This window comes from Ruegeria sp. CDSB136 (assembly GCF_059610965.1).
The window spans coordinates 56355-150972 of the sequence record NZ_JBXWOP010000015.1 but is presented as its reverse complement, the minus strand read 5'-3'; the positions used below and the strand labels follow the sequence as shown (position 1 = coordinate 150972).

At 59.0% G+C, this 94618-nt stretch carries 104 protein-coding genes, 2 tRNA genes, 1 pseudogene and 1 riboswitch (1 of these 108 running past the window's edge); of the genes and pseudogenes, 60 read left to right on the top strand and 47 right to left on the bottom strand.

Features of this window, described 5'->3' with window-relative positions; all coding sequences use genetic code 11:
* The first annotated feature begins 105 nt into the window (after positions 1–105).
* Positions 106–330: a hypothetical protein gene (locus tag AC2FIR_RS16760; RefSeq protein ID WP_496762779.1), complete on the top strand. Its 225-nt coding sequence runs from the start codon at positions 106–108 to the stop codon at positions 328–330.
* Here AC2FIR_RS16760 and AC2FIR_RS16755 read toward each other — a convergent pair.
* On the bottom strand, positions 311–1156 hold the full coding sequence (locus AC2FIR_RS16755) for a terminase small subunit (protein ID WP_496762777.1): 846 nt from the start codon (positions 1154–1156) through the stop codon (positions 311–313). The two genes, AC2FIR_RS16760 and AC2FIR_RS16755, sit on opposite strands and share 20 nt — an antisense overlap.
* 578 nt (positions 1157–1734) lie before the next feature.
* On the opposite strand from AC2FIR_RS16755, the gene AC2FIR_RS16750 reads away from it, so the two are divergent.
* Both AC2FIR_RS16750 and AC2FIR_RS16745 read left to right on the top strand, forming a co-directional pair.
* A complete protein-coding gene (locus AC2FIR_RS16750; protein ID WP_496762775.1) occupies positions 1735–2046 on the top strand; it encodes a helix-turn-helix domain-containing protein in 312 nt (103 codons plus the stop codon).
* Positions 2043–2186, top strand: coding sequence for a hypothetical protein (locus tag AC2FIR_RS16745; protein ID WP_496762772.1), 144 nt, complete (start codon positions 2043–2045; stop codon positions 2184–2186). The genes AC2FIR_RS16750 and AC2FIR_RS16745 overlap by 4 nt, the downstream gene beginning before the upstream one ends.
* 99 nt (positions 2187–2285) lie before the next feature.
* Here the strand turns inward: AC2FIR_RS16745 and AC2FIR_RS16740 are convergent.
* From AC2FIR_RS16740 to AC2FIR_RS16720, 5 genes are all read right to left on the bottom strand, one after another.
* Positions 2286–2360: transfer RNA gene (locus AC2FIR_RS16740), tRNA-Gly, on the bottom strand.
* Between the two features lie 76 nt (positions 2361–2436).
* Positions 2437–3579, bottom strand: a complete 1143-nt coding sequence (gene nagA, locus AC2FIR_RS16735) for an N-acetylglucosamine-6-phosphate deacetylase (RefSeq protein WP_496745577.1) — start codon at positions 3577–3579, stop codon at positions 2437–2439.
* Complete coding sequence (locus AC2FIR_RS16730) at positions 3576–4604, bottom strand: SIS domain-containing protein (protein ID WP_496745579.1); 1029 nt, start codon at positions 4602–4604, stop codon at positions 3576–3578. The genes nagA and AC2FIR_RS16730 overlap by 4 nt, the downstream gene beginning before the upstream one ends.
* A 21-nt stretch (positions 4605–4625) precedes the next feature.
* Positions 4626–5375: a GntR family transcriptional regulator gene (locus AC2FIR_RS16725; protein ID WP_496762770.1), complete on the bottom strand. Its 750-nt coding sequence runs from the start codon at positions 5373–5375 to the stop codon at positions 4626–4628.
* On the bottom strand, positions 5362–6237 hold the full coding sequence (locus AC2FIR_RS16720; RefSeq protein WP_496745580.1) for a glucosamine kinase nucleotide-binding domain-containing protein: 876 nt from the start codon (positions 6235–6237) through the stop codon (positions 5362–5364). The genes AC2FIR_RS16725 and AC2FIR_RS16720 overlap by 14 nt, the downstream gene beginning before the upstream one ends.
* Before the next feature lie 167 nt (positions 6238–6404).
* Here AC2FIR_RS16720 and AC2FIR_RS16715 point away from each other — a divergent pair, with 167 nt between their 5' ends.
* The 6 genes from AC2FIR_RS16715 to AC2FIR_RS16690 all read left to right on the top strand — a co-directional run bounded on the left by AC2FIR_RS16715 (position 6405) and on the right by AC2FIR_RS16690 (position 12429).
* Entirely contained in the window at positions 6405–7292 is an 888-nt protein-coding gene (locus AC2FIR_RS16715; protein WP_496762768.1) for an N-acetylmuramic acid 6-phosphate etherase, read from the top strand.
* 24 nt (positions 7293–7316) lie between these two features.
* Positions 7317–8570 carry an ABC transporter substrate-binding protein gene (locus AC2FIR_RS16710; protein ID WP_480914582.1) on the top strand — a complete coding sequence of 418 codons (1254 nt, stop codon included), beginning with the start codon at positions 7317–7319 and terminating at the stop codon, positions 8568–8570.
* Positions 8571–8641: 71 nt separating this feature from the next.
* Positions 8642–9556 (top strand): carbohydrate ABC transporter permease, encoded by a 915-nt coding sequence (locus tag AC2FIR_RS16705; protein ID WP_170609749.1) that lies wholly within the window; start codon positions 8642–8644, stop codon positions 9554–9556.
* Positions 9557–9566: 10 nt separating this feature from the next.
* Positions 9567–10406: a carbohydrate ABC transporter permease gene (locus AC2FIR_RS16700; RefSeq protein ID WP_170682055.1), complete on the top strand. Its 840-nt coding sequence runs from the start codon at positions 9567–9569 to the stop codon at positions 10404–10406.
* Entirely contained in the window at positions 10403–11437 is a 1035-nt protein-coding gene (locus AC2FIR_RS16695) for a Gfo/Idh/MocA family protein (protein ID WP_480908659.1), read from the top strand. The genes AC2FIR_RS16700 and AC2FIR_RS16695 overlap by 4 nt, the downstream gene beginning before the upstream one ends.
* A complete protein-coding gene (locus tag AC2FIR_RS16690; protein ID WP_321251970.1) occupies positions 11434–12429 on the top strand; it encodes an ABC transporter ATP-binding protein in 996 nt (331 codons plus the stop codon). Before AC2FIR_RS16695 ends, AC2FIR_RS16690 begins: the two co-directional genes overlap by 4 nt.
* Positions 12430–12578: 149 nt before the next feature.
* On the opposite strand, the gene AC2FIR_RS16685 is transcribed toward AC2FIR_RS16690, so the two are convergent.
* Both AC2FIR_RS16685 and AC2FIR_RS16680 read right to left on the bottom strand, forming a co-directional pair.
* Positions 12579–13160 carry a tetratricopeptide repeat protein gene (locus AC2FIR_RS16685; protein WP_496716694.1) on the bottom strand — a complete coding sequence of 194 codons (582 nt, stop codon included), beginning with the start codon at positions 13158–13160 and terminating at the stop codon, positions 12579–12581.
* A gap of 12 nt (positions 13161–13172) precedes the next feature.
* Positions 13173–13661, bottom strand: coding sequence for an Lrp/AsnC family transcriptional regulator (locus tag AC2FIR_RS16680; protein ID WP_496745586.1), 489 nt, complete (start codon positions 13659–13661; stop codon positions 13173–13175).
* A 102-nt stretch (positions 13662–13763) separates the two neighbouring features.
* Here AC2FIR_RS16680 and putA point away from each other — a divergent pair, with 102 nt between their 5' ends.
* From putA to AC2FIR_RS16665, 3 genes are read left to right on the top strand one after another with little or no spacing between them, the layout of a single operon-like run.
* On the top strand, positions 13764–17165 hold the full coding sequence (putA, locus tag AC2FIR_RS16675) for a bifunctional proline dehydrogenase/L-glutamate gamma-semialdehyde dehydrogenase PutA (RefSeq protein WP_496762766.1): 3402 nt from the start codon (positions 13764–13766) through the stop codon (positions 17163–17165).
* Between the two features lie 42 nt (positions 17166–17207).
* Entirely contained in the window at positions 17208–17951 is a 744-nt protein-coding gene (locus AC2FIR_RS16670) for a rhomboid family intramembrane serine protease (RefSeq protein ID WP_496745590.1), read from the top strand.
* Positions 17948–18319 carry a GFA family protein gene (locus AC2FIR_RS16665; RefSeq protein ID WP_496745592.1) on the top strand — a complete coding sequence of 124 codons (372 nt, stop codon included), beginning with the start codon at positions 17948–17950 and terminating at the stop codon, positions 18317–18319. The genes AC2FIR_RS16670 and AC2FIR_RS16665 overlap by 4 nt, the downstream gene beginning before the upstream one ends.
* Here the strand turns inward: AC2FIR_RS16665 and AC2FIR_RS16660 are convergent.
* Positions 18295–19134: an IclR family transcriptional regulator gene (locus tag AC2FIR_RS16660; RefSeq protein WP_496745593.1), complete on the bottom strand. Its 840-nt coding sequence runs from the start codon at positions 19132–19134 to the stop codon at positions 18295–18297. The two genes, AC2FIR_RS16665 and AC2FIR_RS16660, sit on opposite strands and share 25 nt — an antisense overlap.
* 199 nt (positions 19135–19333) lie before the next feature.
* On the opposite strand from AC2FIR_RS16660, the gene bhcA reads away from it, so the two are divergent.
* From bhcA to bhcD, 4 genes are all read left to right on the top strand, one after another.
* On the top strand, positions 19334–20524 hold the full coding sequence (bhcA, locus tag AC2FIR_RS16655) for an L-aspartate--glyoxylate aminotransferase BhcA (RefSeq protein ID WP_496745595.1): 1191 nt from the start codon (positions 19334–19336) through the stop codon (positions 20522–20524).
* A gap of 9 nt (positions 20525–20533) precedes the next feature.
* Positions 20534–21505 (top strand): beta-hydroxyaspartate dehydratase BhcB, encoded by a 972-nt coding sequence (gene bhcB / locus AC2FIR_RS16650; protein WP_496745597.1) that lies wholly within the window; start codon positions 20534–20536, stop codon positions 21503–21505.
* Between the two features lie 11 nt (positions 21506–21516).
* On the top strand, positions 21517–22680 hold the full coding sequence (gene bhcC / locus AC2FIR_RS16645; protein ID WP_170805253.1) for a 3-hydroxy-D-aspartate aldolase BhcC: 1164 nt from the start codon (positions 21517–21519) through the stop codon (positions 22678–22680).
* Positions 22681–22765: 85 nt separating this feature from the next.
* Positions 22766–23731, top strand: a complete 966-nt coding sequence (gene bhcD / locus AC2FIR_RS16640; RefSeq protein WP_496745600.1) for an iminosuccinate reductase BhcD — start codon at positions 22766–22768, stop codon at positions 23729–23731.
* A gap of 63 nt (positions 23732–23794) precedes the next feature.
* On the opposite strand, the gene AC2FIR_RS16635 is transcribed toward bhcD, so the two are convergent.
* Entirely contained in the window at positions 23795–24580 is a 786-nt protein-coding gene (locus AC2FIR_RS16635; protein WP_170609715.1) for an inositol monophosphatase family protein, read from the bottom strand.
* 108 nt (positions 24581–24688) lie between these two features.
* Positions 24689–25594: a LysR family transcriptional regulator gene (locus AC2FIR_RS16630; protein ID WP_496762763.1), complete on the bottom strand. Its 906-nt coding sequence runs from the start codon at positions 25592–25594 to the stop codon at positions 24689–24691.
* Positions 25595–25688: 94 nt separating this feature from the next.
* Here AC2FIR_RS16630 and metF point away from each other — a divergent pair, with 94 nt between their 5' ends.
* Entirely contained in the window at positions 25689–26555 is an 867-nt protein-coding gene (gene metF, locus AC2FIR_RS16625; protein WP_170609711.1) for a methylenetetrahydrofolate reductase [NAD(P)H], read from the top strand.
* A 215-nt stretch (positions 26556–26770) separates the two neighbouring features.
* Positions 26771–27457, top strand: coding sequence for a J domain-containing protein (locus AC2FIR_RS16620; RefSeq protein ID WP_496745602.1), 687 nt, complete (start codon positions 26771–26773; stop codon positions 27455–27457).
* Positions 27458–27526: 69 nt separating this feature from the next.
* On the opposite strand, the gene AC2FIR_RS16615 is transcribed toward AC2FIR_RS16620, so the two are convergent.
* Complete coding sequence (locus AC2FIR_RS16615) at positions 27527–28045, bottom strand: YHS domain-containing (seleno)protein (protein ID WP_480811927.1); 519 nt, start codon at positions 28043–28045, stop codon at positions 27527–27529.
* Between the two features lie 251 nt (positions 28046–28296).
* Here AC2FIR_RS16615 and yghU point away from each other — a divergent pair, with 251 nt between their 5' ends.
* Complete coding sequence (gene yghU / locus AC2FIR_RS16610) at positions 28297–29175, top strand: glutathione-dependent disulfide-bond oxidoreductase (RefSeq protein ID WP_496745604.1); 879 nt, start codon at positions 28297–28299, stop codon at positions 29173–29175.
* A gap of 43 nt (positions 29176–29218) precedes the next feature.
* On the opposite strand, the gene AC2FIR_RS16605 is transcribed toward yghU, so the two are convergent.
* A complete protein-coding gene (locus AC2FIR_RS16605; RefSeq protein ID WP_496745606.1) occupies positions 29219–30007 on the bottom strand; it encodes an SseB family protein in 789 nt (262 codons plus the stop codon).
* Positions 30000–30587, bottom strand: coding sequence for a uracil-DNA glycosylase family protein (locus tag AC2FIR_RS16600; protein ID WP_170609703.1), 588 nt, complete (start codon positions 30585–30587; stop codon positions 30000–30002). Before AC2FIR_RS16600 ends, AC2FIR_RS16605 begins: the two co-directional genes overlap by 8 nt.
* 225 nt (positions 30588–30812) lie before the next feature.
* Here AC2FIR_RS16600 and AC2FIR_RS16595 point away from each other — a divergent pair, with 225 nt between their 5' ends.
* From AC2FIR_RS16595 to AC2FIR_RS16580, 4 genes are read left to right on the top strand one after another with little or no spacing between them, the layout of a single operon-like run.
* Positions 30813–31472 carry an ABC transporter ATP-binding protein gene (locus AC2FIR_RS16595; RefSeq protein WP_170609701.1) on the top strand — a complete coding sequence of 220 codons (660 nt, stop codon included), beginning with the start codon at positions 30813–30815 and terminating at the stop codon, positions 31470–31472.
* Positions 31450–33033 (top strand): KpsE/RkpR family capsule polysaccharide export protein, encoded by a 1584-nt coding sequence (locus tag AC2FIR_RS16590; protein ID WP_480914612.1) that lies wholly within the window; start codon positions 31450–31452, stop codon positions 33031–33033. Before AC2FIR_RS16595 ends, AC2FIR_RS16590 begins: the two co-directional genes overlap by 23 nt.
* 5 nt (positions 33034–33038) lie before the next feature.
* The gene (gene kdsA / locus AC2FIR_RS16585; protein WP_480908635.1) at positions 33039–33872 is read left to right on the top strand and encodes a 3-deoxy-8-phosphooctulonate synthase; all 834 of its coding nucleotides are present in this window, start codon (positions 33039–33041) and stop codon (positions 33870–33872) included.
* Positions 33873–33887: 15 nt separating this feature from the next.
* The gene (locus tag AC2FIR_RS16580) at positions 33888–35384 is read left to right on the top strand and encodes a phosphomannomutase/phosphoglucomutase (protein ID WP_496745610.1); all 1497 of its coding nucleotides are present in this window, start codon (positions 33888–33890) and stop codon (positions 35382–35384) included.
* A 54-nt stretch (positions 35385–35438) separates the two neighbouring features.
* Here the strand turns inward: AC2FIR_RS16580 and AC2FIR_RS16575 are convergent, their stop codons facing one another.
* Entirely contained in the window at positions 35439–37394 is a 1956-nt protein-coding gene (locus tag AC2FIR_RS16575; protein WP_496745611.1) for an AsmA family protein, read from the bottom strand.
* A 98-nt stretch (positions 37395–37492) separates the two neighbouring features.
* On the opposite strand from AC2FIR_RS16575, the gene rimO reads away from it, so the two are divergent.
* Entirely contained in the window at positions 37493–38881 is a 1389-nt protein-coding gene (gene rimO, locus AC2FIR_RS16570) for a 30S ribosomal protein S12 methylthiotransferase RimO (RefSeq protein WP_496745613.1), read from the top strand.
* Between the two features lie 97 nt (positions 38882–38978).
* Here rimO and AC2FIR_RS16565 read toward each other — a convergent pair whose 3' ends face one another.
* The gene (locus AC2FIR_RS16565) at positions 38979–39167 is read right to left on the bottom strand and encodes a hypothetical protein (protein ID WP_496745615.1); all 189 of its coding nucleotides are present in this window, start codon (positions 39165–39167) and stop codon (positions 38979–38981) included.
* 228 nt (positions 39168–39395) lie between these two features.
* Here AC2FIR_RS16565 and AC2FIR_RS16560 point away from each other — a divergent pair, with 228 nt between their 5' ends.
* A complete protein-coding gene (locus tag AC2FIR_RS16560) occupies positions 39396–39638 on the top strand; it encodes a CDGSH iron-sulfur domain-containing protein (RefSeq protein ID WP_496745616.1) in 243 nt (80 codons plus the stop codon).
* 54 nt (positions 39639–39692) lie between these two features.
* Here AC2FIR_RS16560 and AC2FIR_RS16555 read toward each other — a convergent pair whose 3' ends face one another.
* From AC2FIR_RS16555 to AC2FIR_RS16535, 5 genes are all read right to left on the bottom strand, one after another.
* Positions 39693–39899 carry a DUF6455 family protein gene (locus tag AC2FIR_RS16555; protein ID WP_496745618.1) on the bottom strand — a complete coding sequence of 69 codons (207 nt, stop codon included), beginning with the start codon at positions 39897–39899 and terminating at the stop codon, positions 39693–39695.
* A complete protein-coding gene (locus AC2FIR_RS16550; RefSeq protein ID WP_170682081.1) occupies positions 39899–40168 on the bottom strand; it encodes a DUF6455 family protein in 270 nt (89 codons plus the stop codon). Before AC2FIR_RS16550 ends, AC2FIR_RS16555 begins: the two co-directional genes overlap by 1 nt.
* A gap of 15 nt (positions 40169–40183) precedes the next feature.
* Positions 40184–40435 (bottom strand): DUF6455 family protein, encoded by a 252-nt coding sequence (locus AC2FIR_RS16545; protein ID WP_170609681.1) that lies wholly within the window; start codon positions 40433–40435, stop codon positions 40184–40186.
* 69 nt (positions 40436–40504) lie between these two features.
* A complete protein-coding gene (locus AC2FIR_RS16540) occupies positions 40505–40873 on the bottom strand; it encodes a YigZ family protein (protein WP_496745620.1) in 369 nt (122 codons plus the stop codon).
* On the bottom strand, positions 40870–41577 hold the full coding sequence (locus tag AC2FIR_RS16535) for a M48 family metalloprotease (protein WP_496745622.1): 708 nt from the start codon (positions 41575–41577) through the stop codon (positions 40870–40872). Before AC2FIR_RS16535 ends, AC2FIR_RS16540 begins: the two co-directional genes overlap by 4 nt.
* 120 nt (positions 41578–41697) lie before the next feature.
* On the opposite strand from AC2FIR_RS16535, the gene AC2FIR_RS16530 reads away from it, so the two are divergent.
* A complete protein-coding gene (locus AC2FIR_RS16530; protein WP_170609675.1) occupies positions 41698–41946 on the top strand; it encodes a DUF8831 family protein in 249 nt (82 codons plus the stop codon).
* Here the strand turns inward: AC2FIR_RS16530 and AC2FIR_RS16525 are convergent.
* Complete coding sequence (locus AC2FIR_RS16525; protein ID WP_170609673.1) at positions 41934–42209, bottom strand: DUF167 domain-containing protein; 276 nt, start codon at positions 42207–42209, stop codon at positions 41934–41936. The two genes, AC2FIR_RS16530 and AC2FIR_RS16525, sit on opposite strands and share 13 nt — an antisense overlap.
* A 134-nt stretch (positions 42210–42343) precedes the next feature.
* Here AC2FIR_RS16525 and AC2FIR_RS16520 point away from each other — a divergent pair, with 134 nt between their 5' ends.
* The gene (locus AC2FIR_RS16520; RefSeq protein WP_170609672.1) at positions 42344–42922 is read left to right on the top strand and encodes a nitroreductase family protein; all 579 of its coding nucleotides are present in this window, start codon (positions 42344–42346) and stop codon (positions 42920–42922) included.
* A complete protein-coding gene (locus tag AC2FIR_RS16515; RefSeq protein WP_170609670.1) occupies positions 42919–43617 on the top strand; it encodes an EI24 domain-containing protein in 699 nt (232 codons plus the stop codon). Before AC2FIR_RS16520 ends, AC2FIR_RS16515 begins: the two co-directional genes overlap by 4 nt.
* Positions 43618–43620: 3 nt before the next feature.
* Here the strand turns inward: AC2FIR_RS16515 and AC2FIR_RS16510 are convergent, their stop codons facing one another.
* The 4 genes from AC2FIR_RS16510 to AC2FIR_RS16495 form a co-directional block, all read right to left on the bottom strand.
* A complete protein-coding gene (locus AC2FIR_RS16510; protein ID WP_170609668.1) occupies positions 43621–43896 on the bottom strand; it encodes a DUF1467 family protein in 276 nt (91 codons plus the stop codon).
* A 22-nt stretch (positions 43897–43918) separates the two neighbouring features.
* Positions 43919–44323 carry a methylmalonyl-CoA epimerase gene (mce, locus tag AC2FIR_RS16505; protein ID WP_496745625.1) on the bottom strand — a complete coding sequence of 135 codons (405 nt, stop codon included), beginning with the start codon at positions 44321–44323 and terminating at the stop codon, positions 43919–43921.
* Between the two features lie 96 nt (positions 44324–44419).
* Complete coding sequence (argF, locus tag AC2FIR_RS16500; protein WP_170609664.1) at positions 44420–45346, bottom strand: ornithine carbamoyltransferase; 927 nt, start codon at positions 45344–45346, stop codon at positions 44420–44422.
* Between the two features lie 74 nt (positions 45347–45420).
* Positions 45421–46608, bottom strand: coding sequence for an aspartate aminotransferase family protein (locus AC2FIR_RS16495; RefSeq protein WP_496762760.1), 1188 nt, complete (start codon positions 46606–46608; stop codon positions 45421–45423).
* A gap of 293 nt (positions 46609–46901) precedes the next feature.
* On the opposite strand from AC2FIR_RS16495, the gene AC2FIR_RS16490 reads away from it, so the two are divergent.
* Together AC2FIR_RS16490 and AC2FIR_RS16485 are read left to right on the top strand one after the other, a co-directional pair.
* Positions 46902–47780 (top strand): DMT family transporter, encoded by an 879-nt coding sequence (locus AC2FIR_RS16490; protein ID WP_496745629.1) that lies wholly within the window; start codon positions 46902–46904, stop codon positions 47778–47780.
* 122 nt (positions 47781–47902) lie between these two features.
* Positions 47903–49138 (top strand): MFS transporter, encoded by a 1236-nt coding sequence (locus AC2FIR_RS16485; protein WP_496762758.1) that lies wholly within the window; start codon positions 47903–47905, stop codon positions 49136–49138.
* Here AC2FIR_RS16485 and AC2FIR_RS16480 read toward each other — a convergent pair.
* The gene (locus AC2FIR_RS16480; protein WP_496745768.1) at positions 49135–49938 is read right to left on the bottom strand and encodes an ABC transporter permease; all 804 of its coding nucleotides are present in this window, start codon (positions 49936–49938) and stop codon (positions 49135–49137) included. The two genes, AC2FIR_RS16485 and AC2FIR_RS16480, sit on opposite strands and share 4 nt — an antisense overlap.
* Before the next feature lie 126 nt (positions 49939–50064).
* Here AC2FIR_RS16480 and AC2FIR_RS16475 point away from each other — a divergent pair, with 126 nt between their 5' ends.
* Both AC2FIR_RS16475 and AC2FIR_RS16470 read left to right on the top strand, forming a co-directional pair.
* Complete coding sequence (locus AC2FIR_RS16475; RefSeq protein WP_480914736.1) at positions 50065–50640, top strand: GcrA family cell cycle regulator; 576 nt, start codon at positions 50065–50067, stop codon at positions 50638–50640.
* Positions 50641–50645: 5 nt separating this feature from the next.
* Entirely contained in the window at positions 50646–51290 is a 645-nt protein-coding gene (locus AC2FIR_RS16470; RefSeq protein ID WP_480490312.1) for an NUDIX hydrolase, read from the top strand.
* A 19-nt stretch (positions 51291–51309) separates the two neighbouring features.
* Here AC2FIR_RS16470 and AC2FIR_RS16465 read toward each other — a convergent pair whose 3' ends face one another.
* The 7 genes from AC2FIR_RS16465 to AC2FIR_RS16435 form a co-directional block, all read right to left on the bottom strand.
* Positions 51310–52440 (bottom strand): energy transducer TonB family protein, encoded by a 1131-nt coding sequence (locus AC2FIR_RS16465; protein ID WP_496745633.1) that lies wholly within the window; start codon positions 52438–52440, stop codon positions 51310–51312.
* Entirely contained in the window at positions 52437–52814 is a 378-nt protein-coding gene (locus AC2FIR_RS16460) for an ExbD/TolR family protein (RefSeq protein ID WP_170609652.1), read from the bottom strand. The genes AC2FIR_RS16465 and AC2FIR_RS16460 overlap by 4 nt, the downstream gene beginning before the upstream one ends.
* A 4-nt stretch (positions 52815–52818) precedes the next feature.
* Positions 52819–53184 carry an ExbD/TolR family protein gene (locus AC2FIR_RS16455; RefSeq protein WP_480914640.1) on the bottom strand — a complete coding sequence of 122 codons (366 nt, stop codon included), beginning with the start codon at positions 53182–53184 and terminating at the stop codon, positions 52819–52821.
* Entirely contained in the window at positions 53177–53842 is a 666-nt protein-coding gene (locus tag AC2FIR_RS16450; RefSeq protein ID WP_170609650.1) for a MotA/TolQ/ExbB proton channel family protein, read from the bottom strand. The genes AC2FIR_RS16455 and AC2FIR_RS16450 overlap by 8 nt, the downstream gene beginning before the upstream one ends.
* Positions 53839–54273, bottom strand: a complete 435-nt coding sequence (locus AC2FIR_RS16445; protein WP_170609648.1) for a hypothetical protein — start codon at positions 54271–54273, stop codon at positions 53839–53841. The genes AC2FIR_RS16450 and AC2FIR_RS16445 overlap by 4 nt, the downstream gene beginning before the upstream one ends.
* A 198-nt stretch (positions 54274–54471) precedes the next feature.
* Positions 54472–55050, bottom strand: coding sequence for a PA14 domain-containing protein (locus AC2FIR_RS16440; RefSeq protein WP_480914643.1), 579 nt, complete (start codon positions 55048–55050; stop codon positions 54472–54474).
* 116 nt (positions 55051–55166) lie between these two features.
* On the bottom strand, positions 55167–55619 hold the full coding sequence (locus AC2FIR_RS16435) for an Lrp/AsnC family transcriptional regulator (RefSeq protein WP_496716700.1): 453 nt from the start codon (positions 55617–55619) through the stop codon (positions 55167–55169).
* A 73-nt stretch (positions 55620–55692) separates the two neighbouring features.
* Here AC2FIR_RS16435 and AC2FIR_RS16430 point away from each other — a divergent pair, with 73 nt between their 5' ends.
* Positions 55693–56289 (top strand): LysE family translocator, encoded by a 597-nt coding sequence (locus AC2FIR_RS16430; RefSeq protein ID WP_496745636.1) that lies wholly within the window; start codon positions 55693–55695, stop codon positions 56287–56289.
* Between the two features lies 1 nt (position 56290).
* Here AC2FIR_RS16430 and AC2FIR_RS16425 read toward each other — a convergent pair whose 3' ends face one another.
* Positions 56291–57124: an AraC family transcriptional regulator gene (locus AC2FIR_RS16425; RefSeq protein ID WP_496745638.1), complete on the bottom strand. Its 834-nt coding sequence runs from the start codon at positions 57122–57124 to the stop codon at positions 56291–56293.
* 605 nt (positions 57125–57729) lie between these two features.
* On the opposite strand from AC2FIR_RS16425, the gene AC2FIR_RS16420 reads away from it, so the two are divergent.
* The gene (locus AC2FIR_RS16420; protein ID WP_170609638.1) at positions 57730–58692 is read left to right on the top strand and encodes an acetyl-CoA carboxylase carboxyltransferase subunit alpha; all 963 of its coding nucleotides are present in this window, start codon (positions 57730–57732) and stop codon (positions 58690–58692) included.
* Between the two features lie 4 nt (positions 58693–58696).
* On the opposite strand, the gene AC2FIR_RS16415 is transcribed toward AC2FIR_RS16420, so the two are convergent.
* From AC2FIR_RS16415 to AC2FIR_RS16405, 3 genes are all read right to left on the bottom strand, one after another.
* A complete protein-coding gene (locus tag AC2FIR_RS16415; RefSeq protein ID WP_496762753.1) occupies positions 58697–59827 on the bottom strand; it encodes a lytic murein transglycosylase in 1131 nt (376 codons plus the stop codon).
* A gap of 124 nt (positions 59828–59951) precedes the next feature.
* Entirely contained in the window at positions 59952–60599 is a 648-nt protein-coding gene (locus AC2FIR_RS16410) for a GntR family transcriptional regulator (protein WP_170609635.1), read from the bottom strand.
* A 30-nt stretch (positions 60600–60629) separates the two neighbouring features.
* Entirely contained in the window at positions 60630–61325 is a 696-nt protein-coding gene (locus AC2FIR_RS16405) for a M48 family metallopeptidase (protein WP_170609633.1), read from the bottom strand.
* 100 nt (positions 61326–61425) lie between these two features.
* Here AC2FIR_RS16405 and AC2FIR_RS16400 point away from each other — a divergent pair, with 100 nt between their 5' ends.
* Together AC2FIR_RS16400 and AC2FIR_RS16395 are read left to right on the top strand one after the other, a co-directional pair.
* The gene (locus AC2FIR_RS16400) at positions 61426–61743 is read left to right on the top strand and encodes a TIGR02300 family protein (protein WP_170609631.1); all 318 of its coding nucleotides are present in this window, start codon (positions 61426–61428) and stop codon (positions 61741–61743) included.
* Positions 61744–61889: 146 nt separating this feature from the next.
* Positions 61890–61965, top strand: a tRNA-Ala gene (locus AC2FIR_RS16395).
* 143 nt (positions 61966–62108) lie between these two features.
* Here AC2FIR_RS16395 and AC2FIR_RS16390 read toward each other — a convergent pair.
* A pseudogene (locus AC2FIR_RS16390) lies at positions 62109–62444 on the bottom strand (thermonuclease family protein); the annotation flags it as partial.
* 79 nt (positions 62445–62523) lie between these two features.
* Between AC2FIR_RS16390 and AC2FIR_RS16385 the strand changes: the two are divergent.
* The gene (locus AC2FIR_RS16385) at positions 62524–63870 is read left to right on the top strand and encodes a site-specific integrase (protein ID WP_496762748.1); all 1347 of its coding nucleotides are present in this window, start codon (positions 62524–62526) and stop codon (positions 63868–63870) included.
* A 456-nt stretch (positions 63871–64326) separates the two neighbouring features.
* On the opposite strand, the gene AC2FIR_RS16380 is transcribed toward AC2FIR_RS16385, so the two are convergent.
* Positions 64327–64932 carry a VPLPA-CTERM sorting domain-containing protein gene (locus AC2FIR_RS16380; RefSeq protein ID WP_496762746.1) on the bottom strand — a complete coding sequence of 202 codons (606 nt, stop codon included), beginning with the start codon at positions 64930–64932 and terminating at the stop codon, positions 64327–64329.
* Between the two features lie 194 nt (positions 64933–65126).
* Between AC2FIR_RS16380 and AC2FIR_RS16375 the strand changes: the two genes are divergently transcribed.
* Entirely contained in the window at positions 65127–65264 is a 138-nt protein-coding gene (locus AC2FIR_RS16375) for a hypothetical protein (protein ID WP_496762743.1), read from the top strand.
* On the opposite strand, the gene AC2FIR_RS16370 is transcribed toward AC2FIR_RS16375, so the two are convergent.
* Positions 65261–65935, bottom strand: coding sequence for a hypothetical protein (locus AC2FIR_RS16370; protein ID WP_496762741.1), 675 nt, complete (start codon positions 65933–65935; stop codon positions 65261–65263). The genes AC2FIR_RS16375 and AC2FIR_RS16370 overlap by 4 nt on opposite strands.
* A gap of 12 nt (positions 65936–65947) precedes the next feature.
* On the opposite strand from AC2FIR_RS16370, the gene AC2FIR_RS16365 reads away from it, so the two are divergent.
* Together AC2FIR_RS16365 and AC2FIR_RS16360 are read left to right on the top strand one after the other, a co-directional pair.
* The gene (locus tag AC2FIR_RS16365; protein WP_496762739.1) at positions 65948–66127 is read left to right on the top strand and encodes a hypothetical protein; all 180 of its coding nucleotides are present in this window, start codon (positions 65948–65950) and stop codon (positions 66125–66127) included.
* A gap of 319 nt (positions 66128–66446) precedes the next feature.
* Positions 66447–67085, top strand: coding sequence for a hypothetical protein (locus tag AC2FIR_RS16360; RefSeq protein ID WP_170824534.1), 639 nt, complete (start codon positions 66447–66449; stop codon positions 67083–67085).
* 445 nt (positions 67086–67530) lie between these two features.
* Here AC2FIR_RS16360 and AC2FIR_RS16355 read toward each other — a convergent pair whose 3' ends face one another.
* From AC2FIR_RS16355 to AC2FIR_RS16340, 4 genes are all read right to left on the bottom strand, one after another.
* Complete coding sequence (locus AC2FIR_RS16355) at positions 67531–67932, bottom strand: hypothetical protein (RefSeq protein ID WP_496762734.1); 402 nt, start codon at positions 67930–67932, stop codon at positions 67531–67533.
* A 485-nt stretch (positions 67933–68417) separates the two neighbouring features.
* The gene (locus AC2FIR_RS16350; RefSeq protein WP_496745643.1) at positions 68418–69644 is read right to left on the bottom strand and encodes an HlyD family secretion protein; all 1227 of its coding nucleotides are present in this window, start codon (positions 69642–69644) and stop codon (positions 68418–68420) included.
* The gene (locus AC2FIR_RS16345; RefSeq protein ID WP_170609625.1) at positions 69637–69975 is read right to left on the bottom strand and encodes a hypothetical protein; all 339 of its coding nucleotides are present in this window, start codon (positions 69973–69975) and stop codon (positions 69637–69639) included. Before AC2FIR_RS16345 ends, AC2FIR_RS16350 begins: the two co-directional genes overlap by 8 nt.
* 163 nt (positions 69976–70138) lie before the next feature.
* Positions 70139–71038: a LysR family transcriptional regulator gene (locus AC2FIR_RS16340; protein ID WP_496745645.1), complete on the bottom strand. Its 900-nt coding sequence runs from the start codon at positions 71036–71038 to the stop codon at positions 70139–70141.
* 244 nt (positions 71039–71282) lie between these two features.
* Here AC2FIR_RS16340 and AC2FIR_RS16335 point away from each other — a divergent pair, with 244 nt between their 5' ends.
* Positions 71283–71789, top strand: coding sequence for a YybH family protein (locus AC2FIR_RS16335; protein WP_496745647.1), 507 nt, complete (start codon positions 71283–71285; stop codon positions 71787–71789).
* A 171-nt stretch (positions 71790–71960) separates the two neighbouring features.
* On the opposite strand, the gene AC2FIR_RS16330 is transcribed toward AC2FIR_RS16335, so the two are convergent.
* Positions 71961–72296 (bottom strand): hypothetical protein, encoded by a 336-nt coding sequence (locus AC2FIR_RS16330; RefSeq protein WP_170609619.1) that lies wholly within the window; start codon positions 72294–72296, stop codon positions 71961–71963.
* A gap of 485 nt (positions 72297–72781) precedes the next feature.
* Positions 72782–72989, top strand: a riboswitch (cobalamin riboswitch).
* Between the two features lie 94 nt (positions 72990–73083).
* Here AC2FIR_RS16330 and AC2FIR_RS16325 point away from each other — a divergent pair.
* The 7 genes from AC2FIR_RS16325 to cobJ are packed head-to-tail and all read left to right on the top strand — an operon-like array spanning position 73084 to position 81064.
* Positions 73084–73464 (top strand): DUF1636 family protein, encoded by a 381-nt coding sequence (locus AC2FIR_RS16325; protein ID WP_170609617.1) that lies wholly within the window; start codon positions 73084–73086, stop codon positions 73462–73464.
* Positions 73461–74516 (top strand): cobalamin biosynthesis protein CobW, encoded by a 1056-nt coding sequence (gene cobW / locus AC2FIR_RS16320; RefSeq protein ID WP_170609615.1) that lies wholly within the window; start codon positions 73461–73463, stop codon positions 74514–74516. The genes AC2FIR_RS16325 and cobW overlap by 4 nt, the downstream gene beginning before the upstream one ends.
* 3 nt (positions 74517–74519) lie before the next feature.
* The gene (gene cobN, locus AC2FIR_RS16315; RefSeq protein WP_496745649.1) at positions 74520–77813 is read left to right on the top strand and encodes a cobaltochelatase subunit CobN; all 3294 of its coding nucleotides are present in this window, start codon (positions 74520–74522) and stop codon (positions 77811–77813) included.
* A complete protein-coding gene (gene cobG, locus AC2FIR_RS16310; protein WP_496745651.1) occupies positions 77810–78937 on the top strand; it encodes a precorrin-3B synthase in 1128 nt (375 codons plus the stop codon). The genes cobN and cobG overlap by 4 nt, the downstream gene beginning before the upstream one ends.
* Positions 78937–79566, top strand: a complete 630-nt coding sequence (locus AC2FIR_RS16305; RefSeq protein ID WP_170609609.1) for a precorrin-8X methylmutase — start codon at positions 78937–78939, stop codon at positions 79564–79566. The genes cobG and AC2FIR_RS16305 overlap by 1 nt, the downstream gene beginning before the upstream one ends.
* Positions 79563–80291 (top strand): precorrin-2 C(20)-methyltransferase, encoded by a 729-nt coding sequence (locus tag AC2FIR_RS16300; protein WP_170808268.1) that lies wholly within the window; start codon positions 79563–79565, stop codon positions 80289–80291. The genes AC2FIR_RS16305 and AC2FIR_RS16300 overlap by 4 nt, the downstream gene beginning before the upstream one ends.
* On the top strand, positions 80288–81064 hold the full coding sequence (gene cobJ, locus AC2FIR_RS16295; protein ID WP_496745653.1) for a precorrin-3B C(17)-methyltransferase: 777 nt from the start codon (positions 80288–80290) through the stop codon (positions 81062–81064). Before AC2FIR_RS16300 ends, cobJ begins: the two co-directional genes overlap by 4 nt.
* Here cobJ and AC2FIR_RS16290 read toward each other — a convergent pair.
* Positions 81055–81786: a cobalt-precorrin-6A reductase gene (locus tag AC2FIR_RS16290; protein WP_496745654.1), complete on the bottom strand. Its 732-nt coding sequence runs from the start codon at positions 81784–81786 to the stop codon at positions 81055–81057. The two genes, cobJ and AC2FIR_RS16290, sit on opposite strands and share 10 nt — an antisense overlap.
* Between AC2FIR_RS16290 and cbiE the strand changes: the two genes are divergently transcribed.
* From cbiE to AC2FIR_RS16230, 12 genes are all read left to right on the top strand, one after another.
* Positions 81785–82984, top strand: coding sequence for a precorrin-6y C5,15-methyltransferase (decarboxylating) subunit CbiE (gene cbiE, locus AC2FIR_RS16285; RefSeq protein WP_170816728.1), 1200 nt, complete (start codon positions 81785–81787; stop codon positions 82982–82984). The two genes, AC2FIR_RS16290 and cbiE, sit on opposite strands and share 2 nt — an antisense overlap.
* On the top strand, positions 82981–83349 hold the full coding sequence (locus AC2FIR_RS16280; RefSeq protein ID WP_170808278.1) for a cobalamin biosynthesis protein: 369 nt from the start codon (positions 82981–82983) through the stop codon (positions 83347–83349). Before cbiE ends, AC2FIR_RS16280 begins: the two co-directional genes overlap by 4 nt.
* Positions 83346–84140, top strand: a complete 795-nt coding sequence (cobM, locus tag AC2FIR_RS16275; RefSeq protein WP_170816727.1) for a precorrin-4 C(11)-methyltransferase — start codon at positions 83346–83348, stop codon at positions 84138–84140. Before AC2FIR_RS16280 ends, cobM begins: the two co-directional genes overlap by 4 nt.
* A complete protein-coding gene (locus tag AC2FIR_RS16270; RefSeq protein ID WP_170808264.1) occupies positions 84133–85449 on the top strand; it encodes a cobyrinic acid a,c-diamide synthase CobB in 1317 nt (438 codons plus the stop codon). The genes cobM and AC2FIR_RS16270 overlap by 8 nt, the downstream gene beginning before the upstream one ends.
* On the top strand, positions 85446–86174 hold the full coding sequence (gene cobA / locus AC2FIR_RS16265; protein ID WP_170816726.1) for a uroporphyrinogen-III C-methyltransferase: 729 nt from the start codon (positions 85446–85448) through the stop codon (positions 86172–86174). Before AC2FIR_RS16270 ends, cobA begins: the two co-directional genes overlap by 4 nt.
* Entirely contained in the window at positions 86167–86910 is a 744-nt protein-coding gene (gene cobF, locus AC2FIR_RS16260) for a precorrin-6A synthase (deacetylating) (RefSeq protein WP_170609598.1), read from the top strand. Before cobA ends, cobF begins: the two co-directional genes overlap by 8 nt.
* Positions 86911–87095: 185 nt before the next feature.
* Positions 87096–87560, top strand: coding sequence for a DUF302 domain-containing protein (locus AC2FIR_RS16255; protein ID WP_496745656.1), 465 nt, complete (start codon positions 87096–87098; stop codon positions 87558–87560).
* A gap of 79 nt (positions 87561–87639) precedes the next feature.
* Entirely contained in the window at positions 87640–89259 is a 1620-nt protein-coding gene (locus AC2FIR_RS16250) for a thiamine pyrophosphate-binding protein (RefSeq protein ID WP_496745658.1), read from the top strand.
* The gene (locus AC2FIR_RS16245; RefSeq protein ID WP_496762730.1) at positions 89246–90430 is read left to right on the top strand and encodes a CaiB/BaiF CoA transferase family protein; all 1185 of its coding nucleotides are present in this window, start codon (positions 89246–89248) and stop codon (positions 90428–90430) included. Before AC2FIR_RS16250 ends, AC2FIR_RS16245 begins: the two co-directional genes overlap by 14 nt.
* Positions 90431–90610: 180 nt before the next feature.
* A complete protein-coding gene (locus AC2FIR_RS16240; protein ID WP_480914685.1) occupies positions 90611–91981 on the top strand; it encodes a tetratricopeptide repeat protein in 1371 nt (456 codons plus the stop codon).
* Between the two features lie 32 nt (positions 91982–92013).
* Positions 92014–93231, top strand: coding sequence for an OpgC family protein (locus AC2FIR_RS16235; protein ID WP_496745662.1), 1218 nt, complete (start codon positions 92014–92016; stop codon positions 93229–93231).
* Positions 93228–94618, top strand: partial view of an OpgD/OpgG family glucan biosynthesis protein gene (locus AC2FIR_RS16230; protein ID WP_496745664.1) — the 5' portion only. 109 nt of this gene lie beyond the right edge of the window; only the first 1391 of its 1500 coding nucleotides appear in the window; it begins with the start codon at positions 93228–93230; its stop codon lies off the right edge, out of view. The genes AC2FIR_RS16235 and AC2FIR_RS16230 overlap by 4 nt, the downstream gene beginning before the upstream one ends.

The window sequence follows — 94618 nt, the reverse complement described above, 5'->3', positions numbered from 1 at the left end:
CACGGCATCGAAAATCTGAGTTGCCACGAACTGCGGCAACTACGCGGCTGTGAAAATCGAAAGACCAATTTGGGCTCCCTGCCGTCATAAGACGGTTTCTATCGGATGACGGGTTCTCATGCAGAGCGGTCATTACTCGGTCGATTCCGTCAACTGCGCTATCGTGGTTCAAAGGCGACAGGAGGATACTCCATATCGCATCTGTTCTGGCTCGACCACGAGCGTCTCAACCGCATCAAGAACATTTTTTCGAAGCTACGCGGCGTTTCTGGGCGCTACGACCGCAAGGTTCTCAGCGGTACCATCTATTTCACCAGCAACGGCCTGTGATGGAAAGCGCACCAGCACTTTCGCTGCCGGGATTGACGGGCACTGCGTTGGCGCTGCTCATCATGCGTTGAACGAGGCGGTCGAGCGGGCTGACTTCCTCTGCATCGACCTTGCCTGCGAACATGCCGTAGTGCTTGGCGATGTTCTCAAGCGCCTTGGCACAGTCCTGCATCTTGATTTCAACGCCCTGCTTGGTTTCGTTCACGCCATCGAACAGGAGGCGCGCTGCGGGGCTGAGATTGCGTGTGTCGGCCATGCGGGTGACTTCGATCCCCATGCCGGAACACTCAGGACAGGCCGGGTTTGGCGGATCTGTGAGGCGATAACCGTAGCCACCAGCGTCGTCAGGGATGCGCGGGTCGTCTATTTCGCCAGACATGGCAACGTCACGCTCTTTGTCGTCATGGAACATCGAGAAGATCACGGTTGCCTTGCGCTCGGTGAACTCTCGTTCTGTTTTCCACTGGTACTGGTGATCGATGCCGTAGCAGTAGCGGCAGGGCGCGATGATGTGCTGTGTCAGTTCGTTTGGATCTGCGAGGGCGATTTGCGTCCAGAGGTTCACAATGCCCTCTGCGTCGAGCATGGCCTTGCTCTCGACCTGTTTGCGGCCCTCAGCGATGGCGCGGGCAACCTTAACATTGCTTAACAACCGCGAACCTTGGGCCTCTGCTGATCCTTCTGCATATCCGGCGTCGATTGCAGCCTTTTTCGCGTTCGGATCAGCGATGTAGGCAAGCACAAAGGCCCGCTGACGCGGGTTGAGGTCGAATTGATCGAGCCAGGTTGTGTCTGCCAAGGCTGGATTGTCGGTTGTGCTGCTCATTCTAGGGGCGGTGCCTCTTGCGCCTCAAAATCCCCCGCAGGATAGGTCCAAAATCTGCATTAAGCAACAAATTGTGATCAGAAAATCCCCATCATCAGCATCAAGGTAATTGTTTACTTGTTACTTTAGTGGCTCCTGTTTGGCTCCCGTCATGGCTCCGACTTGGCTCCCAGTGTGAATATTGCACATTTTATCAATAGTTTATCTGGATTCTTCTTGGCTCCTGTGCTGGCTCCTGCGCTGCATCACATTAATTTGTCACAATGTTCACTTTGATGTTGCACTATGCGACATGCTTACTCTATGAATGAGACCAAGGAGAACACGCATGGAAAAGATCTTTGTTAGAGAATGTGTCTAGCCCTGAGCTTGTGATCCACCAATGCAGCAAAGAGTGGAAATAACACTCATCTAACGGACCATCCCCTAACAAAGTTCGTCGAACCTGCAGTTCTCAAGCTATACTACGCAACCACCCGCAAGGCCCAATTGACAGGCTCCGAGGCAGATGCGTTCACAGCGCAGCTAACCCGATAGAGACCCCAATGCGGGCTCCACAATGGCTCCAAAGATCGATCATGAAAATACGCATAAAAGAAATCCGGAAAGCCAAAGGACTTACTCAGGACGAACTTGCAGTGAAGGTTGATTTATCTCGTTCTTATTTGGCGCAATTAGAAAAGGGGACACGTCCACTCACCACCAAGAAGCAGGCTATTATTGCCGAAGCCCTTGATGTGGAGCCAACTGAGCTTGTAGATTTCAGCGCACCCGACAAAGACGACGAGGCGCTTCTCCTCGAGGCATTCCGTGCCCTTTCCCCCGAACAGCGAAAAGCTTGGCTCGAATGGGCGAAAGTAGCTAAGGGGTCCGCCCTGGAGAATGAGTGAATTTTCTATACACCATGCCAAGCGGATCAACCGATCTTGCGCTCCGGGAAAAACGGAAAATTGGCCATTCATCGGGGACTGGCGTCAATATGGTGAAGGTCGCGGATCTGGAAACCCTGATCGAAGGTAAAGCGGCCTAGAACCGCAGGTACTAATGGCCAAGTGTGGGGCAGAATGTGGGGCAGCGAAAGTTGCCCCATTTTTATTTTGTTATTTTGCAGCGGTTTAAGGTGATTTTTTGGAGCGGGCGGCGGGAATCGAACCCGCTTCATCAGCTTGGAAGGCTGAGGTAATAGCCAGTATACGACGCCCGCTCAGCAGGTGGCGGTTTAAGCGATGCATCAGACCGCGTCAAGCGCAGTTCGCCGGGTGAAAATCAAAAAACCTGCCTCAGGCAGAGGGCAGGCTTTTGGACAACCACGCGCAGGATTTCAGGTCAGAAGATATCCGGATCATTGTGTCCGCCTGCAAGGGCGCAGGCGGCAACCCGATTTTCCGTGCAGGTGTTGTAGTCGCGGCCACAAGAGCGTCCTGCAAGGGCACACCGACCTGTTCAACCAGGGTTCTGACAGCGGTCGTCAAATCCAGATCGGCGCCAGCCAAAGTTCCATCGCCAAGGGTCAGCCGCCCATCTGTGCGCGTAATGCGACGCCCCTCCAGTTTGAATTCGGTTTGATCCGTTCCAGCCACAGCCATTGCATCACTGACAAGAAAGATCCGGCCGGGTCCGGTTTTGGCAGCCCAGGCGGTCCGCATCACTTCGGGATGCACGTGGATACCGTCGGCGATCAGACCTGCAGACAAACCCCCATTGGCCAAAGCTGTGCCAACAAGGCCAGGCTCGCGATTGCCCATCTGGCTCATCGCGTTGAACAGATGAGTGACGCAAGATGCCCCAGCTTTGGCATAGCGCTGGCAGGTTTCGAAATCCGCATCGCTATGGCCCAGCGACAACAATGCGCCGACCTGCTTAAGTTCCATGACCTGTTCCAGTGTCACTGCCTCGGGGGCGAGCGTCACTTTCAGGCATGGCAGCAACTCGGCCGCCCTGATCAGCGCATCAAGGTCCGCATCCCCCATGGACCGGATCAAAGAAGCGTCATGCGCCCCTTTTCGGGCAACCGACAGGTGCGGCCCTTCCAGATGAAGGCCGGCAATGCCGGGAACGCCTGCCCGGATCGCCTGAACGGCGGCCTCGATGGCAGCCGCCGTCTTCTCTGCCGTGTCGGTGATCAGCGTCGGCAACAGATGCGACACACCAAGCCGCTTGTGTGCCGCAGCTATCCGGCCAAGAGTTTCGACGGAGGGGTCGTCATTGAACATCACCCCGTCCCCGCCGTTGACCTGAAGGTCGACATATCCGGGGCTCAGGATATCTCCGCCCAGATCAACGATGACCCCTTCACCGGATGCATCCGATTCGCGCCCAAGAATAGTCAGGTTCCCATCGACGAGCCGCACCGGCCGATCGCTCAGCAAATGCGTACCGTCAAATATTTTTCCGTTTCTGAATGTTATCGCGCTGGCGCTCATACCGTCTCGGTCACTTTCTTCAGGTGTCGCGGGGTATCGGGATCAATTCCGCGATTGTCAGCTACGGCTTCCACCATGCCATAAAAGGCCGTGATCGCTGTTATCGGATCTGTCAGCCAGTGATCGGTGCGCACAACCGGCAAGGGTTTGGCCCGTTTGACCTTGTCCGTCGCTGCAAACACGGTCGCTCCTTTTTCAGCCAATGCATCGGCGGCTTCGGCCGCATTTTGCTCGGCGGCGTCGCGGGCGGCAAACACAATTGTTGGGAACCCCTCGTCGACAATGGAGACAGGCCCATGCAGCACCTCGGCGGCCGAGTAGCTTTCGGCGTGGATCTGGCAGGTTTCCTTGATCTTGAGGGCCGCTTCGTTGGAGATCGCCAGCGAGGGTCCGCGGCCAAGAGTAAAAAGCGACCGCCCGTCGATGGCCGCGGCTGCGGCAGACCAGTCACATCGCGCGGCGGCGGCCAGATGATCTGGCAGCGCGTGAATGGCGCGCAACAGCGCACCATCGCCCTTGAACTCGGCCAGCAGCCACAGCCCGGCAACAAGCGATGTCACAAATGTCTTGGTGGCCGCCACGCTCAGCTCGGGGCCCGCGTGAATCGGCAACACCGCGTCCGCCACCTCGGCCAGGCGCGATTCTGTGTTGTTGGTGATCGCCATTGTAAGCGCGCCTGACGCCTTGAGCGATCGGGTCATTCCGACAATATCCGGGCTTTGACCCGACTGGGAGACCGACAGGCACAGCGTTCCGTCTGCTTTCAGATCAACGCCATAAATTGAGCTGACGGAAGGTCCGACCGAGGCCACCGGCAAACCCAGCAGTAGCTCGCTGGCGTATTTCAGATAAGTGCAGACATGATCGGACGAACCGCGCGCCACTGACACCAGAAAACGCGGATCGGCATCGCGCGCCAGTTGGGCCGCCGTCTGAATCTGGGCCGCGCCCTGAGACAGCAGCCGTTCGACCGCGTCGGGGATTTCCAGAATCTCCCGGCGCATTTTTGTGGTTTCTGCGGACATGAGAGTACCGGCCTTTCCGTGTTACAACCGCAATTCGGCTACGAAGTCGTAGGCGTCACCGCGATAGAGGGATCGGGTCAGTTCCGCGACCCGTCCATTTTTCAGAAATGATATGCGTTCTATGTTCAGCCCTGCCGCCCCTTCGGGAACAGCCAGCAAATCCGCTTCGCGCACCGCCAGGTTAAGGGCTGAAATCTTCTGCACCGCACGAACCGGGCGATGCCCCAGATCGTCGAGCACTTCATACAGGGATGTGGTCACCTCGATCGGGTTGGGCAGGATGTCCAGCGGCAAGGCTGCCCGTTCCAACGCCAGCGGTCGGCCATCGGCCTCGCGCAGGCGATAGATACGGGAAATCTGCTCGCCCTCGGACAGGTTCAGGGCGTTCACTTCCTCGGCAGACGGCTCGAACACTCCGCGCTCAAGCCATTTCGAGGTGGTTTGCATGCCCCGGCTGGCCATATCCTCGGTGAAGGATGTCAGATGCGTCAGCGACTGCTCGACACGGGGCAATCGCTGGCGAATGAACGAACCCGAGCCCTGCCTTTGCTCGATGACACCCTCTTGCACCAGCTCCTGAATAGCCTTTCGGATGGTCACGCGCGAAAGATCTGTTATTTCAACCAGTTCCCGCTCGGAAGGCAGCGAAGAGCCCGGCGGCAGCACGCCCGTATCGACACCTTCCTGCAATCTGCGTCGCAGTTGCACATAACGGGGACCGTTGTCGCGGCCCAGCCACGCATCGGGGCGCAGGAAATCAGTGATACTCATGCTGAACCTCCCTCGCCAGTTCTAGCGCCCCTGCCAAAGGCTCTCCCAATGGCGGGCGAATGCAGGATTGCATATCCGGCGGCAGATAATCGGCATAGTGCTTTGCAATACCGCCGGTCAGGCAAATCGTAACGCCGCTTTGCCAGCCCAATTGACCGGCGGTTTCCACGACATAACCCGCCCCTGCCCGCATGATCCGCACGGCGACGACGTCGCCGTTTCCGGCAGCTTTTGTGACCTGGGGCGCGAGTTCGCCGAACTGAAATGGTGTGGCCCTGCCGGCAAACTGCACGATACCGGGCGCCCCCCCAAGATCGGACAACAGGCTTCGCGTCAGGTCGGACCGGGGATGAACGCCATCAAGTGCGCTCAGCGCTCGGGACAATGCTTGCCGGCCGACCCATTGCGCCGATGCCTCGTCACCAAGAACGGGGCCCCAGCCACCTGCGAACCGCATGACGCGGCTCCGCTGCGACGCCAGAAACGAACCGGTTCCGCAATGGACCACGACGCCATCCTGCGCGCCCAGCGCGCCCCGAACCGCAGCAGGCCTGTCGTCTTCGACACGCGCGCAGGCAAACCCCACCGCATCTTTAAGTCTTTGTGCCAAAGCGGCATCTGTCACACCGGCGAGGCCGACAAACGCAGGCAGGCCGATCATCGAACGGGGATCAACGCCAAGCTTTCCCGCCAACGCGTCAAGCCCGGCCCGAATCTGACCCACGGCACCATTAAAATCCGTTGAAACATTCGCAGAGCCAGCTTCAACCTGACAGACACTGCCCGCAATGGCGCAGGCAACGCGGCATCGCGTTCCACCACCATCCACGGCCAAAACAGCATCTGCAAGGGACTCAGTCATGACAATACCATTATAATACCTTTAAGCTTTTTGAAAGACTGAATTAGACCGAAATCAACAAAATATCGCCAATTATCGCACCAAGCGCCGGGAAATCATGAAGAAAATAAAGTGTTGGACAATTGGTATTAAATAGGTATTGTAAACCGATCAACAGGGGGAATCCTTTGACGCTGCCATCAACAGAACAAGTGCACAGCGCTGCCGCCAACCTGGATTCGGGCGACCTTTCCGCCTCGGCATTGCTGCTGGCCGAGGGCCAGATAGCGGCGGCGCAATCCGTACGTGACGCGGCCGACGCGATCGCAAAGGGTGCGCACGCAATGGCAGGGACGATTCAGGCAGGTGGAGTTCTGCATTACACCGCCGCCGGATCTTCCGGCCTGATGGCCGCAGCAGACGCGCAGGAACTGGGCGGAACCTTTTCGATACCGTCCAACCAACTGCGCATTCATATGGCCGGTGGCCTTCCAACCGGGGTGGAAATGCCCGGTGACGCCGAGGATCTGCAGGACGGGCTTGACCAGGCTTTCAGCGCGTTAGGCAAGCGTGACACGGTCATCGCGGTCTCAGCCAGCGGCTCAACCGCCTATACGGTGGCAGCCATCGAGATTGCCCGCGCGCGCGGCGCCTGCGTGATCGGTATTGCCAACAATGCCGGCAGCCCACTTTTGCAGAAGGCCGACATTCCGATCCTGCTGGCAACACCGCCCGAACTGGTTTCGGGTTCGACCCGCATGGGGGCCGGAACCGCGCAGAAGATCGCCCTGAACATGCTGTCCACGCTGATGGCGCTGGAACTGGGTCATGTTCACGACGGCATGATGGTCAACTTGCACGCCGACAATGACAAGCTGCGCGCCCGGGCCACCGGCATCGTTTGCCGCATCGCCCACGTCCACAGCGAAACGGCCAACCGGGCGCTGGCGATTGCAAAAGGCGAGGTAAAACCCGCCATTCTGATCGCGGCGCTTGACCTGACCTTACTCGAAGCAACCGCGCGACTGCGCAATGCAAATGGAAACCTGAGCGCCGCACTGGCGCAGGACACATGACTGCTAACCAACTGGGAGAGAGAAATGACTTATAGAAGTCTGAAACTGGCCTTGCTCGGCTCGACACTGGCCGCGACCGGCGCCATGGCCGAGGATGTGACGCTGACCATCGAAAGCTGGCGCAATGACGACCTGACTTTGTGGCAAGAGCAGATCATTCCGGCGTTCGAGGCCGCAAACCCGGGCATCAAACTGCAATTCACCCCGTCGGCCCCGGCAGAATACAACGCGGTTCTTAACTCGAAGCTCGATGCAGGTTCGGCCGGAGATCTGATCACCTGCCGTCCTTTCGACGCTTCTCTGGCCCTGTACGAAGCTGGTCACCTGACCGATCTGTCCTCGGTCGAAGCGATGAGCAACTTCTCGGACGTGGCCAAGTCCGCGTGGCAGACGGATGACGGCTCGGCCAGCTTCTGCGTTCCGATGGCGTCGGTGATCCATGGTTTCATCTACAACAAGGATGCATTTGCCGAACTGGGTATTGAAGTCCCGACCACAGAAGATGAATTCTTTGCCGCGCTCGACAAGATCAAGGAAGACGGCAGCTACATCCCGATGGCGATGGGCACCAACGACCAGTGGGAAGCCGCCACGATGGGCTATAACAACATCGGTCCGAACTATTGGAAAGGCGAAGAAGGCCGACAAGCCCTGATCGCGGGCGAACAGAAACTGACCGATGAGCCGTGGACGGCCCCTTACGCCACTCTGGCACGTTGGAGCCAGTATCTGGGTGACGGGTATGAGGCGCAGACCTATCCTGACAGCCAGAATATCTTCACGCTGGGCCGCGCTGCGATCTACCCTGCCGGTTCGTGGGAGATTGCCGGTTTCAACTCGCAGGCGGATTTCGAAATGGGCGCGTTCAAGCCCCCGGTCCAAAATGCGGGCGATACCTGCTACATCTCGGACCACACCGATATCGGCATTGGCATGAATGCTGCCACCGAGCATCCCGAAGCGGCAGAAACCTTCCTCGCCTGGGTCGCAAGCCCCGAGTTCGCCGAGATTTTCGGCAACGCCGTGCCCGGCTTCTTCCCGCTGTCCAATACTCCGGTAGAACTGCAGGACCCGCTGGCCAAGGAATTCGTCGGCTGGCGCGACGAGTGTGAATCGACCATCCGCTCGACCTATCAAATCCTGTCGCGCGGCACGCCGAACCTTGAAAACGAAACCTGGGGCGCATCGGTCGCCGCCATCAAAGGCACCAGCACCCCCGAGGAACTGGGCGCAGAACTGCAGGAGGGTCTGTCCTCCTGGTACGCGCCGCACCAGTAAGTCTGGTCTCAACCTTACCCGGGCGGCGATGATCGCCCGGGTATACCCGACACTCCATTGAAAGCAGTCCGATGAACCGCCCCCGCTTCCGCTGGCATATCGTTGTTTTTCTTGCACCCGCCGTGCTGGTTTACACCGCAGTGATGATCTTTCCGCTGTTCAACACGCTGCGTCTGGCGCTTTACACCGAAATCGATCAGAGCCGCGTCTTCGTTGGATTGCAGAATTTCCAAACGCTGTTTTTCGACCCCATATGGTCTGAACAGTTCTGGAACGCATTGGGCAACAATTTCTGGTTCTTCCTGATCCACATGCTGGTGCAGAACCCCATCGGGATCGCGCTGGCTGCCCTGCTCAGCCACCCGCGCCTGCGGTTTGCTGCGCTTTACCGGTCAGCGATTTTCATCCCTACGATCCTGAGCTTCGTGATCGTCGGGTTCGCGTGGAAGCTTATCCTGTCCCCGATCTGGGGCATCGCACCGTCCATGTTGGACGCCATCGGCCTCAAGTCTCTTTACGCACCGTGGCTGGGGAAAGAGGAATACGCGTTGACCACGCTGGCGCTGATCTCGGTCTGGCAATTCGTGGGCATCCCGATGATGCTGATCTATGCCGCCCTACTGACCATTCCGGAAGAAATTCTCGAGGCTGGAGAGATCGATGGCATCACCGGTGCCGCCGCATTCTGGAAAATCAAACTGCCGCTGATCCTGCCGTCGATCGGGATTATCTCGATCCTGACCTTCGTAGGCAATTTCAACGCGTTTGACCTGATCTATGCAGCCCAAGGTGCATTGGCTGGCCCCGATTTTTCGACCGACATTCTGGGCACATTCATGTACCGCACCTTCTTCGGCTTCCAATTGCAATTGGGCGATCCGCATATGGGGTCCGCGATAGCCGGTGCGATGTTCGCCATCATCCTCGTCGGTGTCTGCATCTACCTGTTCGGCATCCAGACCCGGATGCGCCGGTATCAACTGTGAGGGTCAAGCGATGAACAAGGCACGTCATAACCCCCTCAATATGTACGCCATGCACGGCGCGCTGATCCTCTACACGTTGATTGCACTGTTCCCGGTCTTCGTGATCCTGATCAACAGCTTCAAATCCCGCCGCGCCATCTTTCGCGAACCGCTGGCTTTGCCGAATTCGGAAAGCTTTTCGATGATCGGCTATGAGACGGTGATGAAGCAGGGGGATTTCTTCCTTTATTTCCAGAATTCGATGATCGTCACCGTGGCATCGCTGTTCTTCATCCTACTGTTCGGCGCCATGGCGGCCTATGCGCTGTCCGAATACCAGTTCAAGGGCAACCTGGTGATGGGCCTGTACCTGGCGCTTGGGATCATGATCCCGATCCGCATCGGCACCGTCGCTATCCTTGAGATGATGGTGGCAACAGGGCTGGTGAACAGCCTCTGGGCCCTGATCCTTGTCTATACAGCGCAAGGTTTGCCGTTGGCGGTGTTTATCCTGTCCGAGTTCATGCGACAGGTCAGCGATGACCTGAAGAATGCCGGCCGCATCGACGGGCTGTCGGAGTACACGATCTTCTTCCGGCTGGTGCTGCCCCTCGTCCGCCCTGCCATGGCAACCGTGGCCGTGTTCAACATGATCCCGATCTGGAACGACCTCTGGTTCCCGCTGATCCTTGCCCCAGCTGAAGAAACCAAAACGCTGACGCTGGGCAGCCAGGTCTTCATCGGCCAGTTCGTCACCGACTGGAACGCTGTTCTGTCGGCGCTGTCCATGGCGATCCTGCCGGTGCTGATCCTGTACGTCATCTTCTCACGCCAGTTGATCCGCGGCATTACATCCGGAGCTGTCAAATGACCCGTGTTCTGATTGCAGGCCTTGGCAATATGGGGCTGAGCCACGCGCTGGCTCACCACCACCATCCCGACGCCCAGATCGTCGGTTTGGTGAACCGGTCCGGCCGTGTGGATCACCCCGAGCTTGCCGGTTATCCGGCTTATTCGGACTTCGCAGCGGCGCTGGCCGAAATAAAACCGGATCTGGTGGTGGTCGCCACCTACTCGGACAGTCATGCCGACTACGCCTGCGCGGCGATGGAAGCCGGTGCGCATGTGTTCGTTGAAAAGCCTCTTGCCACCAACGTCGCTGACGCGCGGCGCGTGGTTGAAACCGCCACTCGACTGAACCGCAAACTGGTCGTCGGGTATATCCTGCGCCACCACCCTTCATGGATGCGACTGATTGCCGAGGCGCGTGATCTGGGCGGGCCTTATGTGTTTCGCCTGAACCTGAACCAGCAATCTTCGGGCGCAGAATGGGAGACGCACAAGGCGTTGATGCAGACCACCTCGCCCATCGTTGACTGCGGCGTGCACTATGTCGACGTGATGTGCCAGATCACTGACGCGCGCCCTGTCCGCGTGCATGGCATGGGCTTGCGCCTGTCCGATGAGATCGCGCCTGACATGTACAATTACGGTCAGTTTCAGGTGATCTTCGACGATGGATCGGTCGGCTGGTACGAAGCGGGCTGGGGCCCGATGATGTCCGAAACCGCGTTCTTTGTGAAAGATATCGTTTCCCCCAAAGGGTCCGTTTCGATCACGGACGGCAACAAGGGCGCTTCCGCCGATATCGATGGCCATACGAAAGTCGGCGGGCTGCTGGTCCACACGCCGGAGGGAGACCGCACAATCGAAATGCCCGATGAACCCGGCCATCAGGAGCTCTGTGACGCCGAACAGGCCTATATGCTGCGCGCCATTGCCGAAGACATCGACCTGACCCGCCATATGACCGACGCCGTACAGTCGCTCGCCATCTGTCTGGCCGCGGATGAAAGCATCCGGACCGGCCAACCCGTTTCCCTTGAGGAGCCCGCACAATGACCGCTCTGACCCTGACCAATGTAAACAAATCATTTGGCAATGTGCATGTCCTGAAAGACATCACGCTTGAAGTTGAAGAAGGTGAATTTGTCGTCTTCGTCGGCCCATCAGGTTGTGGCAAATCAACCTTGCTGCGTGTGATTGCAGGGCTCGAGGATGCATCCTCGGGCGAAATCAGTATCGGTGGCCATGAGGTCAACCTTGTTCCGCCCTCCAAACGCGGGATCGCGATGGTGTTTCAGAGCTATGCGCTCTACCCTCACCTCAGCGTGCGCGGAAACATGACGCTGGCGCTGAAACAGGAAAAACAGCCCAAAGCGGTGATCGAGGAACGCGTCGCCAATGCCAGCCGGATGCTGAACCTTGAGCCGTATCTGGATCGTTTTCCGTCTGAACTGTCAGGTGGCCAACGGCAACGTGTCGCCATCGGCCGGGCGATCGTCCGCGAACCCAAGCTGTTTCTGTTTGACGAACCGCTTTCGAACCTGGACGCCGCGCTTCGCATGAACACTAGGATCGAGATCGCCAACCTGCATCGCGCTCTGGATGCATCGATGATCTACGTGACCCATGATCAGACCGAGGCCATGACGCTGGCCGACAAGATCGTCGTTCTGCGCGACGGTCGGGTCGAACAGATCGGTAGCCCGATGGAATTGTACAATAACCCGGCCAACCAGTTCGTTGCTGGCTTTCTGGGCTCACCCTCGATGAATTTCCTGCCGGAAGATCTGGTCCATGGCGAAGGGCAGAACACCATCGGCATCCGTCCCGAAGACCTGTTCCTGTCCGACGGTGGTCCCTTGGCCGCGCGCGTGAGCCACGTTGAAAAGTTGGGCGGCGATACGAATGTCATTGCAAAAGTGCATGAGCATTCGGTGACAGCCCGGTTGTTCGGCCAACATGCCATATCGGAAGGGGAAGAACTGCACCTGTCGTTCTCTCCGGATAAAGCCTATCGGTTTGACAGCGACGGAATGCGCCTGCGGTGACGCGCGGTGCCAACAACGTGTTCGGATAACCGCCGATTATAGCAATCGGTGCTATTCGCAACGGCCTTGTCCCATACGCATCGAAGAAGGTTACCGGGGCATTCAGTTTCTCAAGCCGCCCCAAACATTTTTCACAGGATGACCAATTGTCAGATATCCTCGCCCGGGGGTTCCAGCGGTCCGCCCGGCCCGGCCAGATGACGCTCGGCCAGCCACGGATTTAGAACCAGCGCCTCATCAAGCGCTTCACGCGCCTGATCTATTCTGTGTAACCCAAGCAGTGTCAGCGCCCGGCCGCTGATCGCCGCGACATGGTTGGGCGAAAGCTCGATTGCCCGGTCAAGGTCAACCAGGGCCGCCTTGAAATTGGAACGCAGATAATTTGCGAAAGCCCGTTGATTGTAGCCTTCGGCGTAGGATGGGCAATAATCAATCAACCGATCAAATTCCTGTATCGCGCCTGACAGATCGCGACGTTGGATGCGCGCCATGCCGCTGTCCAGCATGGCTTGTGCATCTTCATCGGGCGCATCCCGCCACAACTCCCACATCAGGCCAGAAATCTCACGCGCGGCCTGTTCGCTTGGTGCCTGTTGAACCTGCGAGATCAGCAGGTCGACGTCTTCGACGTGATCGGGCGCTGGCGGACATTCTTCAGCGTTGGCAACCGAAGCGGCCAGTACGGCAATCAGAGGCAGGGCATGAAGTTTCATCTGCCAATGATGGTGCATCCCGGGATTTCGTCAACCGATCCTTTCGATGGCCCCTGACAATCCGGTTTCCTTCACGGCCTCCATCGCAACAAAAGTCGATGTATTCGCCACGTGTGGCAGAGACGAGATCTTTTCCGCCAGAACCGCCCGGTATTCAGACATGGACCCTGTGCGGACTTTGAGAAGGTAGTCAAAGTTCGAGGCGATCATATGCGCCTGCTCGATCTCGGCCACCCGACGCACCGCCGCGTTGAACTCGGCCAATGCCTTTTCTCGCGTGTCGGACATGCGTACCTCGACGAACGCAACATGATCCAGTCCAAGGCGGATAGGATCCAGCAGGGCGCGATAGCCCGTGATGATGCCTTCAGCCTCAAGCCGTTTCAGCCGCGCCTGTGTCGGCGATTTCGACAATCCGATCCGCCGCGCCAAGTCCGCGACGGATACCCGTCCGTCCTCTGCCAGAATCGTCAGAATTGACTGATCGAACGGATCAATATCCAAAAAGTCTTTTTGCATCGCAATCACCCGAAAATACGGTCCATTTACCCAAGTATTTCCCATAATCAGGCGATTGTCCCGAAATTTCGACGGTATACTCATCAAAAGCCCGGAGGAAAGATGTCACACAACCTGCGCTCTGTCATCGACAGCCAAACTTATGCCGATCAGGACACCGTACTGGAACGCCTGACCGAACAGGCAAACCTGACGGTTACCGACCGAAACGCCATATGCGCGGCGGCGGCGCAATTGGTGCGTGATATCCGATCAAGCACATCGCCGGGCATGATGGAGGTGTTTCTGGCCGAATACGGCCTGTCCACGGATGAGGGCATCGCGCTTATGTGTCTGGCCGAAGCTCTGTTGCGCGTCCCGGATGCCGACACGATCGATGCGCTGATCGAAGACAAGATCGCACCGTCGGACTGGGGCAAGCATCTGGGCCACTCCTCGTCCTCGCTGGTTAATGCGTCGACCTGGGCGCTGATGCTGACGGGCAAAGTGCTGGATGAAGACAAGGCCTCGCCCGTGGGTGTGCTGCGCAGTGCAATCAAGCGGCTGGGGGAACCGGTGATCCGAACCGCAGTCGGACGTGCGATGAAAGAAATGGGGCGCCAGTTCGTTCTGGGCGAAACCATTCAGTCGGCCATGTCGCGCGCCAAAGGGATGGAGACGAAGGGCTACACATATTCCTATGACATGCTTGGCGAAGCCGCCCGGACCGAGGCGGATGCGGCGCGTTATCACCTGTCCTATTCCCGCGCGATCACCGCGATTTCCGATGCCTGCACCCATGACGACATCCGTGCCAACCCCGGCATTTCAGTGAAACTGTCCGCTCTGCATCCGCGCTATGAACTGGCGCAGGAACAGCGGGTGATGGATGAACTCGTTCCCCGCTTGCGCGCGCTGGCATTGCTGGCCAAAGCCGCGGGGATGGGTCTGAACGTGGACGCGGAAGAAGCAGACCGCCTGTCCTTGTCGCTGCAAGTGATTGAGGCTGTCATGTCTGAACCCGCATTGGCGGGTTGGGACGGCTTCGGCATCGTTGTTCAGGCCTACGGCCCCCGCGCCGGGCTGGTTCTGGATACGCTTTATGAAATGGCCGAACGTCACGACCGCAAACTGATGGTGCGGCTGGTAAAAGGCGCCTATTGGGATACCGAGATCAAGCGGGCTCAGGTCGAGGGCATGAACGGGTTCCCCGTCTTTACTCGCAAAGCCGCAACCGACGTCTCGTACATTGCCAACGCCCGGAAGCTTCTCGGCATGACGGACAGGATTTATCCGCAGTTTGCCACGCATAATGCCCACACCGTCAGTGCGATTCTGCATATGGCCGACGACCAGCCGTACGAGTTCCAGCGCCTGCACGGCATGGGCGAAACCCTGCACCGGATCGTCAAGGACAAAAGCAACACGTGCTGCCGTATCTACGCCCCGGTTGGCGCGCATCGCGATCTGTTGGCCTATCTGGTGCGGCGGTTGCTGGAGAACGGTGCGAACTCGTCCTTTGTGAACCAGATTGTGGATGAGGACGTCCCCCCGGAAGAAGTTGCAGCCGACCCGTTCGGATCCATTGAACACGCTGTCACGCCGCTGACCACCGGTCCCGATCTGTTCCAGCCCGAGCGAAAAAACTCGGTTGGGTTCGACCTGCATCACACGCCCACGCTGGACAGGATCGACGCCGCAAGGGACAGGTTCCGGGCCCATCACTGGTACGCACGGCCCCTGCTGTCCGACAACGCTGCGCCCGAAATGGATGAGCCGGTCATTAACCCGGCGCAACCGATGGACCGGCCAGGAGCGGTTGCTCCCGCCAGCGCAGACGATGTCGAACTGGCCCTTGCCTCAGCGGCGCCGTGGCAGGCCCCTGCTTCCGAGCGCCGGGAAACCCTGAACAGGGCTGCGGATCTTTATGAACAAAACTTCGGGGAACTGTTTGCCCTGCTGGCGCGGGAAGCCGGTAAGACCCTGCCCGACGCGGTAGCCGAGCTGCGCGAAGCTGTCGATTTCCTGCGCTACTATGCGGCCAACATTCCCGATGCCAAACCGGCCGGAACCTTTACCTGCATCAGTCCGTGGAATTTTCCGCTGGCGATTTTCTCGGGTCAGATTTCGGCGGCGCTGGCGACCGGCAACGCCGTTCTGGCCAAGCCTGCACCGCAAACACCGCTGATCGCCCATCGGGCCGTGCAATTGCTGCACGAGGCCGGTGTGCCCCGCGATACCCTGCAATTGCTGCCGGGTGGGCCGTTGGTTGGCACAGCTCTCACCTCTGACCCGCGGGTATCCGGAGTGGCCTTTACCGGCTCGACTGCGACGGCACTGAAAATCCGCGCCGCCATGGCAGAAAACCTGCGCCCGGGCACGCCGCTGATTGCGGAAACCGGCGGTTTGAATGCGATGATCGTCGACAGCACCGCGCTTCCGGAACAGGCCGTACAATCCATCATTGAAAGCGCGTTTCAGTCCGCTGGCCAGAGGTGCTCGGCCTTGCGCTGTCTCTATGTACAGGAAGATATCGCCGACGACCTTCTGAAAATGCTCAAGGGTGCCATGAATGCCCTGCAATTGGACGATCCGTGGCTGATTTCGACTGACAGCGGCCCGGTGATCGATGAAACCGCGCGGCAGGGTATCGCCGATCATGTGGCCCGCGCCCGCGCCGACGGCCGTGTATTGAAAGAAATGCCCCTTCCGCCCGAAGGCACATTTGTTGCTCCGACCCTGATCGAAGTGTCAGGCATAGCCGCACTGGAGCGCGAGATCTTTGGACCCGTTCTGCACGTCGCCCGCTTTAAAGCCGCCGAAATCGATCAGGTGATCGCGGATATCAACGCGACCGGCTATGGTCTGACATTTGGCCTGCACACCCGGATTGACGACCGTGTTCAACACGTGACCGAGGCCGTGCATGCCGGAAACATCTACGTCAATCGCAACCAGATCGGCGCGATTGTCGGCTCGCAACCATTCGGTGGAGAAGGGCTATCCGGTACCGGCCCCAAGGCGGGCGGGCCAAACTACATGGCGCGATTCTGCGCGCCGGACAGACAGAAGCGCCCGGGTCAATGGGACTCAATCATGACAACGCTGCCCAAACCCGAAGGACAGGCCGCGCCAACTCGGACACGCTCCTTGCCCGGCCCGACCGGCGAATCCAACCGCCTGAGCGAAACACCCCGCGCGCCCCTGCTGTGCATGGGACCCGGTGAAGACGCCACTCAGGCACAGGCGGAGGCTGTAAAGGCCCTTGGCGGCACCGCCATCTGCGCAACCGGCAACCTGGACCTGCACCGGATCGAAAACCTGACCGGGATTTCGGGCGTGTTGTGGTGGGGTGACGAAGAAACCGCCCGGCAAATCGAGCGCCTTCTGGCGCGACGGGACGGTCCGATCCTGCCCCTGATCCCGGGCTTGCCCGACCGCGCCCGCGTGTTGGGAGAGCGCCACGTCTGCGTCGATACAACCGCCGCCGGAGGAAACGCGGCCCTTTTGGGGGGTGCGGCGTAAGCATGTCTTGACGCTGGGCCGGGAAAAGCCCAGCGTCGCCCCATGTTTCCGATCCGAGATCATAACCCTTCGGGGCGCACGCCGTATGTCGTCTATATTCTGATGGCGGCCAATATCCTGATTTTCCTCAGCTATGTCGGCGTTATGGACAACGCGCGACTGATCAACCAGCTTTACTACAACTATGCAGTCATCCCCGCGCGCATCACGGACGGGTTCAGCTTTGAAACCCTGGTGACCTCGATGTTCTTGCACGGCGGCTGGATGCATCTGGCGGGGAACATGCTGTTTCTGTGGATCTTCGGCGACAATCTGGAAGACGAGATGGGCCACCTGCCCTTTCTGCTATTCTATGTACTGTCGGGCATCGGAGCAGGCCTGATTCATGTCCTGACCGCGCCAGACTCCATCGTGCCGACCATCGGAGCCTCTGGCGCCATTGCCGGTGTCATGGGCGGTTACCTCTTGCTGTTCCCCAAAGCGCGGGTCGATGTTCTTCTGATCCTGATCATCTATTTCCGTGTCTTCACCATTCCTGCCTTTATCATGCTGGGCATCTGGCTTGGGATGCAGTTTTTGGGTAGCCTGGCCAGCAATCCTGATGAGGGTGGTGTCGCCTACTGGGCGCATACCGGCGGCTTTGTGGTCGGATTGGTGCTGTGCATTCCGGTTTGGCTGCGCCGGGGCGGACCCGGTTTCTGGAACCGGACCCATGGCCACCCGCCCCACCCCGAACACAAGTACAAGCTGACCCAATCCCGCATTCCGAAAGTGCCTCGCAGATGACCAGAATGACAGCCACCTGCCATTGCGGCGCAGTCGAAATCGAGGCCGAGTTTCCTGGAGGCCTATCCTCGGCCGCCCGTTGTGATTGCTCATTCTGCCTGCGGCGCGGTGCAGCGGCGGTCACTGCGACCACCGAAAGTCTGCGCGTATTAAAGGGTGCTGGGAACCTCAGCCTGTACACCTGGGGCACGCACACGGCCAAGCATCACTTCTGCAAGACCTGCGGCATCTACGTGTATCACCAGCGCCGGTCCGACCCCGCCGAATGCGGCGTCAATCTGGGTTGTATCGAAGGCGGCAATCCCCGCGCGCATGGGCCAATACCTTGGAACGACGGCGTCAATCACCCGTCTGACAGATCGGAGTGATCCGGTGTGCGCCCCCCGCTCAGGAACGTGATTTCAGCAGCGGCCTTTGTCACAAGGTCTGCAAGTTCCGGCGCACGTGTTTCGTCAAACCGCACCGACGGGCCAGAGACAGATATTCCCGCGCAGGGTTCACCCCGGTCATTGTAGATCGCGGCACCGATGCAGGACATGCCCTCATACCGTTCTTCCCTGTCCAGCGACCAGCCACGCCTGCGCGTTTTGGCCAAATCCAGCAACAACTGCGGTTCGGGCACCTGCGTATGCTGGGTGAAGGCGGTCAGTTCCGTGCCGCGCAGGACTTTTTGCAGGGAAGCTTCCTTCATGGCTGCCAGTATGGCTTTGCCAGTTCCTGACGCATACATAGGTGTTCGCGCCCCTGGCGGAAAGAACGCGCGGATCGGGTTCGATGTTTCAACCTGCCCGACAAAGACCACCTCGGCGCCATCCGGTACCGCCAGATTGGCCGTTTCCCCACTGTCCTGCATGAGACGGCGCAAAATGGGGCGGCCGATCTCCAAAACACTGTTGCGCCGCAAAAAGGATGCGCCGGTCCGGTAGGCTTCGATCCCGATCATCCATTCCTGCCGCTCATCGTCAAAAGTCACATAGCCGTGCTTTTGCAGGGTCGTCAGAATCCTGTGTGTCGTAGCCGTGGGCACATCGATTTCACGGGCCAGATCGCTGAGGGCCGCACGTTCGAAACGGGCAACCGCGCTCAGAACGCCCAGCGCCCGGTCCAGCGATTGCATGGTCCCGGCCGAACTTTCCTTGAACAGGGATTTTGGTCTGCCGCGTGGTCGTTTTTGATTTTTCATTTCTGTTTCCTGTTCGCAATTTCGCCTGGCCATAGATTGGAAATTTTCAGGCCATATTCCGGCTTACAAATTTGAGAAACTGAAAAACTCATAATTTCAGGGTATTACATATTTAATTGCAAAAATGAAAATATTTTTCAAGAAAATTGCAAGCTGACGCCTGCGCAGTCACAATTCTGACAAAGCGGAGGACTCAGTCATGTCAAACCAGAATCCGGTCTTCATACCCGGCCCGACCAACATCCCCGATCGTCTGCGTCTGGCCATGCATGTTCAGACACAGGATCACCGTGCGCCGGATTTCGTCGAAACCTTTGCCCCCGTGCTGGAGGACACAAAGAAGGTGTTCGGCACCACCGAAGGCAAGATCATCACATTCCCGGCCAGCGGAACCGGAGGGTGGGAAGCGTCGATAACCAACACGCTCAGCCCCGGCGACAAGGTTCTGGTCGCGCGCTATGGCGTTTTCAGCCACCGCTGGATCGACATGTGCGAACGGCACGGGCTGGACGTGCAGGTCATTGAATGCGCCTGGGGCAGCGGCGCCCCGGCGGATCAGTTCCAATCCGCCCTGGCTGCAGACACGGACCACGAAATCCGAGCGGTACTTGTCACTCACAACGAAACGGCGACCGGTGTGCGCTCGGACATCGCTGCAGTTCGCAATGCTATGGAGGCGGTCGGCCATCCGGCGCTTTTGATGGTCGATTGCGTCAGCTCGCTTGCCTCGATGCCGTTCGAATTTGATCAATGGGGAGTCGATATCGCCGTGTCGGGCTCGCAAAAGGGGTTCATGCTGGCAACCGGAATGGCGATCCTGTGCGCCAGTCCCAAGGCTCTGGAGGCGATGCAATCCGCGAAACTGCCGCGCACCTTTTTTGACTTCCGCGACATGCTTGCGGCCAACGCATCCGGCGGCTTTCCATATACCCCGCCCCTGCAACTGATCTACGGTATGCGGGAAAGCCTGAAAATGTTGTTCGAAGAAGGGCTCGAAAATGTCTACGCCCGCCATTTCCGTCTGGCCGAGGGCGTTCGCCGGGCCGTGGATGCGTGGGGGCTGAAGCTGGTGGCGCAAAGCCCGGATCTGTTTTCGGATACCGTCAGCGCGGTTTATGTTCCGGATGGGTTCGACAGTAACGCCCTGACCGACCACGCCTTCAACGCCTATGGTGTCTCGTTCGGAGTTGGTCTGGGGCAACTGAACGGCAAGGCGTTCCGTATCGGGCATCTGGGATCGCTGACCGACGTTATGGTTCTGTCTGGCCTCGCCACGATCGAGATGGCCATGGCCGATCTGAACTACCCCATCAAACTGGGCAGCGGTGTTGTCGCGGCACAGGATTACTATCGCAGTGGTCCGTCCGGCCATGCTCAGGCTGCAGCGTAGGAGGCGAAGTTGCTGGATCAAGTCACCGCAGCCGATCTGACCATCGCCGACATGCGCGCGGCGCATGAGCGGATCAAACCCCATATCCGCCGCACTCCGGTCATGCGTTCGGAATATCTGGATGACCTCACCGGTGCGCAGTTGTACTTCAAATGCGAGAACTTTCAGGAAGCCGGAGCCTTCAAGGTACGCGGTGCGTGCAACGCCGTCTTCGGGCTGAGCGACGAGAAGGCAACCAACGGCGTCTGCACGCATTCCAGTGGCAACCACGCCCTGTCCCTGTCCTACGCGGCAGGCCGGCGAGGCATTCCGTGCAACGTGGTCATGCCCCGCACTGCACCGCAGGCCAAAAAGGACGCGGTGCGCCGCTATGGCGGTACGATCACCGAATGCGAACCGTCGACTTCGTCCCGCGAAGCAACGTTTGCCGAAGTACAGGCCCGAACCGGTGGCGAGTTCGTGCATCCCTATAACGATCCTCGCGTCATTGCGGGTCAAGCGACATGTTCGGCGGAATTGCTGGAACAGACGGATGGCGTGGATGCCGTCATTGCCCCGATCGGCGGCGGCGGCATGGTGTCGGGGACTTGCCTGACCGTCTCCAACCTGGCCCCGGAAACCGCGATTTACGCGGCTGAACCGGAACAGGCGGATGACGCATATCGCTCGTTCAAAGCCGGTCGGATCATTGCAGATGACGCGCCCAAGACGGTGGCCGACGGCCTGCTGGTGCCCCTTAAAGAAAACACATGGCATTTCGTTTCAAACCACGTGACCGACATTTTCACCGCGACCGAGGATGAGATCGTCGATGCGATGAAACTGACGTGGAAGTACCTGCGCGTGGTGATGGAACCTTCGTCGGCGGTGCCGCTGGCGACCATTCTCAAAAACCCCGAAGTGTTCCGGGGCAAACGCGTCGGGGTGATCATTACCGGCGGAAATGTGGATCTGGACAAGCTTCCCTGGCTGGCAGGGTAAGGAGGATGACAATGAACAAACCTTTGAACATGGACGAACTGGAAGTTGGCTTTGACGTCCCCGCCGCCATTGGCATGGATGAAAGCGAAATCCAGACCCCCTGCCTGATCCTGGACCTTGACGCGCTGGAGCGGAACATCCGCAAGATGGGCGACTATGCCAAGGCACACGGGATGCGCCACCGGGTGCATGGCAAGATGCACAAATCGGTGGACGTTGCCAAACTGCAGGAAGAGCTCGGCGGCGCGGTTGGCGTGTGCTGCCAGAAAGTGTCCGAGGCCGAGGTGTTTGCCCGCGGCGGCATCAAGGACATTCTGGTGTCAAATCAGGTGCGCGACCCGGCCAAGATCGACAGGCTGGCGCGACTGCCAAAATATGACGCCCACGTCATCGTCTGTGTGGATGACATCGACAACGTCGCCGATCTGTCCGCCGCGGCAGTGCGGCACGGAACGGAACTGAGTGTTTTTGTCGAAATCGACTGCGGTGCGGGGCGCTGCGGTGTGACGACAACAGCGGATGTGGTTGCGATTGCGCAAGCCGTTGATGCCGCTGACAACCTTAAGTTTCTGGGCATTCAGGCCTATCAGGGCGCAATGCAGCACATGGACAGTTTTGACGATCGCAAAGCCAAGCTCGATGTTGCAATCGCCATGGTGGCGGATGCGGTGCAGGGGCTGAAGGCCGTCGGACTGGAACCTGAACTGGTTTCGGGCGGTGGCACGGGGTCTTACTACTTCGAATCCAATTCTGGCGTTTACAATGAACTTCAGTGTGGGTCCTACGCCTTCATGGATGCCGACTATGGCCGGATCCTCGACAAGGACGGCAATCGGATCGATCAGGGGGAATGGGAGAACGCGTTCTTCATCCTGACCAGCGTGATGAGCCATGCCAAAGCCGACAAGGCGATCTGCGATGCAGGTCTCAAGGCCCAGTCAGTCGATAGCGGGCTGCCCTTTATCTATGGGCGCGACGATGTGGAATACATCAAATGCTCGGATGAACACGGGGTGATTTCCGATCCCGGCGGAGCGCTGAAGGTGAATGACAAACTGCGGCTGGTGCCTGGCCATTGCGACCCGACGGCCAATGTCCATGACTGGTATGTTGGTGTGCGCGACGGCAAGGTTGAAACGCTGTGGCCGGTTTCTGCCCGTGGCAAGGCCTACTGACCGGTATCCAATCTGACAGACGGGGCAGTTTGCAATCTGCCCCGTTTGCTACGTTCTCCGCCAACATTCAGGAAAGGCGCAAACGATGTATATCGTTCCCGAAAAGGAAATCGGAGCCCTGATGGGCCGAAAGGAAAGCTATGCGGCTGTCGAACAGGTATTTGCCGCGATGGCGTCTGGGGATGCCTACAACTTTCCGGTTGTGCGCGAAGCCATTGGCCATGCGGATGCGCTATACGGGTTCAAAGGCGGATTTGACCGGGCAGGTATGACATTGGGCCTGAAGGCCGGGGGATACTGGCCCAACAATCTGGAAACGCACGGTGTGATCAACCATCAGTCCACCGTTTTCCTGTTCGACCCGGATACCGGACGGGCCAAGGCAATGGTTGGTGGCAATCTGCTGACAGCCCTCAGAACCGCAGCGGCCTCGTCCGTGTCGATCAACCATCTGGCCCGGAAGGATGCCAAGGTGATCGGCATGGTTGGCGCAGGGCATCAGGCTGCCTTTCAACTGCGGGCGGCGCTGGAACAGCGCAAGTTTGAAAAGGTCATCGGCTGGAACATGCATCCCGAAATGCTGCCCAATCTCGCCAAGGTTGCCGAAGACGCGGGATTGCCGTTCGAGGCCGTGGACCTGCCGGGTCTGACCGAAGCGGATGTGATCATCACCATCACGTCGTCCTTCGCGCCTTCACTACTGTCGCAACATGTGTCGGATGGCACGCATGTCGCGTGCATGGGCACCGACACGGTTGGGAAACAGGAAGTGGAAACGGATCTGATCATTCGCGCCAGTGTCTTCACGGACGAAGTCGCGCAGGCGGTGACGCTGGGTGAGTGCCAGCACGCGGTCGCGGCTGGGGCAAAATCCGAAAAAGACATTCGTCAGATCGGCGAGGTCATCAACGGCACGCATCCGGGCCGCACCTCGGCAGAAGAGGTCACGTTATTCGATGGTACAGGTGTGGGACTGCAGGATTTGGCCGTCGCCAGCGCGGTGGTCGATCTTGCGATCGAAAACGGCGTCGCCATCGAAGTCGACTTCTGAAACGAGAAACGCGCCCTGATTGGGGCGCGTCATCGAAAATTTCGCTGTGGCGGGAATGTTCCGTTATCCCCGGATCACCTTGGCGAAACTGTCAAAGATCGGCTCGTTGGCGCAGATGACTTCGCCGTCGGACAGAATTTCGCCCTCAGGGTCCAGCGCCTGAACCAGCCCACCCGCTTCTTTCACGATGATGATGCCTGCGGCCAAATCCCAGGCGTTCAGGCGGCGTTCCCAAAACCCTTCGTACCGGCCAGCCGCGACATAGGCCATGTCCAGCGCAGCGGCACCCCAGCGGCGTACGCCGGCGCACACCGGCATCAGCCGGGCCAAATCCTGCAACGTCGCGGGCAAATCCGACCGCCCGCCAAACGGCAGACCCGTAGAAAACACGGATTCGATCATGCGGTGCCGGCCCGAAACCCGGATACGGTGGTCATTCATCCATGCGCCTTCGCCCTTTTCGGCAAAGAACATCTCGTCCTTGGCCGCATCGTAGATCACACCGGCGACAATCTTGCCCTTGTGTTCCAGCGCGATGGAAATCGCCCAGTGCGGAAGGCCGTGCAGAAAGTTGGTTGTGCCGTCCAGTGGGTCCACAATCCAACGACGGGTCGGATCTTCGCCGTCGATCGAACCGCCCTCTTCGGCCAGCCAGCCATAGGTCGGACGCGCGCCGAGCAGTTCCTCTTTCAGGATCGCCTCGGCTGCAATATCGGCCTTGGAAACAAAGTCTCCGGCACCCTTCATCGACACCTGCAGGTTCTCGACTTCACGAAAATCCTTGACCAAAGAACGCCCCGCCTTGCGCGCGGCCTTGATCATGATGTTGAGATTTGCACTGCCAACCATTGTGTATGGGCTCCTGTCCGGTCAAACCGCGCGTATACTGATGCATTGCGCCGTTGCCAAGAGGGTTGATGCGCATAGCAGCCCCACAGCTCGCGCCGTGGCTTGGACCTATTGCGCCTGAAGCCTGCGTGCCTCGGTCCGGGCCAGATTGACCAGTTCCTGCACAAACGGTTTTTCCAGATCTTCTGACCGGACCGCCGCGTACAATCTGCGCGTGATCCCTTCGCTGGTCAGGGGCCGGGTGACGTAGTCCGAGTTGTACTTGACCTCGCGCACGACCCAGTCCGGCAGAACCGAAATACCGCGGTTTGAGGCCACCAGCAGCAGGATGACGGCAGTCAGCTCCACCTGACGGATCGATGCAGGCTCCACGCGGGCGGGTATCAGCAACTGGCTGAACACGTCCAGCCGCGTGCGTTCGACCGGATATGTGATCAGGGTCTGACCGCGAAAATCCTCGGCCTCGATAAATTCCTTTTGCGCCAACGGATGGGCCGAGGCAGCGACGAAAACCGCGTTGTAGTCGAACAGTTCCACGAACTCGACACCCGGCAGGTCCTCGGGGTCGGAAGAAACAACCAGGTCGACCTCTTCTTTCTGCAAAGCCGGAAGCGCGTCAAAGGCCAGGCCCGGGCGAATGTCCACGTCGACATCTGCCCAGAATTTCCGGAATGATTCCAGCACCGGAAACAGCCATTCGAAACAGGCGTGGCATTCGATTGCGATATGCATGCGCCCGGTTCGCCCGTCCCGAAGCGATGAAAACTCGTGCTGGGCTGCCTCAACCTGCGGCAGGATCTGTTCGGCCAGACGCAACAGGCGTACACCCGCCGCCGAAAGCTTCATCGGTTTCGAGCGGCGCAGGAACAGTTCAACACCGGCCTGATCCTCTAACCCCTTGATCTGATGGCTTAACGCAGACTGGGTAATGTTCAATTGATCTGCAGCCCGCGCCAGTCCACCGCAATCATGGATCGCCTTGATCGTACGAAGGTGTCGGAATTCAATATGCATTACTGTTCGACTCATGTTGTTCTTGAATTATATGAGTTTGTCTCACATAGCGGGACGTGGCACAAGGGATCCAGGTTGTTAAGACGAGGCCACGATGACCAAGCCAGATATCTCATTCGAGTTCTTTCCGCCGCAGACGCTCGAAGCTTCCTTTCGGTTGTGGGACACGGTTCACATTCTAGCACCGCTGGCACCACGATTTGTCTCCGTCACCTATGGTGCAGGCGGCACCACACGCGAACTGACACGCGATGCCGTGGCGACCCTGCACAAGTCGCTGGATCTGCCGGTGGCCGCGCACCTGACCTGCGTCGATGCCTCGCGTCAAGAAACCCTGGAGATCGCCGACACGTTTGCCCGCGCGGGCGTTCAGGACATCGTTGCCCTGCGCGGTGATCCGCCCAAGGGTCAGGATCAGTTCGTTCCGCACCCGGACGGGTTCGCAAGCTCGGTCGAGCTGATTTCCGCACTGGCCGAAACCGAGATGTTCTCGATCCGCGTGGGCGCCTATCCAGATATCCACCCAGAAGCCTCCAACGCGCAGGCGGATATCGATTGGCTCAAGGCAAAACTGGACGCGGGCGCGGAAGAGGCCCTGACGCAATTCTTCTTTGAGGCCGAAACCTATTTCCGGTTCCGCGACGCGTGCGAAAAGGCCGGCATCGACAAACCCATCGTGCCCGGCATCCTGCCCATCGAGAACTGGAAGGGCGCACGGAATTTTGCCCGCCGCTGCGGAACGCGCATTCCGGCCTGGGTCGAAAACGCTTTCGAAAAGGCCGTGCGTGATGATCGCGAAGACCTGCTTGCGACGGCAATGTGCACAGAATTGTGCTCGGACTTGCTGGAGGGCGGCGTGGACAAACTGCATTTCTACACGCTCAACCGCCCCGAGCTGACCCGTGATGTCTGCTTTGCGCTGGGAATTACGCCGAAAACTGAATTGCAGAACGTCGCCTGACCCGGTTGGCACGTTCCATTCTGCCCCTGTTTGGCCACCGCCAGACAGGGGCTTTTTTGCGAAACCTCCTTTATTTCAGACGGGATACCCCTTCCGGGTGCGCCTGACGGACAATCCAAGATGGAATTGCCGCATTGTTCCCGCAACGCCTTAAATTTACCTGAAAATTTGACAAAGCCATGAAGCTGCTCAATGTGGTTTCAGTGTAGTGTTTAATGAGTGATTTGAGTATGGAGCCTGCTGACAAGATCAGGGCGCGCCAGGATGCTTTGGCACATCTCGGCCTGGACCCGTCTGCTAATTCCGATGACATCCGCGAAGCGTGGCGACATATCGCGTTTCATGCCCATCCGGACCACACCGAAGGTGACAGTTCCGGCTTTGCCAATGCCAAGGCGGCCTATGATCTGCTGCGCCGAGAGGGCATGGTTGCAAAAGGGACTGCCGGGTCGGCCGCCCGAAAGCCGCGCCGCCCGAAAATTCGCAAACGGGTCATCGAACTGGATGCAACCGCAATCGACGCCTGCCGGGATATGCTGCGCAACGTCCTTTCGCAATCGAAAGGATCAGATGCTGATCCGGTTTCTTCCGGAAAAGGTGCCCAGTCTGCATTGTCCGACCACATCCCCGAGGCTGTCGGGTGCAATGGTCGGCATCTAACTTATTTTGTGACCTCCTCAGTTTGCGAGGGGGCAAACCGCGTGGCCCTGCCAACAACGGTCCTGGCCGGTTGCCGGCACGCCGAAACCGAGGTTTTGAGTTTTCAGTCGAAAGAGTCAGGCGCAGGTGAGGTTGTGGTTCCTGACGCAATCATGGCCCGCAAGTTTCCCGGTGCCAAAAGTGTCAGGATCCGGTTCGAATCCGATCAGCGCACACGCGACGATTATTGCGTGGCAAGTTGAGCCCTTGCCGCAAAGCCAAAGCCCGGCATCGGTGGGGAGCCGGGCTTTGGTGTTTTAAACAGGTAAGGCTCAGTTTGTTACAGGGCCTTCCGAAGTGAACTTTGGGATTACACTGGTCGAGGCGGCGTCGGGTTCGATACCCGGCCAGTTGCCTTCGGCCAGATTGATGTTGCCGGGCACGTCCTCTTCCCAGAACCCGACCACAACATCGGTGATGTTGAGGTACAGCTTGTCATCCACGATGCGCCACAGGTTCGGATTGCCCGGAACCTTCCCGCCTTTGGAAACGCCATAGGCGCAGTGCCCGTCATATTGCGGAGCGTAATAGGCAGGATTTTCAAGGAACTTGTCGCGGTTTTCTGCGCTTGAAAAGGCCCACGTGGCACCATTGTAATCTGCCGTGAAGTTTGCGTTGCCGCGAACGGCTTCGGGCTGAGACTGCCCGACCGGAACCTGATCCAGGCCGCGATACGCGACAACGTCGTAGCCCGAGACGGCAAATCCGGTTCCGTCAATATACTGATCACCGGCAAAGGCGGGCACGGCCAGGGTCAGCGCGGTGGCAAGGGACAAGGCAAAGCGTTTCATGTCGTAAATCCTATTGGGTCCGGGGTTAGCAGGATCGCCCGTTTTGCGGGTCTGGTCAGAGAATAGGCAATACACGGCCAAAACATAGCCCCGCTCGCGCCGCTGTGAGGTCGGATGAGATTTCGTGACGGGTTTTGTAGCCATTGTTACAAAACAGACCTGTTAACCGGGGTTGGACTCTGCCGATTGCAATATTAGCTGTTGGGATGTCGGACAATTCCTCCCACTTTGCTGAGAAAGGCAAGATAGAGATGAGCGAGCAACCCACCTATGAACCCCCGAAGGTCTGGACATGGGACAGCCAAAGCGGCGGACAATTCGCCAATATCAATCGCCCGATCGCAGGCGCGACTCATGACAAGGACCTTCCGGTCGGTCAGCATCCCCTGCAGCTTTATTCGCTGGCCACGCCCAACGGGGTCAAGGTCACTGTCATGCTGGAAGAACTGCTGGCGCTGGGGCACAAGGGTGCCGAATACAATGCGTGGCTGATCAATATCGGTGAAGGGGATCAGTTCAGTTCAGGATTTGTCGAGGCCAACCCGAACTCGAAGATCCCGGCCCTGTGGGACCGGTCGGGTGACAAGCCGGTGCGCGTGTTCGAAAGTGCCTCGATCCTGTTCCATCTGGCCGAGAAATTCGATGCGTTTCTGCCCAAGGAAGGGCCTGAACGCGCGGAAGTCATGAGCTGGGTGTTCTGGCAGATGGGCAGCGCGCCCTATCTGGGCGGCGGGTTCGGCCATTTCTATGCTTACGCGCCAGAGAAATGGGAATATCCGATCAATCGGTTTGCAATGGAAACCAAGCGGCAACTGGACGTGTTGGACCGGGAACTGGCCAACAAGACCTTTATCGCTGGCGAAGACTATACCATTGCCGATATGGCAATCTGGCCGTGGTACGGGCAACTGGTTCTGGGCCGCCTCTACAGCGCAGCCGAGTTCCTGGACGTTGATTCCTACAAGAACCTGATGCGTTGGGCCAAGGCGGTCGATGCGCGGCCGGCGGTACAGCGAGGCCGCATGGTAAACCGGGCGTTTGGCGAGCCACACACGCAGTTGCACGAGCGTCACGACGCCAGCGATTTCGAAACCCGGACGCAGGACAAACTTGAGCCTGCCGCCGAATAGTCTTGCCCCCGGCCGTCGCGGTAGGGAGCATCCGGCTAGCGAATTACTTCAGAATTGGCGGCCGCTCGGGATCACCACCGGGCGCAGAGCGCCCGACATCACGCTTTTCGGGCTGCGGCAGATCAAACCGCAGCCCGACTTTTTCCAACCTTAACGCAACTTGGTCCCCGGGCGCGAAAAAGCCGACATCCATCGCGCCAGCTTCGATTCCGGAAAATGTCAGCGCTTCGGACGCGGCTTTGGCAAGGGCCGGTTCCGCGCCTTCGACCGCCCCGACAAAACCCAGCAAATGACCAGATGCTCCGCTGGCCGATCTGGTTCCGGCCAAGAAAGCAGCCTGCGCCAACCCCACCGCCGTCGCCAGTTTGGTATCAAGCGCAGTCAGCAGTTCATCCGGTAGACCCGCCGGAGGAAGGAACTCGGCCAGTTGTTCCTGAACCTCTTGCGGGGAATGCTGAAGCGTCTCCGTCAACCATCCCAAAGCCTCTGGCGGGATCAGCATCGAGGACGGGGCGACCTCGAGGTTGAGCCCCAGACCAATTCGCTGCCCTGCCAGCAGCGATGACAGAACCCGCCCGGACAGGGCCACATAAGGAACGGGACGATCTGCAAACCGGGCAAGCCGGTCTTCGCGATCAAACGCCAGCACAAAACGTCCATCCGCCACATCGAAAACCTCGGGCGAGACGTTATCGTCCCGCGCTTCTTCCGTCAGCAGCAGGAACAGTTCAGCGTCTGCCAGCCGTTCAAAGAACTTCAGCCGGGCTGCGTCATCCTGTGGGGCAGCCTCCATCGCGGAATGGGCGGCATCCAAGGCCGTTGTCTCAGTCATTCAGAACCTCTTGCACCCTGGCGCGCAGAACCGGCAGCAGGTCTGCCTCGAACCAGGGGTTCTTTTTCAGCCATGCCGTATTGCGCCAGGACGGATGAGGCAAGGCAAAGACCTGCGGCGCGTGGTCTCGCCAGTTCCGAACCGTCTCTGTCACGGACGTACGCGTGCCCAGATGGTAGGTATGGGCATGGGCACCGACCAGAACGGTCAGCGGAACCGCTCCCAATGCCTGCATGACTCTGTCATGCCAAGTCTCGCCACAGATTGCGGGCGGCGGCAGATCGGCCTTGCGCGCATCATAGCCGGGGAAACAGAAAGCCATCGGAACGATTGAAACACGGGATCGGTCATAAAACACGCTCTCATCAATCCCCAACCAGTCGCGCAATCGGTCGCCCGAAGGGTCTGTGAAGGGACGACCTGAGTCATGCACCCGCGCGCCCGGTGCCTGTCCTGCAACAAGGATCGGCGTTCCGGGACGGAACCAGACTACCGGGCGTGGCTCATGCGCGGTCTGCGTCGCGGCAAAACGCGCTTCGCAGATCCGGCAGGACCGGATTTCCTGGGCAAGAGTGGTCATCTGGTGGCAGCACTTCCTGAGACAGGTTTCCAAACGGGCTTCGCTGAAAGATAGAGACCGCGCGCGCCTGCGCCAACTGCCGTTATATCACAAAAGCCACAGCACCTTGTGGGGCGCATTGATCATTTGTTTCACAATTCGACATAATGTAGCCAACAAGAACTCGTAAACGATGCGTTCTTTCATTGAGGAAAGACCACAACTCCGAAGCGAAACAGGCCAGCAATGCTTGAATTCGAAAATGTCAGCAAGTCCTTCTGGACCGGCACCCGGCGCAAGGTGATCCTTGATCGTGTTTCCTTTCGGATCGAACTTGGCCGCTCGGTTGGGATACTTGCACCCAACGGAACCGGAAAAACCACACTGATCAACATGATGGCCGGTCTGGAAAAACCCGACGAGGGGGTGATCCGCCGCGAATGCAAGGTGTCCTTCCCAATGGGGTTTACCGGAGGGGTTTCCGGCAAGATGTCGGCGCTGGAAAACTCGCGCTATATCGCAAAGATCTACGGCATGGACCCCGACTATATCGAGGCATATTGCCAATGGCTGTGCGGTCTGGGCGAATATTTCAACCAACCGCTTGCGACCTATTCATCCGGCATGCGGGCCCGGTTCACGTTTGCGCTGATGCTGGCGCTGGACTTCGACATGTACCTGATAGATGAGGGCATGCCCGCCACAACCGATGTCGAATTCAACAAGAAAGCGGGCTCGATCCTGAAAGAGAGATTGCGCACCACAACGCTTGTGATTGTGTCGCATTCTCCAACCACTCTGGAAAAATTTGCGCGTCAGGCAGCGGTTCTAGTGGACGGGCAGCTTTACATGTTTGAAACCTTGGAAGAGGCAAAACAGTTATATGACTACCAAACCCAAGGCTAGAAAATACAACTGGCGCCGAAAACGCCAAGGCGAAGGTACACCAGATGCGCGCGCAGATGCGATTTCGCGTATTCGAAGTGCGACTCAACCACCCGAAGCGGCCAACAGTAAACAGCCCGGAACTGAACTGGACGAAATCAAGCGCGAGGGGCTGACCGGGCGCCAGTTGCGCATGGCACGGCGGCTGGCACAGAAGAACGGGCTGGCGGCCACGTCGGATTATGACGCGGTTCGCCTGTTGCGCAAAAAGGGGATCGACCCTTTTCAGGGCAACAACCTGCTGGATCTGGCGGCTGCGGGTAACAAGGACGAGCAGGGCACGGCTCAGGTCGAGGACAAGGTAACGGTCCACCTGCCGCAAACTGTCGGAGATAAATCCCATCCCCTGCCCGGCCCGGAGTGGAGCCCGACCGAACGGCGCAACTATGAGATCAGCCAGATCCAGAAAGAGGTCGCCCGGCGTCGCAAACGGAAATTGTTTACCCTGTTTGCCCGCCTGGCTGCGTTTGTGCTGCTGCCCACATTTGTTGTGGGGTATTATTTTTACCGCGTAGCGACGCCGATGTATGCCAGCGACTCGGCGTTTTCGATCCTGCAGGCAGATGGTGGCGGCGGTTCGATTGGGGGCCTGCTTTCCGGAACGCAGTTTGCGACAGCACAGGACTCGGTCGCGACGCAGGAGTTTCTGGAATCCAAGGATGCCCTGCAACGTCTTGAACGCGATACCGGCTTTGCTGAAATCTTTAAGCAGGACTGGATCGACCCGGTGCAGCGGCTGTCCCCCGACGCCAGCCTGGAAGAGACGTACAAACTGTACAAGCGCATGGTGACAATCGGCTACGACCCCACGGATGGAATCGTCCGGATGGAGGTCGCGGCCCCGGATCCGGATATCGCCGTTGATCTGTCGAACCGGCTGATTTCCTATGCCGAAGATACAATCAACGGCCTGACCGAACTGAAACGCGAAGACCAGATGCGGGACGCTATGAGGGGGTTTGAAACCGCCCAGGAAGAGCGGCGCAAGGCGCAGGAAAAGCTGATCGAACTGCAGCTGGAAGGCGCGGTGCTTGATCCCGAAAACGTTCTGGCGGGACTACGCGGCCGGATCAACGAGATCGAGATCTTGTTGCAGGACAAAGAACTGCAACTGGCCGCCCTTCTGGACAACCTGCGGCCCAACAAGGCCAAGGTCGATGGCGTTACTGCCGATATCGAACGGCTTGAAGTCGTGCTGGAGGAACTGAATGCCGAGATGCTGGATGCCTCGGCAGGCGAAAACTCGCTGGCGCGGCTGAGTGTCAGAATTCAAATGGCACAGGCTGATCTGGCGGCGCGGGACATGATGCTTCAAACAGCCATGCAGCAAGTGGAAACAACGCGCACCGAAGCCAACCGTAAAGTTCGGTACCTGACAGTCTCGGTCAACCCCGTCCCCAGTCAGGAACCCAGCTATCCGCGCAAGTTCGAAAATACGATTTTGGCTTTCCTGTTGTTTGCTGGTATCTACCTGTTGATCTCGCTTACCGCGTCGGTCCTTCGTGAACAGGTATCCTCGTAAGACATATGAAACATGTAAAAATCTCCGACCTGACGGTTGGCAACGATCTTCCACTGACCGTCATCGCCGGCCCCTGCCAGCTTGAAACCGCCGATCACGCCCGGATGATCGCAGGCACCATGAAAGAAGCCTGCGATGCCGCAGGCGCGCAGTACGTTTTCAAGGCCTCCTATGACAAGGCGAACCGCACGTCGTTGTCTGGCAAGCGCGGCATGGGCATCGATGCCGGGCTGAAGGTGCTGGACGACATCCGCAGTTCGATGGGCATCCCGGTACTGACGGATGTCCACACCGAGGCCCAGTGCGCAATCGCGGCCGAGGCGGTGGATATTCTGCAAATCCCTGCCTTCCTGTGCCGACAAACCGATATGTTGCTGGCCGCTGGTGAAACCGGCAAGGCCGTCAATGTCAAAAAGGGTCAGTTCCTGGCGCCGTGGGAGATGGGCAATATCGTCGACAAGATCGAAAGCACCGGCAACCAGAACATTCTGCTGACCGAACGCGGCACATCCTTTGGCTACAATACACTGGTGGCCGACATGCGATCGCTGCCGCAAATGGCCAAAACCGGCTATCCGGTCGTGATGGATGCCACACATTCGGTTCAACAACCCGGCGGCAAGGGCGGCTCGTCCGGCGGGCAAAGGGAATTCGCGCCGGTGATGGCCCGTGCGGCGGTTTCGCTGGGCGTCGGCGCCGTGTTCATCGAAACCCACCAGGACCCGGATACCGCGCCGTCCGACGGCCCCAATATGATTCCGCTGGACCAGATGGGACAGCTGATTGCCACATTGATGCGTTTTGATGCGCTGGCCAAAGAAAACCCGATTCAGATTTAACGATTGAGAAGAATTATGACCAAACCCACGCCTGAGGTGACCCCCAACACCTGGAGCTTTCTGCGCGATGCGATGATCAAACCCACCGGGTTCCGCGAATATGACGCCCGCTGGAAATACCCCGAGGAAATCAACCTGCCCGGCATGACCGCGCTTGGTCTGGGGCTTGGCACGCAGATGCGCAGACGCGGGATCGAACCGGTGATTGCAGTGGGCAACGATTACCGCGACTATTCTCTGGCGATCAAGAACGCGCTGATCCTGGGGCTGATGCAGGCGGGTATTCAGGTCAAGGATATCGGCCCGGCCCTTAGCCCGATGGCCTATTTCGCGCAGTTTCATCTGGACGTGCCTGCCGTGGCGATGGTCACGGCCAGCCACAACCCGAACGGCTGGACCGGCGTCAAGATGGGCTTTGACCGCCCCCTGACCCATGGTCCGGATGAGATGTCCGAGCTGCGCGATATCGTCCTGAATGGCGAAGGTATCCCGCATGAAGGCGGATCTTATGAATTCGTCGATGGCGTGAAAGAGGCGTATATCGATGATCTGGTTGGCGATTTCAGAATGTCCCGCCCGCTGAAAGTTGTGTGTGCCACAGGAAACGGGACGGCATCGGCCTTTGCCCCTGAAATATTCGAGCGGATGGGCGTCGAGGTCGTGCCTAGCCACAACCGGCTGGATTACACCTTCCCGAACTACAACCCCAATCCCGAAGCCATGGAGATGTTGCACGACATGTCCGACACTGTGAAATCCAGCGGCGCCGATCTGGCGCTTGGGTTTGACGGGGATGGCGATCGATGCGGTGTGGTCGATGACGAGGGTGAGGAGATTTTCGCCGACAAGGTCGGCGTCATCATGGCCCGCGATCTGGCCAAGCTTTATCCCAATTCAACCTTCGTGGCCGACGTGAAGTCCACGGGCCTGTTCGCCAGTGATCCAGAGCTTCGGGCGCATGGCGTAAAGGCGGATTACTGGAAGACCGGCCACAGCCACATGAAGCGCCGCGTGAAAGAGATCAACGCCTTGGCCGGGTTCGAGAAATCGGGCCATTACTTTCTGGCTGAACCAATCGGTCGCGGCTACGACTGCGGCATGCGCGTCGCGGTCGAGATCTGCAAACTGATGGACCGCAATCCTGATCAAAGCATGTCTGACCTGCGCAAGGCGCTGCCAAAAACGTGGTCGACGCCGACCATGTCACCCTATGCATCAGACACCGAAAAATACGATATCCTGAAGCGCCTTGTCGACAAACTGGTCGCCAAGGCCGACGCTGGCGAAAGCTTTGCCGGACGTGCGATCAAAGAGGTCGTTACCGTCAACGGTGCCCGTGTCATACTGGACAACGGCAGCTGGGGTCTGGTACGCGCCTCTTCGAACACGCCCAACCTTGTTGTGGTTTGCGAAAGCAGCGAGAGCGAAGGCGAGATGCGCGCCATATTTTCGGATATCGACGCGGTCATCCGTACTGAACCGGGCGTCGGCGATTACGATCAGACCATCTGAAGTAACAACCGGGGCGCGGGTCGCGCCCCGGGTTTTTCTGACCTGGCCGTCATTTCAGTCCGCGCCCAGCAGTTTCAGCAGACCTTTTTTGGCCTCTTCCTCAAGCTTGTTCCTGATGGCATCTTCGATCTGGTCACTGTCCGTAATCGTTGTGTCCAATTCGCCGCCGACTTTTTCAAAGACCTTCTGCTTGGCGTCATCTTCAAGCTTTTTGAGTTCTGCATCAGCCGCGGCCTCGATCACCTTGCTCAGGTCCGGCCGGATCGAGGGGTTGCTCCATGGCCCCTGTATCCGCACCGGCACGGCAATGCCCTGACCCGAATTTGCCCGCAATGCGACCGGGGTGAACAGGTAATCGATGTCCCGGGCACCCAGCCCGACGCGGCCTTTTCCATCCGCCCGGTAGTTATCCAACAGCATCAGCAGATCGTTGTTGGTCAGCGTGCCCTGATCAATGGTGAAAGTGGCCGACAGGCTGTTGAACACCGTTGTGCCGCCCGTGCCCTGCCCCCGCCCCATCAGACGGTCGAGATCGATACCTGCGATTACCCCTTTGCCAACATTGACGCCCCCTTTTCCGCTGAGGGATCGCATGATCTGGTCTTCGGTTTGCCCGACGCCCAGAAACTCGAGCGTTCCCGATCCGGTGCCCGAAAGCCGTTCGATCCCGGCCAGCGTTGAGAGCATCTGCTTCAGGTCAATCCCGTCAGCCCTAAGGTTGCCGCCCACCGACAGCCCGTTCCGGTTGTTGACCACCATTTGCCCGTTCAACTGTCCTGAGAACAAGGTGGCCGGGTGCATTTGAAACACAGCCCGCGCGCGATCAAGGCTCATGGTCAGATCGCTTTGGCCGAATGTCATTCCAGGAACCGCAATCGAGGTGGCCGTCAGGCGGATATTGCCGTTGGCCAAAGCCAGGGCTGATGCATCAATCGGGTCTTTGGACCAACCCGTGGCAGGCGCAGATGCACTGGTTGCTCCACCACCGGTGGAGGCATCGGTGCCAGCAATCTGAGACAGATCCAGGTCACCCGCGCTCAGCCGGGCCGTGATCTGAGGCGGATCGGAAATGACAATGTCCGCCTCGCCAGTCAGGCGGTTGTTGTCCAGAATTGCAGTCATATCCCGCAAGGCGACCCGACCGTCGCTGGTATAGGTCATCTGACCGGATACATTCGCCACGCGCCCCAGCCCCTGCGGCACATAAGTTCCGGCCTGCCCGAAGGCCGCCAGCATTTTCTCGGTGTTTGACGATTGGACCTCAAGCTGGCCGTCCATTTCCCCGGCCAGGTTGACCCGTCCGTCAAACCCGATCTGGCCACCCGGCGCCGCAAGCAGCAACTCCAACGCGGTCACGTCTCCGGACGAAAATGCGGGTAGGTCGGGTATTTTCAGATCGACCTTCACGGTGCCGCCGGGCACCGCCATGCTGGCCTCCATCACCATTGGGGCGGTGATTTCGGGCCAACTGGCCGACAAATCGACATTCGCGAAATCCATCGTTGTGACACCGTTTTCGACGAAAATCAGCCGCACACGGGTCAGTTCCAGAAACTCCAGCGTGACCGCGCCAGCTTCGGCATCCGGCGCAGATCCCCCGGGATCGCCACCCGAAGTGGCAGCCGTCTCAGTGCCAAGTTCCCAGTTTGCGCGCCCATCCGACACTTCCAGTCGAAGAACCGGGTTTTCTGCCACGACCCGTTTGATCCTGATGTCACCGGACAACAACGCCGCTGCGTCGACACCGACCATCAGACGTTCCGCGCTCAGCATTGGTTCTGGCCCGGCCCATGCAGCGTTACCAAACGTGACGGGCCCGGTTTCCATTCCCAGAACCGGCCAGAAGGACAGGTTCACGTCTCCGGACAGGTTCAGGTCGCGACCTGTCTGCGCCCGAACCTGCTCGGCCAGAATTGATCCCAGTTTTTCGCCCGGCATCAGCAGCAACGCGCCAATCACCAGCCCGATTACGGCAACGAATACGAACAGGATCCGCAACAACCACTTCATCTTTCTGCTCTCCGCCTTTTTGGCTTTTCTTTGCTTGGGATCATTCAAATCAAAAGCGGGATTTGCAAGGGGAAGCGTTCCCCACTATATGCCGCGCCATGAGCACGAACCCGCCAAACCTCCGCCCCGACCTGGCGCCTGCCGCCCGGATCATCGATACGCCCCGTCCGAACCAGCCGACCATCGGTATGGTGTCCTTGGGCTGCCCCAAGGCTTTGGTCGATAGCGAGCGTATCCTGACCCGTCTGCGTGCCGAAGGGTACGGCATTTCGCCCGACTATTCAGGGGCCGATGCCGTCATCGTGAACACATGCGGGTTCCTGGACAGCGCCAAGGCAGAATCGCTGGATGCAATCGGCGAAGCGTTGGTGGAAAACGGCAAGGTCATCGTGACGGGCTGTCTAGGCGCGGAACCGGACTACATCCGCGAGCATCACCCGCGGATCATGGCCGTCACCGGCCCACATCAATACGAACAGGTGCTGGATGCCGTGCATTCCGCTGTTCCGCCCGATCCGGACCCGTTCGTCGACCTGCTGCCTGCCTCGGGCGTCAAACTGACACCACGCCACTACAGCTATCTGAAGATTTCGGAAGGCTGTAACCACAAATGCAAATTCTGCATCATCCCTGACATGCGCGGGAAACTGGCAAGCCGCCCCGCCCATGCGGTGCTGCGCGAGGCGGAAAAGCTGGTTGAAAGCGGTGTGCGCGAGTTGCTGGTAATCTCGCAGGACACCTCGGCCTATGGGCTGGATCGCAAATACGACGTCAACCCGTGGAAAGACCGCGATGTACGCAGCCACATCACCGATCTGGCGCGCGAGTTGGGACAGTTGGACGCCTGGGTACGGCTGCATTACGTCTATCCCTACCCGCATGTGCGCGAACTGATCCCGTTGATGGCGGATGCTGGCTGCAATGTTCTGCCCTATCTGGACATCCCCTTTCAGCACGCCCATCCGGATGTTCTGAAACGCATGGCCCGCCCGGCCGCCGCGGCCAAAACACTGGAAGAAATCGCCGCATGGCGCGCGACCTGCCCCGACATCACCCTGCGTTCGACCTTTATCGTGGGTTATCCGGGCGAGACAGATGCCGAATTCCAGACCCTGCTGGACTGGATGGACGAAGCCCAACTGGATCGCGTTGGCTGCTTTCAATACGAAAACGTAGACGGTGCCCGGTCCAACGACCTGCCGGATCACGTTCCTGCCGACGTCAAACAGGACCGTTGGGAGCGGTTCATGGAAAAGGCACAGGCAATTTCAGAGGCCAAGCTGGCGGCCAAGGTTGGTCAGACGATTGAGGTCATCGTCGACGAAATCGACGAAGACGCGGCCACATGCCGCACGAAGGCAGACGCGCCCGAGATCGACGGCAACCTGTTCATTGACGAAAACTTCGAATCCCTGAAACCCGGTGACATCGTTTCTGTCGAGGTCGACGAGGCCGGAGAGTATGATTTGTGGGGAAAACTGGCCTGACCAAAAGACGTCAATCGCCGTGACGACCGGCAATTGGGACATTCAGATCAGGGCGCGGATTTGCAGGCGGCCCTGAACAGGACCGCCTGCGAAAGGCTTATTGGGAAACTGGATTACAGACAGTCTGACCCGCTTCGGTTGTGGCCAGTTCATAACCTGCCGGACAACTCGGAGAACCGAATTTGTCATAGTCAGGCTGGATGTAGACCGGTGCCGGCTCTTCCTGCTGAGAGCAGGCGGTCAGAATAAGGGCAAACGCACCTACGGCTGCGAGTTTCAGTTTCATGTCCGTCAATCCTCTATTACTTTTCTGATATTGCCCGGTTTTTCGGGCCAATCTCAGAATAAGAGTTGGCGGGCGTTCTGGCAACTAAACAGATCACAAATTCGTTATTTCGGGCAGAGTTACGCTGGTAAAGGCGACCACGAGCGCTGAAAATTCCACAACCGCTACCCTTTTCAGGCCTATGTTCTAAACTATTGAAATGACATCAACCAACAACGGAGCAGCCAAATGGCCGACAGCCCGATCATTGCCCAGAAAGGCCCTTATCCGGTCGAAGTGGCCGAAGGAAAAAGCTATTTCTGGTGCGCCTGCGGTACGTCCAAGAAACAACCTTTTTGCGACGGATCTCACAAAGGAACCGGGCTGGAGCCGGTGAAATACACTGCCGAAGCAACGAAGAAGGTGTTCTTCTGCGGCTGTAAGAAGACATCGAAACCGCCATTGTGCGACGGCTCACATTCGCGTCTGTGAAGACTTTCTAAGCGCCTCAAGAGCAGAGGCGTTTGCGCAGAAATCAGGCGCCTTTTACGGTGTGGACTGCTGCGTTGCCAGCCATAACTCACATTTGCTGCTACAATCCGCTGCCCGGCACCGAGTAACGATTTCGGCAAATCCGTGGGGCGACAGTTTCCCTTCGGCCATCGCATCCGAGAACGAAACCCCGATGATCCGTGCGGTCGATCGGGTAAGCCAGAAATGCTTGTCGATATCTCCCAGTCTGTCCGAAGCCATCACTTGCATCCTTTTTGCCGGGCTTTCAGCACCGCAAACTGAGCCTTGTTCATACAGATTTCAGGGGCGTTGGACGCGTCTTCACAACGGTCCAGCCATTCAGGACAGGCACTGGCCCAGTTACAGCCCCGGCATCGCTGCACCATGTTGCTCCAGTCCCGTTGGGTCAGGTGCCCGCCTTTATGCGCTGCGGCGATGTCTACGCCGGTCGCCTGCCCCATGCGCAGGACCAGTCGAAGATGGGTCATGATGTGTCCCAGTGGTGACATGGTACATCCGGCCGCTCAGGGTTTCAGTTTGTTCAGCAACTCCTGATTTCGGCAGTATTCCGGCGTCTGGCTTGTGGCTACCGCTTTGGTCAGGAAGTTCTCGCAATGGCCGGGATTGGGGCAATCGGTGCAGCGCAGAACGGCATCGGAAATCGCGTCGATCGAAACCTGGCCAGCGATGGCCGCTTCTTCCAGATCAACTCCGACTGTCGTGGCCATCTGGTCCAGAAGACCGGCATGGCGTCGCAATGTGTTACGGCTGAGCATCACGCATCCTTTCCCGTTCGCGTTACAAGAAAGGATATCGCACCCGGTCGCGTCAGCCTTTGACTCAGGTCAAGGTGCCGCCGCCTGATGATCCAGATAGGCGCGCGTCGCATCCTGCACGCGCCGAAAGCGGTCGCCCCCCAGTTTTTTCCCGCCGTACCAGCGCGTTACTACGATCAGATGACTGTCCAGACCTGCCCGCTCCATCATTCGCAGGATCACCATTCCAGCCCCGCTTTCGCCGTCATCCGCCTTGAGCGCACCGGTCGGCAATACTGCAGCCCAGGTATTGTGCGTGGCTTTCGCATAGCTCTTGTCAGATTTCAGCTCACTCAAAACCGCATCGATTTCATCCCTGGTTTTAACTGGCGCACCGGATACCGCATATTTCGAACCGCGATCTGTCAGGATCACGCCCATCCGGATAAGCGATGTCATGGGGTCAGCCCCAGTTGCCGGGCGGTTTCCTGAACTATCTGCACACGCTGCGCGTTAGGTGGATGGGTGCCAAGAAACTTGTCACCCGGATCAGGAATGCGATTGAAATACACTGCCCCCACCAAGGGGTTGTATCCCGCCCTATAGGTAATGACGGTGCCCAGTTGATCGGCCTCAAGCTCGAAATCCTTAACATAGGCCTGCACACCGACCTGTGCCCCCAGTTTCTGCCAAGCTTCAACATCAGCGTCATCTCCTCCGTCGAGGCGCGCGAGGTCACCGAAAATCACCGCGCTCTCCTGCGAATTGTTCGACTGCCTGGCAAGGTGACCCAAAACGTGATGCGCGGCCTCGTGCCCCATAACAAACGCCAGTTCGTCGGCGTTCTTTGCTGAATTGATCATGGTCTGTGTGAAAATGATCACCGGTTGCCCGTCATCATCCAATGTCTGAAACGCGTTTTCTGGGGCCCGTGGGTTCAGATCAACCATGATCGTAAAGTCGCAGTTCCGGTTGCCCGACTGTCGCAAGCATTCAGTGCGCGCCGCTTTGCCGACTGCTCGGCTGATTTCGCGGAATTCTGCGGACGAGACCTGAGAACCCGGGCTTTCGCTGTCCCAATCCTCGGCAGGCAAGACACGCAAAGTACCGCCTTCGCAGGCCGCCAGAAGAACAGAAACCAGCAAAAATGTCAGGCGGCGCATCAGTAATCCTTTGGACCGGTCATACCGTATCGCAACCATAGCGTGCCACGCCAGGAACGGCCACGTCTGATTGACAGTCAATGGGTTGCATTACCTGCGTTGGCCCTGCACTTTGCTTTTATGTTTTCGATTGAGCATGAATTCGACTCGACGGTCATTACCCTGGTGGACGAAGGCGAAAAGCCTTTGAACGAAGATGTCGTCATCAACAGTTTCGCAGAATGTGTGACGCTTGAACAATTGGATCCGCGCACGGACCAGGTTCAGAAAATTACCCTGTCACCCGAACAGGTGCGCGACTTGGCGGCGGCGCTAGACCTGCCTGAGGGGGTCTATCAGATACGCGAAACGCCACCTCAGGGATCATAGACAAAGGTTTTGTCACGAGCGGTCTGACCGTGCTTCAGGATCAAGGCAGACGCCGAAATCCCCATGGAGCGTGCCAAAAGATTACGAACCGCCTTGTTTGCCCTTCCGTCTTCAGGTGCGGCGGTGACACGGACACGCAGAGTGGTGCCGTCCACCGCAATGCTGTCACGCGCTGCTTTTGGAGTAACCCTGACCGAAATCTGTTTGCCCGGCACGGCAAGTGCGCTCAGATCCGGTAAATTTCGTAGTTTTGCTTTGGCCATCCTGCTTCCCTGTTCGCAACACCCTTGCATGAACGGGGACAGAGTGAAATTGATCTGACACCAAAACAGCTTGCCCTTGAATCAGAGGCAGTGCCACCCAAGATACAAACTGCCTATGTAAAGGAATTTAACATATGCCTCTCAAGAATCAGGCTGCTCTGGAGTTTCTGCAAATCCGCCGCTCACGTCCGGCCAAAACGCTGATTGCACCGGCCCCGACGCGGGAAGAGCTGATGCCTCTGCTTACGGCCGCGGCTCGCAGTCCGGATCATGGCAAGCTCGAGCCCTGGCGTTTTCTTGTGTTGGAAAAAGGGGCGATGGCCCGTCTTTCGGAGCTGACCGGGGACTGCGGCGCTCGACTGGGGAAATCGCCTGAAGATATTTCCAAGGCCCGCAGCCAGTTCGACATGGGTCATCTGGCCGTCGCTGTGATCGAGGTTCAGAAACCATCGGAAAAAATTCCCGCCATCGAGCAGACCTACTCCGCCGGAGCGGTCTGTCTGGCGCTTTTGAACGCCGCGCTGGCCGCCGGCTGGGGCGCGAACTGGCTGTCAGGCTGGCAAGTCCATGACCGCAAGTTCTGCAAGGACGCTCTGGGCCTGGCCGATCACGAGCGTGTAGCGGGCCTGATTCACATCGCGACAGAAGGAGCGGAACCACCGGAGCGCCCGCGCCCGGATGTGATGGCACTGACGCAATGGGTTGTTGAATGATTATTTTTCAGTCGTTCTTTCTGGCGCTCGGCCAGATCGGAGATCCGAGATTCCGCAAGGTCCTGCTGCTGGGCGTCGGCTTGACTTTCGCATTGCTGGTCGTGGCTTATGCCGGTTTCCTGTGGCTTATCAATGCGCTTGTCGGCGACCAGGCCACTTTACCCTTGCTGGGTGAGGTCACGTGGCTGAACGATCTGCTCAGCGTGTCCTCACTGCTGTTGATGATGGTACTGTCCGTGTTTCTGATGGTGCCCGTCGCCTCGGCCATCACGTCGATGTTTCTGGATGAGGTCGCGCAGGCCGTCGAGGACAGGCACTATCCCAATCTGCCACCGGTTGCAGGAATTCCGGTAGCCGAGGCGTTGAAGGATACAGTGAACTTTTTGGGCGTTCTGATCGCGGCCAACCTGCTGGCGCTGGTTCTATACGTGATCTTCACGCCGCTTGCCCCGTTTATCTTCTGGGCGCTGAACGGATTCCTGTTGGGGCGTGAATACTTCACTCTGGCAGCGATGCGCAGGCTGGGCCGCGATGGCGCGCGCAAGCTGCGCGCCAAGCATTCCGCAACCATCTGGATAGCCGGCACGTTGATGGCAATTCCGCTGTCAGTGCCGCTTGTAAACCTGCTGATCCCCATTATCGGAGCAGCCACGTTCACGCATATCTACCATCAACTGTCAGCCACGGACTTGTAAGGGCTATCCCTGGCGGTCAAGCTGGTTCAGCCAGTCGAAATCCTGCACCGAGATCACGCCGGACACGATGATACCGGCGATGATGGCCCACAGGACGGCCGAAATCCCGGTGGTGATCCACATCTTTTTCTTCATGTGATGCACTTCCGGAGCACCCGCATGGGTGCCCGGAACGATCTCGCCCAGATCGCCCTGCGTTTTGATCCGGATGGGCAACACCACCAGCAAGGTCATGAACCAGATGACCGCAAACAAAACTATCGCTGCCGTGATCGTCATATCAGATCCTCCGAGGCTGTGGTCAGACCTGCTCGAGTTCGACCAGACATCCGTTGAAATCCTTGGGGTGCAGGAACAGAACAGGTTTGCCGTGGGCACCGATCTTGGGCTCTCCCGACCCCAGAACACGGGCACCGGTTTCCTTCAGGTGGTCACGAGCGGCAATGATATCTTCGACCTCGTAACACACATGGTGAATGCCGCCCGCAGGGTTCTTTTCCAGAAACCCGTTGATCGGGCTGTTGTCGCCCAGCGGATAGAGCAGTTCGATCTTGGTGTTCGGCAACTCGATGAAAACGACGGTTACACCGTGGTCCGGCTCATCCTGAGGCGCGCCAACCTTTGCGCCCAGCGCGTTACGGTATTGCGCGGATGCGGCTTCGAGGTCCGGAACGGCGATGGCGACGTGGTTCAAACGTCCGATCATTGTGCTCTCCTGTCGTTTCTGCGTTGCAGCGTTTATGGGCGCAGACGATCAAAAGGGCAAGGCGCGACGGCCCCACCCAGTGATTGCCTTCAGGCGTCAGACACCCAGACACCAGCGCATGACCGCCTTTTGCGCGTGAAGACGGTTTTCGGCCTCATCAAAAATGACCGAGTTCGGGCCATCCATAACCTCGGACGTGGCTTCCTCTTCCCGGTGCGCCGGCAGGCAATGCATGAACAACGCGTCGGGTTTGGCGTGGGCCATCAGTTCGGCATTGACCTGATAGGGGCGCAGCAGGTTGTGACGGCGTTCCTTGGCCGACTGGGAATCGTGCATCGAGACCCAGGTGTCGGCGACCACCAGATCGGCACCTTCAACCGCTTTGTAGGGATCACGTTCGACCACGATCTTCGAGCCCTTCTGACGGGCAAAGCCCATGAACTCTTCTTCCGGATCGAATTGAGCGGGTCCCGTGAACGTCAGATCGAAGCCGAACTGGCCTGCAGCATGCAGGAACGAAGCACACACATTGTTGCCGTCGCCTGTCCAGACCACCTTCTTGCCGGCGATGGGGCCGCGGTGTTCTTCAAACGTCAAGACGTCCGCCATGATCTGGCAGGGATGGGTGCGATCTGTCAGACCGTTAATGACGGGGACATCCGAGTACTCGGCCATTTCGGTCAGGATGGTTTCGTCAAAGGTCCGGATCATGATCATGTCGACGTAGCGCGATAATACACGGGCGGTGTCGGCGATGGTTTCGCCATGGCCCAATTGCATATCCTTGCCGGACAGAACCATGGTCTGCCCGCCCATCTGGCGCACTCCCACATCAAACGACACGCGGGTTCGGGTCGAAGGCTTTTCGAAGATCAGCGCGACCATGCGATCCTTAAGCGGCTGTTCATCGTCATGAGCCGCCTTGGGGCGGCCGAGGCGCGCCTTCTTCATGGCGTCGGCTTGATCGATCATGCTGCGCAGGGCTGCTGCATCGGTTTTGTGGATGTCGAGAAAATGGTTCATTTCATTTCGCTTTTGGCTGTCGGACGCCGGGGGCCAGCCCCCGGACCCCCAGAGTATTTGGGAAAAGATGAAGATCAGGCGGTTGCGAGACTGGCTTCGACCTGTCGGGCGGCTTTTTTCAGGCGGATCATGGCCTGCGCGATATCGTCCTCGGTCAGCGTGAGCGGTGGCAGGAGCCGAATGACGTTGTCGGCGGCAGGGACGGTGATGACCCCGTTGTCATAGCCGGCATTCACCACGTCGATATTTGTCGGCTTGCATTTGAGGCCCAGCATCAGACCGGCGCCGCGCACTTCTTCGAAAACGTCAGGATGATTGGCGATCAGGCTTTCGAGTTTCTGGCGCAGCAGGCCGGCCTTGCGGTTCACGCCTTCGAGGAAAGCCGGTGTGGCGACCTGATCGATCACTGCACAGCCTACCGCGCAACCCAGCGGGTTGCCGCCATAGGTGGACCCATGTGTGCCCGCTGTCATGCCGTTCGCCGCATCCTCGGTTGCCAGCACGGCGCCCAGCGGGAAGCCCCCGCCAATACCCTTGGCAACCAACATGATATCAGGCGTAATACCAGCCCATTCATGAGCAAAGAGCTTTCCGGTACGGCCGACACCGCATTGCACTTCGTCCAGGATCAGCAGGATCCCGTTATCGTCGCAGATCTGGCGCAGCGCCTTGAGTTCCGCATCCGGAACCGGGCGAATGCCCCCTTCGCCCTGAACGGGTTCGATCATGATCGCTGCTGTTTGTTCAGTGATGGCGTTTGTGACACCTTCCAGATCACCGAATGCAACATGCACGAAGCCGGGTAGCAGTGGACCGAAGCCTTTGGTCATCTTCTCGGACCCTGCGGCGGCGATACCTGCCGAAGAACGCCCGTGAAAAGATCCCTCGAAGGTGATGATCTCGATCCGGTCCGGCTGATCTTTGTCATAGAAGTGCTTCCGAGCCATCTTGACGGCCAGTTCACAGGCTTCGGTACCGGAATTGGTGAAGAATACGGTATCCGCGAATGTGTGTTCGACCAGTTTGTCGGCCAGCGCCTGTTGTTGAGGGATCTGGTACAGGTTCGAAACATGCCACAACGCGTGCGCCTGATCCGTCAGAGCCGCAACCAGTGCCGGATGCGCGTGACCCAGCGCGTTCACCGCGATCCCGGCGCCGAGGTCAAGAAAACGTCGGCCGTCCGCCTCGGTCAGCCAGGCACCTTCGCCTTTCACGAATGAAAGCGGTGCGCGATTGTAGGTCGGCAGAACGGACGGGATCATCGGATCATCCTTTTCAGATTGGTTAAGCCCCGTGAGTGATACACGAAGGCCGGTTTCGTCAACTGATTTGGTGGAGATTGCGCTGATTTGAACAGCACAAAGGATCAACTGGGCCGGTTACGCGGTCAGGCGTCGGCGTCGGAGGCGCAGGATATGTGCGTGTTTGATCATGCGGGCCGTATAGCGGGACCTTCGGTTTCTGAAAACCCCGAAATTGAGTGGATCGCATAATTTCACTCTGACACAAGCATTTGGCACTTGTCATTTCGCCCTGCGTCGCGCACCGCTGAACCATGACCCCGGCGCGCCAGAACCCTGCCCTTGCGGCTATTCTCATCTTTGTTGCAAGCGCGCTGATCGCGGGCACAACACTGCTGGCCAAGGCGCTGGGCACCGATACGCTTGGTCTGGCGCTGCATCCGATACAGATCAGCCATGGGCGGTTTCTGTTTGCCTTTGTCGTGATCATCAGCGCGGTCTTCGCGCTGCGTCCGAACCTGCGGCGACCTCATTGGGGGCTGCATGTCGGGCGGACCAGCTTTGGCTGGTTGGGGGTCACGCTGATGTTTGCCTCGGTCGCGTATATTCCAATAGCGGATGCGACTGCGATTTCCTTCCTGAACCCCGTCTTTGCGATGATGCTTGCTATCCCACTTCTGAAAGAGGGGGTCGGTCCCTGGCGCTGGCTGGCGGCAGCGGTGGCCCTGACAGGCGCGCTGATCCTGTTGCGCCCCACGCCGGCCAGTTTTCAGTCCGCAGCGCTTTTGGCGCTGACGGCGGCTGCGGTGATCGGGATGGAGCTGATATTTATCAAGAAACTCTCGGGTCGTGAAATTCCGATCCAGATTCTGCTGGTGAACAACTCTATGGGGCTGGGCATCGCAACGGTCGCGGTAATTGCGGTTTGGCAGCCGCCCACCGCAGCACAATGGGTCGCTCTGGCGGGGATCGGTGGGCTGATGGCCTGTGCGCAAGCCTGTTTTGTCAACGGTATGGCCAGGGCTGACGCCTCATTCGTGGCGCCGATCAGCTACGCGACCCTGATCTTTGCCGCCCTGTACGATTTTGCTGTTTTTGGCGTAATTCCGGATGCGGTCAGCTTGGCAGGCTCGGCCATCATCCTGACCGGCGCCCTGATTCTGGTCTGGCGCGAGGCCCGCGCGCGGCAATAAAAATATCCGGAAACTTCCAACGCTTTGGCCCGAGGGCGACCTCGGTGTCGCAAATCTTCACGACACCTGATCCGAGACCCGCATTCTGGTCGAAGTTGTTTGTTGTTTAGAGAGATTACGCGATGCACGAACGCCGAATCCCGGAATGGGTCCGCCATGCTCCTGCCCCGTCGGTTCGCGAGTTTGGACTGCTTGCGGGTTTTGAGGCGATTGTTCGGGGCATTTTGATTTCGGTCTTTCCGCTGGTGATGTATCGCGCGCTGGGCTACGCGTCTTCGGTTTCCTTTGTGTATTTTCTGGTGGGGATCGTGTCACTGACGGCCGGTCTGATGGTGCCATTCATCATTCGCTTCATTCCGCGGCGCTGGGCGTACACCATCGGCTGCGTGATGTTCATGGTCAGCGCTGTGCTGGCCATCGAGGGCAGCCCGACCGCCGTGGTGACTGCCTTGGCCATAAACACGGTGGCGACAGTTGTGACATTTGTCTGCTTCAACGCTTACGTGCTGGATTACATCAGCAAAATCGAACTTGGACGCTGCGAAACCAGCCGCATGTTTTACAGCGCGCTGGGCTGGACTGGCGGACCGATGGCCGGCGTATTGCTGATGGAACTATGGGCACCAGCGCCTTTCGTGATCAGCGCGGTCGCCTCTTTTGGCATGCTGATCCTGTTCTGGAGCATGCGCCTGGGCAATGGCAAACTGATCACCAAAGCACGCGGACCGGCAACGAATCCACTGGCGTTTCTGCCTCGTTTCTTCTCCCAGCCCCGGCTGGTGGCCGGATATCTGTTTGCGATGATCCGCTCGTGCGGCTGGTGGATCTATGTGGTCTACCTGCCAATCTTTGCCATTCAGAACGGGCTGGGTGAGCAGCTTGGCGGCATTCTGCTGTCGGGAACCAATGCAATGCTGTTTGTCGCCCCATTGATTCTGCGCTGGGTCCAGGCGCGGTCTTTGCGGGCTGCGGTTCGGACGGGTTTTGCCGCCTGTGGGGTCTGTTTCGTCGTCGCCGGGGCGGTGGCGGGATGGCCCACCGCGTCGGTTGCGGCGCTGGTTTTGGGGTCGGTCTGGCTGATCGTGCTGGATATCTGCGCCGGGTTGCCATTTCTGATGGCCGTGAAACCGTCGGAGCGGACCGAGATGTCTGCTATCTATTCCAGCTATCGGGACGTATCGGGCATTCTGACGCCGGGCGTGGCCTCACTGGTACTTCTGGCTACGCCGGTTGCAGGCGTGTTTGCGGCCGGCGGCGTTGCCCTGTTTGGGGCATGGGCGGTAGCTGCACGGTTGCACACTAGGCTGGGACGACCCCGGGTCCCGTTGCAGCCGGGTGCGCTGGCCGAAGCCGCCTAGGCCTTTAGCCGATACCCTGTGCGCAGCATCTGCCAGGTCAGCGCGCCTATCAGGCCCGTTGCGCCTGCGCAGACGGCCATGCCCAGCCACGGCGAACTGTCGGACACGCCGATCATCCCGTAACGCAACCCGTCAATCAGATAAAAGACGGGATTCAGATGGCTCAGGCGGTTTAGCACCGGTGGCAAGGCTTCGACCGAGTAGAAGGTGCCCGACAAAAAGGCCAACGGTGTGACAATGAAATTGGTGATCGCCGCCATCTGGTCGAATTTGTTGGCGAAAATTCCGGCAAGCAGCCCGAGTGCCCCCATGAAAGCGCCGCCAAGCAGCACAAAAAACAGCGCTGTCAGCGGATGTTGCGGCACCAGCCCCAGAACCACTGCCAGCGCGATGGCGACAACGCAGGCTATCAATACGCCACGTGCGATGCCGCCGGCCAGATAGCCCAGCAAAATCTCCAGCGGCGAAAGCGGAGGCATCAGAGTGTCGACAATGTTTCCTTGCACCTTGGCGATCACCATCGATGATGATGTGTTGGCAAAGGCGTTCTGAATGACTGTCATCATCATGATGCCCGGGGCCAGGAAGATCAGGAACGGCACACCCATCACGTCCGGCCTGCCGGGGCCGATAGCGATATTGAAGATCAGCAGGAACAACCCCGCGGTCACCAGCGGGGCCAGCAAAGTCTGCGTCCACACCGCCAGAAAGCGCAGGGTCTCGCGCTGCGCCAGCGTGTAAAGGCCCATCCAGTTCACTACTCCGAAATGGCGCGTATTCTGATCTGCGGGAATTTGCATCATCTGACCTCAACCTGATTCGAAGACAGCTTGTAACTCGGGCTGCAGTGATTAAAATAGGGGGCTGATACGAATTCCCAAGGCGGCCCGAATCCGGGGCCGCTTTCCGCTTTTGAAAGGCAAATGATGTCCTGGACTGACGAGCGTGTAGAACTGCTGAAGAAGATGTGGGGCGAGGGCCAGTCGGCCAGCCAGATCGCCAAGGAACTGGGTGGTGTGACCCGCAACGCCGTGATCGGCAAGGTGCACCGTCTGGGCCTGTCGAACCGGACCACGGGCGCGGCACCGGCCAAGGCTGAACCCAAGGAAAAACCAGCCTCCGAACCAAAGGCGGAAGCCAAGCAAAAACCTGCACCTAAGACTGAACCGGCACGCCCGGCCCCTGCCCCGGCAGCCGAAGCCAAGCCCGCCATTCCGGCCCGTCGTCAGATCATCCCGGCCGGTCAGCCCCTGCCGCCGCAACCGTCGGCCAACGAGATCAGCCCCGAAGCGCTGGCCAAGGTCAACGAGGTCGAAAAGAAGGCCAAAAAGCTGACTTTGATGGAACTGACCGAGAAAACCTGCAAATGGCCGGTCGGCGACCCCGCAACCGAAGATTTCTGGTTCTGCGGTCTGCCGGTTGAACAGGGCAAACCCTATTGCGAGGCGCATGTGGGCGTGGCCTTTCAACCCATGAGCGCCCGCCGCGACCGCCGTCGCTGACCGGGATGCGCCAGGATCCGACCGCGCTGGAGGATACCTGGCTTGCCCGGGCGAAACGTCTGCTGGCGCTGTCCGAGACCGGGCAGCACTTTACCACGGACGGTTTTGATCGCGAACGCTATGACGAGATCGCCGCTTTGGCGCGCGCCATGCTGGCTGATCTTGGCCACGTCCCGCTGTCACGGATCGAAGGGCTGATATCCGACCATACCGGCGGTTACGCAACGCCCAGCATTGATATTCGCGGCGCAATTATTCGCGACGGCCGAATCCTTCTGGTCCGTGAACGCAGCGACGGACGATGGGCAATGCCGGGCGGTTTTGCCGATATCGGCAGTTCCCCGGCGGAAAACATAGAACGTGAAGTCTGGGAAGAGGCCGGACTGCGGGTCCGCGCACGTCAGCTTTACGCGCTGCGACACAAGGCACGCCATCCGTATCCGGCGGACATACGAGATTTCTACAAACTGTTCTTTCTGTGCGAAGAAAGCAGCGTCACAGCACCAGAACCAGGCATGGAAACAAGTGAGGTCGCGTTTTTTGCGCCCCAGGATCTTCCGGAGCTGTCTTTGGTTCGGAATCTGCGGTCAGATATCGAAGCCGCATTTACGGCACTCACGAACGGGTCGACTGTCACCCTGTTCGATTGACATCAACTTCCCGCCGTAATCAGTTGTTCTGGTAGAAGAATGACAGCTTGCGGCTGGTTCCGCTGGGCGGGCGTGGGAACGGCGCGGCGCGCCTGACCTGTTCGCGGGCCGCGCGTTCAACTTCGAGCGAGCCGGAACTGTCCACGATTTCGACCCAGGCCAGCGAACCGTCGGGATCGATCTGGAAAAACACCTGCGCAAAACCTCGGGCCGAAACAAAAACAACCGGTGCGCGATTCAGATGTACCAGAACCTGCCCGGCATAGTTGGTTACATCGGAATTCCCAGGCCCGCGCCCGCCCGAGCGCGATCCCCCGCTGCCCTGCCTGAACCTATCGATGCCTTCGCGGCGATAAACGGTCAAAGGCGAATCGACTACCTGATCAGGAAAACGCAAGTCGCTGAAATCCCTCGATCCCTTCAATACACCTTGCCGTTCCGATGTTGGCCGCCGGTCCGGAACGCGTGGCCTGATTGAGGTGGTCACGGCGAGCTCTGATTCTTCAGCTTCTTCCACTGTTTCCGCCGCATCCGGTATCGGTGACAGGGCGGCGATCTCCGGTTCCACCGCTTCCTGCACGGGTGGAACAATGGCCGTGACCGGCGGGGTGGCAGCCGCTTCGGGTACGACAGGCAGAGCGGCAAGCTGTTCGGGTTCTGCCGCTGCCTCGATTGCATCAGGATCGCCCTGAGGCGCTTCGGCTGCGGCTTCCGCCTCGATGGGATCGGAGTTGGCTTCATCGGCACTGGGTTTGTCGTCACCATCGGCTTCTTCGGCTGTAACTGAAGGCTGGACCGGCTCTGCAATCTCTGGCTGAACGATTTCGGCTTCGCCGGTATCAGGGGACGGCACCGGTTTTGGGTCATTTGAGGCGACCAGCGCCTCGGTGATCGGAACCGGTTCCGTCCGTTCGGGTTCGGGCGGCGTTTCCTCTGGCGGCTCGGGCGTTTCAGCAGGCTCGGGTTCGACGGGCTCCGCCACGGGCTCGACCAGGTCCTCGAAGGCATTGCCCATTGCCACCCTGTCAGGCCGGGTATCCGGTGTCTCAGATCCGGGCAGCGCCGGTGTCGTCAGGGTAAGCCCCATCAAGTGAACCATCACCGATATCGCGATCGCCACGGCGGCAATCAAGGCAGACCCGCGGATCATTCGAGCGCCTGTTCGGTCACGACAAAGACCGATGTTGCCCCCAGACGGCGCAAGGAAGTGGTGATTTCGATCAGGCGCTGACCCTGCGCATTGCGGTCCGGAACGATCCGTACCGGACCTGCATCATGGGTTTGCATATAGGCCTCGGCGCTGGATGGAGCACCGCGAAAACTAAGTGTTCCGTCGCTGTGCAGCACCAGCGCGTCAGGTGGTTCGCGCCCGGCCAGATCGGACGTGTTCACCAGCTCAAGATCCCCGTCCATTGGTGGTGCCAGCGTGCCCGTGATCAGAAAGAAAATCAGCATCAGGAAGATGACATTGATCAGCGCGATGGTGGAATCACGTTTACGGCTGGGGCGGGTACGGCGGATCATGGCCTTACTCCAGCACCAGAACGCTGAGGTCTTCACGGCCGCGCAGCAGAGCCAAAATATCAACTAGATGCTGTGCTGTGGCGTCGTTGTCCATGCTGATCAGAACCTGACCCGCTTCGACCCGGGCCGCCAGTTCCTCGGGCGTGACCGGCGCGCCGTTCAGTACTAGCCGGGTCGCCCCCAATTGCACGAAAGCACGTTCCGACGGCGCATCCGAGGCCGCCCCACCGCTGGTTGCGCTGCTTAGTTCGATCTCGCCAAAGCGGGAAAAGGTCGAGGACAGCATGAAGAACAACAAAAGCAGGAAAATGACGTCAATGAGTGGCGTCATCGACAATGGGCGGCGAACGAAGGGTGCGGTATTACGCATGTTCGGGCGCGACCGGGGTATGCGCTCTGCCCGTCGCGGCCTGAATGCCCTGCCCCGGAACCAGCACGGTTCGCAGTGCCTTGTCAGCGAACACACGCTCGCGTGCTGTCCGGCTTTCGAACCACGACAAAACCATCGAGGTTGGCATAGCGACCGCCAGCCCGACTGCCGTGGTGATCAGCGCAACCCAGATACCGCCAGCCAAAAGCGAGGGATCGACCGAAGCCCCGGCGGATTGCAGGCTCTGGAACGCTTCGATCATACCCAGAACGGTTCCGAACAGCCCCAGCAGCGGCGCGAGTTGCGCAACGGTATCAAGCAGGCGAAAACCCCGCTCTAACCCCGCCAGCGCCAGCCCGGCCTCGGCATCCAGCCGCTCGGACAGGCCCGGTGCATCCGGTGCGTCCATCGCCGCATTCACGAGCGGAGCAAGGTAGCTGTGGCTTTGTGTCAGACGGTCACGCGCAAGCTGCCGATCACCCGCATCCCAGGCCGCCAGCGCCTGAGACAACACCCGATGCCGACCCACGCCGCACGCGGCAAACTGCCAGAGCTTGTACAGCGTGACGGCGAGCGTCAGCACCGACATCACGATCAGGATCGCAACCACCGGCCCACCCAGGGCCACGATCTCGCGCAGCGCAACCAGCGGGCTCATCCCAGTAGCTCCACGTCGACACGGCTGCCAAGCGTCAGCGTTTCCCGGCATATGTCGCTTTCTGCCCCGTTGACCTGACAGGAATTCGTACCGTTAAAAAGAACCTGACCGATCTTCTCGCAGGACAATCCGGAAAGGTTGAACTGGCGCACGCGCATACGGCCCTCGGGAAGGTCCCTCAGAAGCAGGAGCGTCAGGCGATCCACGCCTCCGGAGGTGTCGAAAATCACGGCTTCAAACGAAACAGCGTCAACACCTTGCCCCGTGTCATTTCTCACCACGAAAGTCATCTGGCAGGCGTCATCAATATCCTGAAGTGTGTTGAGTTCGACAAACAGTTCCGCCGCAGAGTTTTCATCAGATTGCGCCAGCGCCATGGCGGGCAACATTCCCAGAAAGAGCCCGGCTAGCGCGAGACGTCGAATTAACATGTGCGGGCTCCCGAAAGTCCATCAGTTACTTTGTTGACCCCGGGGATCGCACCCGGGGTGTGGTTTTCATACCCAAGATAGGTGCGATGAAAAAGACTTGCAGGCGGCCTTGTGAAAATTCGTGCATTTTTTGGGAAAAGCCCGACATGCCTGATCAAACAGACCTGTTGGGCCAACCGACTGTTGCCCCGCTTGGCGTCAGCGCCCGAATGCGCTGTTCGGGGTCCATTTCATTTTTTCACCCGCTTTGCCCCATTTCATCATCAAGCAGGATGTTCCGTACTTCTGGAAATACTTGATATTCAGCGGGTACCATCCGGCCTTTGGCACTTCGACCTCGGTGCGCTGGTTGGCTTCGCAGCCCTGGCGTCCGTTGACATACCCAATCTGTTGACCGCCGACATAGGCGTCAATTCCATCGTTGGACCAGGTTTCCAACTCGTAAACGCCGGGCGAGTCAAAACGGATAAACCCGGTGATCTCCGCCGCCACATTATAGGCTTCGTTGAAAGTCATGACAGGATCACCATCCGATGTGTCACGGTAATCCAGTCCCCTCAAAGGCGGACCCGCCTTGGCCTTTTTCAACAGGAAATCAACTTTGGCGAGGTTCTGAATCTTGCGCGGTGGATTCCCCTCCCATGCGTATTTCACATTCAGTCCCGCCTTCGCGTTGGGCTGCGGGTTTGCGGGTTGCAGTTTCAATGGCGCGGACATGGCCGTGCTGCCGATTACTGCCGCGACTGCGGCCAGCGCACCGATCCGAAAGAGTTTCATGGTCTTCTCCCTGAGTGTGGTCTTTTGGGGTTTCTCCCCTTCCGACCTTTTTATTGCGAAGACACTAGGACGTGAAAATTCACCTCGCAAGTCGGTTGAAGTTCACAATCTCAACGTCAGGCCCTTACGTCCTTTGGTGAATCCATTACAACATAGGACGTAATTGAGGTCACATGCGGCAGGGTTCCCAGCACCTCGGTATGGAAAGTCTTGTAGGACGGCAGGTCGGCACACTCCACCCGCAGCAGATACTCGATTGTTCCGGTAGTATTGTGGCATTCAACCACTTCCGGCGCACGCTGCAATGCGCGCTCGAACCCTTCCTGCGCAGCCTTGGTATGCTCGCCCAGCCCTACGCCGATATAGGCCACAAACCCCACTCCCAGGGCTGCGGGGTTCAGAACCGCGCGATAACCCGTGATGACACCGGCACGTTCCAGCTCCTGCACGCGGCGCAGACAAGCAGATGGCGACAGACCAACACGGTCAGCAAGGTCCAGGTTGCTGATACGACCGTCCCGGGACAGCTCTCGCAATATTTGGCGGTTTATTTCGTCAATCTTGGTCATTGATTGCAAAACTAAGGGAAGCACGCATCAAAACGCAATTTCATTTACCGGTTTTGCCGCAATTATTCGCTTCATGACCTATGAACTTCTACTCGCCCTGATCGCTTTTGCATTCGTTTCCTCGATCACGCCGGGGCCGAACAATCTGATGTTGATGGCATCGGGTGCCAATTTCGGGTTCCGGCGCACCGTCCCGCATATGCTGGGGGTCGGGCTGGGCTTTACCTTTATGGTTCTGCTGGTGGGAACCGGGCTGGTTCAGGTCTTTGACCGTTATCCGGTCAGCTATACGATACTCAAAATCGCATCCGTGATTTATCTGCTGTACCTGGCCTGGAAGATTGCCAATGCCGCGCCCACGCAAGATCAGGCCGCGAAGGGTACACCAATGACGTTTCTTCAGGCCGCCTCGTTTCAATGGGTCAACCCCAAGGCGTGGGCCATGGCCCTGACAGCAACTGCCGCTTATACGCCGGATCAGACGCTGGGTGCGATCATGGTGGTTGCACTGGTTTTCGGAGCGGTCAACCTTCCCTCGGTCAGCGTCTGGACCGTACTTGGGCAACAGATGGCGCGCGTTTTAACAAACCCGCGCCGCCTGCTGGCCTTCAACTGGACCATGGCGGTGCTGCTGGTGGCCTCGCTTTATCCGGTGCTGTGGCCGAGTTGAGCTATTTCAGTGGCAGACAGATTTCAGTCAGCAGGTCTTCTGGCACGGTGTCGCGCGGATCGTTGAGGTAAATTTCATAGCAAGGCCGATCCGCCGGTTCTTCACCGGATTCAGGCAGCCAGTTGCCGAACAGGCTGTGATAGGCAGCGTGAATACCTGAATACGGGCCCTTGTAGGTCAGCACAGCGGTATTGCCGCCGGGGATTTCCAGCGCTTCCATACCATCGGGGGTCGCACCACCGCGATGTTCGGCACCGGCATAGCTGCGCAGTTGATCTTCGGGCACGTCATCGGGACTGTCGAGGTAGACCCCGATAGCAGGACCCATCTGCGGCCACAGTTGGCGGGATTCGCACAAGGTACCAAAGGCTTCAAAGCTTTTGCCGATCTCGGCATAAGCGCCTTTGTGTGGCAGCGCGACGACACGGCGGGCGGGTTCGGTTCGTTTCGTAACAGGGTGCATTGGATATTCTCCGGTTCTGAAATGTGGGTTGGCTGGCAGGCATTGCCCGGCCTTGCGAAAACCGGCGGGGCTGCTGCCATAGGCCTCGGAAAAGGCCCGCGCAAAGGATTTCAGGTTGTGATAGCCGATATCAGTGGCCACCTGCGCAACCGGCTTGTCGGATTGCACCAGCCAGCACGCCGCCCGATGCAACCTGATCCGGCGCACGGCCTGCGCACAGGTCTCGCCCGTGATGGCGCGAAACACACGATGCCAGTGAAACCGCGACATGGCGGCGACGTCGGCCAGCGTGTCCAGTGACAGATCGCCTGCCGGGTGGTCATGAATGTAGGCCAAAACACGCAGGATACGATCTTCGTAACTGGCTGTCATCGGTTCCCTTCCTTCTTCCTGCCGCACCGGGATCGCATATTCCGCGACCACAAATCTTGCTGAATTCTCACCAACCAATACCCCACCCACTGAAACGCTACGATCTTCGCTTGGACCAATCCTGAGCCCGAACGATGGCCCAAAACAATGGACTTGCATGACATGTCTCACTCACTAGTTTGGCCGCGGTTTGGCTGCTTCCGCATTTTTTGACTACTTGCAGAGAAGCCAAAAACACTCTTCTGCCGACGCAGGGCATGATCGCCGGGCATTTGGCTCAGAACGATCCCAGGTCTGAAACCCTAATTGAAGATCAGCCAAGCCTTGGTCGGAAACTGATCAGCGATCCGTTCGGCGACATTACGGATGCGGTTCATCAACATCTGGGACCCGTCGATGCCACGAGCGATAGTCAGATCTGTCGAGCCAAAAACACGGGATGAAAGCGAGAAAGGTGTCTAAATGCTGAAGGCGGGCGCCAATGGCCTTGCGCCTGAGAAACAGCCATACCCGTTACGGATCAGGTTCAGGACCCCGCTTGCCTTGTGTTGCATTCCTCTGGCGGCAAGTTCATATAGCGGGGAACTTCCGCGTTGAGAGGCGTCATGACCCAGTATCTGGATTTCGAAAAACCCCTGGCCGAGATCGAAGGCAAGGCCGAGGAACTGCGCGCGCTGGCCCGTGCCAACGAAGAGATGGACGTGGCCGAAGAAGCTGCTGCGCTGGACGCCAAGGCGGCCAAACTTCTGGATGAACTGTACGGCGATCTGACCCCGTGGCGGAAATGTCAGGTGGCGCGCCACCCGGAACGCCCCCATTGCAACGATTATGTCGACGCGCTGTTTACCGAGTTCACGCCCCTGGCCGGTGACCGGAACTTTGCCGACGACCTGGCCGTGATTGGCGGTCTGGCGCGGTTCGAAGACCAGCCGGTGATGGTGATCGGGCACGAGAAAGGCTCGGACACCAAGTCGCGGATTGAACGCAATTTCGGCATGGCCCGCCCTGAAGGCTACCGCAAGGCCGTACGTCTGATGGAGATGGCTGGCCGTTTTGGCCTGCCGGTGATCACGCTGATCGACACCGCAGGCGCCTATCCCGGCAAAGGCGCCGAAGAACGCGGCCAGTCCGAAGCAATCGCCCGGTCGACCGAGATGTGTCTGAAAATCGGTGTACCACTGGTCTCGGTCATCATCGGCGAAGGCGGTTCGGGCGGTGCGGTTGCGTTCGCTACGGCAAACCGTGTCGCGATGCTGGAGCATTCGGTCTATTCGGTGATCTCACCCGAAGGCTGCGCCTCGATCCTGTGGAAGGACTCTGAGAAAATGCGCGAAGCGGCCGAGGCCCTGCGCCTGACCGCGCAGGATCTGCACAAGTTGGGCGTCTGTGACCACATCATCGCCGAGCCCAAGGGCGGTGCCCATCGTGATCGTCCGGCGACAGTTGAGGCAGTGCGTGCATCAATCACGGCCATGCTGGCCGAATTGGAAGGCAAAGACGCAGCGGCCCTGATTAAGGACCGCCGCCAGAAATTCCTCGACATCGGATCGAAAGGGTTGGCGGCCTGAGCCGTCAGCCCCCAAGCCTGCGCAGCAAGTCTGCCGAAGGTGTCCCAGTTACCGCCAGACCACTGGCCCGCTGGTAGTCGCTGATGGCGGCTTCGGACTTCTTGCCGATCACACCATCCGCCCCTTCCGTATCATACCCGGCCGACGTCAAACGACGCTGCAACTCCTTGCGGTCCTCGAGGGTCAGGCCGTTCTCGTCCGGACCGAATGAGGCCTGAAACGGCGCGCCGCCGGCGATCCGGTCGGCCAGATGCCCGACACCGATCGCGTAGCTGTCCGAGTTGTTGTAGCGCTTGATCACCTGAAAATTGCGGAACACCGCGATGCGCGGTCCGGGCGTCTGCGGCTGCAGCACTGCGACAGGTGTGCCTGACACCGTTCCGACCTCGCCACCCCACTTCTGGCCCCGCACCCAACCGGCGCGCGCCAGATAGGCTGCGGTCGAAGCCAGTGAGTCGGTCGGATCGTCCGACCAGATATCCCGTCGCCCGTCACCGGTGAAATCCACCGCGTAGGCCAGATACGACGTCGGAATGAATTGGGTATGCCCCATCGCCCCGGCCCAGCTGCCGGTCATATTGTCAGGGGTCGTATCGCCGTTCTGCAGGATCTTCATCGCTGCGATCAACTGCTTTTCAAAGAACTCCCCGCGCCGTCCGTCGTAGGCCAGCGTCGACAGTGCCGATACAACGGGCACATCGCCCCGACGCGCGCCATAGCGACTTTCCAGCCCCCAGACCGCCACCACGAATTCACGGTCGACGCCGTATTGGGCTTCAATTTGCGACAAAGTTGCGCCATGGCGCTGCAGCATCTGTTTGCCGGTGCTGATCCGCTCGTCCGAGGCCGCAATGGCCAGATAATCCTCGAGCGAGCGCTTGAACTCGACCTGGTTGCGGTCGCGTTCGATCACGCCGGGCAAATAACCCGCCCCCTGAAACGCACGATTGATTGTGGTCTGCGAAATACCCTGAGACGCCGCGCGTCCCTTGAACCCGGCAACCCAGGCATCCCAGCCTGCATTGGGCACAGCCTGCATCCGTGTGGCCGGCGCGCGCGCAGGTGAACTGATATCGGAACAGGCGGCCAGCAGCGCCGACCCAAGCCCCATAGAAAAGGTCCGTCGATTGATCATGTCTGAAATCTGCTCTTGTTGTGGTTTTGGCCAGAGTAACGCAGACCGCGCTTTTGAGCCAGAACGTCGCTGGCCTGCGCCTGTCTCGAATGGGGCAACCGGGATGTCGTCGGCAATAAGCCGCCTAGCTGACCAGCAACCGCAAGCCCTGCGTCACATCGGACCGTACCGCCAGCCGTAATCCTGGCTCATCGCCAGCCTTGAGCGCAGCTATGATCAGCTTGTGGTAGTGTGGCGGCTCTGTGCGCCGTAGCCGCCCATAGAGTGCGCGCATCGTCGGACCCAGTTGCAACCAAACGGTTTCCGCAATTGCCAGCATCGCCGGTGCCTGCGCCCGAAGGTACAAAGTGCGGTGGAACTCAAGATTGGCGCGGATATACCCGACCGCATCCCGTTTGGTTACCATTTCCGCAACCGTCATGTTGATGCTCTGCAGCCGGTCAATCAGCGCCATGTGCGCCCGCGGCAGTGCCCGGCTTGCCAGTTCAACCTCAAGCAGGGCGCGCAAGGCCGCGAGTTCCTCGATCCGGTCGTTGCCAAGTTCCGGGGTCGATACGCGACCTGACGACGACAGGGTCAGGGCCCCTTCGGCTGCCAATCGGCGCACCGCCTCGCGGGCCGGTGTCATGGATACGCCAAACTCTTTGCCGATCCCGCGCAGGGTCAACGCCTGCCCCGGGGCAATATCCCCATGCATGATACGGGACCTGAGCGTCCGGTAGACGCGGTCGTGCGTTGCGGTCTGGGACTCGGTGGAACGTGTGCTCAACATGCGCCCATGTGATCACAAATATCAGCCGGGTCAACTCGTCCCGGCTTCAAATCGGTATTGATGCAGCCGCGCACCGTTGTCGCGCAACCACCGCCGCTGATCCTTGCAGGGTCCGAAAATCCGCTCGACCTGCGCCCAGAAGGCCGGAGAGTGGTTCATCTCAACCAGATGAGCCACCTCGTGGGCCGCGACATAATGCAGAATTTCTGAGGGTGCCAGAATCAGGCGCCACGAGAACATCAGCGCACCGGCGGAACTGCACGATCCCCAGCGCGACCGCGTATCCCGAAGGGTCAGGCTTTTGTACGGACGGCCCAACATGGCGGCATAGTCATCGCAGGCTTCTGTCAACCGGTCGCGCGCGAGTTCCTTGAGGAATCGCGCCAGTCGTCGCCCCTCGGCCCCCGAAGGAACCGCGATCTGGTCGTCATGCATCTGGATCCTTCGCCCCGTCGCGGCAACGATTTTTCGCTCGGACCCTTCGATTGGAAGGAAACCGCCGATTTCCACCGGCGTCCGGCCGGGCTGGTTCTGCAGATGCTGCCGGATCCAGTTTTCTTTTGTGCGGGCGAAACTCAGCGCTTCGGCCTCGGGCACGCCTTGCGGGAAGGTCAGCGTGACCCGCCCGTCCAGTTGGGAAATCCGCAGACTGATCCGCCGTGCCCGCGCCGACTTGCGCAATGTCAAAGGCACCGGAGGCGTCCCGGGCAATGCATGTTTCCCCATATCCCAACTTCTCCTGCGCAAAGGCTTTGACAGTGCCCGCCGCATGTGGCACGTGACCTGAATCGTTGATACGACTCACCTGATATCAAGGGGATTTGACATGCCCAAGGAAGAATGGGGCGTAAAGCGCGTTTGCCCGACCACTGGCAAGCGGTTTTATGACCTGAACAAGGACCCGATCGTAAGCCCCTACACCGGCGAGATCGTGGTTATGGAAACCGGCAAAAGCCGGATGATCGCCGCCGACGCCGAGGATGCTGCATCCGCCAAGGCGCGTGAATCGCAGTCTGACGATGACATCGCTCTGGACGATGACGTCGATGTCGATCTGGACGATGATCTGCTGGATGATGACGATGACAATGACAACGTGTCGCTGGACGACATCACTGACATGTCATCGGAAGACGAAAACTGAATTCGTCCCGAGGCGGCCCCCGGCCGCCTCGTTTCATTTTTGCGGATCAGCAAGACGGCAAAAATTTTGCAAAACCGATTTTTTGGACTTGCACTATCCGGCACCGTCTCATAAACGTCCGTCCACCGCACAGGCGGTACCTGCATGGGGCCTTAGCTCAGTTGGGAGAGCGCTTGCATGGCATGCAAGAGGTCAGGGGTTCGACTCCCCTAGGCTCCACCAAACCTTCTTGAAGACACTCCGGTTTTCCCCCGTCTCACCCCCCCCAGACCCGCACAGAAGTAGGACGCTGATGGCGCTCAATTTGCGGCGCGTACCGGTGGCCGTGCAAATTCGGGGCGCATGGGCGATGCATTCTATTACAGCTAGTTGTTCAGTTTCCGGGCAGCCTGCTTTGCTTCATATCGCTCCCATAGCCCCATATGTCCATTTTGCCGCGCGTTTGCGAGCCAGAGCTTTTTTCGAGCATCAGGCATTTCCAAAGATCGATATTTCCCGCCCGAGTACTTTCCCCAGTCTATCGCAAGCCCAAGTTTGACCATTTCTGCCGATAAATCACGACCATCCTCCAAAAAGCATCTGGCGACAGTTCGCCCGTGGGTGTCCTGCTCGGTTACTTCCGCCCTGATTTTTTGTCCTTTGCAGAGGGACACCAGCGCCCACTTCGCTTTCTTTCCATATGGGTGGCTCATCTCTGGTGCGCCAACACCTCCATATTTCTAAGGTTTATTGGGGAAAACAGCCGCTTTTGTACCACATTTGCAGGAGCATGCGTACCCCATGGCTATCGTGATGAAGATCAAATACCTCGACAAACTCAAGGAAGGCTTCAGGTTCAAGCGTCGGCTGCCTAAGGACGTTGCTCAGGTCACCGGGCGGGAATACTTTCAGGTGCGTATTGCCGTGAAGGATGAGGGGCCTGCTCTGCTCCGTGAACATGCCGCCATATTGAGGGACTATGAGGACACCGTCAGGGCTGCCAGAAGACAGGCTACAGGGTCGGAGGAAGTGCCCCCTAGGGAGAGATGGTATCGCGCTCTCACAGAGGCTGAGAGGCTTGTCTATGAACTGCCTGATGAGGACCTGAGGGATGTCCTCGCAGATGAGATGCACAAGCTAGGGTCTGACCCCATGCTGCTCAAAGCCATCAGAGACCCTGAGGCTGCACCTCCGGCTGTCACCTTGGCAGATGCGAAGGCTATCTATGAGACAGAGAAGGTGAGGGGAAAGAGGTCTGCCCAGCAACAGTTGGACCGAACCTGTAGACGGATTGAAGATGTCCTTGGTCCACTCGATCAATTGAAGCTGACCGACTTGAAGAGGGAACAAGCCCGCCACCTTCGAGACCAGATGCTCAAGATGAACACCACATCAGGCAAGCTGCTGTCCCCCTCATCTGTGAAGCGGGAATTGCGTATTGTCTCTGCCATGGTCAACGTGGGTATCAAGGAGTTCGACCTTATCAATCAAGCCTCGAACCCCTTCCAAGGCCTTGAAGTCCACCAAGGGGAAACCCGAGAGGAAGACAAGAGGCTGCCCCTTAGCATGGACCAAATGGAAGCCATGCGTGTCCGACTAAGGAACCACGCTAGGTCCCTCGATCTGCTTCTGATCTGGGACATGTTAATCGACACTGGCTGTCGTCTGGCTGAGATAACTGGTCTCACGATAGACGCTGTCCATCTTGATGCTACTATCCCCTTCATCGACATCAAGCCCAACTCAATCCGCTCCATCAAGGAGAAGGTTTCAATCCGCAGGGTGCCCCTTAAGGGCCGCGCTCTGGTAGCCGCTGAGGAGTCCATGGAGAGCCGCAAGGGTGCCTCTGGTGGTGACCCCCTATTTCCAGCATACGGGCGCACTAGGGGGGCTGACAGCGCTTCTCAGGCATTAATGAAACACCTGCGAACCATCACTGAAGACACACGTCACGCGGTTCACTCCACGCGCCACGCCATGAAGGACCGCCTGAGGTTGGCAGGGGTAGACCCAGTCGTCCAGAAGTTCGCGCTGGGTCATGCTGTGGCGGGTGTAGGTGAGACTTACGGTGGCCCTGAGGCTCGCCTTCAGTTGGTTTCTGAGGCGTTCGATAGTGTGAAAGACGTCCAGTGGACCATCGTGTCGTAGACCACGGGGTCGGACTTATCAGACCGGCTTCGAACCCTGCGCCATCGGGTCCAACCCGAAACTCTTTCTTCTTGGGTTGCGTATGAAACCTTTGAGCTTGCCCCAAACACGTTACGATTGACGAAGGCAATTCCGTTCAAAACCCGACTGTCGTCGACGCGAGGTTTACTTTGAGACTTTGGGAAGAGGGGGGCCAGACGGGCCATCCACTCGGCGCTTAGCCAGAAAATGTCAGCCATTTTTCACCGCTCGATTTCGGCGCGATGAATCACGCCGCACGGCGGAAATCAATGGGTCCTGACCCTAGCTGAGACTGGTTCGAATTTGTCCGACAGCACCCTCAGACCTATGAAGCGGCCTACACGATTTCCAAGTTTAGGGACACTTTACATCACAACATTTAGCGCCAAGTCTTGCATTTAGTAGGCATTAAGTTCGCCAAAGATCTCAGGCTACTTAGCCTAACTTAGGTGACCTGTTGCGTGAAAATAATACCAGCCCAAGAAGCGCAGTTATCAGCAGCCAAGATGAAGTAGGCAGTGGAACTGGCGCAACGTACAAGTCCCCTTGGATCGAAACCAATGACCATGTGCCAGGCTGAGAGCTTCCGATGGTATTTATGGAATCGTGATACCAATCATAAATGCCATTTGAATCTGGTGTACTTGAGCCAAAAAAACCATCTGGGGGACCGTCCAACCAAAACGCGGTACCCGTCAGGTTGCCAGAGGCATTCGTTTGCATTCTGAAGTCAGTTCCAGCCACAGTGTTCGTGAGATCTGCATAGTTAGTAATAAAACCAAGCACGCCTTGTACCGGTCCCTGCGGGGTCAAGCCTGACGACCCCGGAAGAAAAAAAGAAATATTGGCGTTGAACAGAGACTGACCGAGCAAATACTCGTCAAGTATCAGTGTCGCACTAAAGCCATTTTGGATTGTTGCAGTGCCATCATTATTATCCACTATTTGGTCCAACAATGCGCCTTGATAGTGGTAAGTGAAGGTTGCCGCATTAACAGGCAATGCCCATAAGAAAACTATTGCCAGAAAGAAATGTCGCATCTACCCCCCCCCAGAGGAAAACAAGTTTACGACACAATCATCGCATCACTGTATAACCTGCGTCAACTATTGGAACAATTCGGTCTGAAGACGCGAACTCCAACCCTCTCAGGTGCGCCATCATCGCCATATTTCTAAGGTTTATTGGGAAAAAAGCCGCTTCTGTACCACATTTGCAGGAGCTTAAGTACCACATGGCTATTGTGATGAAGATCAAATATCTCGACAAACTCAAAGAAGGCTACAGGTTCAAACGCAGGTTGCCGAAGGACGTTGCTCAGGTCACGGACACCTCGGGTATTCTTTCAGGCTGTTCTCAGGAATCGACCTAGTCAAATTTGATGGCGTCGTCTGAAAGCGTGTCCATCCGCCCCTTGAAGTTACGCCGGGGGTTGTAGGTGAAGTCGTTGCCTTCATCGTTGCTCGCCTCTCTCAGCAACGCATCAAGCGGTCGTTCGGCGTCCCCTACAGGTGTCCTTGCAGTGCGCTTTCGGTCAACGATGCTGGTGTCCGAAAGTTCTTCGTCTGCGTCCAGTACATCACTTTCCCAAAGCTCTGCGGTGATCTGCTTCAATCGCCAAGGGTCAAACACCTTGCACAATACGGTAAGCACGTCCTCATCCCGCTTTAGCTGGGCATCGGTTAACACTCTACTGATTGCATTCGCAGCGTCGTTGGTCATCGTTTCTAATTCCTCACTGCTGGGTGGCGTCCAATCGTCGTCGCGCTGGACCTTCCACTGGTTATCCCGCCACCATTCCCCTGTCGGTTTATGCTCAGCATCAGTCATCAGCTTGAACACCTTGTTCATACGTTGAACGGTTCGCGTTGAGACCCCTGACGCATGTGCGATCTGTGACTTGGTTAGCTGGCCCTGCCAGTTCTTGCCTGTCCAGTGCAGGCTGTCGCGGACCAGACGCCATGCCGCGTTATTACGCTCTGCTGGCATCAAGGGCTTACTGTCTTTTGTGTTCGCCGCGAGTGCCACCAAACGGGCAACCATAGGCAGGCATTCGTGAACCAGAACGGGGACCAGTGGGGCATCTCTGAGGTCAACCCCATGGGTTTCGAAGTGGTGATAATATGCCTCGGTCCTGTGGTGCCCATCCATGATGATCAGTCGCCCGGTATGGCTGCCGGTATCATCACATTCCCGCCAGAGCAGTATCGGGTCGAGTTCTCGGCCAGACCGTAAGGCTTTCGCTACCTCATTATAAGATGTACATCAGTAGTGATGTGCGCTTAACTTGGTTCCGCGCCAGAAGTAAGTCAACCCATTGAAAACATGCACTAAAAGGACTTTCCCGCAGGTGGTGAGAGTTGGTCCCGAGGTGGCCCCATAGGGGGGTATGCGCGGCATCTCTATATATCTCTGGCACTCAGATTTTTTTGCCAAAATATTGGGTATCCGCCTTTATTGGAAAACCACGGTCGAATATCGGGTCTTTTCCAATGGACGTCAGAAAATTATTTTGCGTAAAGTGATGACGTTACTGGCTATTTTTTGAGGGTATATGATGAAGCTTCTTTTAGGGACCGCGTTCGTCTTGAGCATTTTTCAGGCCACTGAGTTGTGCGCTCAAGAAACAGGCTCGGGTGCATTTGATGGTGTGATCACTCCGCAGGACGACAGCGTTCTTTCTGGCCCTGCGATTGGTGTTTTAAATGCGATAGCGGAGGAATACGGTTTAGTCACCGTCACCGAGTTCACATACGACAATAAGTCTTGGATGAAACAGGCCGGTGCCTTAACACCCGAAGTTCTCACCGACGAAATGGCGGCACAAGGATGGGCCACCGAAGAAGTAGCCCAGACGTTGAGGGCAGCGCCAGACGTTTCGTGGTCCGTTTACAAATCATCGGCAGGACCGGGAAAGTTGGATTTCATGGCGGTTCCGGATACTGATGATGTTCCGGGATTTGTTTTTAAGTCTGGTGGAGAAATAGAGCCTATTCCAGCGGCGTTACTCTCTTGGTCGACCGTATCGACTATTCAAGAGGAATTGATAGAGAATATGATGTTGGCTTTAAAGGGAGCTTGCGATTTACCCGTCCGGCCAAATGAAATTAAAGCCTCCGCAAGCGCAGGTGTCGTAGGAGTTGAAGCGACTTGGAACACCGCAGACGTGTGCGATCGACTTCCAAGTCCCTAAACCCCTTAAGGTACCCAGCAGGCCCCTCAGTCGCCGCTGGGTTGTCCCTTAGGGCGCGCAGACGTTCGACCTTGCGGAGATCGTCGAGGGTCGCCGCTCGGGTCTCGGGCTTGGGGGTTGGCTTGGTGTCCTTGAGGTCCAGAACTTCGCGGATGCTGTTGGCCTGTTGAAAGTGTCTCACACGGGAGACACTCACATCATACACCGCGATGTAGCGATAGGCGTGGGCGCGACTGAAGCAGCAGTTGTCTTCGATCCACTTACGGAGACCCCCTTCAGGCTTGCTAGCCTTCACCGCGCTCAGTTCCTCTCCGATCTCCGCAGCGATCTCCTTAGCGGTGCGACCTAGCGCCACCACTTCGCGGTGCTTTTCGTTGATGGATTGGGCGCGCATAGCGTCAGCCGTCAGGGTAATGTCTGTCAAATACGACGGCGCTGTCGTTTATTATTGACACTCCTTGTACCACTTCAGTACCACTTCAGTCACACCCAGCGGCTGACTTATCCAATAAAATAAGGGGCTTGGGGGCGGTTGGATTTGCACGAGAGCCATCTCTGGTGCATCTACACCAAACAAACGGATCTGGGTTTTTTTGATCACCAGAGTGTCACCATCAACTACATACGCGGAACCAGTCAATATCGACACCTCTGGACGCGGGACCGTATGGCTTGGGTCGAAACGCGGCAGCTGCGATGAGCTTTGCTGCGGGCCGGTGGCTATCTTAGGCTTTTCGCCCACTCGAGGCTGCCAGGGGCGCGCAATCGTGTTGTCAGGTTTGTTGCTGCGAAGCGCCAAAAAAACTGCACCTGCCAGAACCAGGCCCAATACTATCAAGATTTCCACGAAACAGGTCTCCCATAGCTTGTCAGAAAAATGACTTCACTAGAACTGGATCAACTCAAGCACACGCCGGGGTTGAATTTCTAGAGCATGTCATATTCACCCAATAGGATGTGACCTCATTGCCTCTCCAATAAGGTCAATGAGTGCGCTTTGTGACGGTTCATCTCCGTTTCTTTGTAAGGCCAAATAACTTACTGAATTTCAGTTAGTTCCTGATTTCCACGTCTTCTAGGGCGCTAAAACAAGATGGCAGGAAATCCAAAAAGAATGGCGACTTCGCGTAAGCAGTCGCTTCGATGCGGTTCGATGTGCGTTCCGGCGTGAAGAATTCAGCGGATTTATTAGTAGCAAAGGGTCGCGTTATGAGTGTGGAGCCAAAGTTAAGATGACAGATATATCAGGCCCCCAAAAAGCCTGACAGAAACAGGATATTGTTGCTGACCTTGCCGTTTACGGCAAAGCCCTCCCTCTCAACGAGTTGGGCCTCAATTGAAGACCAACGCCTTGACGGGCAGCAAAATTGTCTGTGCGCGCAAAACGATCGCGTTTGCGATACCCATCCCGTCCACAATCCGTGCAAGAAAAGCCGAAAAACCCGTTATTTCACCGGCATCAATTTCCTTCGCCCGGCTTGTATAGGCAACGCCGACGCATGAACTTCCCGGGGGGATATCTTCCAGATGTTTCGGGAAGATTGGCGCAAGAAAGGCTGTCACAGTGCCGGGTCGCGCCCGATCCTGCTGATCCAGCAGCGCATCACCTGGTCGGAATTGCCCCGCAGCAATCGCGTCTTGCACCTCGTCCACGACCATCGGGATTATAGTCAAGGGTTTGGATGCGCAGGTGATTTCCACCAGCATGCCGGGCTTGAGCACGCTGGCTGAAATCTGACCGAAAGCCGCTATGAAACGCCCTTGTCCTGAGACGTCTGGCACCAGAATACCAGCGGGACGCAGAATTGGGTTAACGATGTCGCCCGGCTTCAGGAGGAATTGGGTCACAACCCCGTCCACCTCAGCGAATACGGTTGATTTCGATATCTCGTTTTCGGCCTCCCGAAGCACGGCGCGCGCGCTTTCAAGCTGCGCAGGAAGAAGTGAGGTTTGGCGAAGCTTGGCACCATCGAGTGCCGCGAGTGCGGCTGCGCGACGGCTCTCCGCCCCGGACACTGCCGTCTGCAACCGCTCCAGCTCCTGCTCGCTCACGACAGTATCGTTTCGCTCGGCAAGCTCTAGGCGTCGATCCAGATCGCTTGTGGCCTGCGCGAGATCTGCTTCTGCCGAATCAACACCAGCGGCGGCTGCCGCAATTTCTGTTGCAGTCAGGCCCAAAGCGGCCTCGATCTCTTCTATACGGCGTTGAGCGGTATCCGCTGCTGCTTCTTGTCGGGTCGTGTCCAACCGGAAAATGGCGTCACCGGCATCAACCGCGTCATTGTTGGCGACATAGACCTCTGAGACGCGGCCACCGCGATCTGACAGTATGGTAACCGTGCGAAATGCGGCGGACACGTTCCGCGTTGAGGGGTGAAAATAGAAGATCACTGTGATCAGCGTAACGGCCAGTATTGCACAGGCGGTCAAACCCCACCGCAATTCATACCAGACGTTGAACAGGGTTATTTCATGGCCCCATCTCTTGCCCTGCTTGTAGCGGCGGTACAGGTAATCCGGGACAATCGTGATCAATGCAGAGAATACCAACTCAAGCATCGTGGCTCTCCGAAAGGTCCACTTCGGTCCTGAGCGGGAATATCTCGTGCAGAGGCACAGCGGCAATCAGAATGGCGGCGATCCAGAACGCATTGTTCAGTGTGAACAGCGAGATCAACCCAAGCACACCAACCAGTTGCATTTGAACCTTGTGCGCGCCTGCCGCCATTCGGTCGGGAATGGCTTGCACGGTAAAATACAATGCGCCGAAACCCAGCAGGACAACGACAAGAAGAAACCCAACAACGATCAGAAAGCCGTCTGTTTCCCCAGGAGGTGTCACCCAAAACGGGAGCCGCGCCATCGCCTCATCAGAGATAGAGCTGTTCACGTGAACCTCCTGTTTCCAAATGATCCCCGGCAAGGATAAGCGATTGAAATCAAAAAAACCAATCCTGCACGAGGCAACTCTGATCAGCCCCCGGCCCGATAGCGTGAACATAATGACGGGCCAGTGCCCGATATGACGTTGGACGGAATCCAGTTCGAGGTTCTCAAGCCTCCTGAGAAAGTGGTGCGCACGTCACTTCAAGCCATTTCAGGAAAGCACCTACCTGATCGGAAATGCGCCCCTTTCGGTAGACCGCAAAGTAGCAGGCCACCCATTTCGGCGGCACGTCGATAGCTTCCAGTCTGCCATTATCCAGGTACTTTTTGACGGTCACTAGAGGGCTTAGATGCAATCCGTAGCCTTGCAAGGCGGCGTCCAGCTCGAACTTCGATCCCCCCGGATCAACAAGCTGAAGGTCGTCGACGCGCAGGCCGAAGTCCCGGACGACACCTTCAAAGACTTGGGAACCGATGCTCTTGTCCTGTATCCACGGCACATCGGTCAGGTTTTTCGCACCCAACCTGACAAGCTCTGGTGTGCCGCATAATACGAACGGCGACTTTAGAAGCAGTTTCTGGGCCGCGCCGCTCCAAACATGGTTTGGCGGGCCTCCGCGTATCGCAATGTCAAAGGCTTCGAGATCGACGTCCCACGAATTTCCTTCCGCAGCGAAGGACACCTGGATGCCGGGGTGTTCCGCCCAGAAGCCGCCAAGACGTGGCATGATGACCGCGTCGACAAATCGGACAGTCGTAGACACACTCACACCGCGAGCGGCCTCCTGAGCCGTCACATCATCAATGCCTTTTGCGATCTGTTCGAATGCGTCGTTGAGTGTGCTGGCCAGCGTCCAACCGGCCTCGGTTAAAGCAAGTCCGCGGCCCTCTCGGCGCACAAGTGGAATCCCTAGATCAGCCTCAAGCTTTCGCACCTGTTGCGCAATTGCGGCAGTGGTTACGTTCAGTGAACGTGCCGCGGCAGAATAGCCGCCTAAACGGCCGGTCGCCTCGAACGCCCTGAGGGTCGTAAGCGGCGGCAACTTATGCCAGTCAATAAGATTCATTCAGTAGACATACTTAATGATTGCTGTTTTTTCCTGCCTCGCAAGGTACACCAAATGTGACTATTGTCGAGAAATACACCTGATGCGAATTGAACAATCAGTGGTGTAGCTATCTAAAACTGCGATTGCCCTAAAAGCCTGTCGGATTGCGTTGCAATGCGATCGTCCTGCAATGCGTTTTGCGTTGACAGGCGGGTTTGAACAACCGGCAAGGTCCAATCGCCACAAATGCTTGGAGGCCGATATGACTATCAGGATGACAATGCTTTTTACTGGAATAGGGTTGGCTATCGCGGCACCGGCGCTGCCCGACACCAAAGCCGAGACTCCGCAAGCCGCACACACTGCGTATCTTGCAGCGATCAACTCGAACAAACTGGATCAATTCCTTGAGACGGTCACTGATGACGTGGTGTTCATCGCACCCGGCGCGCCTGTCATGAAAGGCAAAGCCAAGGTCGGGCCTTGGGTGCGCGGGTATTTCGACGCCGTTCACACCCGTTGGAAAAAGCAATCAGTGGAGTTTGTTGTGGCAGCGAGCTGGGCGTTTGAGCGTTATGAGTTTACCGCCACCGATGTTCCGCGTGACTCGGGTCCTGCCACTGTTTCCACCGGCCATGGCATCAATATCTACCATCTTGAAGATGACGGAACATGGCGGGTGGCGCGGGATATCTGGTCCAACGCGAATAACTTCAGCGCTGGTAGATCAATCGCGCCGGCGTGTTCGGGGCGTGCCGAACCTTGCTGATCAAAAGATTTGATTGGTTGGCACGCCGCCCAAATGGCTTGGACACATACCGGATCGGCCGCTTTTAACCGGGTTCCATCCACGGCCAACTACATTGGCCTCCGGACGGAACCAGGCAAGTACTTTTCTCGGCAACCGAAAGGCCCAACCCGCAGACCGGGCATTAGCGAATTACTGGGCCACAACTTCCTTGCAGCTGCCTTTGCCCCATCCGGATTTGCTGCCCGAAGCCGAATAGTCAAACGTGCCAGTCTTGAGATTCACGTTGTAATTCAGGGTAAAGCCGTCACCGATATACAGGTAAGTCAGGGTGTCGAGGCCGGGATACACCTCAGCCTTATTGTCGATATCACCAATGGTAATATGCCCTTTGTTCTGGCCCTCGTATTTGACCAGCGTGGCCGCCATTTCCGGATATTTTGCATCCGCCGCTTCACACTCGAACACCCGGTCTTCCGCAACTGCAGCGACGGGTAAGTACACAAGAAAAGCTGCTAACTTTTTCATTTTTTGTTTCCTGGCATATTCTGTTCGCCGACGCCCGCTAAGGGCAGTTTGAGGCATAATTTTGCAAAAAATCTGGCTACTCTGTGCACAGCAAGACGGCCATCAGATTTGATCTCGAAGCGGTCGTTTTTGCCGGGTCTTGCGCGAATACTGAAATGGAGTATCCCGAGCCGGTCGGAACGGCGGTTACTTAATCAACGAAACCCCAATCCCTCAGTTTAGCGATGCCCGAAATGACAGGCGGTTGGTCGCCGCAACGTCCACACGCGGCCTGCCCCAGTGGTTCTGAAGCCGAATCCGCCCCGCCCGTCCGGTTCCCGCCGACCCCTTCCAAAATCAGCGAACATCACACGGAACACCTCAATCACGCAGGTTTTCGGGCGCCGTGAACGCCCGGCGATGCCGCTGAGTGACCACCTCAGGTCGCTTTTTCCTTCCGGCGGCGAAACCGCGCATCCTTAAGCTTGACAAGTCCCCCGCCTGTGCCGCATGTCCGACCCGTTGGTGTCCATCCCTGGATGGATGAAAAGGGAATGCGTCAGCGGTTTTTCCGTCAAACGCAGCCGCCCCCGCGACCGTGACCGGAGAGGGTGCCCATAGCCACTGGCCGAAAGGCCGGGAAGGCGGGACATCTGCCAGAGCAAGTCTCTGACATCCGCAAGCCGGGAGACCTGCCAGCACCCGAAGAAGAAACCGGGCGGGGTGTTCCGGTGTCGGGTCCATGTGCAGACGCGTGGCCCGCATGAAACCCCGTCCCCCGCGAAGAGGATTTGGGGGGATGAGAGACATGACCGAGACCGCACCAGTCGAGTTGCTGGTCTGTACCACGTGCCGCCGTGGACTGCCCGTCGAGGATGATGAAAAACGCCCCGGCACATTGCTGCACAAAGCGCTGCAACAGGCCGACCTGCCCGAAGGCATCACGCTGAAACCCGTCGAATGCCTGTCGAACTGCGATCAGGGCTGCTCGATCGTGCTGCGCGGTGGACCGGGTCGCTGGACCTTTGTCTATGAGAACCTGAACGAAGCCGAACACGTTGACGCCATTGTCGACGGTGCGACCAAATATCTGGCGACCGAGGACGGCTTGGTCAAATGGCGTGAGCGCCCCGAACATTTCCGCAAAAACTGCGCCTCCCGCATTCCCCCGATTGGAGCCCTGAAATGAGCACTCTTGAGAAATTACCCGTCACTGTGATCACCGGCTTTCTGGGCTCGGGGAAGACAACGCTGGTCAAGCACCTGATGCAGAACCCGCAGGGCAAACGTCTGGCGGTCGTGGTCAATGAATTCGGCGACGTGGGCGTCGATGGCGATATTCTGAAATCCTGCGCCATTCCCGATTGTCCGGCAGAGAACATCATGGAACTGGCAAACGGCTGCATCTGCTGCACCGTGGCCGATGATTTCATTCCGACCATCGAAGCGCTGATGGCGCTGGACCCGCGCCCCGATCACATTCTGATCGAAACCTCCGGCCTCGCCCTGCCCAAGCCGCTGCTGAAAGCCTTTGACTGGCCCGATATCCGCTCAAAAATCACTGTGGATGGCGTGATCGCTCTGGCCGATGCCGAGGCGGTCGCGGCAGGTCGCTTCGCTCCGAATGTCGAGGCGGTGGATGCCCAGCGCCTGGCCGATGACTCGATCGACCACGAAACGCCTCTTTCCGAGGTGTTCGAGGATCAGATATCCTGCGCCGATATCATCCTGCTGACCAAGCCCGATCTGGCCGGGCCAGAGGGTGTTGCCAAAGCCAAAGAGATCATCGCAGCCGAGGCCCCGCGCCCGCTGCCCGTCGTAGAGGTTGCCGAAGGCGTCGTAGACGTCCGCGTCGTGCTCGGTCTGGAAGCCGCAGCCGAGGATGACATGGACGCGCGTCCGTCGCATCACGACGGTCACCACGACCACGAACATGACGATTTCGAAAGCATCATCGTCGAACTGCCGGAGCAAAGTGACCCACTCGATCTGGTTGCCAAGATCGAACGTCTGGCCAGGGAACTGAACATCCTGCGCGTCAAGGGGTATGCGGCAGTTGCCGGCAAACCGATGCGTCTGCTGGTTCAGGCTGTCGGTGCCCGGGTGCGTCATCAGTACGACCGCCCCTGGGAACCCGGCGAGGAGCGCCGCTCGCGTCTTGTGGTCATTGCCGAGCACGACGACATCAAAGAGGCCGAAATCCGGGATATCCTCGTGGGTGTGACCGAGGCCGCCGAGTAAGCCATGCACGTCGTCTTCCGCGAAAGCCACGGGCTTGAAGAAACCGAGACCCCGACCGATCTGGGCCAGAGCCCGGCGGATCTGGTGATGTTGTCCTTTTCGGACAGCGATCTCGGTGCTTTCGCGGCAGGCTGGCATCGCGGCGGTGGGCCGGAAGGGCGAATGCCGACGATGCGGTTGGCCAATCTGACGGCGCTGAAACACCCTCTGTCCGTTGACACATATGTGGAACAAACGCTTGACGGCGCAAAAGGTATCCTGATCCGCCTGATTGGTGGGGTACCTTACTGGTCATACGGGCTGCAGCAGGTTCTTGCGCTGGCGCAGGCCAAAGGCATCGCGCTGGCGGTTCTGCCCGCCGACGGGCGTGTGGATACCCGGCTGGACGACTATTCTACCCTGCCCGTCTCGACCCTACGGCGGCTGGCACATTTGTGCGACACTGGCGGCGAGGTCGCGGCGCAGGCGGCTTTGGCGCAGATGGCCTTGGCGGCAGGTCTCTATGCCGGGCCGGTGATGGGGGCCAAAACCCTTCCCGAATGCGGTGTTTGGTGCCCTGACCGCGGCGTAATCCAGATAGAAACCGCATTTACGAACGATGCGAAACGCATCATCGTCACTTTCTATCGCGCCTACCTGACCTCCGCCGACACCGGCCCGGTCGCCGCCCTGATCCACAGCCTGCGTGCGCGTGGGTTCGAGGCAATGGGCATGTTCGCCCCTTCCCTCAAGGCACCTGCTGCCGCCGACTGGATGCGCCAAAACACCGTTGCACTGGAACCTTCTGCGATCATCAATGCCACCTCCTTCTCGGGCAAAGGTGCGTCGGGAACCTCTCCGCTTGACGCGGCGGGTGTGCCGGTTTTCCAGGTCGCTCTGGCAACTTCACGCCGCAAAGCGTGGGCCGAGGCCGAACGCGGTCTTTCCCCCGCCGACCTTGCCATGCACGTCGTGCTGCCCGAAGTGGATGGGCGGATCTCGGCGGGCATCGCCTCATTCAAGGAACCGGGCAAACGCGATCCGCACCTGGAGTATTCCCGCTTTGCCCACCGCGCTGAACCTGAACGGATCGAAGCGATCATTGATCGTGTAACCGGCTGGCTGAATCTGAACGACCGACCCAAAGCGGAACAGGTGCCGGTTCTGGTTCTGTCCACCTACCCCGGCAAGGACTGGCAGATGGCCCATGCGGTGGGCCTTGATGCGCTGGCATCAGCCGAAGCGATGCTGTCAGATTTGCAATGCGCCGGGTATGACACAGCCCCTGCCGAACCGATCGCCGACACATTGCTGGACGCCCGGATTGCCTGGTCGCTCGAAGATTATCAGGCCGCGCTTGCACACTTGCCGGATCAACTGAATACGGACCTGCAAACAGTCTGGGGCAAGCCCGAGGATGATCCGACCTTTGTTGATGGCGCGTTCCATTTCACCGCGCTTCACCGGGGCAAGGCGCTGGTCGCGCTGCAACCCGAACGTGGCAAGCCTGAACTGCGCGATGACGACTATCACGACCTTTCGCGCACACCGCGTCACAGCTATGTCGCGTTTTACCTTTGGCTGCGCAAAAGCCTGCACGCCGACGCACTGATCCATATTGGCGCCCATGGCACTCTGGAATGGCTGCCGGGAAAATCCGTTGCCCTGTCCGCCGAGTGTTGGCCCGAGGCGCTGATCCGTGATTTGCCGGTGATCTACCCCTTCATTGTCAACGACCCAGGCGAAGCCGCACAGGCCAAGCGCCGGATCGGAGCCGTCACGCTGGGTCACATCCCGCCCCCGATGAAGGAGAGCGGCACGCCGGACAGAATGGTTCGGCTTGAATCGCTGCTGGACGAATTCTCGAACGCCGACGGGCTTGACCCAAAACGACGCGACCGCTTGCAGGAAGATATCCGGGAAGAAGCTCAGGCCATCGGGCTGGAAAGCGACCTTGGCCTTGACCAAGCCACCTGTATCGCCGAGGCAATCACCCGCATCGACCGCTTTGTCTGCGACATCAAGGAAAGCCAGTTTGGCGACGGGCTGCATATTTTTGGCCGCGTGCCTGAAGTGACGGGCAATTTCGACCCCGCGCCATCTGCACACGCCGAACGCGCCGCCTTGCTGGACGTGCTGGCCGGAAAGCGAATTGAGGCTGGACCGTCCGGCTCGCCCTATCGCGGGCGATCGGATGTGCTGCCGACTGGGCGGAACCTCTTCACCACTGATCCCCGGTCGGTCCCGACCCGCGCGGCTTATTCACAAGGCGTGAAACTGGCCGAGGAACTGGTTCGGCGGCACCTGCAGGAGGAAGGCGATTATCCGAAAGGCCTGATCGTCGATCTATGGGGGTCTGCCACCATGCGCACGGCAGGCGAGGAATTCGCGATGGCGCTGCACCTGCTGGGCGTGAAACCGGTCTGGGACAAGGGATCAGAGCGGGTATCAGGCATCGAAGTGCTTCCAATCACCGACCTCAGCCGTCCGCGACTGGACGTGACCCTGCGTGTGTCGGGCCTGTTCCGGGATGTATTCCCGACGCTTTCCGCCCTATATGGCCAGGCCGTTCGGGCTCTGTCCCAGCGGGACGAAGCGCCGGACTGGAACCCCTTCGCGGGGCAGACCCCGAACCCTCGGGTCTTTGGCCCGGCTCCGGGCAGCTATGGCCTGAATATGACACACTTGTCGGAAACCTACACCGACGAGGCCCGCACGCAGGCGGGTGAGGCCTGGCTACTGGCCAGTTCATTCGCACTGGAAGGCGAACACGTCGCACAGGATATCGACGGCATTACCCGACAAGTCGCCAAAGCGGACAGCTTCGTGCACCTTCAGGACCTGACCGAAACCGACCTGCTGCTGGCCAACGACTATGCCACGCATGAGGCCGGTTTCGCGGCGGCCAAGAAGATTACCGGCGGCGAGGTGCAACTTTACCATCTCGACAACACCAATCCGGATAAACCCCGCGCCCGCACCCTGCCGGAAGAGATCAGCCGCGTCGTCCATGCCCGGGCCGCCAATCCCGCCTGGATCGCGGGGATGCAGCGCCACGGTTTCCGCGGGGCGGCCGAGATCGCGGCGACGCTGGATCACATGGCTTCTTTTGCCCACCTGTCCGGTACGGTCGCGCCACATCTTTTTGACCTCTACCATGACGCGACGCTGGGCGATGTCGAGGTGGACGCGTTCCTGCAACAGGCCAACCCGCAAGCGCATCAGGCCATGCAGGACCGGTTCCGCGCGCTGCTGGAGGCCGGGCTTTGGAACACGCGCCGGAACTCGATCCGGGCCGATCTGGAGGGTCTGAGATGAGCGCACCGATCGTACAAGGCTGGTGCCCCGGCGCGCATCGACCGATGATGTCCGGCGACGGGCTGGTCGTTCGTGTGCGCCCTCGGCTGGCGCGGCTGGATGCCAAACAGGCATTGGGCCTGTGCGAGCTGGCAGGGCAATTCGGCAACGGCACCATCGATCTGACCAACCGGGCCAACCTGCAATTGCGCGGCGTGAGCGAAGCTGATCACCAGCCTCTGCTTCAAAAACTCTCTGCACTGGACTTGCTGGATGCAGAGCCCGGCATTGAAGTGCGGCGCAACATACTCGTCTCGCCGCTGTATCAAACCGGCGATCTGACCAGCCGTCTGACTACGGAGTTGACTGACCGGCTGGGTGAATTGCCCGACTTGCCCGCCAAGTTCGGCTTTGCCATCGACACCGGCCCGAACCGTCTGCTTGCAGCGGATTCAGCGGATATCCGGCTGGAGACCGGTCCTGACGGCCTGATCCTGCGCGCGGACGGGTCTGACACCGGGCGACGTGTCACCGAGGCCGAAGCGATCGACCAATTGATCGCGTTGGCAGAATGGTTCTCAGGGAATTTCACCCCGGAAAATCGCCGCATGGCGCGGGTCGTGGCAGCACTAGGCCTGCCGCAGGAGTGGCAGGGCAGCAACCCTGCCCCAACTGGCGAACCGCTTCAGCCTGGCACTCACGATCTGGGTGCATTCTATGGCGCGGCGTTCGGGCAACTGCCCGCCCAGCCTCTTGCCGAACTGATCGCGGTGACTGGCGCGACTGCTCTGCGTGTCACACCTTGGCGGCTGATCCTGCTGGAAGGCCGGGCGTCGATACCTGCTGCAGACTTTGTCACCGATGACGCCGACCCACTCATGACCACAGATGCCTGCCCCGGTGCGCCGTTCTGCCCTCAGGCGCAGGCAGAAACCCGCGACATTGCCCGTGCCCTGGCCCCGCGCGTGGCCGGCACACTGCACGTGTCCGGTTGCTCCAAGGGATGTGCCCGAATGGGCCCGGCCGACGTCACCTTGGTTGGCCGGAACGGCCGATTTGATCTTGTAAATCAGGGCCGCGCGGGGGATGAGCCCAGCCAGCGCGGGCTGAGCCCCGAAACACTCATGACTATGGACCTGACCTGATGCCCTATGAATACGAAACCGATGGTGCGGCGATCTACAAGGAAAGCTTTGCCACCATCCGCTCTGAGGCAGATCTGGCCCGGTTCGACGCCGACGAGGAACAGGTCGCCGTTCGCATGATCCATGCCGCCGGAATGGTGGGGCTGGAAGAGTTCGTGCATTTCTCGCCGGGATTTGTGACCGCGGCCCGCACGGCGCTGGAAAGCGGCGCCCCAATCCTGTGTGACGCGCGCATGGTCAGCGAAGGCGTGACCCGTTTTCGCCTGCCCGCCGACAACCAGGTGATCTGCACCCTGCATGACGAACGCGTGCGCCCGCTGGCCGCCGAGATGAGCAACACCCGGTCCGCCGCCGCGCTGGAATTGTGGCGCCCTCATCTGGAAGGCGCTCTGGTCGCCATCGGCAACGCGCCCACCGCCCTGTTCCATCTGCTCAACATGCTGGAAGACCCCGGCTGCCCCCGTCCCGCCGCCATCATCGGCTGCCCCGTGGGGTTCGTCGGCGCGATGGAATCCAAGGACGCCTTATGGGAAGCGCAGCCCGTGCCGTCCTGCATCGTCAAAGGCAGGCTGGGCGGCAGCGCCATTACCGTGGCAGCGATCAACGCCATCGCAAGCCGGGCGGAATGAAGATGGGCACAATATACGGTGTGGGCCTTGGCCCCGGCGATCCCGACCTGATGAGCGTTCGGGCGGATCGCCTGCTGCGCAACGCAAAACACGTCGCCTTTTTTCGCAAGCCGGGCCGCAGCGGTCAGGCCCGCAAGATCGTAAACGGGATGATCCCGGAAGGGGCAGTTGAATTCCCGATGGAATACCCCGTCACCACGGAAATTCCCGTCACGGACCCGCGCTACAACGAATTGCTGTCTGAGTTCTACGAAGACTGCACCGCGCATCTAAAGGCGCTGTCTGAAAACGGCGAAGACGTGGTGGTTCTGTGCGAAGGTGACCCGTTCTTTTACGGCTCGTTCATGCATCTATACAGCCGGTTGCGCGACAACGCTCCGGTCGAGGTGGTGCCCGCCATCACCGGCATGTCGGGCGCGTGGACCGCAACCGGCGATCCGATCACCTGGGGCGATGACGTGCTGACAGTACTGGTCGGCACCCTGCCCGAGGACGATCTGGCCCAGCGCATGGCCCAGACGGATGCGCTGGTGGTGATGAAAATCGGCCGCAATATCGACAAGGTCAAACGCGCATTGCAGACAGCCGGGCTTTATGACCGTGCCTGGATCGTTGAATACGCGCAAATGCCGAACCAAACAGTGACGAAGCTGTCCGAGGCGTGCGGCAAGATCACGCCCTATTTCTCGATCATCGTTGTCCATGGCCAGGGTCGTCGTCCATGAGCGGCTGGGTCAAAATCGCGGGGCTAGGCCCCGGCAATGAGGATCTGGTCACTCCCGAGGTTTCGGCTGCATTGGCCGAAGCGACCGACGTTGTCGGATACATTCCCTACGTCGCCCGGGTGGCAGAGCGCACCGGCCTGACGCTGCACGCAAGCGACAACCGGGTCGAGATCGACAGGTCACAGCACGCGTTGCAGATGGCGTCAGAGGGCAAGCGCGTGGTGGTTGTGTCCTCGGGCGATCCAGGTGTCTTTGCCATGGCCGCCGCTGTGTTCGAGGCAATGGAAAACGGCCCCTCGGAATGGCGTGAAATTCCGATTGACGTGCTGCCCGGGATTACGGCGATGCTGGCCGCTTCGGCCCGCGCCGGTGCGCCGCTGGGTCATGATTTCTGTGCCATCAACCTCAGCGACAATCTCAAGCCGTGGCCTTTGATCGAAAAACGTCTTCGACTGGCCGCGCAGGGGGACTTCGCGATGGCATTCTATAACCCTCGCTCCAAGTCCCGTCCAGAAGGCTTTGTAAAGACACTGGAAATCCTGCGCGAGGAATGTGAGCCAGAGCGTCTGATCCTGTTCGCCCGAGCGGTTACGCGGCCCGACGAGGCCATTCGCATCTCGACCCTTGCCGAGGCGACACCTGACATGGCCGACATGCAGACCGTGGTGATTGTCGGATCTTCACTGACCCGTGTGATTGACAGGGACCGCGGGCCAATTGTCTACACGCCAAGGTTTACTCAGGCCAGCGATCAGGCCAGGGATCAGGAATGACCCAGCCAGTCCAGTACGTCTACCACATTCGACAATTCGGTTCGCTGCGGCAGGACCGGACGGTCGATCATCAGCACTGGCAGGCCCATCGCCCGCGCGGCGTCCAGCTTGGCCCGTGCGCCGGTTCCGCCCGCGTTCTTGGACACCACCAGTTCTGTGCCGTGCTGCGCCATCAGCGCCCGGTCATCTTCAACAGCAAACGGTCCGCGGGAAACGACGACGTCGCAATCCGGCAGCGGCAGGGTGTCAGGCTTATCCACCAGCCGCAACAGGTAATGATGCTGGGGCTGGGCGGCAAAATCCCCGAGATGCATCCGGCCTACCGCAAGAAAAACGCGCTGAGACGCCCCGGACAGGGCATCCACCGCAGCGGCGATGTCCGCCACGTGTGTCCAGCAATCTCCGTTCTGCGGGGTCCAGGCTGGCCTGGTCAGCGCGGCCAGCGGAATACCTGTTTCATCACATCCCTGAACCGCATTCCGGCTCATCTGCGCGGCAAAGGGATGGGTGGCATCAACCACATGGCTCACACCGTGATCACGAATGTAACGCGCCAGCCCTTCCGCCCCGCCAAACCCGCCCACCCGGACCGGCAATGGCTGCGGTCGCGGATTGTCCACCCGGCCTGCGTAGGAGTAGGTTGCAGCTATGCCCCGGTCGGCAACCGCCTTGGCCAACGCGTTGGCCTCGGTCGTGCCGCCAAGGATCAGGAGGTGGGACATGCATGAAGCTCCGTGGCTGACCGTTCTTGGACTGGGCGAAGATGGACTGGATGGCCTGTCGCCGGCAAGCCGTCAAGTGCTGGACCGCGCCGAAGTCGTCATGGGGCCGCCGCGCCATCTGGCGCTGGTTCCCGAAAACGGGGCCGAGCGGATCGCGTGGCCCGTGCCATTTGCCGATGGGTTGCCCATACTGACCGGGCTGCGCGGTCGCGCCACCGTGGTACTGGCCTCGGGTGATCCGTTCTGGTTCGGTGCCGGGTCGGTGATCGCGCGCAATTTCGATCCCGGTGAGTGGTTGGCCCTGCCGGGTCAGTCGACCTTTTCCCTGGCTGCCGCGCGGCTGGGCTGGCCCTTGGAAAGCACTTTGACCTTCGGGTTGCATGCCGCCCCTCTGACCCGGCTGCGCCCACATCTGTCCCCGGGATTGCGTGCAATCCTGCTGCTGCGCAATGGCGCGGCGGTGGCCGAATTGGCCAATTACCTGACCGAGACCGGCTTTGCCGACACGCAACTTCACGTGATGGAGGCGCTTGGCGGCCCGCGTGAGCGGGCCCGCAGTGTCTCGCTCACCGAGGCGCTTCTGGGAACCTTCGAGCACCCGGTTTGCGTCGGGCTTGACGTCGCGGGTGCGGGCCGCGCCCTGCCCAAAGCCTCGGGCAAGCCGGATGAGATATTCGAAACCGACGGGCAGATCACCAAGCGCCCCATCCGCGCGCTGACCCTGTCTGCGCTGGCGCCACAACGCGGCGAACATCTGTGGGATATCGGAGGCGGCACGGGCTCGATCAGTATCGAGTGGCTGATGTGCGACCCGAGCCTGACGGCGACCACGATCGAGCCTCGCGCCGACCGGGCCGAGCGTATCCGCCGGAATGCCGATACACTGGGGCAGGATCGACTGAAAGTGGTGCATGGCACGGCCCCCGGGGCGCTGGATGGCTTGACCCCGCCTGACGTTGTTTTCATTGGCGGCGGGCTGAGTGTTGACCTGCTGGAATGGCTGCAGAGCAATTTGCCCCAAGGTACGCGATTGGTGGCCAACGCCGTCACGCTGGAAAGCGAGGCATTGCTGGCCCAATGGCACGAGGAACGCGGCGGCGACCTGTTGCGCATTGACCTGTCTCATGCGGCACCGCTTGGCCCGCGTCGCGGCTGGAAGGCCGCTTATCCGGTGGTGCAATGGAGCGTGACACTATGATCGTCGCGGGCCTTGGCTTTTCGTCATCCGCCACGGCGGACAGTTTGCAGGCGGCATTCAAGGCGGCCGCATCCGGGCATCGTGTGGATGCGCTGGCCACTGTTGCCGACAAGCAAGGCCACACTGCCCTGACTGATTTTGCCCAAAAGCTGGCCTTGCCTCTGCATTTCATCGCGCCCGCCGATCTGGCCGGGCAGCGGACCCTCACCTGCTCGAACCGCAGCCGGGCCACTTATGGCACCGGCAGCGTGGCCGAAGCATCCGCCCTTGCCGCCGCCGGTTCCGGGGCGCGGCTTCTCTCACCCAGACTGATTTCGGACGACCGGCTTGCGACCTGCGCCGTCGCCATCGGAGGACAAACATGACCGTTCATTTCATTGGCGCCGGACCGGGCGCCGCCGACCTGTTGACGCTGCGCGGGCGCGATATCATCGCGTCCTGCCCGGTATGCCTGTACGCCGGATCACTGGTGCCCGAAGAAATTCTGGATCATTGCCCCGAAGGCGCGAAGATCGTGAACACCGCACCGATGGATCTGGATCAGATCATGGCGGAGATCGAGACCGCGCATCAGGCTGGTCACGACGTGGCGCGGCTGCATTCCGGCGACCTGTCGGTCTGGTCGGCAATGGGCGAACAGATCCGGCGCCTGAAACAGATGGGCATCCCGGTCAGCGTCACCCCCGGCGTTCCGTCCTTTGCCGCGGCCGCCGCGGCGCTTGGCACGGAACTGACCCTGCCCGGACTGGCACAATCTGTTGTTTTGACCCGTACGCCGGGCCGCGCATCGTCCATGCCCGAAGGCGAGACGCTGGAAAACTTTGCCCGCACCGGCGCAACACTTGCCATTCACCTGTCGATTGGCAATCTGGACAAGGTGATCGCCGACCTTACACCGGCCTATGGCGCGAATTGTCCTGTCGCCGTCGTGTATAGGGCAAGCTGGCCGGATGAGAGGATCATCCGCGCGACGCTGAACACATTGAAAGAGTCGCTGGACGAGAGCATTTCGCGTACCGCGCTGATCCTTGTCGGTCCTGCATTGGCGGGTGAAGGGTTTGACGAAAGTTGCCTGTATTCAAAGACCTATGATCGTCGCTACCGCCCGCAAAGTGCGGAAAGCCCCTGGTCGAGCTGGAGCCACGGCGATGACTAACCCCCCGGGATTGCTGATTTCCGCCCCTTCTTCGGGAACCGGCAAGACAACAGTCATGCTGGGCCTTTTGCGTGCGCTGGCCGAAGATGGTTTGTCAGTTCAGCCGTTCAAAAGCGGGCCGGATTATATCGACCCGGCGTTTCATCGGGCGGCAGCCGGGCGGGCCTCGTTCAATCTGGACAGTTGGGCGATGGGCGACCCCTTGCTGAACGCGATCTCAGCCCAGGCCGAAGGCGCGGATATCGTTGTGGCCGAAGGCTCGATGGGCCTGTTCGATGGCGTCGCCAAACCAGGAGAACTCGGGCACGGGTCCAGCGCTGAGACAGCGCAGCGCATGGGCTGGCCCGTTGTACTGGTGCTGGATGTAGGCGGTCAGGCGCAATCTGCGGCGGCGACGGCACTTGGGTTCCGAATGTACAATCCGGACCTGCCCTTTGCCGGAGTAATCCTGAACCGCTGTGCCAGCCCACGGCATGAACGCCTGACCCGTCTGGGGATGGAACGCGCGGGTCTGCCGGTGCTGGGCGTCCTGCCGCGGCGCGGTGATCTTACCTTGCCTGAACGCCATCTTGGCCTGATTCAGGCGGTCGAACACCCGGATCTGGAAAGCGCCATTGCCGGGTATGCAGCATTCCTGCGCGAACATGTGGACCTTGAAGCGATCAAGGCTGCAGCTTCCTCAGGCCCGAAAGGGCCATCGTCAGCCGCGCTGCCGCGCCCTCCGGCGCAACGGATCGCATTGGCACAGGATGCGGCGTTTTCGTTCACCTACCCGCATCTGCTGGAAGGGTGGCGCGCAGCAGGGGCTGAAGTTCTGCCATTTTCGCCACTGGCGAACGAAGCTCCGGCCGCGGATGCTGATCTTGTGTGGCTGCCCGGCGGGTATCCGGAACTGCACGCCGGAACGCTGGCGGCGGCTGATACGTTCCTGTCCGGGCTGCGCAAACATGCCGATACAAAGCCCGTTCACGGGGAATGTGGGGGCTACATGGCCTTGGGCGAGGGGTTGATCGACAAGGACGGCACCCGGCACCGGATGGCCGGATTGCTGGGTCTGGTGACATCTTACGAAAAACGCAAATTCAATCTGGGCTATCGTCGGGCGGAATTGCTGTCGCCGATGCCGGGACTTGCCGCCGGTACGGCATTGCGTGGGCATGAGTTTCATTATTCGTCGATTGTCGAACAGCCAGACCCCCCTTTGGCGCGCGTGTTTGACGCAGAAGGCACCGAAGGACCGCAGACCGGATCGGTACGCGGACACGTGACAGGCACCTTCTTTCATCTGATAGCCGAGGCCTCGGCATGAGCGGTTTTGTTTCCTTCATCGGCTCTGGCCCTGGCGATCCCGAGTTGATGACGCTCAAGGCGGTGAATCGGTTGCAAAAGGCGGACGCGGTGCTGTTTGACGATCTCAGCAGTGGCCCAATCCTGTCCCATGCGCGCGATGATGCCGATCTGGTCGGGGTAGGCAAACGGGCCGGCCGCCCGTCGCCGAAACAGGATCATGTCAGCCGATTGCTGGTGGACTATGCCCGTACTGGCCAGCATGTCGTGCGCCTGAAATCCGGTGATGGCGGCTTGTTCGGTCGTCTGGAAGAAGAGCTTGTCGCGTTGCGGGATGCTGGTATCGACTATGAAATCATTCCCGGCATTCCGTCAGCCGTTGCGGCCGCGGCGGCAGCGGGCATCCCGTTGACCCGTCGTCTGACTGCCCGCCGCGTGCAATTTGTGACCGGACACGATGTCAGCGGCCAGTTACCGGAAGATCTGAATCTGCCCGCACTGGCGGACCCTTCCGCGACAACAGTGGTTTTCATGGGCAAACGCACCTTCCCCTTGCTAGTCGAGGCACTTCACTCCCATGGCTTGCCGCTGGATACTCCGGCATTGATGGCCGAGTCCGTCTCGACCCCCGACCAGAAGCTTCGCCGTGCCACCATCGGCGCTTTGGCGGAACAGTTGCAATCCGAAATCGGCACAGCCCCTGCCCTGATCCTGTATGGCCCGCTGGCGGAGTTTGACAATGTATGAGCTGTCCCTGATCGGCATTGGCACGGGCAACCCGGATCACGTGACTTTTCAGGGGGCAAAGGCAATCCGTGAGGCCGATCTGATCCTGATCCCGCGCAAGGGCGAGAACAAGGCCGATCTGGCAGGACTGCGTGAAGAGATCATCGCGCAGGTGACAGATACCCCGCCCCGGATCGCTTATTTCGACATTCCCGAACGCCGGGCCGAGGACGGCTATCTGCGCGGTGTTGATGAGTGGCACGACGCCATCGCCCTGCGTTGGCAGGAGGCGATGGAGGCTGATCCAGAGACCCGGAATGTGGCGCTATTGATCTGGGGTGATCCGTCGCTTTACGACAGTTCTTTGCGAATTGCCGCGCGACTGACCCCCCAGCCACAGAAAAGGGTAATCCCCGGCATCACCGCGTTGCAAGCTCTGACCGCAGCGCACGGAATTCCGGTCAACGATATTGGCGCGCCTTATGTTGTCACGACTGGCCGAAGGCTTCGCGAACAGGGCTGGCCCGAAGCCGCGACCAAGGTGGCGGTCATGCTGGATGGTGAATGCTCGTTCCAGTCTCTGGAGATGAAGGATTATGACATCTGGTGGGGCGCGTTCGTCGGCATGAAGGAAGAGCTGCTGATCCATGGCCAACTTTCCGAGGTGGCGCAGGAGATTCTGGAGACCCGCGCCCGCGCACGAGCCGAGCATGGCTGGATCATGGATATCTATCTGCTGAAAAGGCGCGCGGTCTGACGCAAAGTGGCATAGCAGGTGAGTTTGTTGATCAGGCGGGACGCTTCGATGCGAAAAGCCTCATGGCTCAATCGAACGTCTGATGGAGGGTGCACTCCTCTGACGGGCCACCCCACAAGAATGTGAATGCGTCGGTGCTGAATTTCTGGCATCACAGGGTCAGTCACACCAAATGAGGCAATGTGATGAGATTGCTCTGGGTCCTGTTCTGTCTGCTGGCCTATCCCGTTTGGGCTGATGATCCCGACATCCCCGAAGGCTGGGCGGTTTACGTGACCGACAAGTCATATGAGGACCTGGTGGACGCCACCAAAACAGCAGTCAAGGAAAATGGGCTGATCGTGGTGACGCAAGCCGGGCCTACAAAAGCCGCCGCTGCGCGCGGGATCACCATTCCCGGCAACCTGGTAATCGGCGCATTCAACAACGATTTTGCTGTGCGTGTTTTGGAAACATCGACCAACGCGATGATCGAGGCGCCGATCAGGTTTTACGTGACCGAAAACGAAGACGGAACTGCCACCCTGTCCTATAAAACGCCCGGATTTGTGTTTGCTCCTTATGCCTCAGAAGGTGGCGCAAAGCTGAGCGAAATTGCCCGGGAACTGGACAAAAAGTTTCAGGCCGTGGCCGAAGCGGCAGTCAAATAGTCACACTGCCGTGATCTGCCTTGCGTCCGACGGCGTCCTCCGCAATCTGCTGTGCAACTTGTGTATCGGAGCATGACGGATGCAGGACCTTTCACCCCGCGCGGCGGATATTCTGGCCCAACGCCTGTACGAGGCCGGTTGTCGCCATGCTTTCGGTATGCCTGGAGGAGAAGTTCTGACGTTGGTCGACGCGCTTGAGAAGGCGGGTATAACCTTTCATCTGGCCAAACACGAAAACTCGGCTGGTTTTATGGCCGAGGCGGTACATCATCGCGACGGTGCGCCTGCGATTCTGGTGGCGACATTGGGCCCCGGTGCGATGAACGGGATCAACGTGGTGGCGAACGCGTTGCAGGACCGGGTTCCCATGATCGTGCTGACTGGCTGCGTCGACGCGGACGAAGCGCTGACCTATACGCATCAGGTTATGGACCACTCCCGGGTCTACCGCTCGATCACGAAGGGCACGTTTGTAATGACCGCCGAGGGCGCGGATATCGTCGCGGACAAGGCCGTGTCACTTGCCAATCAGCCACGTCCTGGCCCCGTGCATATCGACGTGCCGATCTCGGTTGCCGATACGCCTGTCAGCAGCATGAAACGGCGCCGACTGACCAAGCCCGCCGCCGTTGCCCCCGAAGGGAACTGCCTTGAAAAGGCCCGGCGCTGGGTCGCCGACGCCGAGCGTCCGCTGGCCATCATCGGGCTCGATGTCCTCTATGACGACTCGCGCTGTGTAGTGCGGGCCTTTCTTGAGCACTTCCGAATTCCCTTTGTGACCACCTACAAGGCCAAGGGCGTGGTGCCCGAGGATCATCCCCTGTGTCTGGGCGCTGCAGGGCTGTCCCCGCTGGCGGACAAGCATCTGGTGCCATTGGTGGAGCAGGCCGATCTGGTCCTGTGCCTGGGTTATGACCCAATCGAAATGCGCCCCGGCTGGCGCGAGATCTGGGACCCCGAGGAAAAGCGCGTGATCGACATCTCGGCGGTCGTCAACGATCACTACATGCATCAGGCCGGGCTCAATCTGGTTGCCGACACAGCGGCCACGCTGGAGGCCATCGCCAAGGGCAATCCCGCGCGCGCGACGTGGCCTGGTGGCGAGCCCGAACAGGTGAAAGCGGCACTGGCGCAAGCGTTCCCGATGGATGACGACTGGGGACCCGCCGCAGTGATCGCGGAATCCCGCGCAGCGCTTCCGCCCGAAACCCTGGCGACTGCCGACAGCGGCGCGCATCGCATCCTGCTCAGCCAGATGTGGGAATGTTCCGAGCCGCGCGGGCTGATACAATCCTCGGCCCTGTGTACCATGGGCTGCGCCGTGCCGATGGCCATAGGCCTGAAACTGGCAGAACCGGACCGTCCCGTGATCAGCTTTTCCGGCGATGCCGGGTTCCTGATGGTCGCCGGCGAGCTTTCGACGGCTGCTGAAATGGGTGGCAATCCGATCTTTCTGGTCTTTGTCGATGCCAGCCTTGCGCTGATCGAGCTAAAGCAGCGCCAGCGTCAGATGGGCAACCGGGGCGTTGACTTCGACCGCCACGATTTTGCCGCCATGGGGCGCGCCTTTGGCGGCAATGGCCACACTGTTCGCAATCGCGCCGAATTGCGCGCAGCACTGGATGCCGCCGTAAAAGCCGACACATTCACGGTCATCGCCGCTGAGATTGAGCGCGGAGGTTACGATGGCCGCATCTGAAGGGCCGCTGAAAGGCGTCAAGGTTCTGGATCTCAGCCGTATTCTGGCCGGGCCGACCTGTACGCAATTGCTGGGCGACTTGGGCGCCAGTGTCATCAAGACCGAAAACCCGGCAACGGGTGGCGACGACACACGGCAGTGGGGCCCGCCATATGTCGAGGATGCGGACGGAAACCGCTCGGACCTGAGTGCTTATTTCATGGCAGCCAACCGCAACAAGAAATCCGTGGCGATCGATATCACGACCGCCGAGGGTCAGGCCGAAATCAAACGGCTGGCATCTCATGCCGATATCCTGATCGAAAATTTCAAACCCGGCGGCCTGGCCAAATACGGGCTGGACTACGTGTCTCTGTCACAGGAGCTTCCAGGGCTCGTGTACTGCTCGATCTCGGGATATGGGCAAACCGGACCAAATGCGAGCAAACCCGGTTATGATCTGATGGCGCAGGGCTATGGCGGGATCATGTCGCTGACCGGCGACCCCGAAGGCGCGCCGATGAAAGTGGGTGTCGGCATTGCCGACGTGATGTGCGGCATGTACGCCACCGTCGGCATACTGGCGACTTTACGGCACCGCGACCAGACCGGCGAAGGACAGCAGATCGATCTGGCGCTGGTCGACGCGCAGATCGCATGGCTGATCAACGAAGGTGTGAATTACCTGACATCCGGCAACGTTCCGCAACGGCGAGGCAACGGGCATCCCAATATCGTGCCCTACGACGTCTATGAAACGTCAGACGGCCACGTCATTCTGGCAGTCGGCAATGACACACAGTTTCAAAGATTCTGCCGTTTCATCAACCGCGAAGACCTTGCCGACGATCCCCGTTTTGCAACAAACCCGGCCCGCCTTGAAAACCGCGATGCTCTGAACGCAATGCTGCGACCTGCCCTGCAAGGCATGGACACCGCAACGGTGATCGCGGGTCTGGAAAACCTGAAAGTTCCCGTTGGTCCGGTACAAACACTGGATCAGGTTTTTGCCACCGATCAGGCGGCGGCCCGCAACATGCAGATCGCCATGCAAGCGCAACCTGGGCCGGTGCAACTGATCGGAAATCCGCTCAATTTATCGCGCACGCCGGTCACCTATCGTGCGGCTCCGCCAGTATTTGGCGCCGATACCCAGGCCGTTCTGAGCGCCGAAAATCCCTTCGACGATTGAAACACAGTGCCCGTTTCGGCGGCATGTTGCTGAAACATGCCCTTGAATCGGCGGTTTTTTTCGCGTTTTACACACACAGCCTTTCACCAATTCGAGAGCAGGGTCGATACTGTTACGTCCCGTCGGCACACTCTGATAAATCGAACAGTGTCAAATATCGCAATCAGATTGGACCCAAGTATGAAACAAGACGTTTTTGGACAAATGAACACTTTGGCCCAGCCGGCAAGCGTCGAAGCGTGGAATGGTGTTCTGCTTGGGTTCGTGGCGCATTCAGCGGTCACGCCCCAACACTTGGGCAAAGTGCTGGAGCTTGAGCCGGATTTTGCGCTGGGTCATGCCATCAAAGGTTTGTTCATGGCGTTGCTGGGCCGGCGTGAAATGATGCCTGTCGCAGTCGAAGCGCTGACGGCTGCAAATGCCGCAATGGCGCGGCAGCCGATCTCGGCCCGCGAACGTCTTTATGTCGATGCACTGGCGCTTTATCTGGCCGGTCAGTTGGAGCAGGCGGTTCAGAAGTTCGAAGCGGTGCTGCGCGACCATCCGCAGGATACGCTGGCCATGAAACTCAGCCACGCGACCCGATTTGTGCTGGGCGATGCCCCGGGCATGCGCCGGTCGATCGAACGCATCCTGCCCGCTTATGCGCCGGATCATCCAGGGCGCGGATACCTGCTGGGCTGCCACTCGTTCGCGCTCGAGGAAACCGGTGCCTATGAAAAGGCCGAAATCGCGGGCCGTCAGGCACTGTGGATGGTTTCGGACGACGCATGGGGGCTGCATGCGGTCGCGCATGTGCATGAGATGACCGGTAACGCGCAGCTGGGTCTGGACTGGCTGGCCGGTCGCGAAAACGCCTGGTCGCACTGCAACAACTTCCGCTATCACGTGTGGTGGCACAAGGCGCTGATGCATCTTGATCTGGGTCAGATCGATCAGGTGATGGAGCTGTATGATCACCACATCCGCCAAGACAAGACCGACGATTACCGAGACATCTCGAACGGAACCTCGTTGCTGATGCGGTTGGAACTTGAGGGTGTAAATGTCGGAAATCGTTGGGAAGAACTGGCCGATTTGTCCGCCGCGCGAACCGAAGATGGCTGTTTGATTTTCGCGGACCTGCATTATCTTCTGGCGCTGACCGGCGACAACCGCGCAGACGCCACGGCAAAGATGCTGAACCGCATCCAGCAAGACGCAAAACGCGCCAAGGATGACACTACCCGCCGCATGGCCGATCCCGGCGTAGCCGCGGCACTGGGTCTTGAGGCATTCGCCGACGGCCAGCATGGCACCGCCTTTGACCATCTGTGTACCGCGCGCGGATCAATGCAACTGGCAGGTGGCAGCCATGCGCAACGTGATGTTTTTGAACGTATTACAATCGATTCCGGCCTGCGCGCCGGACGTCTGGATGAGGTTGAGCACATTCTTGACGACCGTCGTGCCAAGCGGGCCGGAGGCGAGGACAACTATGCCCTCGCGCGTCGGGCACTGATCGCAGCGGCACGCGACAGCGGTGACATGCAAAGCGTGCCCGCCGAATAACAATAAAAAAGACCAGGAAGGACAGAGAACGTATGGCGACTGTTTCGCCCGCTACTGATTTTGCATCGGTTGCAGCTTCGGCTGCGACCTCTGCCAGCACGCGCGATCCGCGGCTGGATTTCTATCGCGGCATCGCGATGTTCATCATTCTGATCGCGCATATCCCGAACGATCCGTGGGCCAAATGGATTCCGGCACGCTTCGGCTTCTCGGATGCGACCGAGATTTTTGTGTTCTGTTCCGGCATGGCCTCGGCGATTGCCTTTGGCGGGGCCTTTCTGCGCAAAGGCTGGTGGCTGGGCACCGCCCGGGTCGCCTACCGGATCTGGCAGGTCTATTGGGCACATATCGGCCTGTTTTTCTTTGTCGCCATGACCATGGCCGCACTGGACCAGACTGGCACGTTCGAGAAAACCTATGTCTCGTCTCTGAACCTGCAACATTTCTTCAACGATCCTGCGCCGCAGATGGTCGGGATTTTCACACTCACCTATGTACCGAACTATTTCGACATCCTGCCGATGTATCTGGTGGTTCTTGCGATGATGCCTTTGTTCATGGGCCTGTCCCGGATCGGTTTCTGGGCGGTTGCAGCAACCTCGATCGCGATCTGGCTTGTCGCCCAGTTCGGAGTGCTGGCCCTGCCCGCCGAGCCGTGGTCGGACCGCCAGTGGTTCTTCAACCCATTTGGCTGGCAATTGCTGTTCTTTACCGGTTTTGCATTCATGCGCGGCTGGATTCCCGCGCCGCCTGTGTCGAAAACACTGATCTGGATCGCGGCGCTGTTCCTGATCTTGTCCGCGCCCTTTGGGTCGTGGAAGGTGTTCCTTTGGGTGAATTCCGCAGCACCGGAACTGGGCGCGCTGATCCGCAAGGCCTGGCCCCTGACCGAGGAATTGCGGAGCAAAACCGAATTCGGACTGTTCCGTTATCTCCATTTCCTGTCACTGGCCTATCTGGGCTGGGTCGCCGCCGGGGAACACGGGCATCGCCTGATCGCCTCGGGACACGGCGTGGCGGCGCGGATCTGGCAATGGCTGCTGACCGTCATCACCAAGGTGGGTCAGCAATCGCTGGCAGTGTTCGTATTTTCGATGGCAGCGGCACGACTTATCGGCGTTGGACTGGACCAGACCGGGCGGGATTCCGCCGCTGTCTTTGCCGCCAACATAATTGGCTTTGCCATGATCATCGGTGTGGCCTATCTGGCCGCATGGTTCAAATCGCAACCATGGAAATATAAGAAATGATTCTTACACGCCGCGCATTTCTAACTTCATCGACGGCACTGGCATTTGCCCCATCCGCGTTTGCGACTGGCGGTGAGGTTCCGTTTGACCGCGATGATGTGATTAAGCTTGCCCGCGATCTGGCCAGCCGCCCCTATGCGGAACGCGAGATGGTGCCGCAGGAATGGCAGGACCTGACATATCAGCAGTATCGCTCGATCCGGTTCCGGCTGGACCGGGCGCTGTGGTACGAGACCGAGACACCCTTCAACGTCGATTTCTTTACCCCGGGCCTTTATTTTCCGCGCACTGTTCAGGTCTCGACCGTTGAAAACGGCATGACGACACCGGTCGCGTTCGATCTGGCGATGTTCGACAAATCCGAAGACGTGCCACACCTTCCCGTGGACGACACTCTGGGCTTCTCCGGTCTGCGCTTACGCACCGAGATGCACCGCCCCGGTAAAACCGATGAGTTCTGCGTTTGGCAAGGTGCAAGCTATTTCCGCGCCATTGGCCTGCACGAAGTTTACGGCCTGTCAGCCCGCGGGTTGGCGCTGAAGACCGGCGACCCGGATGGCGAGGAATTCCCCGAATTCATCCGTTTCTGGCTGGAGCGCCCTGCGCCTGGCCAACGCAACATGATCGTCCATGCGCTGATGGACAGCCCCAGCGTAACCGGCGCTTACCGCTTTGATGTCACCGCAGGCGCGGATTGCGTGATGGAGGTCGAGGCGACCCTGTTCCCGCGCGAGGATCTGACCCATGTGGGCATCGCGCCCGGAACGTCGATGTTCCTGTTCGATCAGACCAATCACAGCCGCTTCGACGATTTCCGGCCCGCCGTGCATGACAGCGACGGGCTGATGGTGCGCAACGGCGCGGGTGAAGTGCTGTGGCGGCCGCTGGCGAACCCGACGCGGTTGCAGATTTCCTCCTTAGTCGACACCAACCCGGTCGGCTTTGGCCTGATGCAACGGAAGCGTGAGTTCTCGGATTACGCTGATCTTGAAGCGAACTATCACAAACGCCCCGGCCTGTGGGTCGAACCCAAAGGCGACTGGGGCAAAGGCTCGGTCACGCTGGTCGAAATTCCTGCCGATCAGGAGATCTACGACAACATCGTTGCCTATTGGCGACCGGCTGCCCCGTATGCTGCGGGCAGCCAGATCGATATATCCTACCGCCTGATCTGGGGCGACAATCCTCAGCGTACGCCGATGGCCAGCGTAATCAACACGGCAATGGGCGAAAACACGTTCGGCGAAGGGCGTCTGGCCGTCATCGACTTTGAGGCCAGCGACTTGTTCGACGACCCCGAGGCGATTTCGATCTTTGTGGATTCGCCTCATGCCGAAACCTCGGACGGTGTGTTGCAACGCAACCCGGATACCGGCGGAATGCGGTT

Excerpts from the sequence above, each read along its gene's own strand:
- AC2FIR_RS16760 (WP_496762779.1), top strand. The coding sequence starts at position 106 with ATGACGGGTTCTCATGCAGAGCGGTCATTACTCGGTCGATTCCGTCAA.
- AC2FIR_RS16755 (WP_496762777.1), bottom strand. The coding sequence starts at position 1,156 with ATGAGCAGCACAACCGACAATCCAGCCTTGGCAGACACAACCTGGCTC.
- AC2FIR_RS16750 (WP_496762775.1), top strand. The coding sequence starts at position 1,735 with ATGAAAATACGCATAAAAGAAATCCGGAAAGCCAAAGGACTTACTCAG.
- nagA (WP_496745577.1), bottom strand. The coding sequence starts at position 3,579 with ATGAGCGCCAGCGCGATAACATTCAGAAACGGAAAAATATTTGACGGT.
- AC2FIR_RS16730 (WP_496745579.1), bottom strand. The coding sequence starts at position 4,604 with ATGTCCGCAGAAACCACAAAAATGCGCCGGGAGATTCTGGAAATCCCC.
- AC2FIR_RS16725 (WP_496762770.1), bottom strand. The coding sequence starts at position 5,375 with ATGAGTATCACTGATTTCCTGCGCCCCGATGCGTGGCTGGGCCGCGAC.
- AC2FIR_RS16720 (WP_496745580.1), bottom strand. The coding sequence starts at position 6,237 with ATGACTGAGTCCCTTGCAGATGCTGTTTTGGCCGTGGATGGTGGTGGA.
- AC2FIR_RS16710 (WP_480914582.1), top strand. The coding sequence starts at position 7,317 with ATGACTTATAGAAGTCTGAAACTGGCCTTGCTCGGCTCGACACTGGCC.
- AC2FIR_RS16705 (WP_170609749.1), top strand. The coding sequence starts at position 8,642 with ATGAACCGCCCCCGCTTCCGCTGGCATATCGTTGTTTTTCTTGCACCC.
- AC2FIR_RS16700 (WP_170682055.1), top strand. The coding sequence starts at position 9,567 with ATGAACAAGGCACGTCATAACCCCCTCAATATGTACGCCATGCACGGC.
- AC2FIR_RS16695 (WP_480908659.1), top strand. The coding sequence starts at position 10,403 with ATGACCCGTGTTCTGATTGCAGGCCTTGGCAATATGGGGCTGAGCCAC.
- AC2FIR_RS16690 (WP_321251970.1), top strand. The coding sequence starts at position 11,434 with ATGACCGCTCTGACCCTGACCAATGTAAACAAATCATTTGGCAATGTG.
- AC2FIR_RS16685 (WP_496716694.1), bottom strand. The coding sequence starts at position 13,160 with ATGCACCATCATTGGCAGATGAAACTTCATGCCCTGCCTCTGATTGCC.
- AC2FIR_RS16680 (WP_496745586.1), bottom strand. The coding sequence starts at position 13,661 with ATGCAAAAAGACTTTTTGGATATTGATCCGTTCGATCAGTCAATTCTG.
- putA (WP_496762766.1), top strand. The coding sequence starts at position 13,764 with ATGTCACACAACCTGCGCTCTGTCATCGACAGCCAAACTTATGCCGAT.
- AC2FIR_RS16670 (WP_496745590.1), top strand. The coding sequence starts at position 17,208 with ATGTTTCCGATCCGAGATCATAACCCTTCGGGGCGCACGCCGTATGTC.
- AC2FIR_RS16665 (WP_496745592.1), top strand. The coding sequence starts at position 17,948 with ATGACCAGAATGACAGCCACCTGCCATTGCGGCGCAGTCGAAATCGAG.
- AC2FIR_RS16660 (WP_496745593.1), bottom strand. The coding sequence starts at position 19,134 with ATGAAAAATCAAAAACGACCACGCGGCAGACCAAAATCCCTGTTCAAG.
- bhcA (WP_496745595.1), top strand. The coding sequence starts at position 19,334 with ATGTCAAACCAGAATCCGGTCTTCATACCCGGCCCGACCAACATCCCC.
- bhcC (WP_170805253.1), top strand. The coding sequence starts at position 21,517 with ATGAACAAACCTTTGAACATGGACGAACTGGAAGTTGGCTTTGACGTC.
- bhcD (WP_496745600.1), top strand. The coding sequence starts at position 22,766 with ATGTATATCGTTCCCGAAAAGGAAATCGGAGCCCTGATGGGCCGAAAG.
- AC2FIR_RS16635 (WP_170609715.1), bottom strand. The coding sequence starts at position 24,580 with ATGGTTGGCAGTGCAAATCTCAACATCATGATCAAGGCCGCGCGCAAG.
- AC2FIR_RS16630 (WP_496762763.1), bottom strand. The coding sequence starts at position 25,594 with ATGCATATTGAATTCCGACACCTTCGTACGATCAAGGCGATCCATGAT.
- metF (WP_170609711.1), top strand. The coding sequence starts at position 25,689 with ATGACCAAGCCAGATATCTCATTCGAGTTCTTTCCGCCGCAGACGCTC.
- AC2FIR_RS16620 (WP_496745602.1), top strand. The coding sequence starts at position 26,771 with ATGAGTGATTTGAGTATGGAGCCTGCTGACAAGATCAGGGCGCGCCAG.
- AC2FIR_RS16615 (WP_480811927.1), bottom strand. The coding sequence starts at position 28,045 with ATGAAACGCTTTGCCTTGTCCCTTGCCACCGCGCTGACCCTGGCCGTG.
- yghU (WP_496745604.1), top strand. The coding sequence starts at position 28,297 with ATGAGCGAGCAACCCACCTATGAACCCCCGAAGGTCTGGACATGGGAC.
- AC2FIR_RS16605 (WP_496745606.1), bottom strand. The coding sequence starts at position 30,007 with ATGACTGAGACAACGGCCTTGGATGCCGCCCATTCCGCGATGGAGGCT.
- AC2FIR_RS16600 (WP_170609703.1), bottom strand. The coding sequence starts at position 30,587 with ATGACCACTCTTGCCCAGGAAATCCGGTCCTGCCGGATCTGCGAAGCG.
- AC2FIR_RS16595 (WP_170609701.1), top strand. The coding sequence starts at position 30,813 with ATGCTTGAATTCGAAAATGTCAGCAAGTCCTTCTGGACCGGCACCCGG.
- AC2FIR_RS16590 (WP_480914612.1), top strand. The coding sequence starts at position 31,450 with ATGACTACCAAACCCAAGGCTAGAAAATACAACTGGCGCCGAAAACGC.
- kdsA (WP_480908635.1), top strand. The coding sequence starts at position 33,039 with ATGAAACATGTAAAAATCTCCGACCTGACGGTTGGCAACGATCTTCCA.
- AC2FIR_RS16580 (WP_496745610.1), top strand. The coding sequence starts at position 33,888 with ATGACCAAACCCACGCCTGAGGTGACCCCCAACACCTGGAGCTTTCTG.
- AC2FIR_RS16575 (WP_496745611.1), bottom strand. The coding sequence starts at position 37,394 with ATGAAGTGGTTGTTGCGGATCCTGTTCGTATTCGTTGCCGTAATCGGG.
- rimO (WP_496745613.1), top strand. The coding sequence starts at position 37,493 with ATGAGCACGAACCCGCCAAACCTCCGCCCCGACCTGGCGCCTGCCGCC.
- AC2FIR_RS16565 (WP_496745615.1), bottom strand. The coding sequence starts at position 39,167 with ATGAAACTGAAACTCGCAGCCGTAGGTGCGTTTGCCCTTATTCTGACC.
- AC2FIR_RS16560 (WP_496745616.1), top strand. The coding sequence starts at position 39,396 with ATGGCCGACAGCCCGATCATTGCCCAGAAAGGCCCTTATCCGGTCGAA.
- AC2FIR_RS16555 (WP_496745618.1), bottom strand. The coding sequence starts at position 39,899 with ATGGCTTCGGACAGACTGGGAGATATCGACAAGCATTTCTGGCTTACC.
- AC2FIR_RS16550 (WP_170682081.1), bottom strand. The coding sequence starts at position 40,168 with ATGTCACCACTGGGACACATCATGACCCATCTTCGACTGGTCCTGCGC.
- AC2FIR_RS16545 (WP_170609681.1), bottom strand. The coding sequence starts at position 40,435 with ATGCTCAGCCGTAACACATTGCGACGCCATGCCGGTCTTCTGGACCAG.
- AC2FIR_RS16540 (WP_496745620.1), bottom strand. The coding sequence starts at position 40,873 with ATGACATCGCTTATCCGGATGGGCGTGATCCTGACAGATCGCGGTTCG.
- AC2FIR_RS16535 (WP_496745622.1), bottom strand. The coding sequence starts at position 41,577 with ATGCGCCGCCTGACATTTTTGCTGGTTTCTGTTCTTCTGGCGGCCTGC.
- AC2FIR_RS16530 (WP_170609675.1), top strand. The coding sequence starts at position 41,698 with ATGTTTTCGATTGAGCATGAATTCGACTCGACGGTCATTACCCTGGTG.
- AC2FIR_RS16525 (WP_170609673.1), bottom strand. The coding sequence starts at position 42,209 with ATGGCCAAAGCAAAACTACGAAATTTACCGGATCTGAGCGCACTTGCC.
- AC2FIR_RS16520 (WP_170609672.1), top strand. The coding sequence starts at position 42,344 with ATGCCTCTCAAGAATCAGGCTGCTCTGGAGTTTCTGCAAATCCGCCGC.
- AC2FIR_RS16515 (WP_170609670.1), top strand. The coding sequence starts at position 42,919 with ATGATTATTTTTCAGTCGTTCTTTCTGGCGCTCGGCCAGATCGGAGAT.
- AC2FIR_RS16510 (WP_170609668.1), bottom strand. The coding sequence starts at position 43,896 with ATGACGATCACGGCAGCGATAGTTTTGTTTGCGGTCATCTGGTTCATG.
- mce (WP_496745625.1), bottom strand. The coding sequence starts at position 44,323 with ATGATCGGACGTTTGAACCACGTCGCCATCGCCGTTCCGGACCTCGAA.
- argF (WP_170609664.1), bottom strand. The coding sequence starts at position 45,346 with ATGAACCATTTTCTCGACATCCACAAAACCGATGCAGCAGCCCTGCGC.
- AC2FIR_RS16495 (WP_496762760.1), bottom strand. The coding sequence starts at position 46,608 with ATGATCCCGTCCGTTCTGCCGACCTACAATCGCGCACCGCTTTCATTC.
- AC2FIR_RS16490 (WP_496745629.1), top strand. The coding sequence starts at position 46,902 with ATGACCCCGGCGCGCCAGAACCCTGCCCTTGCGGCTATTCTCATCTTT.
- AC2FIR_RS16485 (WP_496762758.1), top strand. The coding sequence starts at position 47,903 with ATGCACGAACGCCGAATCCCGGAATGGGTCCGCCATGCTCCTGCCCCG.
- AC2FIR_RS16480 (WP_496745768.1), bottom strand. The coding sequence starts at position 49,938 with ATGCAAATTCCCGCAGATCAGAATACGCGCCATTTCGGAGTAGTGAAC.
- AC2FIR_RS16475 (WP_480914736.1), top strand. The coding sequence starts at position 50,065 with ATGTCCTGGACTGACGAGCGTGTAGAACTGCTGAAGAAGATGTGGGGC.
- AC2FIR_RS16470 (WP_480490312.1), top strand. The coding sequence starts at position 50,646 with ATGCGCCAGGATCCGACCGCGCTGGAGGATACCTGGCTTGCCCGGGCG.
- AC2FIR_RS16465 (WP_496745633.1), bottom strand. The coding sequence starts at position 52,440 with ATGATCCGCGGGTCTGCCTTGATTGCCGCCGTGGCGATCGCGATATCG.
- AC2FIR_RS16460 (WP_170609652.1), bottom strand. The coding sequence starts at position 52,814 with ATGATCCGCCGTACCCGCCCCAGCCGTAAACGTGATTCCACCATCGCG.
- AC2FIR_RS16455 (WP_480914640.1), bottom strand. The coding sequence starts at position 53,184 with ATGCGTAATACCGCACCCTTCGTTCGCCGCCCATTGTCGATGACGCCA.
- AC2FIR_RS16450 (WP_170609650.1), bottom strand. The coding sequence starts at position 53,842 with ATGAGCCCGCTGGTTGCGCTGCGCGAGATCGTGGCCCTGGGTGGGCCG.
- AC2FIR_RS16445 (WP_170609648.1), bottom strand. The coding sequence starts at position 54,273 with ATGTTAATTCGACGTCTCGCGCTAGCCGGGCTCTTTCTGGGAATGTTG.
- AC2FIR_RS16440 (WP_480914643.1), bottom strand. The coding sequence starts at position 55,050 with ATGAAACTCTTTCGGATCGGTGCGCTGGCCGCAGTCGCGGCAGTAATC.
- AC2FIR_RS16435 (WP_496716700.1), bottom strand. The coding sequence starts at position 55,619 with ATGACCAAGATTGACGAAATAAACCGCCAAATATTGCGAGAGCTGTCC.
- AC2FIR_RS16430 (WP_496745636.1), top strand. The coding sequence starts at position 55,693 with ATGACCTATGAACTTCTACTCGCCCTGATCGCTTTTGCATTCGTTTCC.
- AC2FIR_RS16425 (WP_496745638.1), bottom strand. The coding sequence starts at position 57,124 with ATGACAGCCAGTTACGAAGATCGTATCCTGCGTGTTTTGGCCTACATT.
- AC2FIR_RS16420 (WP_170609638.1), top strand. The coding sequence starts at position 57,730 with ATGACCCAGTATCTGGATTTCGAAAAACCCCTGGCCGAGATCGAAGGC.
- AC2FIR_RS16415 (WP_496762753.1), bottom strand. The coding sequence starts at position 59,827 with ATGATCAATCGACGGACCTTTTCTATGGGGCTTGGGTCGGCGCTGCTG.
- AC2FIR_RS16410 (WP_170609635.1), bottom strand. The coding sequence starts at position 60,599 with ATGTTGAGCACACGTTCCACCGAGTCCCAGACCGCAACGCACGACCGC.
- AC2FIR_RS16405 (WP_170609633.1), bottom strand. The coding sequence starts at position 61,325 with ATGGGGAAACATGCATTGCCCGGGACGCCTCCGGTGCCTTTGACATTG.
- AC2FIR_RS16400 (WP_170609631.1), top strand. The coding sequence starts at position 61,426 with ATGCCCAAGGAAGAATGGGGCGTAAAGCGCGTTTGCCCGACCACTGGC.
- AC2FIR_RS16385 (WP_496762748.1), top strand. The coding sequence starts at position 62,524 with ATGGCTATCGTGATGAAGATCAAATACCTCGACAAACTCAAGGAAGGC.
- AC2FIR_RS16380 (WP_496762746.1), bottom strand. The coding sequence starts at position 64,932 with ATGCGACATTTCTTTCTGGCAATAGTTTTCTTATGGGCATTGCCTGTT.
- AC2FIR_RS16375 (WP_496762743.1), top strand. The coding sequence starts at position 65,127 with ATGGCTATTGTGATGAAGATCAAATATCTCGACAAACTCAAAGAAGGC.
- AC2FIR_RS16370 (WP_496762741.1), bottom strand. The coding sequence starts at position 65,935 with ATGGTTGCCCGTTTGGTGGCACTCGCGGCGAACACAAAAGACAGTAAG.
- AC2FIR_RS16360 (WP_170824534.1), top strand. The coding sequence starts at position 66,447 with ATGATGAAGCTTCTTTTAGGGACCGCGTTCGTCTTGAGCATTTTTCAG.
- AC2FIR_RS16350 (WP_496745643.1), bottom strand. The coding sequence starts at position 69,644 with ATGCTTGAGTTGGTATTCTCTGCATTGATCACGATTGTCCCGGATTAC.
- AC2FIR_RS16340 (WP_496745645.1), bottom strand. The coding sequence starts at position 71,038 with ATGAATCTTATTGACTGGCATAAGTTGCCGCCGCTTACGACCCTCAGG.
- AC2FIR_RS16335 (WP_496745647.1), top strand. The coding sequence starts at position 71,283 with ATGACTATCAGGATGACAATGCTTTTTACTGGAATAGGGTTGGCTATC.
- AC2FIR_RS16330 (WP_170609619.1), bottom strand. The coding sequence starts at position 72,296 with ATGAAAAAGTTAGCAGCTTTTCTTGTGTACTTACCCGTCGCTGCAGTT.
- AC2FIR_RS16325 (WP_170609617.1), top strand. The coding sequence starts at position 73,084 with ATGACCGAGACCGCACCAGTCGAGTTGCTGGTCTGTACCACGTGCCGC.
- cobW (WP_170609615.1), top strand. The coding sequence starts at position 73,461 with ATGAGCACTCTTGAGAAATTACCCGTCACTGTGATCACCGGCTTTCTG.
- cobN (WP_496745649.1), top strand. The coding sequence starts at position 74,520 with ATGCACGTCGTCTTCCGCGAAAGCCACGGGCTTGAAGAAACCGAGACC.
- cobG (WP_496745651.1), top strand. The coding sequence starts at position 77,810 with ATGAGCGCACCGATCGTACAAGGCTGGTGCCCCGGCGCGCATCGACCG.
- AC2FIR_RS16305 (WP_170609609.1), top strand. The coding sequence starts at position 78,937 with ATGCCCTATGAATACGAAACCGATGGTGCGGCGATCTACAAGGAAAGC.
- AC2FIR_RS16300 (WP_170808268.1), top strand. The coding sequence starts at position 79,563 with ATGAAGATGGGCACAATATACGGTGTGGGCCTTGGCCCCGGCGATCCC.
- cobJ (WP_496745653.1), top strand. The coding sequence starts at position 80,288 with ATGAGCGGCTGGGTCAAAATCGCGGGGCTAGGCCCCGGCAATGAGGAT.
- cbiE (WP_170816728.1), top strand. The coding sequence starts at position 81,785 with ATGCATGAAGCTCCGTGGCTGACCGTTCTTGGACTGGGCGAAGATGGA.
- AC2FIR_RS16290 (WP_496745654.1), bottom strand. The coding sequence starts at position 81,786 with ATGTCCCACCTCCTGATCCTTGGCGGCACGACCGAGGCCAACGCGTTG.
- AC2FIR_RS16280 (WP_170808278.1), top strand. The coding sequence starts at position 82,981 with ATGATCGTCGCGGGCCTTGGCTTTTCGTCATCCGCCACGGCGGACAGT.
- cobM (WP_170816727.1), top strand. The coding sequence starts at position 83,346 with ATGACCGTTCATTTCATTGGCGCCGGACCGGGCGCCGCCGACCTGTTG.
- AC2FIR_RS16270 (WP_170808264.1), top strand. The coding sequence starts at position 84,133 with ATGACTAACCCCCCGGGATTGCTGATTTCCGCCCCTTCTTCGGGAACC.
- cobA (WP_170816726.1), top strand. The coding sequence starts at position 85,446 with ATGAGCGGTTTTGTTTCCTTCATCGGCTCTGGCCCTGGCGATCCCGAG.
- cobF (WP_170609598.1), top strand. The coding sequence starts at position 86,167 with ATGTATGAGCTGTCCCTGATCGGCATTGGCACGGGCAACCCGGATCAC.
- AC2FIR_RS16255 (WP_496745656.1), top strand. The coding sequence starts at position 87,096 with ATGAGATTGCTCTGGGTCCTGTTCTGTCTGCTGGCCTATCCCGTTTGG.
- AC2FIR_RS16250 (WP_496745658.1), top strand. The coding sequence starts at position 87,640 with ATGCAGGACCTTTCACCCCGCGCGGCGGATATTCTGGCCCAACGCCTG.
- AC2FIR_RS16245 (WP_496762730.1), top strand. The coding sequence starts at position 89,246 with ATGGCCGCATCTGAAGGGCCGCTGAAAGGCGTCAAGGTTCTGGATCTC.
- AC2FIR_RS16240 (WP_480914685.1), top strand. The coding sequence starts at position 90,611 with ATGAAACAAGACGTTTTTGGACAAATGAACACTTTGGCCCAGCCGGCA.
- AC2FIR_RS16235 (WP_496745662.1), top strand. The coding sequence starts at position 92,014 with ATGGCGACTGTTTCGCCCGCTACTGATTTTGCATCGGTTGCAGCTTCG.